This is a genomic window from Janthinobacterium sp. SUN033 (assembly GCF_030397595.1).
GTDB classification, from domain to species: domain Bacteria; phylum Pseudomonadota; class Gammaproteobacteria; order Burkholderiales; family Burkholderiaceae_D; genus Janthinobacterium; species Janthinobacterium kumbetense.
Genome location: NZ_JAPQNV010000007.1, coordinates 1 through 112487, shown reverse-complemented (window position 1 = coordinate 112487; position 112487 = coordinate 1). Strand labels below are relative to the sequence as shown.

At 62.9% G+C, this 112487-nt stretch carries 115 protein-coding genes, 1 other RNA gene and 1 riboswitch (1 of these 117 running past the window's edge); of the genes, 68 read left to right on the top strand and 48 right to left on the bottom strand.

Annotated features, from left to right (window positions below; translation table 11 throughout):
- Positions 1 to 413: the 5' end (the start) of a type IV pilus twitching motility protein PilT gene (locus OX460_RS26055; RefSeq protein WP_099665476.1), read on the bottom strand. Its footprint begins 631 nt before the window's first position; the window shows 413 of its 1044 coding nt (coding positions 1-413); the start codon lies at positions 411 to 413; its stop codon lies off the left edge, out of view.
- 70 nt (positions 414 to 483) lie between these two features.
- Here OX460_RS26055 and OX460_RS26050 point away from each other — a divergent pair, with 70 nt between their 5' ends.
- On the top strand, positions 484 to 1185 hold the full coding sequence (locus OX460_RS26050) for a YggS family pyridoxal phosphate-dependent enzyme (RefSeq protein ID WP_289900400.1): 702 nt from the start codon (positions 484 to 486) through the stop codon (positions 1183 to 1185).
- 22 nt (positions 1186 to 1207) lie between these two features.
- Positions 1208 to 2038: a pyrroline-5-carboxylate reductase gene (gene proC, locus OX460_RS26045; protein ID WP_289900399.1), complete on the top strand. Its 831-nt coding sequence runs from the start codon at positions 1208 to 1210 to the stop codon at positions 2036 to 2038.
- On the opposite strand, the gene OX460_RS26040 is transcribed toward proC, so the two are convergent.
- The 8 genes from OX460_RS26040 to OX460_RS26005 form a co-directional block, all read right to left on the bottom strand.
- Positions 2039 to 2755: an anti-sigma factor gene (locus OX460_RS26040; protein ID WP_289900398.1), complete on the bottom strand. Its 717-nt coding sequence runs from the start codon at positions 2753 to 2755 to the stop codon at positions 2039 to 2041.
- Positions 2752 to 3309, bottom strand: a complete 558-nt coding sequence (locus OX460_RS26035) for a sigma-70 family RNA polymerase sigma factor (RefSeq protein ID WP_289900397.1) — start codon at positions 3307 to 3309, stop codon at positions 2752 to 2754. The genes OX460_RS26040 and OX460_RS26035 overlap by 4 nt, the downstream gene beginning before the upstream one ends.
- Positions 3310 to 3401: 92 nt before the next feature.
- Positions 3402 to 3959 carry a DUF3455 domain-containing protein gene (locus OX460_RS26030; protein WP_289900396.1) on the bottom strand — a complete coding sequence of 186 codons (558 nt, stop codon included), beginning with the start codon at positions 3957 to 3959 and terminating at the stop codon, positions 3402 to 3404.
- 89 nt (positions 3960 to 4048) lie between these two features.
- Positions 4049 to 4396: a hypothetical protein gene (locus OX460_RS26025; RefSeq protein WP_077399688.1), complete on the bottom strand. Its 348-nt coding sequence runs from the start codon at positions 4394 to 4396 to the stop codon at positions 4049 to 4051.
- Entirely contained in the window at positions 4393 to 4779 is a 387-nt protein-coding gene (locus OX460_RS26020) for a phage holin family protein (protein WP_046683403.1), read from the bottom strand. Before OX460_RS26020 ends, OX460_RS26025 begins: the two co-directional genes overlap by 4 nt.
- Positions 4780 to 4835: 56 nt before the next feature.
- Entirely contained in the window at positions 4836 to 5192 is a 357-nt protein-coding gene (locus OX460_RS26015) for a DUF883 family protein (protein ID WP_099665471.1), read from the bottom strand.
- A gap of 108 nt (positions 5193 to 5300) precedes the next feature.
- Positions 5301 to 6155 carry a 4-hydroxybenzoate octaprenyltransferase gene (gene ubiA, locus OX460_RS26010; RefSeq protein WP_034784859.1) on the bottom strand — a complete coding sequence of 285 codons (855 nt, stop codon included), beginning with the start codon at positions 6153 to 6155 and terminating at the stop codon, positions 5301 to 5303.
- 77 nt (positions 6156 to 6232) lie between these two features.
- Positions 6233 to 7171: a hydrogen peroxide-inducible genes activator gene (locus OX460_RS26005; protein WP_099665470.1), complete on the bottom strand. Its 939-nt coding sequence runs from the start codon at positions 7169 to 7171 to the stop codon at positions 6233 to 6235.
- Positions 7172 to 7305: 134 nt separating this feature from the next.
- On the opposite strand from OX460_RS26005, the gene OX460_RS26000 reads away from it, so the two are divergent.
- The 8 genes from OX460_RS26000 (at position 7306) to OX460_RS25965 (ending at position 17417) form a co-directional block, all read left to right on the top strand.
- A complete protein-coding gene (locus OX460_RS26000; RefSeq protein WP_289900395.1) occupies positions 7306 to 7545 on the top strand; it encodes a DUF3717 domain-containing protein in 240 nt (79 codons plus the stop codon).
- 44 nt (positions 7546 to 7589) lie between these two features.
- The gene (rfaE2, locus tag OX460_RS25995; protein ID WP_289900394.1) at positions 7590 to 8072 is read left to right on the top strand and encodes a D-glycero-beta-D-manno-heptose 1-phosphate adenylyltransferase; all 483 of its coding nucleotides are present in this window, start codon (positions 7590 to 7592) and stop codon (positions 8070 to 8072) included.
- 126 nt (positions 8073 to 8198) lie between these two features.
- Positions 8199 to 9683, top strand: a complete 1485-nt coding sequence (locus OX460_RS25990; protein WP_289900393.1) for a hypothetical protein — start codon at positions 8199 to 8201, stop codon at positions 9681 to 9683.
- Complete coding sequence (locus OX460_RS25985) at positions 9680 to 11155, top strand: hypothetical protein (protein ID WP_289900392.1); 1476 nt, start codon at positions 9680 to 9682, stop codon at positions 11153 to 11155. The genes OX460_RS25990 and OX460_RS25985 overlap by 4 nt, the downstream gene beginning before the upstream one ends.
- 44 nt (positions 11156 to 11199) lie before the next feature.
- The gene (locus OX460_RS25980; RefSeq protein ID WP_289900391.1) at positions 11200 to 11649 is read left to right on the top strand and encodes a hypothetical protein; all 450 of its coding nucleotides are present in this window, start codon (positions 11200 to 11202) and stop codon (positions 11647 to 11649) included.
- A gap of 36 nt (positions 11650 to 11685) precedes the next feature.
- Complete coding sequence (locus OX460_RS25975) at positions 11686 to 15384, top strand: tubulin-like doman-containing protein (protein ID WP_289900390.1); 3699 nt, start codon at positions 11686 to 11688, stop codon at positions 15382 to 15384.
- 33 nt (positions 15385 to 15417) lie between these two features.
- Entirely contained in the window at positions 15418 to 16650 is a 1233-nt protein-coding gene (locus OX460_RS25970) for a hypothetical protein (RefSeq protein WP_289900389.1), read from the top strand.
- A gap of 17 nt (positions 16651 to 16667) precedes the next feature.
- Positions 16668 to 17417 (top strand): hypothetical protein, encoded by a 750-nt coding sequence (locus OX460_RS25965; protein WP_289900388.1) that lies wholly within the window; start codon positions 16668 to 16670, stop codon positions 17415 to 17417.
- A gap of 142 nt (positions 17418 to 17559) precedes the next feature.
- Here the strand turns inward: OX460_RS25965 and trmL are convergent, their stop codons facing one another.
- On the bottom strand, positions 17560 to 18030 hold the full coding sequence (gene trmL, locus OX460_RS25960) for a tRNA (uridine(34)/cytosine(34)/5-carboxymethylaminomethyluridine(34)-2'-O)-methyltransferase TrmL (protein ID WP_099665463.1): 471 nt from the start codon (positions 18028 to 18030) through the stop codon (positions 17560 to 17562).
- Between the two features lie 38 nt (positions 18031 to 18068).
- Positions 18069 to 18818: a ComF family protein gene (locus tag OX460_RS25955; protein WP_289900387.1), complete on the bottom strand. Its 750-nt coding sequence runs from the start codon at positions 18816 to 18818 to the stop codon at positions 18069 to 18071.
- A gap of 84 nt (positions 18819 to 18902) precedes the next feature.
- On the opposite strand from OX460_RS25955, the gene OX460_RS25950 reads away from it, so the two are divergent.
- The 7 genes from OX460_RS25950 to OX460_RS25920 all read left to right on the top strand — a co-directional run bounded on the left by OX460_RS25950 (position 18903) and on the right by OX460_RS25920 (position 24965).
- Positions 18903 to 19799, top strand: coding sequence for a methyltransferase domain-containing protein (locus OX460_RS25950; protein ID WP_077399726.1), 897 nt, complete (start codon positions 18903 to 18905; stop codon positions 19797 to 19799).
- 465 nt (positions 19800 to 20264) lie between these two features.
- Positions 20265 to 21473, top strand: a complete 1209-nt coding sequence (gene coxB, locus OX460_RS25945; protein ID WP_099665461.1) for a cytochrome c oxidase subunit II — start codon at positions 20265 to 20267, stop codon at positions 21471 to 21473.
- A 13-nt stretch (positions 21474 to 21486) separates the two neighbouring features.
- Positions 21487 to 23091, top strand: a complete 1605-nt coding sequence (gene ctaD / locus OX460_RS25940; RefSeq protein ID WP_219330106.1) for a cytochrome c oxidase subunit I — start codon at positions 21487 to 21489, stop codon at positions 23089 to 23091.
- Positions 23092 to 23159: 68 nt separating this feature from the next.
- Positions 23160 to 23279, top strand: coding sequence for a cytochrome oxidase small assembly protein (locus OX460_RS25935; RefSeq protein ID WP_218965284.1), 120 nt, complete (start codon positions 23160 to 23162; stop codon positions 23277 to 23279).
- Positions 23276 to 23848, top strand: a complete 573-nt coding sequence (locus OX460_RS25930) for a cytochrome c oxidase assembly protein (RefSeq protein ID WP_099409817.1) — start codon at positions 23276 to 23278, stop codon at positions 23846 to 23848. Before OX460_RS25935 ends, OX460_RS25930 begins: the two co-directional genes overlap by 4 nt.
- Before the next feature lie 9 nt (positions 23849 to 23857).
- Positions 23858 to 24064: a DUF2970 domain-containing protein gene (locus tag OX460_RS25925; RefSeq protein WP_077399736.1), complete on the top strand. Its 207-nt coding sequence runs from the start codon at positions 23858 to 23860 to the stop codon at positions 24062 to 24064.
- A 40-nt stretch (positions 24065 to 24104) separates the two neighbouring features.
- Entirely contained in the window at positions 24105 to 24965 is an 861-nt protein-coding gene (locus tag OX460_RS25920; protein WP_099665459.1) for a cytochrome c oxidase subunit 3, read from the top strand.
- 123 nt (positions 24966 to 25088) lie between these two features.
- Here OX460_RS25920 and OX460_RS25915 read toward each other — a convergent pair whose 3' ends face one another.
- Positions 25089 to 25289: a twin transmembrane helix small protein gene (locus OX460_RS25915; protein ID WP_034748996.1), complete on the bottom strand. Its 201-nt coding sequence runs from the start codon at positions 25287 to 25289 to the stop codon at positions 25089 to 25091.
- Between the two features lie 36 nt (positions 25290 to 25325).
- Between OX460_RS25915 and OX460_RS25910 the strand changes: the two genes are divergently transcribed.
- From OX460_RS25910 to OX460_RS25885, 6 genes are read left to right on the top strand one after another with little or no spacing between them, the layout of a single operon-like run.
- Positions 25326 to 26084: an SURF1 family protein gene (locus tag OX460_RS25910; RefSeq protein ID WP_289900386.1), complete on the top strand. Its 759-nt coding sequence runs from the start codon at positions 25326 to 25328 to the stop codon at positions 26082 to 26084.
- On the top strand, positions 26065 to 26688 hold the full coding sequence (locus OX460_RS25905) for a cytochrome C oxidase subunit I (protein WP_289900385.1): 624 nt from the start codon (positions 26065 to 26067) through the stop codon (positions 26686 to 26688). Before OX460_RS25910 ends, OX460_RS25905 begins: the two co-directional genes overlap by 20 nt.
- 18 nt (positions 26689 to 26706) lie before the next feature.
- The gene (locus OX460_RS25900) at positions 26707 to 27882 is read left to right on the top strand and encodes a COX15/CtaA family protein (protein ID WP_099668234.1); all 1176 of its coding nucleotides are present in this window, start codon (positions 26707 to 26709) and stop codon (positions 27880 to 27882) included.
- On the top strand, positions 27883 to 28782 hold the full coding sequence (gene cyoE, locus OX460_RS25895; protein WP_070258805.1) for a heme o synthase: 900 nt from the start codon (positions 27883 to 27885) through the stop codon (positions 28780 to 28782).
- Entirely contained in the window at positions 28779 to 29372 is a 594-nt protein-coding gene (locus OX460_RS25890; RefSeq protein ID WP_099665456.1) for an SCO family protein, read from the top strand. Before cyoE ends, OX460_RS25890 begins: the two co-directional genes overlap by 4 nt.
- A gap of 42 nt (positions 29373 to 29414) precedes the next feature.
- Positions 29415 to 30494 (top strand): AI-2E family transporter, encoded by a 1080-nt coding sequence (locus OX460_RS25885; RefSeq protein WP_099665455.1) that lies wholly within the window; start codon positions 29415 to 29417, stop codon positions 30492 to 30494.
- On the opposite strand, the gene OX460_RS25880 is transcribed toward OX460_RS25885, so the two are convergent.
- The 3 genes from OX460_RS25880 to nhaR form a co-directional block, all read right to left on the bottom strand.
- Positions 30491 to 31831: a hemolysin family protein gene (locus OX460_RS25880; RefSeq protein WP_099668233.1), complete on the bottom strand. Its 1341-nt coding sequence runs from the start codon at positions 31829 to 31831 to the stop codon at positions 30491 to 30493. The genes OX460_RS25885 and OX460_RS25880 overlap by 4 nt on opposite strands.
- A 120-nt stretch (positions 31832 to 31951) precedes the next feature.
- Positions 31952 to 33286, bottom strand: coding sequence for an MFS transporter (locus tag OX460_RS25875; RefSeq protein WP_289900384.1), 1335 nt, complete (start codon positions 33284 to 33286; stop codon positions 31952 to 31954).
- Positions 33287 to 33410: 124 nt separating this feature from the next.
- Complete coding sequence (nhaR, locus tag OX460_RS25870) at positions 33411 to 34325, bottom strand: transcriptional activator NhaR (RefSeq protein ID WP_289900383.1); 915 nt, start codon at positions 34323 to 34325, stop codon at positions 33411 to 33413.
- Between the two features lie 117 nt (positions 34326 to 34442).
- Here nhaR and OX460_RS25865 point away from each other — a divergent pair, with 117 nt between their 5' ends.
- From OX460_RS25865 to OX460_RS25845, 5 genes are all read left to right on the top strand, one after another.
- Positions 34443 to 35516 carry a DUF475 domain-containing protein gene (locus tag OX460_RS25865; protein WP_076568380.1) on the top strand — a complete coding sequence of 358 codons (1074 nt, stop codon included), beginning with the start codon at positions 34443 to 34445 and terminating at the stop codon, positions 35514 to 35516.
- Between the two features lie 131 nt (positions 35517 to 35647).
- Complete coding sequence (locus OX460_RS25860) at positions 35648 to 36223, top strand: TerD family protein (protein ID WP_070222543.1); 576 nt, start codon at positions 35648 to 35650, stop codon at positions 36221 to 36223.
- Positions 36224 to 36301: 78 nt separating this feature from the next.
- A complete protein-coding gene (locus tag OX460_RS25855; RefSeq protein WP_251351058.1) occupies positions 36302 to 36997 on the top strand; it encodes a TIGR00266 family protein in 696 nt (231 codons plus the stop codon).
- Between the two features lie 34 nt (positions 36998 to 37031).
- Positions 37032 to 37613: a TerD family protein gene (locus OX460_RS25850; protein WP_099665451.1), complete on the top strand. Its 582-nt coding sequence runs from the start codon at positions 37032 to 37034 to the stop codon at positions 37611 to 37613.
- Between the two features lie 80 nt (positions 37614 to 37693).
- Positions 37694 to 37912 (top strand): hypothetical protein, encoded by a 219-nt coding sequence (locus OX460_RS25845; protein WP_034784905.1) that lies wholly within the window; start codon positions 37694 to 37696, stop codon positions 37910 to 37912.
- A gap of 70 nt (positions 37913 to 37982) precedes the next feature.
- Here OX460_RS25845 and OX460_RS25840 read toward each other — a convergent pair whose 3' ends face one another.
- The 3 genes from OX460_RS25840 to OX460_RS25830 form a co-directional block, all read right to left on the bottom strand.
- A complete protein-coding gene (locus OX460_RS25840; protein ID WP_099665450.1) occupies positions 37983 to 39635 on the bottom strand; it encodes a patatin-like phospholipase family protein in 1653 nt (550 codons plus the stop codon).
- Positions 39636 to 39876: 241 nt separating this feature from the next.
- Positions 39877 to 40731: a DUF3667 domain-containing protein gene (locus OX460_RS25835; protein WP_251351112.1), complete on the bottom strand. Its 855-nt coding sequence runs from the start codon at positions 40729 to 40731 to the stop codon at positions 39877 to 39879.
- A gap of 139 nt (positions 40732 to 40870) precedes the next feature.
- Positions 40871 to 41569 (bottom strand): helix-turn-helix domain-containing protein, encoded by a 699-nt coding sequence (locus tag OX460_RS25830; RefSeq protein WP_289900382.1) that lies wholly within the window; start codon positions 41567 to 41569, stop codon positions 40871 to 40873.
- Between the two features lie 76 nt (positions 41570 to 41645).
- Here OX460_RS25830 and OX460_RS25825 point away from each other — a divergent pair, with 76 nt between their 5' ends.
- Complete coding sequence (locus OX460_RS25825; protein WP_289900381.1) at positions 41646 to 42773, top strand: cytochrome P450; 1128 nt, start codon at positions 41646 to 41648, stop codon at positions 42771 to 42773.
- Positions 42770 to 43117 carry an antibiotic biosynthesis monooxygenase gene (locus OX460_RS25820; RefSeq protein WP_289900380.1) on the top strand — a complete coding sequence of 116 codons (348 nt, stop codon included), beginning with the start codon at positions 42770 to 42772 and terminating at the stop codon, positions 43115 to 43117. The genes OX460_RS25825 and OX460_RS25820 overlap by 4 nt, the downstream gene beginning before the upstream one ends.
- Positions 43118 to 43120: 3 nt before the next feature.
- Here OX460_RS25820 and OX460_RS25815 read toward each other — a convergent pair whose 3' ends face one another.
- The gene (locus tag OX460_RS25815) at positions 43121 to 43573 is read right to left on the bottom strand and encodes a hypothetical protein (RefSeq protein WP_251351062.1); all 453 of its coding nucleotides are present in this window, start codon (positions 43571 to 43573) and stop codon (positions 43121 to 43123) included.
- Between the two features lie 178 nt (positions 43574 to 43751).
- Here OX460_RS25815 and OX460_RS25810 point away from each other — a divergent pair, with 178 nt between their 5' ends.
- On the top strand, positions 43752 to 44018 hold the full coding sequence (locus OX460_RS25810) for a hypothetical protein (RefSeq protein WP_289900379.1): 267 nt from the start codon (positions 43752 to 43754) through the stop codon (positions 44016 to 44018).
- Between the two features lie 90 nt (positions 44019 to 44108).
- On the opposite strand, the gene rpoH is transcribed toward OX460_RS25810, so the two are convergent.
- From rpoH to OX460_RS25785, 5 genes are all read right to left on the bottom strand, one after another.
- Entirely contained in the window at positions 44109 to 45008 is a 900-nt protein-coding gene (rpoH, locus tag OX460_RS25805; protein WP_170846504.1) for an RNA polymerase sigma factor RpoH, read from the bottom strand.
- Between the two features lie 411 nt (positions 45009 to 45419).
- Positions 45420 to 46340, bottom strand: coding sequence for a permease-like cell division protein FtsX (gene ftsX, locus OX460_RS25800; protein ID WP_099665445.1), 921 nt, complete (start codon positions 46338 to 46340; stop codon positions 45420 to 45422).
- Positions 46337 to 47074: an ATP-binding cassette domain-containing protein gene (locus OX460_RS25795; protein ID WP_251351063.1), complete on the bottom strand. Its 738-nt coding sequence runs from the start codon at positions 47072 to 47074 to the stop codon at positions 46337 to 46339. The genes ftsX and OX460_RS25795 overlap by 4 nt, the downstream gene beginning before the upstream one ends.
- A gap of 8 nt (positions 47075 to 47082) precedes the next feature.
- On the bottom strand, positions 47083 to 48141 hold the full coding sequence (ftsY, locus tag OX460_RS25790) for a signal recognition particle-docking protein FtsY (RefSeq protein ID WP_251351064.1): 1059 nt from the start codon (positions 48139 to 48141) through the stop codon (positions 47083 to 47085).
- A gap of 164 nt (positions 48142 to 48305) precedes the next feature.
- Complete coding sequence (locus tag OX460_RS25785; protein WP_289900378.1) at positions 48306 to 49247, bottom strand: MerR family transcriptional regulator; 942 nt, start codon at positions 49245 to 49247, stop codon at positions 48306 to 48308.
- Between the two features lie 205 nt (positions 49248 to 49452).
- Between OX460_RS25785 and OX460_RS25780 the strand changes: the two genes are divergently transcribed.
- The 10 genes from OX460_RS25780 to OX460_RS25735 all read left to right on the top strand — a co-directional run bounded on the left by OX460_RS25780 (position 49453) and on the right by OX460_RS25735 (position 59117).
- Positions 49453 to 50766: an FAD-dependent oxidoreductase gene (locus OX460_RS25780; protein ID WP_289900377.1), complete on the top strand. Its 1314-nt coding sequence runs from the start codon at positions 49453 to 49455 to the stop codon at positions 50764 to 50766.
- Complete coding sequence (locus OX460_RS25775) at positions 50756 to 51553, top strand: DUF1365 domain-containing protein (protein ID WP_289900376.1); 798 nt, start codon at positions 50756 to 50758, stop codon at positions 51551 to 51553. Before OX460_RS25780 ends, OX460_RS25775 begins: the two co-directional genes overlap by 11 nt.
- Before the next feature lie 74 nt (positions 51554 to 51627).
- Positions 51628 to 52791 (top strand): cyclopropane-fatty-acyl-phospholipid synthase family protein, encoded by a 1164-nt coding sequence (locus tag OX460_RS25770; protein ID WP_251351113.1) that lies wholly within the window; start codon positions 51628 to 51630, stop codon positions 52789 to 52791.
- Positions 52791 to 53342, top strand: a complete 552-nt coding sequence (locus tag OX460_RS25765; RefSeq protein WP_289900375.1) for a chalcone isomerase family protein — start codon at positions 52791 to 52793, stop codon at positions 53340 to 53342. The genes OX460_RS25770 and OX460_RS25765 overlap by 1 nt, the downstream gene beginning before the upstream one ends.
- Positions 53339 to 54622, top strand: a complete 1284-nt coding sequence (locus OX460_RS25760) for an MFS transporter (RefSeq protein ID WP_289900374.1) — start codon at positions 53339 to 53341, stop codon at positions 54620 to 54622. Before OX460_RS25765 ends, OX460_RS25760 begins: the two co-directional genes overlap by 4 nt.
- A complete protein-coding gene (locus tag OX460_RS25755; protein ID WP_099668229.1) occupies positions 54619 to 55170 on the top strand; it encodes a DUF3833 domain-containing protein in 552 nt (183 codons plus the stop codon). The genes OX460_RS25760 and OX460_RS25755 overlap by 4 nt, the downstream gene beginning before the upstream one ends.
- The gene (locus OX460_RS25750; RefSeq protein ID WP_289900373.1) at positions 55167 to 55934 is read left to right on the top strand and encodes an SDR family NAD(P)-dependent oxidoreductase; all 768 of its coding nucleotides are present in this window, start codon (positions 55167 to 55169) and stop codon (positions 55932 to 55934) included. The genes OX460_RS25755 and OX460_RS25750 overlap by 4 nt, the downstream gene beginning before the upstream one ends.
- A complete protein-coding gene (locus tag OX460_RS25745; protein ID WP_289900372.1) occupies positions 55931 to 56368 on the top strand; it encodes a nuclear transport factor 2 family protein in 438 nt (145 codons plus the stop codon). The genes OX460_RS25750 and OX460_RS25745 overlap by 4 nt, the downstream gene beginning before the upstream one ends.
- A gap of 975 nt (positions 56369 to 57343) precedes the next feature.
- Positions 57344 to 58423, top strand: coding sequence for a porin (locus OX460_RS25740; protein ID WP_099665437.1), 1080 nt, complete (start codon positions 57344 to 57346; stop codon positions 58421 to 58423).
- Positions 58424 to 58574: 151 nt separating this feature from the next.
- Positions 58575 to 59117 carry a hypothetical protein gene (locus OX460_RS25735; RefSeq protein WP_099665436.1) on the top strand — a complete coding sequence of 181 codons (543 nt, stop codon included), beginning with the start codon at positions 58575 to 58577 and terminating at the stop codon, positions 59115 to 59117.
- Positions 59118 to 59190: 73 nt separating this feature from the next.
- Here OX460_RS25735 and OX460_RS25730 read toward each other — a convergent pair whose 3' ends face one another.
- Entirely contained in the window at positions 59191 to 60894 is a 1704-nt protein-coding gene (locus tag OX460_RS25730; protein ID WP_289900371.1) for a thiamine pyrophosphate-binding protein, read from the bottom strand.
- Between the two features lie 232 nt (positions 60895 to 61126).
- Between OX460_RS25730 and rnpB the strand changes: the two genes are divergently transcribed.
- The 17 genes from rnpB (at position 61127) to OX460_RS25645 (ending at position 80122) form a co-directional block, all read left to right on the top strand.
- Positions 61127 to 61466: RNase P RNA component class A (rnpB, locus tag OX460_RS25725), an RNA gene on the top strand.
- 662 nt (positions 61467 to 62128) lie between these two features.
- Complete coding sequence (mraZ, locus tag OX460_RS25720) at positions 62129 to 62557, top strand: division/cell wall cluster transcriptional repressor MraZ (protein ID WP_034748899.1); 429 nt, start codon at positions 62129 to 62131, stop codon at positions 62555 to 62557.
- A gap of 9 nt (positions 62558 to 62566) precedes the next feature.
- Entirely contained in the window at positions 62567 to 63544 is a 978-nt protein-coding gene (gene rsmH, locus OX460_RS25715; RefSeq protein WP_289900370.1) for a 16S rRNA (cytosine(1402)-N(4))-methyltransferase RsmH, read from the top strand.
- The gene (gene ftsL / locus OX460_RS25710) at positions 63541 to 63810 is read left to right on the top strand and encodes a cell division protein FtsL (protein ID WP_034748894.1); all 270 of its coding nucleotides are present in this window, start codon (positions 63541 to 63543) and stop codon (positions 63808 to 63810) included. The genes rsmH and ftsL overlap by 4 nt, the downstream gene beginning before the upstream one ends.
- Positions 63810 to 65588 (top strand): penicillin-binding protein 2, encoded by a 1779-nt coding sequence (locus OX460_RS25705; RefSeq protein ID WP_034748891.1) that lies wholly within the window; start codon positions 63810 to 63812, stop codon positions 65586 to 65588. Before ftsL ends, OX460_RS25705 begins: the two co-directional genes overlap by 1 nt.
- Before the next feature lie 8 nt (positions 65589 to 65596).
- A complete protein-coding gene (locus OX460_RS25700) occupies positions 65597 to 67105 on the top strand; it encodes a UDP-N-acetylmuramoyl-L-alanyl-D-glutamate--2,6-diaminopimelate ligase (protein WP_289900369.1) in 1509 nt (502 codons plus the stop codon).
- 11 nt (positions 67106 to 67116) lie between these two features.
- A complete protein-coding gene (gene murF / locus OX460_RS25695) occupies positions 67117 to 68547 on the top strand; it encodes a UDP-N-acetylmuramoyl-tripeptide--D-alanyl-D-alanine ligase (protein ID WP_289900469.1) in 1431 nt (476 codons plus the stop codon).
- Positions 68548 to 68549: 2 nt separating this feature from the next.
- The gene (mraY, locus tag OX460_RS25690; RefSeq protein WP_077399841.1) at positions 68550 to 69725 is read left to right on the top strand and encodes a phospho-N-acetylmuramoyl-pentapeptide-transferase; all 1176 of its coding nucleotides are present in this window, start codon (positions 68550 to 68552) and stop codon (positions 69723 to 69725) included.
- Positions 69725 to 71281, top strand: coding sequence for a UDP-N-acetylmuramoyl-L-alanine--D-glutamate ligase (gene murD / locus OX460_RS25685; protein ID WP_289900368.1), 1557 nt, complete (start codon positions 69725 to 69727; stop codon positions 71279 to 71281). Before mraY ends, murD begins: the two co-directional genes overlap by 1 nt.
- Positions 71281 to 72492, top strand: coding sequence for a putative lipid II flippase FtsW (gene ftsW, locus OX460_RS25680; protein ID WP_289900367.1), 1212 nt, complete (start codon positions 71281 to 71283; stop codon positions 72490 to 72492). The genes murD and ftsW overlap by 1 nt, the downstream gene beginning before the upstream one ends.
- Positions 72489 to 73583 (top strand): undecaprenyldiphospho-muramoylpentapeptide beta-N-acetylglucosaminyltransferase, encoded by a 1095-nt coding sequence (gene murG / locus OX460_RS25675; RefSeq protein WP_289900366.1) that lies wholly within the window; start codon positions 72489 to 72491, stop codon positions 73581 to 73583. The genes ftsW and murG overlap by 4 nt, the downstream gene beginning before the upstream one ends.
- Before the next feature lie 10 nt (positions 73584 to 73593).
- Positions 73594 to 74997, top strand: coding sequence for a UDP-N-acetylmuramate--L-alanine ligase (gene murC, locus OX460_RS25670; protein ID WP_289900365.1), 1404 nt, complete (start codon positions 73594 to 73596; stop codon positions 74995 to 74997).
- 1 nt (position 74998) lies between these two features.
- Entirely contained in the window at positions 74999 to 75967 is a 969-nt protein-coding gene (locus OX460_RS25665) for a D-alanine--D-alanine ligase (RefSeq protein WP_251351077.1), read from the top strand.
- Position 75968: 1 nt separating this feature from the next.
- On the top strand, positions 75969 to 76787 hold the full coding sequence (locus OX460_RS25660; RefSeq protein ID WP_251351078.1) for a cell division protein FtsQ/DivIB: 819 nt from the start codon (positions 75969 to 75971) through the stop codon (positions 76785 to 76787).
- Positions 76788 to 76836: 49 nt separating this feature from the next.
- A complete protein-coding gene (gene ftsA / locus OX460_RS25655; RefSeq protein WP_010394955.1) occupies positions 76837 to 78069 on the top strand; it encodes a cell division protein FtsA in 1233 nt (410 codons plus the stop codon).
- Positions 78070 to 78223: 154 nt separating this feature from the next.
- A complete protein-coding gene (gene ftsZ / locus OX460_RS25650; protein ID WP_034748865.1) occupies positions 78224 to 79432 on the top strand; it encodes a cell division protein FtsZ in 1209 nt (402 codons plus the stop codon).
- Positions 79433 to 79615: 183 nt separating this feature from the next.
- Positions 79616 to 80122, top strand: a complete 507-nt coding sequence (locus OX460_RS25645) for a peroxiredoxin (protein ID WP_251351079.1) — start codon at positions 79616 to 79618, stop codon at positions 80120 to 80122.
- A gap of 140 nt (positions 80123 to 80262) precedes the next feature.
- On the opposite strand, the gene OX460_RS25640 is transcribed toward OX460_RS25645, so the two are convergent.
- Positions 80263 to 81030: a class I SAM-dependent methyltransferase gene (locus tag OX460_RS25640; protein ID WP_251351080.1), complete on the bottom strand. Its 768-nt coding sequence runs from the start codon at positions 81028 to 81030 to the stop codon at positions 80263 to 80265.
- 104 nt (positions 81031 to 81134) lie between these two features.
- Between OX460_RS25640 and OX460_RS25635 the strand changes: the two genes are divergently transcribed.
- The 3 genes from OX460_RS25635 to lpxC all read left to right on the top strand — a co-directional run bounded on the left by OX460_RS25635 (position 81135) and on the right by lpxC (position 83928).
- Positions 81135 to 81914, top strand: coding sequence for a helix-turn-helix transcriptional regulator (locus OX460_RS25635; protein ID WP_251351081.1), 780 nt, complete (start codon positions 81135 to 81137; stop codon positions 81912 to 81914).
- 160 nt (positions 81915 to 82074) lie between these two features.
- A complete protein-coding gene (locus tag OX460_RS25630) occupies positions 82075 to 82917 on the top strand; it encodes a DMT family transporter (protein ID WP_099668227.1) in 843 nt (280 codons plus the stop codon).
- A 75-nt stretch (positions 82918 to 82992) separates the two neighbouring features.
- Positions 82993 to 83928: a UDP-3-O-acyl-N-acetylglucosamine deacetylase gene (gene lpxC, locus OX460_RS25625; protein ID WP_289900364.1), complete on the top strand. Its 936-nt coding sequence runs from the start codon at positions 82993 to 82995 to the stop codon at positions 83926 to 83928.
- 1 nt (position 83929) lies between these two features.
- Here the strand turns inward: lpxC and OX460_RS25620 are convergent, their stop codons facing one another.
- Entirely contained in the window at positions 83930 to 84439 is a 510-nt protein-coding gene (locus OX460_RS25620; protein ID WP_099665424.1) for a DciA family protein, read from the bottom strand.
- A 279-nt stretch (positions 84440 to 84718) separates the two neighbouring features.
- Between OX460_RS25620 and secA the strand changes: the two genes are divergently transcribed.
- Complete coding sequence (secA, locus tag OX460_RS25615; RefSeq protein WP_099665423.1) at positions 84719 to 87487, top strand: preprotein translocase subunit SecA; 2769 nt, start codon at positions 84719 to 84721, stop codon at positions 87485 to 87487.
- 80 nt (positions 87488 to 87567) lie between these two features.
- Here the strand turns inward: secA and OX460_RS25610 are convergent, their stop codons facing one another.
- The gene (locus tag OX460_RS25610; protein ID WP_289900363.1) at positions 87568 to 88626 is read right to left on the bottom strand and encodes an alpha/beta hydrolase; all 1059 of its coding nucleotides are present in this window, start codon (positions 88624 to 88626) and stop codon (positions 87568 to 87570) included.
- 505 nt (positions 88627 to 89131) lie between these two features.
- On the opposite strand from OX460_RS25610, the gene argJ reads away from it, so the two are divergent.
- From argJ to OX460_RS25585, 5 genes are all read left to right on the top strand, one after another.
- On the top strand, positions 89132 to 90370 hold the full coding sequence (argJ, locus tag OX460_RS25605; RefSeq protein ID WP_230541469.1) for a bifunctional glutamate N-acetyltransferase/amino-acid acetyltransferase ArgJ: 1239 nt from the start codon (positions 89132 to 89134) through the stop codon (positions 90368 to 90370).
- Positions 90367 to 91248: an ATP-binding protein gene (locus tag OX460_RS25600; protein WP_289900362.1), complete on the top strand. Its 882-nt coding sequence runs from the start codon at positions 90367 to 90369 to the stop codon at positions 91246 to 91248. The genes argJ and OX460_RS25600 overlap by 4 nt, the downstream gene beginning before the upstream one ends.
- Entirely contained in the window at positions 91245 to 91667 is a 423-nt protein-coding gene (locus OX460_RS25595) for an NUDIX domain-containing protein (protein ID WP_251351085.1), read from the top strand. Before OX460_RS25600 ends, OX460_RS25595 begins: the two co-directional genes overlap by 4 nt.
- Positions 91668 to 91786: 119 nt before the next feature.
- Positions 91787 to 91996: a DNA-binding protein gene (locus OX460_RS25590; RefSeq protein ID WP_251351086.1), complete on the top strand. Its 210-nt coding sequence runs from the start codon at positions 91787 to 91789 to the stop codon at positions 91994 to 91996.
- 6 nt (positions 91997 to 92002) lie between these two features.
- The gene (locus OX460_RS25585) at positions 92003 to 92419 is read left to right on the top strand and encodes a PIN domain-containing protein (protein WP_289900361.1); all 417 of its coding nucleotides are present in this window, start codon (positions 92003 to 92005) and stop codon (positions 92417 to 92419) included.
- A 3-nt stretch (positions 92420 to 92422) separates the two neighbouring features.
- Here the strand turns inward: OX460_RS25585 and yacG are convergent, their stop codons facing one another.
- The 6 genes from yacG to OX460_RS25555 all read right to left on the bottom strand — a co-directional run bounded on the left by yacG (position 92423) and on the right by OX460_RS25555 (position 97848).
- Positions 92423 to 92614: a DNA gyrase inhibitor YacG gene (gene yacG, locus OX460_RS25580; RefSeq protein ID WP_034748814.1), complete on the bottom strand. Its 192-nt coding sequence runs from the start codon at positions 92612 to 92614 to the stop codon at positions 92423 to 92425.
- An 18-nt stretch (positions 92615 to 92632) separates the two neighbouring features.
- Positions 92633 to 93388, bottom strand: coding sequence for a cell division protein ZapD (gene zapD, locus OX460_RS25575; protein ID WP_077399896.1), 756 nt, complete (start codon positions 93386 to 93388; stop codon positions 92633 to 92635).
- A gap of 62 nt (positions 93389 to 93450) precedes the next feature.
- The gene (coaE, locus tag OX460_RS25570) at positions 93451 to 94098 is read right to left on the bottom strand and encodes a dephospho-CoA kinase (RefSeq protein WP_289900360.1); all 648 of its coding nucleotides are present in this window, start codon (positions 94096 to 94098) and stop codon (positions 93451 to 93453) included.
- Positions 94099 to 94129: 31 nt separating this feature from the next.
- The gene (locus tag OX460_RS25565) at positions 94130 to 94999 is read right to left on the bottom strand and encodes an A24 family peptidase (protein WP_289900359.1); all 870 of its coding nucleotides are present in this window, start codon (positions 94997 to 94999) and stop codon (positions 94130 to 94132) included.
- A gap of 106 nt (positions 95000 to 95105) precedes the next feature.
- Positions 95106 to 96302 carry a type II secretion system F family protein gene (locus OX460_RS25560; RefSeq protein WP_289900358.1) on the bottom strand — a complete coding sequence of 399 codons (1197 nt, stop codon included), beginning with the start codon at positions 96300 to 96302 and terminating at the stop codon, positions 95106 to 95108.
- 73 nt (positions 96303 to 96375) lie between these two features.
- A complete protein-coding gene (locus OX460_RS25555; protein WP_251351090.1) occupies positions 96376 to 97848 on the bottom strand; it encodes a DHA2 family efflux MFS transporter permease subunit in 1473 nt (490 codons plus the stop codon).
- A 206-nt stretch (positions 97849 to 98054) separates the two neighbouring features.
- Between OX460_RS25555 and OX460_RS25550 the strand changes: the two genes are divergently transcribed.
- A complete protein-coding gene (locus tag OX460_RS25550; RefSeq protein WP_289900357.1) occupies positions 98055 to 99212 on the top strand; it encodes a hypothetical protein in 1158 nt (385 codons plus the stop codon).
- 3 nt (positions 99213 to 99215) lie between these two features.
- Here OX460_RS25550 and OX460_RS25545 read toward each other — a convergent pair whose 3' ends face one another.
- The 14 genes from OX460_RS25545 to OX460_RS25480 all read right to left on the bottom strand — a co-directional run.
- On the bottom strand, positions 99216 to 100670 hold the full coding sequence (locus tag OX460_RS25545; protein ID WP_289900356.1) for a cobyric acid synthase: 1455 nt from the start codon (positions 100668 to 100670) through the stop codon (positions 99216 to 99218).
- Complete coding sequence (locus tag OX460_RS25540; protein ID WP_289900355.1) at positions 100667 to 101488, bottom strand: ABC transporter substrate-binding protein; 822 nt, start codon at positions 101486 to 101488, stop codon at positions 100667 to 100669. Before OX460_RS25540 ends, OX460_RS25545 begins: the two co-directional genes overlap by 4 nt.
- Positions 101485 to 102396, bottom strand: coding sequence for a cobalamin-binding protein (locus OX460_RS25535; RefSeq protein WP_289900354.1), 912 nt, complete (start codon positions 102394 to 102396; stop codon positions 101485 to 101487). The genes OX460_RS25540 and OX460_RS25535 overlap by 4 nt, the downstream gene beginning before the upstream one ends.
- Entirely contained in the window at positions 102393 to 103379 is a 987-nt protein-coding gene (cobD, locus tag OX460_RS25530; protein ID WP_289900353.1) for a threonine-phosphate decarboxylase CobD, read from the bottom strand. Before cobD ends, OX460_RS25535 begins: the two co-directional genes overlap by 4 nt.
- Positions 103372 to 104325 carry an adenosylcobinamide-phosphate synthase CbiB gene (cbiB, locus tag OX460_RS25525; protein ID WP_289900352.1) on the bottom strand — a complete coding sequence of 318 codons (954 nt, stop codon included), beginning with the start codon at positions 104323 to 104325 and terminating at the stop codon, positions 103372 to 103374. The genes cobD and cbiB overlap by 8 nt, the downstream gene beginning before the upstream one ends.
- Positions 104319 to 104885 carry a bifunctional adenosylcobinamide kinase/adenosylcobinamide-phosphate guanylyltransferase gene (gene cobU, locus OX460_RS25520; RefSeq protein ID WP_251351097.1) on the bottom strand — a complete coding sequence of 189 codons (567 nt, stop codon included), beginning with the start codon at positions 104883 to 104885 and terminating at the stop codon, positions 104319 to 104321. The genes cbiB and cobU overlap by 7 nt, the downstream gene beginning before the upstream one ends.
- A 7-nt stretch (positions 104886 to 104892) precedes the next feature.
- Positions 104893 to 105525, bottom strand: coding sequence for a cob(I)yrinic acid a,c-diamide adenosyltransferase (gene cobO / locus OX460_RS25515; RefSeq protein WP_251351098.1), 633 nt, complete (start codon positions 105523 to 105525; stop codon positions 104893 to 104895).
- A 1-nt stretch (position 105526) separates the two neighbouring features.
- Positions 105527 to 106294, bottom strand: coding sequence for an ABC transporter ATP-binding protein (locus OX460_RS25510; protein WP_251351099.1), 768 nt, complete (start codon positions 106292 to 106294; stop codon positions 105527 to 105529).
- Positions 106291 to 107316 (bottom strand): iron ABC transporter permease, encoded by a 1026-nt coding sequence (locus OX460_RS25505; protein WP_289900351.1) that lies wholly within the window; start codon positions 107314 to 107316, stop codon positions 106291 to 106293. The genes OX460_RS25510 and OX460_RS25505 overlap by 4 nt, the downstream gene beginning before the upstream one ends.
- An 88-nt stretch (positions 107317 to 107404) precedes the next feature.
- Positions 107405 to 109408 (bottom strand): TonB-dependent receptor, encoded by a 2004-nt coding sequence (locus tag OX460_RS25500; RefSeq protein WP_354669845.1) that lies wholly within the window; start codon positions 109406 to 109408, stop codon positions 107405 to 107407.
- Positions 109398 to 109640: riboswitch (cobalamin riboswitch) on the bottom strand. It overlaps the preceding gene by 11 nt.
- Positions 109641 to 109684: 44 nt before the next feature.
- Complete coding sequence (locus tag OX460_RS25495; protein WP_251351102.1) at positions 109685 to 110239, bottom strand: histidine phosphatase family protein; 555 nt, start codon at positions 110237 to 110239, stop codon at positions 109685 to 109687.
- A gap of 5 nt (positions 110240 to 110244) precedes the next feature.
- Entirely contained in the window at positions 110245 to 111051 is an 807-nt protein-coding gene (locus OX460_RS25490) for an adenosylcobinamide-GDP ribazoletransferase (protein ID WP_289900350.1), read from the bottom strand.
- Positions 111052 to 111055: 4 nt separating this feature from the next.
- A complete protein-coding gene (gene cobT, locus OX460_RS25485) occupies positions 111056 to 112096 on the bottom strand; it encodes a nicotinate-nucleotide--dimethylbenzimidazole phosphoribosyltransferase (RefSeq protein ID WP_289900349.1) in 1041 nt (346 codons plus the stop codon).
- A 207-nt stretch (positions 112097 to 112303) separates the two neighbouring features.
- Positions 112304 to 112487: hypothetical protein (locus OX460_RS25480; protein ID WP_289900348.1), on the bottom strand; the 184-nt coding region annotated here is incomplete at its 5' end.

The window sequence follows — 112487 nt, the reverse complement described above, 5'->3', positions numbered from 1 at the left end:
GTCGACTTGCCGGAACCCGTCGGGCCCGTCACCAGCACGAGTCCCCGCGGGCGCATGGCCAGCTCGCCGAAGATGCGGGGGGCGTTGAGCTCTTCCAGTGTCAGCACCTTCGACGGAATCGTGCGCAGCACGGCCGAGGCACCCCGTTCCTGGTTGTAGGCATTGACGCGGAAGCGCGCCAGGCCGGGAATCTCGAACGAGAAATCGCATTCCAGCGCTTCTTCATACGCCTTGCGCTGGCTGTCGTTCATGATGTCGTAGATCATGCTGTGCACTTCCTTGTGCTCGAGCGGCGCCACGTTCAGGCGGCGCACGTCGCCATTGACCCGTATCATCGGCGGCAGGCCGGAAGACAGGTGCAGGTCGGAAGCCTTGTTGCTGACGGAGAAAGCGAGTAGTTCGGAGATGTCCATTTATAATCCCTGTGCCTGCATTGATGGGCTGGCGCACTGTGCCGCCGCCCCTATACACTAGAAAATGATTATGTCCACAATCGAACAGAACTTGCAAGCCGTGCGCGACAGTATTGCGCAGGCTGCCTTGGAGGCGCAGCGCGCCCCTGGTGACGTGACCCTGCTGGCCGTGTCGAAAACCTTCGGCGCGGACGCCGTGCTGGCAGCCATGCGCGCGGGCCAGACGGCGTTTGGCGAAAATTACCTGCAGGAAGCGCTCGACAAGATTAGTGCCGTCAAGCTTGCGCTGCCGCAAGGCGCACCCGTCTGGCATTTCATCGGTCCCATCCAGAGCAACAAGACGCGCCCCATCGCCGAACATTTTGACTGGGTGCATACGGTGGAACGGGAAAAGATCGCCGCCCGCCTGTCCGAGCAGCGCCCGGCCGGCTTGCCGGACCTGAATATCTGCCTGCAAGTCAATATCAGCGGCGAAGCCAGCAAGAGCGGCGTGACGCCGGCTGACTTGCCGGCGCTGGCGCATGCCGTGGCGCAATTGCCCCGTTTGCGCCTGCGCGGCCTGATGGCCATTCCCGAGCTGGAAACGGATGTCGACCTGCAGCGCGCCGCCTTTGCGCAATTGCGCGTGCTGTACGACCAATTGAAGGCGGACGGCCTGGCGCTCGATACCTTGTCGATGGGCATGTCGGCCGACTTGCGCGCCGCCGTGCTGGAAGGCGCCACCATCGTGCGCGTGGGCAGCGCCATCTTTGGTTCCCGCACTTACTCTTAACTGATTGATAGAAAGCATAGCCATGACGACAGAATTGAATATCGCCTTTGTGGGCGGCGGCAACATGGCGGCGGCCCTGATCGCCGGCCTGGCGGGTAAATTGACCCTGGGCGGCAACATCCACGTGATCGACCCGCATGCGCCCGCGCTGGAAAAATTGCAGGCGCAATTCGGCGTGACGACGGCTTCCGCCGCCGGCGACGCGCTGCGGGGCGTGGACGTGATCGTGCTGGCCGTGAAACCGCAAAGCATGCGCGACGTGGCGGCGCAGTTGCTGCCCTTCCTCGACGGCGACAGTGCGCCATTGATCCTGTCGATCGCGGCCGGTATCCGCGCGGCCGACCTGTCGCGCTGGCTCGGCGATTACCGCGCCATCGTGCGCTGCATGCCGAACACGCCGGCCCTGATCGGCATGGGCATCACGGGCATGGTGGCCAGCAGCGGCGTCAGCGATGAGCAAAAGAAGACGGCAGACGCCATCCTGCGCGCCGTCGGCCAGACCGTCTGGCTCGATGACGAAGCGAAGATCGACCCTGTGACGGCCGTGTCCGGCAGCGGTCCCGCCTATGTGTTTTACTTTATCGAAGCGATGCAGCAGGCGGCCGCCGAGCTGGGCTTGACGCCGGAGCAGGGCACGCAGCTGGCCATCGCCACGTTTACGGGCGCGGCGCAGCTGGCGGCGAACTCCAGCGAACCCGTGTCCTTGCTGCGCGAGCGGGTCACGTCGAAGGGCGGCACGACGTATGCGGCGCTCACCAGCATGGAAGAGAGCGGCGTGAAGGCGGCCATCGTCAAGGGCATCAAGGCGGCTGCGCAGCGGGGGCGCGAGATGGGTGATGAGCTGTCGAAGTAATTAGATCACCTTGACGGCGCGGCCGATGTATAAAACCGGCCCCGTTGGCCGGCCCGTGGGCGAGCCCGTTGCCGGTTCCAGCGTGATTTCAAACAGTTGCTCCGGCTGCAGCGGCGGCAGCTTGTCCAATGTCAACTTGAGGCTTTGTCCCGGCTTGACCAGGCCCAGCGAGACGGGTGCGCCCCAGTCCTTGCCCTTGGTCCAGAATTGCAGGGCCTTTTGCTGCGGCACGGCCGTCGGTCCCAGCGGGATCAGGCTCAGGTCGCGGTTCTTGCCGCCGCGTCCGCCCGCCTGCACGATCCAGCCCGGCGATTTGTCTTGCGGCGCCACCAGCACCACCAGGTAGCCAGGTCCGCTGGGTGCCTGCAGTTGCACGCTGACCAGCACGGCCAGCGCGGCCGTGGCCGCCAAGCCGCCGCCCGCCAGCACTCTCCAGAACGCCAAGCTGTTCCACCACGCTTGCCAGCCGCCCGCCTGCCGCACGGCCGAAGGCGTGAACAGGCTGGCGCTGATGCGCGGCCACAGTTGCGCCGAGGGCGTTTCGGGCGGCGCCAGGGTCGTCAAGGGCAGTAAGCGCCGTTCCCAGGCAGCAATGGCGTCGCGCAAGGCTTCGTCGCGCGGCAAGCGCCGTTCCACTTCCGCCCGTTCGGCCAACTCCAGGGTGCCCAGCACGTATTCGCTGGCCAGCCTGTGCAATTCCTCGTCGCCGGTGATCATCCCATGCACTCCCGTAAGGCGGCCAGGCCCCGCTTGACCCAGGCCTTGACGGTGCCCAGCGGCGCCTGCAGGCGCTGCGCGATTTCACTGTGGGAACAGCCATCGACATAGGCGTACAGGATGCTGTTGCGCTTCGATTCGTCCAGGTGGCCGAGGCAATCGTGCAGCTTGCCCAGGTTCGCCTGGTCGGCATAGGCCTCGCCCGCATCGTGGCTGTGGCGTTCGTGCAGCAGGTTTTCCACGGTATCCTCGTCGGCCGGTACTTCATGGGCGCGGGCGCGCGCCACGTCCAGCGCCTGGTGCCGCACCACCACATAGATCCAGCCCTTGCCGCTGCCGCGCGTGGCGTCGAAACTGCCGGCGCGGCGCCAGATATTCAGGAAGGCGTCGTGCAGCACGTCTTCGGCCAGGGCCCGCTGGCGCACGATGCGCAGGGCCACGCCCAGCAGGTAGCGGCTTTCCTGCTGGTACAGGCCGTGCAATGCCTGCTGCTCGCCCCTGGCGCAGGCGCGCAGGGCGGCATCGTAATCGAACGGAGTGGCTAGCGTTGGCAAGGTCGGCGCAATCGTCAGGAATAAACGGTTAGCAAGTTTTCAAGGCCGAGTATAGGCCAGAAACCCGCTTGCCAACCGTCAATTTGACGCTGTTATGCGGCTTTCCAAAAAATGTAGTCGGCCTGATAGGGCACCCATTGTTTGGCGCCGATGCTTTCCATGCCGCAGGGGCTGCTTGGCGCCACGCCGCCGCTGGTGGCCACGCGCTGGATGTAGCTGACGCCCTGCATGGCGCCGCTGCCCGTGGCCGGATTGGCCTTCACCAGCTGGTACGGGATATTGCCCGCGCCGGCCGGCGCCACGGCCACTTGCGTCGCCGTCACTTTCGAGCCGTCCAGGTTGGCCCAGGTGGCCGGTGGACCGACATATGTGCCGACCTGCATGCCGCTGCGGTCGTTCAAGGCCGCGTCCGGTCCCACGAAAACCCATTCATGGCCCGTCATGTCTTTCTTGGCCTTGCATTCGTAGGCGATCTTGCCTACGCCCACGGTCTGCATGGCCACCTGGTGGCCATCGGGTACCTTGACGGCGTTCGGTAATTGTTCTTGCGAATAGCGCGTGCTCATGGGGGCGCAAGCGCTCAGCAGCAGGGCGGCGCCCAGTACAGCGAGGGCGGGAACGGCGTGGCGTGGGGCGGTGAAGGCAAGCATGGCGAACTCCTGGTAGTTGGCTCAACCGGCTGGTTGATACCATTACTACGCATGGGTCTGCCATTTGGATGCAGCCAGGTCAAAATATTTTATGACGGCGTTTCTTTCTTGCTGAAACGCTGCGCCAGCGCCAGCAGGACGGGCATGGCCGTGGTGGCGTGCTTGAGCAGCGCGCCGCTGGCCCGCAGCAGCGGCAGGATGCGGCGCGGACGTACCAGCGCCAGGCCCAGCACGGCGCCGCCCACCATCAGGGGAATTTTAAAGCGCGTGGCCAGGGTGTGGCGCAGATTGCCGCCCGTCAGCGGTTCCAGCAACTGGCGCGTCTGCACGCCCAGGGCCAGGCGCTGCAGCGCGCATTCGGCCAGCAGCGCGTCGCGCCGCTGCGCCAGGCTGGCGGCCGTGTGGACGCTGGACAATTTGGTGGGGTGCGTGGTCATGGCCGCTCCGATCCCCGGCGCGCCAGCAATTGCAGCTCGTCCAGGTCTTTGTTCAGTTCGGAAAGTGTAAAAGAAAGCAGTTTCGGCTTGCTGCGGAAACTGGCGCGCACGCCCAGCAGGGTGGCGATGGCGGCGACGATGAAGACGGCGGCCGTGATGGCGATGGCGGCGATGCGGTGCGTATCCCAGAACAGCACGATGACGAGGAACACGATCAAGACGAGGCCGACAAACAGGCACAACAGTGCCAGCATGGCCAGCGCCAGATAGGACAGGAAGCGCAGCGACTCTTCTTCCATTTCCACGGCCGCCAGGGCCAGACGGGTCTGGACGATGGCGGCGAGGGTCGCTGCGACTTGGGCGACATGGTGCACGATAGCCATATGCTGCCTTTCGCGTCAGGTGACGGCCTGCGCCGTCGGTACCGCGTCGTTACAATCTAGCGGCGCGACGAGGAAAGCAGCAGACCGAACAGCACGCCGACGACGGCGCCCGCGCCCACGGCTTTCCAGGGATTGTCCTGCACGTACTCGTCGGTGGCCTTGGCCGCCTTCTTGGTGCGTTCGAGCAAGTCTTCTTCCAGCTTGATCAAGTCCTTCTTGGCCGTTTCCAGGGTGGCGATGAACTTGTCCTTGACGGCTTTGACATTCTCGCCCGTCTGATCCTTGGCGCCATCGAGCCAGCCTTCCGCTTCATCGATGACGGTCTTCAAGTCGCCGACCAGTTTGTCGCGGGCCTTGTCGGCGTCGGCGAGGATGCTGTCGCTGCTGGATTTTCCGGTATGTATCGAGCTCATGTATTACCTCATGGAAGTGAAACTGCACAGTGAAATACCAGTGTAGGCAGCTGCGGCCAGGCTTGTCTTGCGCCGCCTCAAGGGCTACCGCGGCGCAAGGGTCATTGCTTAACGGAAAGCAAAGTCCAGTACCACGCCCGCAAATACCGCCGCTCCTAGCCAGTTATTATGCCGGAATGCCGCAAAACACGGCATACGCTCGCGTGCGCGGATCAAGGTGTAGTGATAAACGGCGCAGCCGGCCGCCACCAGCAAGCCCGCGACGAACCAGTAACGCAAGCCCAGATACCAGCCGCATGCCAGCCACAGCAGCAGGAAAACGGCATAGCAGGCCATGACGATGGCCACGTCGTAGCGGCCAAAGGTGATGGCCGAGGTCTTGATGCCGATTTTTAAATCGTCGTCGCGGTCGACCATCGCGTATTCCGTATCGTAGGCCACGGCCCAGAAGACATTGCCCAGCAGCAGCAGCCAGGCGACGGCGGGCACGGCATCCGTGATGGCGGCAAAGCCCATGGGAATGCCGAAGCCGAAGGCGATGCCGAGATACGCTTGCGGAATCGCAAAGAATCGCTTGAAATAGGGATAGGTGCCGGCGATGATGACGGCGGCCACGGACAGCTGCTTGGTCAGCGCGTTGAGGGGCAGGATCAGGCAAAAGGCCAGCACGGTCAGCACGCCGGCCACGGCCAGCGCTTCCTTGCCGCTGATGCGTCCGCTGGTGATGGGACGCTCGGCCGTGCGCTTGACGAATTTGTCGATATCCTGGTCGGCGTAGTCATTGATGGCGCAGCCTGCCGAGCGCATCAGGAAAGTGCCGAGGGTAAAGATGAGCAGCAGCCGCCAGTCCGGCACGCCCTGCTGCGCCAGCCACAGCGCGCACAGGGTAGGCCACAGCAGCAATACGGTACCGATAGGCTTGTCCAGCCGTATCAGGCGGAAATACAGCGCCAGCTTGTTCATGGAAGACTCGATCTTGTTGAAGAGAAAGGTCGATTATCGCAAATAGTATGTAAATGTACTATTTTGCGCCTGGGGCGCTAGTCTTCGTCCTCGCACAGCGGCGTAATGCCGGGCAAGTTGCAGCTGGCGATGGCCGCGCACAGGGCGTCGATGGCGGCCTTGCGCGTGAAACTCTTGCGCCACAGCATGACCACGCGGCGCGATGGCACGGGGGCGGCGAAGGGCCGGTATTCGAGCATGCCGTCGGTGGCGTGCATATTGGCGACGGAGGCGCGCGGCAAGACCGTCAGGCCGATGCCGCTGGCCACCATGTGGCGGATGGTTTCCAGCGAGGAACCCTCAAACGTGCGCTGCATGCCATTGCCGGGCGAGGAAAAACGCGCCATTTCGGGGCACACTTCCAGCACCTGGTCGCGGAAACAGTGGCCATTGCCCAGCAGCAGCATGGTTTCCGATTTCAAGTCTTGCGCGGCGATTTTCTCGCGCGCCGTCCATGGATGCTGGCGCGGCATGGCGACGACGAACGGTTCGTCATACAGTTCCTGCATGGCCATGCCGTGTTCGGGCAGGGGCAGGGCCATGATGGCCACGTCCAGTTCGCCCTGGCGCAGCAATTCGAGCAGGCGAACCGTGAAGTTTTCCTGCAAGATCAAGGGCATCTGCGGTACCTGGTCTATCATGGCCTTGACCAGGGGCGGCAGCAGGTAGGGGCCGATCGTGTAGATCACGCCCAGGCGCAGGGGGCCGGCCAGCGGGTCCTTGTTTTGCTTGGCGAGTTCCTTGATGGCGGCCGTCTGTTCCAGCACGCGCTCGGCTTGCGCAATGATTTGCGCGCCCAGGGGCGTGACGGAGATTTCCGCGCCGCCCCGTTCGAACAGGACCACGCCCAATTCGTCTTCGAGTTTCTTGATGGCCACTGACAGGGTGGGTTGGGCAACGAAGCAGGCTTCGGCGGCGTGGCCGAAGTGCTTCGCTCGCGCGACTGCAACGATATATTTCAGTTCAGTCAGTGTCATAGGTTGATTGAAACACAGGAAGTACTTACTTGCAATGAATGAAAGGTGGCGCAAACGTGAAACTGTGGCGCCGATGGCGTATTGTAGCGGATCGCCCCCTATAATGCGGGACCGGGCGTCGAAGGGAGATGGCGATGGAACTGCGGATGCAGGCGCTGGAAGCGGCGATCAATTACTGGCGTGCCAGGCAACCGGCGCGCGGCAACGAATATGCGCTGTCGCCGCCCGTCAGCCGCCTGGCCGGCGTGTATGCGCTGATGATTTACTACCGGCAAGATCGCATCGCCGAAGAGACCCTGGAACCGGCCGTCGTGGCCCTGATCGATGCCTGGCGCCGGGATGCCGGCGGCATCCAATGCGATAGCCACGCCTGAGTGCGACCATGGCGTGACCCCATTTAACCCAACCAGAGATATCCATGCCTGACTTTGAAAACAAACTGTGCGGCCGCGACGAATTGCGCGCCCGCGCCGCGGCCCTGCCGAAACCGGTGGTGGTGACGAACGGCGTGTTCGACATTTTGCACCGCGGCCACGTGACCTACCTGGCGCAGGCGCGCGCGCTGGGCGCCTCGCTGATCGTTGCCGTGAATACCGATGCCTCGGTGAAACGCCTGGGCAAGGGCGATGACCGTCCCCTGAACAGCTGCGAAGACCGCATGGCCGTGCTGGCCGCGCTGGAAGCGGTGAGCCTGGTCGTGCCGTTCTCGGAAGACAGCGCCCTGGAAGTGGTGCAGGATATCGCGCCGGAAATCTATGCCAAGGGCGGCGACTATGACATGGCGGCCATTCCCGAAGGCCGCGCCGTGCTGGCGTATGGCGGCCAGGCCGTGGCCATCGATTTCGAGCATGACCGCTCGACCACCAAGCTGTTGACGAAAGTGCGGACGCAGCAAGGCTGAGGAAGCTCGTCAATGTTTCCATACAGATAAAAAGACGTTACTATGAGAACTGCCAAGGCTGCGACTTCGTTTCGTCAGCCCCAGCACGTTATACCGTCTGAATGCATTGCTAGTCATAGAAAATAAATGGATCATAAAACTTCTGGGGATTGGCCACTGCCTTCCGGCGCCTGGCACGTGGATGACGAGGGCGCGTGGACCATGCAGCGCAGCGCGGACGGTCAGAACGTCTCGCCCTTGGTGAGCCATGCCGATATCGGCAAGCTGATGCATGCGCGGCGCCTGCCCGCAGCCGCCGGTGCGCCCGTGCGCCAGTTTCCGCCTGAATTTGCGTTCGACCCCGCCTCGGGCGCGGCCTTGCAAGTGCCGCCTGCTACCTCCGCCACGCCGCCCTGGGTGCCGCCCTACGGCGCATCTCCCGTCAGCGACGTGCCGCCACCGGGCCCGTCCGGCTTGCGCCAGGCCAGCGCGCCCCTGAAACTGGCGGATCAGCGCGCGCGCGAAGAGCATGCGCAGGCCGATGTCTCGCTGCCGATGCCGCCGCCCGGCGAATACGAATTCTTTTCCGCCCAGTTCGGCACCAGCGCGCCCGCGCTGCTGGCGCTCGACCCGCGCAAGGCCGTCTTGCACGCCTGGCTGCCCGCCTCGAAACGCTGGCTGGCGCTGGACCCCGACTATGGCAGCTTGCTGGCCGAATCGGACCTGGCCCACGGCGCCTGGCGCGCCGAGCTGGTGCCGGAGTTCAATAGCGTGCTGGTCTTGCCGACCAGCCATGGCCTGGCCTGCATCCGTCCCGACGTGCCGTCGCTGACCTATGTGGTCGAGCACGTGGGCGGCGCGCCGTGCGCAGCCGCGCCCGTCTGGTTCCAGAACCGTCTGTGGGCGCCGCTGCGCGACGACGATGGCCGCCTCCGCTTCGTCAACCTTGATGCGCAACAAAAGCCGGGCAGCGACGTGCTGCTCGACGGCCTGTTTGACCTGGGCGCCGTCAGCGCGCCCGTCGCCTACAACCGCATGGCCGTGTGGCCCTGCGCCAACGGCCAGCTGCGCCTGCAATTGCAGCCGGACGGCAACGTGGCCGCCTCGTTCACCCCCTGGCCCGAAGGGCTGGTGCCGCATTTCGAATTCGGCAGCCCCTACGTGTCGCGCGACGGCGGCCTGTGGCAGCTGTGCTTCGAGCGCAGCCGCGGCACCTATGTCTACGTGAAACTGGGCGCGCAGTCCGAACGGGCCGACGCGCTGGCGCCGCGCCTGTGCTCGGGCAGCTTCAATTACCGCTTCGCCACCAAGCTGAAAACGGCGCCGTGGGAAGAGCCGGAACACGGCGACGACGGCGGCAAGAACCAGGCCGTCATGCCGCTGCTGGAATCGAGTGTTGGCAACAGCGTCTTCGGCGTGAAGTTTGCCACCAGCGCCGGCCTGTCGAGCGTGCTGCGCTCGAACGATCGCCTGGCGGCCCAGCTGGTGCAGGACGACGAATTGCGCGAAAACGTGTTCCATACCTTTGCCGTCAGCGAACCGTGGCGCGTGCGCCTGTTTGTGCATGAAGGTACGCTGTGGGCTTACCACCCGCTGCTGTCGCGTATCGATGGCTGGGCCTTGCAGGCATGAAAGCGCGCGTCCTGATCGCGGCCGGCGCCGCCTTCCTCGCCTTCGCCAGCGCCAGCGTGCAGGCCGCCGGCATCCAGCAAGCGTTCCTCGTGCAGAATTCGGGCTGGATGGAGCCGTTTTACACGGATGAACACTCGCAGCTGAAAGCCCTGGTGGGCGCCGTGGCGCAGGCCGCTACAAACCCGTCCGATAAAGTGTATACCCTGGCTTTCAGCCAGAGCAGCGGCGCGCACGTGTCGCCGTCGCTGCTGGGGCAAGGGCAGGGCGGCGCCGGCGTGGCGGGCCAGCTGGCCAGCCTGGGTCTGGCGCGCAAGGGCGCCGGCGGCGCGCTGGCCGACACGGATTTCCAGGAAGCCGTGACGAAGACCATCACGGGCCCGTTCCAGTCCGCGTCCGGCATCGTGTGGATCTTTACCAATAACAAGAACAGCCCGAACAACGACAGCCAGACGGCCGAGCGCAACCGCGATTTTTACCGCCTGCTGCACCTGGAACCGTCGATCACCAAGACGGTGGTGTTTCCGCTGCGCATGCCCGTGCAGGGCAAGCTGTACAGCGCCAAGGGCTTGATGGTGTATGCGCTCGCGTATGGCCAGCCGGCATCGGAGGCCTTGAACCGCATCCTGGCCGAAGGGCGGCTGTCGCAAGTGCTGACGCGTCCGCCCGCGCGATTGAAACCGGTGGACCAGGATGCCGTGCGCATCGTGCCCCAGTCCGTCAAGAACAGCGCCAACGTGCATGCCAGCCTGGGCCGCGACGGGCGCACCATCGTGCTCGACGTCGATGCGGCGAACCTGGTGCCGCAAGTGGTGCTGCAGGCCTCCTTGCAAAACATGTTTTTCCCGTACGTGATCGACAGCGCCAAAGTGCACGCCAGCCTGGCCGGGCAGAACGCGCCCTTGCACGTTGCGCCGGATCAAATTCGCCAGCTGCAGCCGGGCGCCAGCCAGTCCGTGCAAGTGCAGTTCGCGCTGCCGATGGCGCAGATCCCGTCGCCGTGGTCGGCGCAGGCGATCGCCGCCATGGGCAAGCAGGTGCTGCTGCCGATGCAGGCGCAGGTGGGCCTGTCGGAACAGCGGCTGGCGCTGGCGTCCAGCTTCGGCAAGGATTTGCAGGAATTGTTCCCTGGCGACCCGATTTCCGGCATGTTTACGCCGCCCGACAGCGTGCGCGCGTCGCAGGCGACGATACCGCTGCTGGTGCGCATCCAGTATCCACTGCTGCCCGTGCTGGTGATACTGGGCGGCGTGCTGGCGCTCGTGCTGGGCGTGCTGGCGCTGGGCCTGGTCAGCACGCGCGCCACGCGCTACAAGGTGATGGCCGACGGCGTGCAGCGGCAAGTGTTATTAAAACCATTTAAAAGCGTGCAGATCCGCGACGCTGACGGCAGCGACATTGGCGAACTCAAGCGTGGCCTGGGCAAGCCGGCCGTCGTGCGCGTGGCCGAAGGCCATACCTTGACCCTGGCCTGAACACAGATTCCTTAAAAATTCCTTCCATTCAATAGAGGCATACCATGGCGCAAGACACTCCGAAAGACAATGCAGGTTTCACCTTGCCGGCCCCGGTAGCGGCCCCGGCGTCGGCGCCGCCCGCCGCGGACGCTGCCGCCGCGGCCAGCGCCGCCACCGCAACGACCGAAGCTGCGCCCGCGTTTGACGTTGCCGGCACGACCGATACCTCGTCGCGCGACACCCTGGTCGGCGGCGTGGTGCTGTTGTTGCTGTTCATCGCCTTTTTCTTTGCCAAGAATGCCTATGCGAATGGCCTGGTGGCCAAGCGCGTGCCGCCGAACAAGGCCAACGCCTCGGGCTGGTGGCTGTTCATCTTCCTGGCCAGCCTGGCGACGGGTGTCGTGCTGGCCGCCGTGAATGCGCATAAATTCCTTGCGCCACTGTTCATGGGCCCGCTGGTGCTGGTGGGCCTCGTTGCACTGTTGTTGACCTTTACTTCCAGCCGCCGCTAAGAACACGCCGTTGCACGCATCATCGAAGGAATCACCATGGCAGAGAACCTGAACCAAACCATTACCGGCGGCGCCAGCGAGCGCAAGCAGGACAAGATCATCGAATTGCGCCCGACCCTGTTCATCGGCATCGGCGGCACGGGCATGCAGGTGCTGATGCGCGTGCGTCGGCGCATCCTCAATACCCTGTGGGGCGGCGCGGGCAACCGCACGCGTATCGAGGGCTTGGCGGACTTTCCCATCGCGCAATTCATCCATTTCGACCTCGACAATGGCGCCGTGATCGAAAGCGGCGAGTCGCAGGCGAAGGACTTGCAGTTCGACCAGGTGAAGTTCACGGATGACGACAAGGTGGTCGAATCGTTCGACATGGACAAGTACAGTCGTGATGAAGATTCTCTGGAGAAATATCCGCACATCAAGGAATGGCTGCCGCTGACGCCGCAGCGCATCCGCGAATTGCGTTTCGATATGAGCAGCGGCGCCGGGCAGATCCGCGCCGTGTCGCGCCTGTATTTCTTCGACAAGTACGCGAAGATCCGCGACAAGATCCGCTTGAAACTGAAAGCCCTGAAGGCGGGCCTGTCGCACGAGCGCCAGCTGGCCGAACTGGGTCTGCGCATGGAAACGAACCGTTTCCGCATCGTCATCGTCGGTTCCGTTGCGGGTGGCACGGGTTCCGGCTCCTTCCTGGACATGGGCTTGCTGGCGCGCTGGCTGGCGCGCAGCGAAGTGGGCGCGGCCGACGTGGAGCTGATGCTGTTCTTGCCGACCGGCTACACCAAGGCCAACAAGGACCGGGTCGAAGCCAACGGCTACGCGGCGCTGATGGAGCTGGAATCGGCGATGATGGGCAACAAGGGCTATGTGGGCCGCTGGGATGCGTATGACCGCCCGGAACTGACGCGCGAACCGTACAGCGAGGTCTACCTGATCGATTCGGGCAATCTTGCCCAGCAGCACACCAAGGATGTCAGCGACGTCTATCACATGGTGGCCGATTCGCTGTTCGAGGATTTCGCCTCGGCCGACTTCGCGCGCGCTAAGCGCTCGATCGCCGTCAACCAGGCGCAGCACAAGAATTCGCTGTACAACGCGCCCGTGCCGCAAGACCGCTTCGGCGACATGCGCCTGTATTTCTCGAAGCGTTTTTCCTCGTTCGGCATGGCCGTGCTCGATACGCGCCAGGAAGCGGCGCGCGACGAGCGGGCCCACCGCTGGGCCGGCGCCATGCTGCAAGCGTTCTTTGGCGTGGGCGGCACGGATGCGGGCGCCAACCGGGCCACGGATACGCAACGCGATAATTTCCTCGCCGCTAATATGTTCCTGAAGGGCACGCCGTTCAGCGATTTCCCCGAGTTTTCCGACAAGAGCATCGAACTGAAGCGCTCCAGCGGCGACTTCATCGATTTCCGTGTCGTTGACGAATTGCTGGAAGACCGCCACGGCCACTTGCTGGCCGGCGTGGAAAACCGCGTCAATACGCGCATCAACGATATCCGCACGGGTTTCGACCGCAGCGAATGGCCGGCGCAGGTGCGCGACGCCATGAAGCATTTGGAACGCGACGCCGTGCGCGACCAGGATTCCACGGCCGACACAACGGAAGACCGCATCAGCAAGCGCCGCCGCGAAGTGCTGGAAGACGTCAAGAAAGTCGTGCGCGACCAGCTGTATGGCTATCTTGATAATAAAGAATTCGGCGGCCTGGAATACGTGCTGTCGCTGGTGGAACAGATCAAGGACCGCATCGAGGCGCCGGGCAGCGGCTTGACGGCGCAAATCGGCAACAATGCCGAGCGCTACCGCGAAATCAAGGAAGCCGTGCGCTCGCGCGAATACGAGCGCCTGTTGAACAACCTGGAACAGACGCGCAGCACCTTCGGCTTCCTCAGCAATGGCGAAAAGCAGGCGGGCGTGGTGATGGACCATTTGCGCACGGAAATGGCGAATGCGCTGAAATTCCATCTGCGCGCCAAGGCGGCGGACGAGTCCGTCCTCCTGCTGGGCGAGCTGTCGCGCTGGCTGGGCAACCGGGTCGGCGTCGATGCGCAGGGCCGCGCCCAGTGGAATGGCCTGGTGGGCGAGCTGCAATCGGGCCGCGAAGGCGTGCTGGCCATGCTGACGGAGTTGAAAACGGCCAATACCATCCTGCAAAAGGACCTGGACAAGGAACACGCGACCCTGATCGTCATTCCCGTCACGGAAAAAGACATCGCGCTGCCGTCGGCGGCCACCTTGCGCCAGTGGGCCGATGAAGCGTTCAAGGACATGGGCGGCTCGAAAGCGCTGTTCCCCATGTTGGGCGAACCGGCGCAACGGGCCTTGATCCTGGCCAAGGTCACGCGCATGGCGGAAAACATGATCGCTACTGCCGGCCTGGCGGAAGGGGCGACGAGCACGCCCGACCCGTTGTTCGAAGCGCTGGAACAGATGGATGTGTCCGAACGCCTGGACCGCTTCCGCAAGCTGCTGGCCTGCTCCATGCCGTGGATCGACGCCAACATGGCGGGCGACTTCACGGTCGTGTCGGACCAGTTCAAGTGCGTGATCGGCGTGGCCAACGCGGCCGCCTTCAAGGCAAAGTTCGGCGCCGAGCTCGAATCGTGCGTGCCGACCCAGGTGGGCATCACGGTGAGCCAGCTGGAAATCGTCGAAACGGGCATCCGCGGGCGCGCCGTCTGCTATTGCGAACTGGCCGGCGTGCCGATGACGGTGCTGCGCGGCCTGGAAGGCTGGCGCACCAGCTACCGTAAGGAAGGCGACAACGACAAGGCGCCGACCCACACGCATATTGATCCAACGCAATTCACGCACCCGATCGCGCCGAACACGGACGAGATGAAGCGCCTGGCGGAAGACTTCGGCGAATTCCTGCAAGCGATCATGCTGGGCGTGCTGACGCGCCACACGGGCCGGGTCGTGCCGCCGGGCCAGTACCAGTTTGCCGTCGAACCGGGCGACTTGCGCCGCATCGGCAACGAACGGGCCATCCGCCAGAACGGCATGCCCGCTTCGTACGAGAAAAATATCGCCCTGCGCATCGAAGAAAAATTGACGGCGCTTGATGCCGTGCAGACGGCGGCCATGGCGGCGCTGGCAAAATACTACGAGCGGGGCGTGTATGCGCCCAAGCTGGTGGCGCAGGCCGATGGCTCGCAGCTGCCCTACATCGGCTTTGGCAGCGCCATTTCCGCCGAAGTGGGCACGCGCCTGCGCGAGTCGGCGCGCCGCAAGGGCATGGCCAGCGATGAGCTCGACCGCACGGTGCAAGCCTTGCTGGGCCGCCTGAAGGAGTGGGCGAACGTCATCGGCGACTCCGACGGCGATGCCTACGACTGGGAAGTGCGCGAACCGGAAGCGGACGGCCAGCCGCGCCTGAAGTATGCAATCAAGCCGGAAATGCTGGAAGCGGGGCGCCTGGAGCAATTGCTGCGTCCGGCCGGCGCGGCGGCTGCGCCGGCGGCGGCCGCGTTCGGCATGGCGCCGCCACCACTGGGCGGCATGCCGCCGCCGCTGGTGGAATACCAGTACTTCCTGGGCATCAACGGCCAGCAGCAGGGACCATTCACGGCCCAGCAGATCGTGCAGTACGTGCAGGCGGGACAGGTCGTGCCAGCCACCACCAAGGTGTGGCGCGCCGGTTTGCCGGCCTGGGCCGACCTGGCCCAGTTCCCCGAACTGGCGCCCTTGTTCCTCGGCGCGCCGCCACCGTTGATGCCGCCGCCCTTGTGAACGCTGGAATGACGTTGGAATGAAGGATTAGTTTTGGATATCTGCAACAAATGCAAGACGGGCCTGTGGACCGTTGTCAGCCATTGCCCGTACTGCGGTCACGCCATGGCGGACGCTGCCAAGCCAGCCGCGGCCGTGCCGCCGCCGCTGCCCGTCCCTGCGCCTGCGCCGGTAGCGCCGCCACCTGCGCCCAAGCCGCCGCCCGTGCCGGTGACGCCTGCGCCTGCGCCGAAAGCGCCGCCGAAGCCGGCGCCAGTACCGCCACCCAAGCCGGTGCCGCCGCAAGCGGCGCCGAAGCCCGTGCCCGCGCCTGTGCTTCCACCGGCGCCTGCCCCGGCAACACCGGTACCGCCGCCACCGCCGCGCAAGTGGCTGCGCTGGCTGGGCGCCGCCGCCGTGCTGGCGGCCGTCATCGTCTACATGAATGGCAAGCCGGGCGGCAAGAATGAATCGGCTTGCAACGACGCCATCGACAGCGGCTTGAAGCTGGTGGCAAATGGCAGCCTGGACGGCGCCCGGCAAAAGCTGGCGACGGCCAAGAATGTGTGCACGGGCAAGTCCAGCGCCAAGGCGGACGATTTGCAGGCGGCGATCGGCAAGGCCGGCGCCGCATCGGGCAGTTGCCAGCGGGGCGTGCGCGCCATCGAACGCCATATTGATGGTCATCAATTGCAAAGCGCGGCCAGGGGCATCGCCGCGCTCGACGCCGATTGCGCGGGCGCTGCCAGCGTGGATTCCCTGCGCAAGCAGCTGGCGCGCCAGCAAGCGGCTGCCGCGTCCGTGCTGGTGGGCGTGCGCCAGGCGCTGGACGGCAAGGATGCGACGGCGGCAGGCAATGGCATCGCCAGGCTGGAAGCCATCGACCGCGAAGCGGCGGAATTGCCGCAGTTGAGGGCCGATGTGCAGGCGCTGTCGGCGCCCGCGTCCGTCGTCGCACCGGTCCCGGCACCGGTGGAAACGGCACCGGCCCGCGTCGTGCCCACGGAACCGGCGCCCGCACGCGCGGTCGAACGATCAGCGGTGGCCGAACGCCGCCCGCAGGAAACGGCGCCCGTCGACAGCGGCGCGGCCATGCGCAGCGAGATGGCGCAAGCGTTCTTGCGCGATGCCGAGCGTTCTTTGCTGGAAGGTAAGTTCGATGCGGCCAAGACGTATCTGGAAAGCGCGCGCCGCGTCGATCCGGGCAATGCGCGCATCGACAATCTGTCGCGCCGCATCCGCGAGCGCGAACGGCAAGTGTTGCAGACGGAAACAACGATCAATTAGTCATCTGGAGAGTCACCATGCTGAATCACACCACCTTGCGGACGGCCGCCGCGCTGACCATCGCGGCCATGCTGGCCGGCTGCGCCACGGCGCCGATGAGCCCGAACGGCGTGCGGCAGGACAGCTCCTATCCGCAAGGTGGCGCCCAGGCGGCCACGGATGAGGACCCGTGCAGCGTGGGCGCGACGGCCGCTGCCGGCGCGGCCGTGGGGGCATTGCTGGGTGCGCTGGCGGGCGGCAAGAATGGCGCGCTGAAAGGAGCCGCCATCGGCGGCGGCCTGGCGGCGGCCGGTTGCCTGGCCATCAATGTCAATTCGCGCCAGACCAAGACGGCGGCGCAGGCGGACCGCGATTACATCCGCACGCGCGGCGCGCTGCCGCGCGAGCCGCAAGTGGTGTCGTACACGCCGCAACTGAGCGCGTCGACCGTCAAGCGCGGCCAGCCGTTCAAGGTCAATTCCGTGGTGGAGCTGGTCAACGGCAGCGCGCAAAGCGTCAACGACGTGCGCGAAGAGCTGGTGGTGCTCGATCCGCAAGGCCAGCCGTTCAAGTCCGGTTCGAAAGCCTTGGCCAGCAGCAACAAGTCGGGCGGGCGCTTTGAAAACTCGTTCGAGCTGACCTTGCCGGCCGGCGTGTCGCAAGGCATGTACGGCGTCAAGACGAATCTGTACGTGAACGGCAAGCTGGCCGCCACGCGCGACTTGCGCACGCAGCTGGTGATGCTGGACGACAATAGCGACGTAGCGCAGCAATTGGCGCAGCGGTAAAGGAAGATTGCAGGAGTCTCAACATCTCATCCAGTCGTAGCGAGCGGCGATGATTTGTGGCCGAGAAGCGCAGCGCTACTTTAGTAGCGCGAGCATCGCCGGCCGCAAAGCGCGCCGCGCAGCAGACTGGGTGAGGTGTCAGCTACGCGCCACCGGCGTATCCGTGCTGGCGCCACGCTTCATACACGACGACGGCCACCGTATTCGACAGATTCAAGCTGCGGTTGTCCGGGCGCATCGGCAGGCGGATGCGCTGTTCGGCCGGAAAACCGTCGCGCAGGGCCGGGTCCAGGCCTTTTGTTTCCGAACCGAACACGAACACGTCGCCGGGCAGGAAGGCCACGTCGCCGAACGGGCGCGAGCCGCGCGTCGTCATGGCGAACATGCGGGCCGGATCGGGCTGGGTGTCGGCCAGGAACGCTGCCCAGTTCTTGTGCACCTTCATGTTGGCGTAATCGTGGTAATCGAGGCCGGCGCGCTTCATCTTGGAATCGTCGAGCGGAAAGCCCAGCGGTTCAACCAGGTGCAGCTGAGCGCCCGTGTTCGCGCACAGGCGGATGACGTTGCCCGTATTGGGCGGGATTTCAGGTTCTACCAAAACAACGTGAAACAAAATGCTCTCCTCATATATATAGCGAATCTGATGCGGTTCTAGTGCGGCGGCGTGCGCGCCACGACCAGGATGCTGACCCTGGCCGCCCCTGCGCTCTTGCAGGCGGTGGCCAGCGCGTGGACGGTATGGCCGCTGCTCATCACGTCGTCGACGATGCCCACATGGCATCCTTGCAACAAGGCCCCATGCTCGGGCGCGATGGCAAACGCGTGCGCCAGGTTGGCTTGCCGTTCCTGCGGCGCCACGCCGCTTTGCGCCCGGGTTTCGCGCACGCGCAGCGCCAGGCGCGGCTGTAAAGCCACGTCCAGCAGGCGCGCCAGCGGACGGGCAACTTCCAGCGCCTGGTTAAAACCCCGTTCGGCCAGCCGGGCCGGGCCCAGCGGCACGGGACACAGCAGCTGCGGCGCTTCCCACGCTTGCTGTTGCTGAATGGCAACATACAACAGTTCTGCCAACAGGGGCGCCAGCGCCAAGCGCGCGCCGAATTTCAGCTGCAGCAGCAACTGGTCGACGGGCGCCGCATAATCAAACGCCGCGACGGTGGCGTCATACGCGGGCCGCTGGCGCAAACAGCGTCCGCACAGCAGCGCCGCATCGTCGAGCGGATTGGCGCACTGGCGGCAACGGGGGCGCCCTTGCGTCAGATATTGGGCGCGGCAGGGCGAACACAGCACTTCCGGGCAGCCCATGCCGCACAGCGCGCATTGCGCCGGCAGCACCGTGGCGCCCAGCCACAGGCGCAGCGCCTGCCAGGCGGCGTCAAGGCGGTGCCGGGTGGCGGTCCGCATCGCGATGGCGTCGTTCCATGTACACTGCCGACATTATCTCACCTCACCCGATTCAACATGCCAGTTCCCACCAGTCCGCCCAAAATGAGTGCGCCCATCGATGCGGTGCAAGTACGCGATTTCTTTTCCCGTCCGGCGCGCGTCGCGCCGTCGGACTTCCTGCGCCGCGAAGTGTCGGCACGCATGCACGAGCGCCTGGAGCTGGTGAAAATCACGCCGCACCGTGTGCTCGACGCGGGCTGCGGCCCCGGCGCGGATTTGGCGCAGTTGCAAAAGGATTATCCCGCAGCGCAGATTATCGGTCTCGATGCAGCGCAAGCGATGATGCAGGCGGCGCGCGCGCCCGCGTCGAAACTGGCCAGCCTGAACCAGTTCCTCAGCAAACTCTTGCCGGCCAAGGCGGGCGTGGATTTATTGTGCGGCGACCTGGGCGATCTGCCGCTGGCGCAGGGCAGCATCGACCTCGTGTGGTCCAATCTGGCGCTGCACTGGCATGCCCAGCCCGACCGCGTGTTTGCCGAATGGCGGCGCGCGCTGCGCCTCGACGGCTTGCTGATGTTTTCCTGTTTCGGCCCCGACACCTTCCGCGAAGTGCGCGACGCCTTCGCCGAAGCGGATCTGTATCCGCACGCCTTGCCCTTCGTCGATATGCACGACTTTGGCGACATGCTCGTCGAGACGGGCTTTTCCACGCCCGTGCTGGACATGGAAATCATCACCGTCACCTACGACACGGCGGAAAAACTGCTGGCGGACGTGCGCGCCTTCGGCGGCAACCCGCTGACCACGCGCCGGCGCGGCCTGATGGGCAAGGCGGCCTGGCAGCGCATGCTGGACGCGCTGGAAAAGAGGCGCCGTCCCGATGGCAAGCTGGGCCTGAGTTTCGAGGTGATCTATGGCCACGCCTTCCGTCCCGCACCGCGCGTGACGCGCAATGGCGAAGCCATCATCCGCTTTGATTTACCGCGCAAGCCTAAATAAAAGCATAAAGAAACCGACACTTGGTCGCCATCCGCGCATGGATGTTGCAGCAACCGTTGCAAAGCGCGCGGCGGCCGGGAGAAGGGCGCGCACAAAGCCGATTATTGCTTGATGGATTCAAGTTTACTTGATTATAATCGTTGATTGTTTGTCAGCTTGTTAAGTAGAAAAAACAAGGGCTGCATACAAAATAAAAAAAACAAAGCAAGACTAATTCGAAGTTACTGCATTAGTATAGTAACCATCTTCCACACGAGGCCATTTCAGTGTGGGGAAGAAAAACAGGGTTCCAGCATGGTTGCGCGCCGCCGTTTTTGCTGCCGCAGCCAGCATGGAATTCGCTGGTGCTTGACGCACATGGCCGCATTCCGGCCGTGTTGCTTTCATGGAGGAGCGGCAGCGGTCCAGTACGGAGAAGTCCGCAGCCGTTTAAAATATCATTATTTTTGGGTGGTTGGGGAAAACATGACACATGCAAAGCGACTTCAATCGTTGCTGCTCGGGCTGTCTTTGACAGCGTTTGGCATCGGGCGATGGGCCACGGCGGCACCGGCTGCCAGCACCTATCCCGGCACCGGCGGTCCCGTGCCGTTCGAAATGAATCTGCAACCGCCGGCGACACAGATCGCCCATGAAATCTACGATTTGCACACCCTGATGATGATCATCTGCCTGGTGATCTTCGTGGCCGTGTTCGGCGTCATGTTTTATTCCATCTTCAAGCACCGCAAGTCCCTGGGCCACAAACCGGCCACTTTCCACGAAAGCACCACCGTCGAGATCGCTTGGACCGTCGTGCCTTTCCTGATCGTCATCGGCATGGCCCTGCCTGCCACGCGCACCGTCGTCGGCATGAAGGACACGTCGAACGCCGACATCACCATCAAGGCCACCGGCATGCAGTGGAAATGGGGCTATGACTACCTGAAAGGCGAGGGCGAAGGCATTTCCTTCCTTTCCAACCTGGCCACGCCGCGCTCGCAAGTGGGTGCGCCGGGCGCGCCGCCGACGGAAAAACGGGGCGAAAACTACTTGATCGAAGTCGACAATGAAGTCGTCGTGCCGGTCAACAAGAAGATCCGCGTGGTGCTGACGGCCAACGACGTCATCCACGCCTGGTCCGTGCCTGCCTTTGGCGTCAAGCAAGATGCGATTCCCGGTTTCGTGCGCGACACCTGGTTCAAGGCTGACCATATCGGCACCTTCCGCGGCAATTGCGCCGAGCTGTGCGGCAAGGAACACGCATTCATGCCCATCGTCGTCAAGGTCGTCTCGGCAGATGATTACAAGGCATGGGTTGATGTAAAACAAAAGGAAATGGCCGCATTGGCTGATGATCCAAGCAAGGTGTGGACCATCGACGAATTGAAGGTCAAGGGCGAGAAAGTGTATGCGGCCAACTGCGTGGTCTGCCACCAGGCGACAGGCAAGGGCGTGCCCGGTGCGTTTGCACCGCTGGATGGCTCGGCCGTGGTGAACGGTCCGAAAGCGGATCAGATCCACGTCTTGCTGAACGGGCAAAAGAGCGGCAAGTATCCCGCTGAAATGCCAGCATGGAAACAGCTGTCCGACACGGAAATTGCCGCAGTGATCACTTACACGCGCAATACCTGGTCGAACAAGGCCGCAGAGAACATCGTTCAACCAGCCGAAGTCGTGGCTGCACGCAAGTAATTAGGAGCCGCAGATGAGTACTAGCACGAGCACGAGTACCTTGGACCACGCCGGTCACGATCACGACCATGCCCACGACCACCCGACCGGCTACCGCCGCTGGCTGTTTGCCACCAACCACAAGGATATCGGTACCCTGTACCTGTGGTTTTCGTTCATCATGCTGCTGTCGGGCGGCGTGCTGGCCCTGATGATCCGTACGGAACTGTTTCATCCAGGCTTGCAATTTTTCCACCCAGAATTTTTTAATCAACTGACCACCATGCACGGCCTGGTGATGGTGTTTGGCGCCATCATGCCGGCCTTCGTCGGCTATGCCAACTGGATGATCCCGCTGCAAGTGGGCGCGTCCGACATGGCGTTTGCCCGCATGAACAACTTCTCGTTCTGGCTGCTGCCACCGGCCGCGCTGCTGCTGGCCACGTCCTTCCTCGTGCCGGGCGGCGCCACCGCCGCCGGCTGGACCCTGTATGCGCCGCTGTCGACGCAGATGGGCCCTGGCATGGACATGGCCATTTTTGCCATGCATCTGATGGGCGCCTCGTCCATCATGGGGTCGATCAACATCATCGTCACCATCCTGAACATGCGCGCCCCTGGCATGACCCTGATGAAAATGCCGATGTTTTGCTGGACCTGGCTGATTACCGCGTATCTGTTGATCGCCGTCATGCCGGTGCTGGCTGGCGCCATTACCATGACCCTGACGGACCGCCATTTCGGCACGTCCTTCTTTAACGCGGCAGGCGGCGGCGATCCCGTCATGTACCAGCACATCTTCTGGTTCTTCGGCCATCCCGAGGTTTACATCATGATTCTGCCGGCTTTCGGCATCGTCTCGCAGATCCTGCCCGCGTTTGCCCGCAAACCCCTGTTCGGCTATGCCTCGATGGTGTACGCCACCGCTTCCATCGCTATCCTGTCCTTCATCGTCTGGGCGCACCACATGTTTACTACCGGCATGCCGGTGACGAGCCAGCTGTTCTTCATGTACGCGACCATGCTGATCGCCGTGCCGACGGGCGTGAAAGTGTTCAACTGGATCGCCACGATGTGGAAGGGTTCCATGACGTTCGAGACGCCGATGCTGTTCTCGGTGGGCTTCATCTTCGTGTTTACCATGGGCGGCTTCACGGGCCTGATCCTGGCCGTGACGCCGATCGACATCCAGCTGCAGGATACCTATTACGTGGTGGCGCATTTCCACTACGTGCTGGTGGCCGGTTCGCTGTTTGCCCTGTTCGCCGGCTTCTACTACTGGTCGCCGAAATGGACGGGCCACATGTACAACGAGACGCGCGGCAAGATCCACTTCTGGCTGTCGCTGATCACGTTCAACGTGACCTTCTTCCCGATGCACTTCCTGGGCCTGGCCGGCATGCCGCGCCGCTACGCCGACTATCCGGCGCAGTTCACCGACTTCAACATGATCGCCTCGATCGGCGGCTTCGGTTTCGGCCTGATGCAGGTGTACTTCCTGTTCTTCGTTGTCTTGCCGACCATCCGCGGCGGCAAGGCTGCGCCGGCGAAACCATGGGAAGGCGCGGAAGGCCTGGAATGGACCGTGCCGAGCCCGGCGCCTTTCCACACGTTTGAAACGCCGCCTACCGTCAAGTAGTCATCCGCAAGTAATGCCAGTGTCACGGGCCGGCGCCGCTGCCGGCCCCTTTGAATAGAGTGCCTGCCATGACCGAAGTGAAAACTGAGCGCAAGAAACCGAACAACCTGCGTACGGGACTGATACTGGGGGCCCTGGCGGCCTTCTTCTTCCTGTCCGTCTTCGCCAAGCGGCTGTGGCTGTCGTGACGACGCCCCACCAACAGGAAACACGCGGCCTGAACCGCAAGATGCTGGGCAAGCTGCTCGTCATTGCCGTGCTGATGTTTGGCTTTGGCTATGCCCTGATTCCCGTCTACAAGCAGATTTGCGAAGTGATGGGCATCAACGTGCTGACGCAAAAAGATGGCACGGTGGCCTACGACAACAATACGCAGGTCGACACGACGCGCAGCATCACCGTCGAGTTCGATGGCAATGCGCAGGGGCCATGGCGCTTCCGCCCGACCGTGTCGAGCATGCAAGTGCATCCGGGCGAACTGGTGACCGTCATGTATGAAGTGGTCAACACGCAAAACCGCGTCGTCAATGCGCAAGCCATCCCCAGTTATGCGCCGCAGAGCGCCACGCCGCATTTCAAGAAGGTCGAGTGCTTCTGCTTCAAGCAGCAGACCTTGAAACCGAAGGAAGCGCGGCAGATGCCGGTGGTGTTCTTCCTCGATCCGGCTCTGCCGAAAGAGGTCAAGACCATCACCCTGTCGTACACGTTTTTCGAGATTGCCGGTCTGAGCCAGGCTCAGACGCCGGCCGTCCAATAGGAGAGTGCCATGGGCGAATCCGCCAAACCGGAAAAAGCGTCGTTCCTGTATTCGCTGCGGGCCGTCGTGTGGTCATTCACGGGGCTGCGCCGCAAGAGCGATTTCGACACGGATTCGGCCAAGCTCAATCCCGTGCACATCGTCATCGCCGGCTTCCTGGTGGTGGCTTGCCTGATCGGCATCCTGATTTCAATTGTTAAATTCGTCGTTTTATAAATTATAAAAAACCACCCTATAAGTTTTTGAGGAGATGATGATGAGTTCCAACCACGCCGCCGTACCCTATTATTTCGTGCCCGGCCCGTCGCGCTGGCCCATGCTGGGCGGCGCCAGCCTGCTGCTGACCATGATCGGCGCCTCGGCCTGGGTCAACGACGTCTCCTGGGGCCCGTACGTCAACTACCTGGGCATCGCCGGCATCCTGCTGGTGCTGTATTTCTGGTTCGGCGACGCCATCAGCGAATCGGAGCAGGGCCTGTACAGCGAGCGCATCGATCACTCCTTCCGCTGGAGCATGAGCTGGTTCATCTTTTCGGAAGTCATGTTCTTCGCCGCCTTCTTCGGCGCCCTGTTCTATGCGCGCAGCATTTCCATGCCGTGGCTGGCTGACCTCGACCACAAGGTGATCTGGCCCGATTTCGCCGCCCACTGGGGCAATACGGGCCCGGCCGGCACGGTGCAGGAATTCACCACCATGACGCCGTTCTGGATTCCAACCATCAACACGGCCTTGCTGCTGACGTCGGGTGTCACCTTGACCATTTCGCACCACGCGCTGCGCGCCGGCCACCGCGCCATGACGGCCCTGTTCCTGTTCGCCACCATCGTGCTGGGCGCCATCTTCATGGGCTTCCAGGTGTATGAATACATCCACGCTTACAGCGAACTGAATTTGAAATTGACGTCGGGCATCTACGGCGCCACCTTCTTCATGCTGACGGGTTTCCACGGCTTCCACGTGACCCTGGGCGCCATCATGCTGTCCGTCATCCTGTACCGCGTATTGAAAGGCCACTTCACGCCCGAGCACCACTTCGGCTTCGAAGGCGCCGCCTGGTACTGGCACTTTGTCGACGTCGTCTGGCTGGGCCTGTACGTGGTCGTGTATTGGTTATAATGGCGGGGCAGAGCGCGCGTGGTTGTTAGGCGCGCCGGCACCATAAAAAAAGCCGTACCGGGACATCCCGGGTACGGCTTTTTTCTTAGTATGAAGAATTTGCCAATCAGGCAATGTCGGGTGTTAATGAATTCCAGTGGGCTGAATGTAGCCGAGCTTGTGCGCCAGCAGGATCAGCAAAAACAGGGTGATCGACAAGCCCACGCGCAGGGCCAGCGCCTGCACGGTGCGGTTGCTCTTGCCCTTGTCGCGCATGAGGAAGAACAGGGCCGAGCCCAGGCTGCCCAGGATCAGGATGAAGGCAATGGCAACGAGGATTTTCATGGATGGTAGCGCCAGGCTTGAGGAGGTTTCATTGTAATGCGTATCCGCTTCCATTTTAGATGGATTCCATTTGTTGTAATGCTGCTACTGGTGGCGCTGGGCGTATCCCTGGCGCAATGGCAGCAGCGCCGTGGCGACGAGAAAGTCGCGCGCGCCGCCCGCCTGGAAGCGGGCAACCAGGCCGCACCGCTGTCCTTGACGGCCGCCCCCCTGTTGCCGGCCGACGCGCAAGCGATCGAATACCGCAGGGTCACCGTCACGGGCCATTTTATTCCCGCCTGGACGGTGTACCTGGACAACCGCCCCTACAAGGGGCAAGCGGGCTTTCACGTGCTCACGCCGTTCCAGATCGACGGTTCCCCCATGCACGTGCTGGTGGCGCAGGGCTGGTTGCCGCGCAACAATGCCGAGCGCACGCGCATCCCCGACTACACTACGCCAGCCGGCACCGTGACCATTGCCGGCATCGCGCGCCTGAACGCGGGCCATGTGATGGAACTGGGCACGGCGCCGCCCCTGGCGCCGCATGCCATCGTGCAAAATGCCGATATCACCCAGCTGGCCCAGGCCAGCGGCCTGGCCTTGCAACCTTTTATCCTTGAACAAACAGCTGATCCAGTCGATTCGGCAGCCACGACGCCAGCGTCCAGCCAGCTTCCCGTGCGCGACTGGCCGGCGCCGGACTTGGGCGCCGACAAGCACCGCGGCTATGCATTCCAGTGGTATGCACTGGCACTGATGGCTTTTCTATTTTTTGTCTTTACAGGATTTCGACGTGCAAACAAACAGCCCTGACGCAACGCAAGACAGCAGCAATAAACAGGTACAAGGACGGTGGAAACTGCTGGCTGTGGTGGCCGTATGCGCCTTTCCCATCATCGCTTCGTATTTCACGTATTACATCATCAAGCCCACGGGCCGCAACAATTACGGCGCCCTGATCGACCCCCGTCTGTACCCGATACCGGAAGCCCAGCTGCAGGTGGCGGCACTGGACGGCAAGGCGTCGCCGCTGGCCCAGTTCAAGGGCAAGTGGGTGCTGCTGCAAACTGGACCGTCCGATTGCCAGGAAACATGCAAGAAGCAATTGTTTGACATGCAACAACTGCGCCTCATGCAGGGCAAGGAGCGCGAGCGTCTGGAACGGGTCTGGCTGGTGACGGATGCGCAGCCGCTCGACACCCTCGTGATGCGCGAATTCGACGGCACCAGCATGCTGCGCGTCAATAGCGACGCCCTGAAAGCGTGGTTGCCCGTGGAGGCGGGCGGCAAGACGAGCGACCATCTGTATTTGATCGATCCGCTGGGCAATCTGATGATGCGCTTCCCGAAGGACGCGGACCCGAACAAGATCAAGAAAGACATCGCCAAGCTGCTCAAAGCTTCGGCGATCGGTTGAGGGGACCGCATGCCGACGATGCATCTCTCCGCGCTGGCCCAGCTGGGCTTGACTGGTCTGCTGGTGGCGCTGCTGCCGCTGACCATGGTCTGGGTGTCCGCGGACGCCAATAAGTACCGCAAGCTCGTATGGATCGCCGTCTTCCTGACGGTCGACCTGATCATGTTTGGCGGTTTTACGCGCCTGTCCGATTCCGGCCTGGGTTGCCCTGACTGGCCTGGCTGTTATGGTTCTGCCAATCCTTTCCTCGCGCACGAGCACATCGTGGCGGCGGAAACCCTGATGCCGACGGGCCCCGTGACGGTGGTCAAGGCGTGGATCGAAATGACGCACCGCTACCTGGCCATGGCCATTGGCGTCTTGATCGTGGCGATGATGGTGCAGGCGTGGCGCCAGTGGAAGAAAAGCAAGCGGCAGGAATTCGCTCCCGCGCTGCCGACGGCGCTGTTCCTGTTCGTCTGCCTGCAGGGCGCGTTCGGCGCGTGGACCGTCACCTTGAAGCTGCAACCGGTGATCGTCACCATCCACTTGCTGCTGGGCATGGGCTTGCTGGCCATGCTGACGTGGCTGGGCGGACGCCAGGACCATGCCGTGGCGCCTATCAAGCGGGCCGATGCGGACGCGTCCGTGCTGCGCCCCGTGCGCGCGCTGGCCGTCATGTCGCTCGTGCTGTTGACGGTGCAGATCGCGCTGGGCGGCTGGGTGAGCACCAACTACGCCACCCTGGCGTGCACGGATTTCCCCCTGTGCGGCGGCAAGGTGATTCCGGAAATGGATTTCGAGCATGGTTTCCATTTGTGGCGCGAACTGGGCAAGACGGCCGCCGGCCATTACTTGCCGTTTTCCGCGCTGACGGCCATCCACTGGGTGCACCGCAATTTCGCCTTCATCGTGCTGGCCGGCATCGGCTATACCGTGTTTCGCGCATGGAAACTGCCGTCCTTGCGCGGCACGGCCCGTTGGGTGGCGCTGGTGCTGGCCCTGCAGGCGGCCACGGGCCTGGCGACCATCTACCTGAGCTGGCCGCTGTCGATTGCCGTCATGCATAACGGCGGGGCGGCGCTGCTCGTGTTATTGCTGACCATGTTAAACTACAAGGCTAAATTCCAACTCGATGTTGCGCGCAATGTTCAGCGCGCTTGCGCCGCCGCGCCAGTGCCCTCGGCACCAGCCAGTCCTTCCCGTACCGCATAAATGACTACTCAGACCATCAGCCGTAAACCTTCCCCCCGCATCGCCCAGTATTGGGCGCTGACCAAGCCCCGCGTGACGCAACTGGCCGTGTTTTGCGCCGTCATCGGCATGTTCCTGGCCAGCGAAGAGTTGCCCGACTGGCATGCGGTGGTGTTCGGCACCATCGGCATCTGGCTGCTGGCCGGCGCCGCGTTTGCCGTCAATTGCCTGGCCGAGCGCGAAATCGATGCGCGCATGGCCCGCACGGCGCGCCGCCCTATGGCCATGGGCGACATCACGGTGAAACAGACGGTCGTGTTCGCGCTGGTGATCGGCGGCCTGGGCATGGCGATTCTGTACCACCTCGTCAATCCGCTGACCATGTGGCTGACTTTTGTCACCTTTGTCGGCTATGCCTTGATCTATACCATGGTGCTCAAACCGGCCACGCCGCAAAATATCGTCATCGGCGGCCTGTCCGGCGCCATGCCGCCCGCGCTGGGCTGGGCGGCCGTCGCCAACGACGTGCCGATGCAGGCCTGGCTGCTGGTCCTGATCATTTTTGTCTGGACGCCGCCGCACTTTTGGGCGCTGGCCATGTACCGCCGCGACGATTACGCGCGCTCGGGCTTGCCCATGCTGCCCGTCACGCACGGCTTGAAGTTCACGCAATTTCACGTCTGGCTGTACTCGATCGCGCTGGCCGCCACCACCCTGCTGCCGTATGCCGTGCGCATGAGCGGCCTGATCTATCTGGCTTCGGCCGTGGTGCTCAACGCCGGCTTCCTGTATTACGCGTGGAAGATGTACCGCCACTACACGGACTTGATCGCGCGCAAGGCCTTTACGTTTTCCATCATCTACCTGGCCTTGCTGTTCGCGGCTTTGCTGGTCGACCACTACATTCCCCTCGGAACATGAAAAAAACCCTGACACTGTTGCTGGCGGCCGCACTGGTCGCCGTCCTGGCCGGCTGCGGCAAGCCGGCCGCGCCCAAGCTGGCCTTCAAGAACACGGACGTGACGGGCCTCGGCTATGCGCGCGAGTTCGCGCTGACGGACCACACGGGCCACCCGCGCACCCTGGCCGACTACAAGGGCAAGCTGGTGCTGATGTTCTTCGGCTACACGCAATGCCCGGACGTCTGCCCCACCACCATGGCTGACATGGCCCAGGTGATGCAGGAAATGGGCCCGCAGGCGGAGCAGGTGCAAGTGCTGTTCGTCACCGTCGACCCCGAGCGCGACACGCAGCAATTGCTGGCGCAGTACGTGCCCGCCTTCGACAAGCGTTTCGTCGGCCTGTACGGCGATGCGGCCGCGACGGCCAAGGTGGCCAAGGAATTCAAGGTGTATTACGCCAAGGTCGAGGGCGAGACGGACGAAAGCTACACGGTCGACCACACGGCCGGCACCTATGTCTTCGACCGCGAAGGCAAGATCCGCCTGTTCGTGCGCCACGGCGAAAAGCCGGCCGCCATCGCGCACGATCTTAAACTTCTGCTATCCTGACCTGGTCGCGCCCCCGGGCGCCATCTTCAGGATACGCAGTACATGGATAAACGTTTCGAGCCCCACGCCCGTCTGGCAGCCATCATCTTTTTGTTGATCGGCTGCTTTTTCGTCTTGCGGCCCTTCCTCGCCGCCATGCTGTTTGCCGCCTGCGTGGGCATTTCCAGCTGGCCCCTGTATCTGCTCCTGCTCGAACGCCTGAAAGGCCGGCGCAACTGGGCCGCCGCCATCATGACCCTGTCCCTGATTCTGGTCATCGTGCTGCCGCTGGCCCTCGTCACCTACAACCTGGCCGACAATGTGTCGCGCATCTATGAACAGCTGCGCGCCGCGCTGGAATCGGGCGGCCTGCATCCGCCGGCCTGGCTGGCCAGCATACCCGTGGTGGGCGAAACCATCGACGGCTACGTGCAGCGCCTGCTGGCTGACCGCGAGGAATTATTGAATTTGGGTAAGACCATGCTGGAACCGGCGCGCCACTTCCTCGCTTCCGGCGGCATCCTGCTGGGCACGGGCCTGGCGCAGACCAGCCTGGCCGTGTTCGTCAGCTTCTTCCTCTACCGCGACGGCCAGCAGCTGAGCCGCGCCCTGATGACGGGCGCAGGCCGTATCATCGGCGACAGCGCGCCCGGCGTGGGCCTGACCATCAGCCGCACCGTGCGCGGCGTCATGTACGGCTTGCTGGGCACGGCGCTGGCGCAAGCGCTGGTGGCGGTGGTGGGTTTCCTGATCGCCGGCGTGCCGGCCGTGGCGCTGCTGGGCGTGGCCACCTTCATCTTTTCGCTGATCCCCGTGGGCCCGCCCCTGATCTGGGGCGGCGCCGCCATCTGGCTGTTTACCGACGGGCAGACGGGCTGGGGCATCTTCATGCTGGTGTGGGGCGCGCTGCTGATCAGCGGCGTGGACAACGTGGTCAAACCCATGTTGATCAGCCGCGGCAGCAGCTTGCCCTTCCTGCTGGTGCTGCTGGGCGTGCTGGGCGGCGTGCTGGCCTTCGGCTTCGTCGGCATCTTTATCGGCCCGACCCTGCTGGCGGTACTGTACAGCTTGCTGCAAACGTGGACGGTGGGCGAAACCACCGTGCCGCAGGGTAAGGATACGCTTACCTTGAAGAAAGATTAATCGCGCAAGTCCGCATCGAGGTCGCGTTCCTGTTTCGGGATCACCTTGATCAGCACGATGCGGGGCCCGTTCATCTTCTTGACGACGATGTCGAAGTCGACGAAGGTGATGCGCTGGCCCTGCTTTGGAATATCTCCCAGCTTGACCATGATCAAGCCGCCCACCGATTCCACGTCGTCCAGCCCCAGTTCCTCGTTTTCGATATCGATGCCGAGGATGCGTTCGAGCGAAAAGATGGGCAGGCTGGCCTTGCCGATCAGGGTGCCGTCGCTTTGCTTGAGCCAGTCGTTTTCATTGCGGCGGAATTCATCGCGGATTTCGCCGACCATGGCGCCGAGCAAGTTATCCAGGGTAATGAACCCCAGCGGGCGCTTGCCCTTTTCGCCGATCAGGGCGAAGTGGGGCGCGCCGTCGCGGAAGCGGCGGAACAGTTCCAGCGCCGGCGTGCGCGCGGAAATGACGTCGACGGGACGCAGGAACGGCGTGAGCGAGGTGATCGGTTTACCCGCCTGCTGGGCAAAGAACAGGTCTTTCAGGTGCACCACGCCCAGCACGTCGTCTTCATTCGTGTCGAAATACGGGTAGCGGCTGAAGCGGTTGCGCAGCACCGTGTCGAGGTTTTCTTCCAGGGTGTTGGAAGCGTGCAGGGCGATCACTTCATTGATCGGGCGCATCAGGTCCGATACCGTCATTTGTTCGAAATCAAGCGATTGCGCCAGGATGTTGCGCTCGTCGCGCGTAAATTTCTCGCCCGGCTGGCTGGTGCGCAGGATCAGTTTCAATTCTTCGGACGAATAATGGGCGTCGTGGCCGCCCTTGCCGGACAGGCCCGCCAGGCGCAGCACCCAGTTGGCGCTGGCGTTGAGCAGGTAGATGGCCGGGTACATGGTCCAGTAAAAGCCGTACAGGGGAATCGCGCTCCACAGGCCGACGGCTTCCGGGTTGCGGATGGCCATCGATTTGGGCGCCAGTTCGCCCACGACGATGTGCAGGAAGGAAATCACGCTGAAGGCGACGACGAAGGACACGCCGTGGATCAGCTCTTGCGAGGTAACGCCGATGGCGCCGAACAGGGGCTCGAGCAAGCCGGCGAAGGCCGGTTCGCCGACCCAGCCCAGGCCCAGCGACGCGAGGGTGATGCCCAGCTGGCAGGCGGACAGGTAGGCGTCCAGCTGGCCATGCACCTTGGCCAGGATGCGGCCCCGCAGCCCCTGTGTCTTGGCGATGGCGCGGATGCGCGTGCGCCGCAAGGTGACGATGCCAAACTCGGCGGCAACAAAAAAACCGTTCAGCGCGACCAGGAAGAGGGCGAGCAGGACTAGCAAGACATTGTGCATGGGGGCGCTGAAGATGGGCTGTAAAAACGACATCTTAAACGACGAAGGGCGCCATAGCCTAATTTAGCCGCGCTCGCCGCCCGTGCAGGCAGGCGGGCGCGGCAGGTTTTTCACGCTCGTTCAGCCTTTGGCCGCCGTTTGCGGCCCGCCGCGCATGGCAAACACCATGACGGCCGAGACCACCGCCGGGATGGCGACGACGAGGAAAATCGTGCTGTTGGGCCAGTTCAGGCGGATCAGTTCGCCACCGAGCACGGGGCCGATGATGGAGCCGATGCGGCCCACGCCCAGGCTCCAGCCGATGCCCGTCGAGCGCAGGGTGGTCGGATAGTAGCTGGCCGCCAGGGCGTTGACGGCCGGCTGGCCGCCCACCACGCAAAAACCGGCGATGAAGATCGTGATGAACAGGAAGGCCAGTGACACATCCGGGCGGCCGATCAGGGCAATGGCGACTGCGGCGACGAGGAAGCAGGGCAGCAGGATGCGGCGGAAGCTGGAGCGGTCGATCAGCTGGCCCATGACGAGGGTGCCGATGGTGCCGCCCACTTGCAGGGCCGTGCCGGCCAGCACGGCGTTGGCCGTCGACAGGCCCGCTTCCTTGGCAATCGTCGGCAGCCAGTTCGACAGGAAATACAAGTTCAGCAAGTTCATGAAGTTGATGACCCACAACAAAATCGTCATCTTGGCGCGGCCGCCCGTAAACAATTGCAGCACGGGCGCGCCCTTGTGTTCCTTTTCATGCACGACATACTGGGTTTCGGCCGTGATGGTCACCGTCGGATCGATGCGCTTGATCCACTTGGCGACTTGATCCAGCTTGCGTTTCTTCAATACCAGGAATTGCATCGATTCCGGCAGCAGGAAGAACATCAGCACGCCGATCACCAGCGGCACGACGCCGCCCACGTAAAACACGGATTGCCAGCCGAATGCGGGAATCAGCGCGGCGGACAATAAACCGCCCAGCACGGCGCCCAGGGTAAAGCCGCACGAGACGAGCATCATCAGGGTGACTTTCTTGCGCAGGGGGCTGTATTCGCCGGCCAGCGCCATGGCGTTCGGCATCACGGCGCCCAGGCCCAGGCCCGTGATGAAGCGGATCAGCTGCAATTGTTCGATGGTGGTGGCCAGCGGCGTGACGAGCATGCACAGCGAAAAGAAGATGGTCGAGCCGATCAGCACGGGACGGCGGCCGAACTTGTCGGCCGTGATGCTGAAGACGAGCGAGCCGACCAGCATGCCCAGCAAGCCCGCGCCGAACACGGGGCCCAGGTTGGCTTTGCTTACGTGCCAGTCGGCGATGATGGCGGGCGCCACATAGCCCATCGCCTGCACGTCGAAGCCATCCATGATGACGCACAGCCCGCACAGGATCAGCATGCCGATCTGGAAGGAACCGATCTTGTTGTTGTTGATGAGATCGGGAATATCGATCGTCTTGCCTGCCGTGGACATGGTGCCGCTCCTGTTTTTTTATGGTGGTCGCGCCCTGCCGGCGAGGGAGGGGCGCGTGTTTGTCTCAGGCTTCATTACAATCGCTTTTGATTAATTATTCAAACGTTATTTTCGAATGGATTTATCAGGTTTCCTTGTGAATCTTCGGGTGTCCCTGGATGGTCGCCAGGATGACGTCGAGGGCCGGATGCATGATCTTGCGCTCGTTGGAAATGACGTAAAACTGCTCGCGCAGGGACGAGGCGTCGCCGACCAGCACGGCGCCGAATTGTTCCTCGATATCGGCCGCCAGGCTGGCGGAGGCGAAGAACAGGCCCAGGCCCTTGCGGCCGAACGCGTTGAGCATGGCGTTGTCCTCGAATTCGCCGACCACGTCGGGACGCACGCCTTGCTGCACCATCCATTCGTCGATGCGCCCGCGCAAGGCGTTGTTGCGCGCGGGTAGTAAAAAGGGGGCGCCGTGCAGGCTGTGCGGAAAATTGTCGCGGTACTGTGCGGCCAGCGCGGGGATGCCGAACAGCTTCATGGCGCTCTCGCCCCACAGGTGGCTGGACACGCGCAGGCTGGCGCCGGCCGGCACGGCGCGGTCCGTCAACACCAGGTCCAGCTTGTGCAGGGCCAGGTCGGCCAGCAAGGATTCGAATTCATCTTCCAGGCACACCAGCTTGACGGGCTTGTCCAGGCTGCGCGTGGCGTCGAGCATGCGGTACGCCATCAGTTTCGGCAAGGAATCGGAAATGCCCACCGTCAGGCGCATCTTTTCCGCGTCGGTGTCGGCCAGCGCTTCCTGCATCTGCTCGCCCAGCAGGAAAATCTGGTCCGCGTAGCCGAGCGCCAGCCGGCCCGCTTCCGTCGGCACCAGGCGCCGCCCCTGCGGCTGCAGCAGCGACTTGCCCAGCTCCTTTTCCAGCAGGGCCAGCTGGGTGCTGATGGTTTGCACGGCCAGTCCCAGCCGTTCAGCCGCGCGCGTCACGCCGCCTTCCTTGGCGACCACCCAAAAGAAGTACAAATGGCGGTAATTGAAACCGGTGGTTTTCATCGCTGCATCCTCTATCTTCTGTTTTTACGAAGTAATACTTCCATTATCTTCTATTTTTAAATGTGTCACACGTCCCTATACTACGTTCCATTGAATTTGGATAAAGGGGAACTATCGATGAAACATTTCAGAGTGTCATTTCTAGTGACATTTATCTGCCTGGGCATTTCCGCCTGGTGGGGTTACACGCACGGCGGCGTGCAGACGATGCTGGCGGCGCTCGGTATCGCGGTGATCCTGGGCGTGATGGAAGTCTCGCTGTCGTTCGACAACGCGGTGGTCAACGCCTCGGTGCTGAAGAACTGGGACAAGTTCTGGCAGGGCTTGTTCCTGGGCGTCGGCATCATCATCGCCGTCTTTGGCATGCGTCTGGTGTTCCCGCTGGTCATCGTGGCGCAAGCGGCCGACCTGGGCTTGATGGAAGTATGGAATCTGGCACTGAGCAATCCTGAACAGTACTCGATGCACCTGACGAATCACCATGCGGAAGTGGCGGCCTTCGGCGGCATCTTCCTGCTGCTGGTATTCCTGAACTTCCTGCTGGACTCGGAGAAAGAAACGCACTGGCTGGGCCGTATTGAAGAAAAACTGGGCGCGCTGGGCAAGATCTCGTCGATTTCCGTGATGATCGCGCTGGGCACCCTGATGGCGAGCCTGTCGATGATCGAAGAAGGCCAGAAACTGGTGGTGCTGACGGCCGGTCTGTGGGGTATTTTGACCTACGTGGGCGTCGATGTGGTCAGCGGCTTGCTGGAAGGCGATAACGGCGACGGCAACGTGGGCGACATCGTCAAGCGCGGCGGCATTGGCGGCTTCCTGTACCTGGAAGTGCTCGACGCCTCGTTCAGCTTTGACGGCGTGATCGGCGCGTTTGCCATCACCAAGGATGTCGTGATCATCATGCTGGGCCTGGCGATCGGCGCGATGTTCGTGCGTTCGATGACGGTGTTCCTGGTGCGCAAGGGCACGCTCGACGAGTTCGTTTATCTGGAGCACGGCGCGCACTATGCGATCGGTATCCTGGCCGTGATCATGTTGGTCAGCATGAAGTTCCACATTCCCGAGATCTTCACGGGTCTGATCGGCGTGGCCTTCATCCTCGCCTCGCTGTGGTCGTCGATCCGCTACAAGCGCAGGATGGCCCTCGAAGAAGGCCGGACGGAAGCGCTGGAAGCGGTCAAGGCAGTGTAAAGAATGCGCGACAAACGACTACACCCGTTTGTCGGCAAGTTGTAGCAAGCGTCGCCGCCGGCCTGGGGAGTCAGGCCGGTGGAGGACGCCAGGTGTTTGGTCTTACACAACCCACATAGGAGTAATACATCATGGCAATTAGTCTGCAAAAAGGCGGCAACGTCAACCTGAGCAAGGAAGCCCCTGGCATTTCGAAGATGATCATCGGCCTGGGCTGGGATGCCCGCGCCACCGACGGCGCCGCGTTCGACATCGACGGTTCCGTGTTCCTGCTGAAGGCCGACGGCAAGGTTCGCGCCGACGTCGACATGATTTTCTACAACAACCTGAAATCGAGCGACGGCTCCGTCACCCACTCGGGCGACAACACCACGGGCGCCGGCGATGGCGACGATGAAACCGTCGTCGTCGACCTGGCCACGGTGCCAGCGGAGATCGACAAGATCGCCGTCTGCGTCACGATTCACGATGCCGAAGCGCGCAAGCAAAACTTTGGTATGGTATCGAAGGCGTACGTGCGTTGCGTGAATGCCAACGGCAACACGGAAATCGCCCGCTTCGACCTGTCGGAAGACGGTTCGGCGGAAACGGCCATGGTCTTCGGCGAAATCTACCGCAATGGCGGCGATTGGAAATTCAAGGCCATCGGCCAGGGTTACAAGGGCGGTTTGGGCCCACTGGCTGCCTCGTTCGGCGTCGGCGTCTAAGTCGTCAATAGTAAATAGTACAGGCGGTCCGTAGTGCGGGCCGCCGCCATCACCATCATCGTTGAGGAAGGAATAGGTATGCCAGTTTTCAATATTACCGGGGACGTCGACCCGTTCCTGCATGTGTCGCTTGCCAAGGGCGAGAAGATTTATTGCGAGTCCAATGCGATGGTGATGATGGAAACCAATCTTGAGCTGAAAGGCAAGATGACGGGCGGCATAGGCGCCGCGCTGATGCGCACCTTTGCCAACGGGGAATCGTTCTTTCAGCAGCATATCGAGGCCATGCGGGGCGACGGCGATTGTCTGCTGTCGCCCACCTTGCCCGGCGCGATGCGGGTGCTCGAGGTTGGCGCCCAGCAATACATGATCAGCGACGGCGCCTTCGTGGCGGCCACGTCTGGCGTGGAATTGAAGGTGCGCACGCAAAGCCTTGGCAATGCGCTGTTTGCCCAGAGCGGTGGTTTTTTCATCACCGAGACGGCAGGCAGCGGCCAGTTGGCGGTATCCGGTTTTGGCGCGATGTCGATACTCGAAGTGACGCCTGGCAAGGACGTGGTGATCGATAACTCGCACGTCGTGTGCTGGGACAACCGCCTGCAATACGAAATTTCCATGACGACCGGCAGCAGCGGCGGCTTTCTGGGTAACCTGATCAACAGCCAGACCAGCGGCGAGGGCATGGTGCTGAAGTTTTCAGGCACGGGAAAAATCCTCGTGTGCTCGCGCAACCGCGCAGCCTTCCTTGCCTGGACCCAAAGCAAGCCGGCGTAATCAAGCAGTAATCAACCAAACAGGAGCTATGCGTATGTCTGTCAATTTGAGCAAGGGCCAGAAAATTTCTCTGGACAAAGAAGCTGGTACCACCCTGACCCGTATCACCATGGGCCTGGGCTGGGATGCGGCCAAGACCAAGGGTTTCCTCGGTTTCGGTTCGAAGACGGAAGCCGTCGACCTGGACGCTTCGTGCGTCATGTTCGATGACAACAAGAGCACGTCCGACATCGTCTGGTTCCGCCAGCTGAAAAGCAAGGACGGCAGCATCGTCCACACGGGCGACAACCGCACGGGCGCGGGCGATGGCGACGACGAACAGATCAATGTCGATCTGTCGAAAGTGCCGGCGCACGTGAAGAGCCTCGTCTTCACCGTCAACAGCTTTACTGGCCAGAACTTCTCGCAGGTGGAAAACGCCTATTGCCGCATCTTGAATGCCAGCAATAACCAGGAAGTCGCGCGTTTCAACCTGTCTGTGCAAGGTTCCCACACGGCACAGATCATGGCCAAGCTGTACCGCCATAACGGCGAATGGAAGATGCACGCCATCGGAGAAAACGGCAACGGTCGCACGTTTGACGACTTGATGCCCCAGATTTCCGTGCATCTATAAGGAGCAGTACGCAGCGGGCGGGGGACGGACCGGATACCGGCCCTTGTCCGCTGCTCTATATTGAAGGAGAGTATGTCGTGATGCGATTGCTGATAGCCTTGCTACTTCCGTGTCTCACGTTTTTCATGCTGGGGCGCCCGCTGGCCGGTGCCGCCGCCTTGATCTTGCAGTGCACTGTGATCGGCTGGGCGCCGGCGGCCCTGTGGGCCCTGTACACGGTGAACCAGCATAAGACGGAGCAGGAACTGGAAGGCGCGTTAAGCCGCAGCTACATGCGCAGGCGTAGTCGGTTGATCTAAATCAACCGGGCGCCAGGTATCCTTGCGCTAAAGCCCGCACGAGCGATCGTGCGGGCTTTTTTGTGCGCGCTCACTTCTTGCAGCGGATCGGCACGTTCACGGAATTGCCGTCCGAGCTCAGGTTGCGGTACTGCAAATCTTCGCTTTCGATGGCGAAGCGGGGCACGGCGTGGACATAGCGCTGCTTGCAGACGGTATCGTCATTGATCAGCTGGCCCGCCAGCATGTAGTCGCACAGGGCGAAGCGCGATTCCTCGTCGTCGAGGATCAGCACGCGCGCGGCGCTGTACAGGGCCGATTGCAACACTTCCGGGCTGCAATTTTCCGGGCCCGTCAGCTTCAGATGGGTTTTCGTCTGCGTGGCCAGCCGTTGCAGCTTGACGAGGGCGGCGCGCTCTTCCTTGCGGGCACTGTCGACGTGCACGTCTTCGCTGGCCAGGCGCAGCGCCAGCGAGGCAATTTGATCGATGGAAATGTGCCAGGCAAAGCCTTCCAGCCGCGTGCGGATCTGGCCCGGCAAGGGATCGGCCGCATCGACTTCGCAGCGGTACTGGCCCAGGTGGGGGCGGCACAGCACGGGGATGGCAAAGGCCGAGGTGCGCTTGCTCTTGACGAATTTCTGGCTCAGGTCGCCAAAGTTTTCATGCGTGATGGTATCGAAGCGGGCTTGGCCAAAGCCCATCTTGACGAGGTTTTCCTTGCGCTGGCGCGAAAACAGGGCGTCGACGGCATCGTAGATATTCTTGTTGAAGATGCGGTCCAGCGGCTGGCGCTCGTCCGACATCTTTTCAAACACGGCGCTGGAATTGGGTGCGTTGGCATCGATGGAAATGAGGATGAAGGGCTTGCTGTTCAGGCGCGGCGGCACGACGGCCATGTCGTTGCCGTACAGTTGCGTCAGGGCCACGTCCCACAGGGTTTCCACGCCCAGGTTGTCGGCCGCGCCGCCATCGAACAGATGCACATAGGACGGCGATTCGCGCGACTCGGAACCGAGTTCCGGCACGAAACTGTTTTTCGGACGGAAACGCTCGAAGGTGACGGAATCGAACACGCCGGGAAAGGCGGCCGAGGTGGCCACGGCCGTGGCCAGGCGGATATCCTGGATCGGCGAATGCAGGGTGCTGTAGAAATACTCGTAGGAAAACACCACGCGCTTGCCGCCATCCGTGGCGTCCGTCGCGTTGGCCAGGAAGATGGGGCCGCCGTGCGGCAAGTCCTGGTAGGTTTTCTTGTCGTACAGCACATCGTCCAGCACGTCGGACAGGAACGAGGTGCGCGTCTTGTTCGTCAACAACATCGTCGTCAGGTTGGCGGGTTTCAAGATGGTCTGGCCAAAGAAATCCGTTTTCAGCTTGCTGCGCAGCAAGGGCCAGTCCGTCTGCTTGCCATGCAGCGCATAGTAGCCGCCCGCGATGGCGCCGCCCGAGACGCCGGAAATGGCCGAGGCGCCGCTGACGAGGCCGAACTGCTCCAGCTGTTCCAGCGAGGCGGCCGAGAAATTGGCTGCGCGGCTGCCTCCGCCGGACAGGGCGATGCCGATGAAGTGGTCGTTGGGCATGGGGTTCTGGATGCGCGCCTTGGGCGCGTCGATGCGCAGGCGCGGGGTTTCCTGCACGGTAAATGTGCGGTTTTCGACGCCGCTGTTGGGGCGCAGGGCGAGTACCGTGCAGCCGCTCAGCAGCGCAACGAGGATAAATGGGGCGAACAAACGTGGATGCATGCGTGATCTGTGCGTAGTCAGGGGTTGGGATACGGACGGAAACGTGTGCGATTCTAGCAAACCCGGCAACAATCACCTATTCAGCTGATAAGCGGACAGGGCAGCGCTGCTGCGCGCCCAGGCATGGCCCGTGCGCCAGCACGCCCAGTGCCAGCGGCCACAAGCCATCGTCATTGATCTGCATCAATGGCGGTGCGTCCGCTGGCAGCAGGACCGCCAGAGCGCTTCTTGATGGCGTAACTTAATGCCGCAGCATCACGCCGATGGCGATGCAGGCCACGATCGCCAGGCTCATGGCGAGGCTGTAGGCGACCATCAGCAGCAGCCAGCGGCAGACGGTGGCGAGTTTGCCGCTTGGATACACGCGCCACATGGCCCAGGGCAGGTAGGCCAGCAGCCAGGCGCCGAGCACGAGGCGGACCAGGTCGACGGGGATGAGGAGCATCAGCGCCATCGTGATGAAGGCGAAGGCATTCGTATGCAAGGCGAACAGGAAATGCTCGCCATAGCGCCGTCCGCTGCCCAGGTAGAGGATTTTCAGGAACAGGGCGAACAGCGGCATCAGGCAAAACATGGCGTACGGCGCGTAATGGAAAAAGCTTTCCACCACGAGTTTTTGTTTCTCGGTCGTGGGCAGTTGCTCAAAGTCTTGCCATTGGCGCGGCAGGGTGGGCGTCTGGCCCAAAATGCTGACCTGCATGGCCGACGTCTGGTTTTCCGGAGCTTGGCGGGGGCCATGGGCACCCACCTGGGCTTGCTGGTCGTGGACGGTGAGGAACACGTCGGGACTGCTGAACTTGAGGATGGCAAAGAACAGGATGCTGAAGGTCAGGTAGACGCGCAGCGGCTCGACGTAGCGCACGCGGCGTCCCGCGAGGTATTCATTGCTGAGTGCGCCAGGGCGGAACAGCAGCAGGGCCAAGGTACGCCAGAGCTTGCCTTCGAGCGCCACATAATGGGCGACAAATTCATGCAGGAATTCGCGCGCGCTGGGCATGTGCACGGCCGTTGTCTGGCCACAGGCGCTGCAGAAGTTGCCTGGCGCATCGGTATGGCAGTTATGGCAGGTGCTGGCGGGATGCGTGCTGGATGACACTGTTTTCAAGATGGACTCTTTCCATGGCCGAAAGGTAAAGATGATCGCTCAAGGGCGCAGCATATGATGAATGAAAACAATGATAAAAGCGCATTTTTTCGCGTTCTAGTTGCTTCCGAGATACAAAATCCTGCGCCGGTCAGGCGCCACGGAAGGCGGCCAGCAGGCGTTGTTCACCGGCCGGCGTGAGGCGCAGGGCGCGGCTGTCGAGTTCGCGCTCGGCCCAGCGCTGGCGCAGGGCCAGCTGCAGCAGGGCCGCCCCCAGCGCACCGCCCAGGTGGGCGCGCCGTTCGCTCCAGTCCAGGCAGGCACAGGCGAAGCGGCGGCGCTGGCGCTGCAATTGCGGCACGTCGATGCCCAGGGCCGCCATGCCAGCCGCGCCCGCTTCCGACAAACGATATTCCCCGCCATCGTCCAGCAGCCAGCCTTGCGTGTGCAGCTGGTCATGCAGGGCGACGGCCACCGTGCCGGCCATGTGGTCGTAGCAGGTGCGCGCATGGCGCAGGCGGTCCGGCGTGGTGGAGGTAAACGGCGTTGCCGCCACGCCGGCCACCACCAGCAGCGCTTCGAGGGCCTGGCCCACCTCCATGCTGGCCAGGCGGTAGTAGCGGTGCTTGCCCTGCGCCAGCATCGACAGCAAGCCATCGTCGCGCAGCCGGCTCAGATGGGCGCTGGCCGTCGAAGCGCCCACCTCGGCCAGCGCCGCCAGTTCCGTGGCCGTGCGCGCATGGCCGTCGAGCAGGCTGCACAGCATGCGCGCGCGGGCCGGTTCGGCGATGGCGCCGGCCAGTTGCGCCAGTCCCATGTCGGCCGTGCGGGCTTGATGCTTGTCATCCATGATTCGTCCGTTAGCGAAGTGTTGTGGTGGAAGGGCCAGCATACTCTGCTCCCTACCTCACTGCAATGGAAGCCGCATGCCGCTCACCGATTCTGTTACCGACCCCGCCGACCCTTTCTCTGCCGTCACCCACGCGGCGCCGTACGATTACTATCGCCGCCTGGCGGACGGCCCGCCGCTGCGATTCGATGCGCAGCTCGACTGCTGGCTGGCGACGGGCGCGGCCGGCGTGCGCGCCGTGCTGGCGCATCCCGCCTGCCGCGTGCGGCCAGCGGACCTGGGCGTGCCGCACAACCTGGCGGGTACGCCGTGCGGCGCGATCTTTGCCGAACTGGTGCGCATGAACGATGGCGAACGGCATGCCGTGCCGAAACAGGTGTTGGCGCGCGCGCTGGGCCAGGTGGATATGGCGCGCTTGCAGTGGCGGGCGCTGCACCTTGCCGGCGACCGCGTGCCCGGCAGCGCCGCGCAGCTGAACGACGCGGTTTTTGAGCTGCCCCTGTTCGCCATGGCGGACTTGCTGGGCTTTGCGCCAGCGCAATGGCCGGCGCTGGCCGCCTGGACGCGCGCTTTTGTCGCCTGCCTGTCGCCGCTGAGCAATGCCGAGCAACTGGCCGGTGCGCACGTGGCGGCCGAGGCCTTGCTGCAAAGTTTTGGCCGTCTGCTGCGCGAGGGCGACGTGAGGCCCGGCAGCATGCTGGCCGCCATCGTGGCCGAGGCGGATGCCTTGGCTTGGCAAGCGTCGGGCGGCGTGCTGGCCAACCTCGTGGGCTTGCTGTCGCAGACGTGCGACGCCACGGCCGGCTTGCTGGGCAATGCCATCGTGGCCTTGCGCGCGCAGCCGGATTTGCTGCCGCAACTGCGCGCCACGCCGCAGCGATGGCCGGCCATGCTGCGCGAAGTCAGCCTGCGCGATCCCGCCATCCACAACACGCGCCGCTACACGGCGGAAGACGCGGAGTTCAATGGCGTGCGCGTGCCGGCCGGGCAGATGATTCTCGTCGTGCTGGCCAGCGCCGGCCAGGCGGAGTCGGGCTTCGGTCATGGCCGCCACGCCTGTCCGGGCCAGGCCATCGCGCTCGCCATCGCCACGGCTTGCCTGCAGGCGTGGGCCGGGGCTTTGGAAAGCTTGCCGCTGGCGTGGCGTTATCTGCCGTCGCTGAACGCCCGCATCCCCGTGTTTGTGCAAGGAGCAAACGCATGATCGCCGTGATTTTCGAGGTCTGGCCCAGTGCCGCAGGACGCCAGCAGTATCTGGACCTGGCGGCGTCCCTGCGGCCCCTGCTCGATGAGGTGGACGGTTTCATTTCCATCGAGCGCTTCAGCAGCCTGAGCGAGCCAGGCAAACTGCTGTCGCTGTCGTTCTTTCGCGATGAGGCGGCGCTGGCGCAGTGGCGGCAGCTGGAAGCGCACCGCGCGGCGCAATCGGCCGGCCGGCACGGCGTGTTCGACGATTACCGGCTGCGCATCGCCGCCGTCGTGCGCGATTACGGCATGCTGGAGCGGCAGCAGGCGCCCGAAGACAGCCAGCGGCGCCACGATGCCTAGCCATCAGCGGGGCAGCGCGCCCTGCGTGATTTTCACCTTGACCCGGTAGGTGGGCTCGGCCGCATTCAGGGCCGGCGGCGTGGCCGGGTCGACGTCGAGCAGGGTGAACGTCAGGTGGTTGACGGTGACGGAACTGGCGGCGCCGGGCATGGACTCGGACAGGACGATGTCGGTCGTGCCCGCGCTGTTGAGCAAACTGAAACTGTAGCTGACGTAGCCTTTCCACACGCACACGGCGCCCTTGCGGCAGCGGCTGTCGTTGACGCGTTCGAGTTTCAGGGTATCGGTGGCCGTGATGGCCACCTGTTCGCCCGGCGAAAGCACGTGGGTGACGCTGCGCGGCGTGTTTTCCGCGTCGCCGGCGCTGCCGGCCGCGCCGCAGCCGGCCAGCATGGCCAGGCAGGCGAAGAACAGGGGAAGCAGCACGGTGCGGTAAGAGCGGTTCAGAGTAGACATGTTTTTCCTTTCAGGTGGTGCGTCCCCGGCGTGCTTGTTCACGCGTGGGATAAAATGATAGTAACAAAATGATATTTTTCCGGCGCACTATTGGCGTGCTGCCGATGAATTGAGGCGCGAGCCACGCGGCGCGCCGATTACTGCGTAGAATGGCTGTTTTGAAAATCAGGAAACAACCATGAAAAAAACCGACCTGGCCAAAAGCGATGCCAAGAAACTGATGGGAAAGATGAATGTTCCCGGCGCCGGTGCATTCGGTAAGGAAGCGGTGGTCGTCGACCGCCGCGAACAGCGCAAGCGCGACCAGGCCCTGGGCCTGGTGCCATTCGCCGTCAAGCTGAACAGCGATCTGGTCTTGCAATTGCAGGCCCTGGCCAAGGAGCGCGGCGCGGATCTGAATGAAGTCGTTGCTGAATTGATCAGCAAGGGCCTGGCTGCAGCTTAACGGGCTGCCATGTTTATCTGTTGATAAACATCAAGTAGTAAAACTAAAAGGCGCCTTGCGGCGCCTTTTACATTGCGGCATTGCTGGCGATTACACGTAGGCCGCCAGCGCGCCCTTCATTTTTTTCAGCGCCGCCACTTCGATCTGGCGGATGCGCTCGGCCGATACGCCGAACTCTTCCGCCAGCGCGTGCAGGGTGGCGCCGGAACCGTCGTCGTTGGCCAGCCAGCGCGCTTCGATGATGCGGCGCGAACGGGCGTCCAGCTTGGACAGGGCCGTTTCCAGGCCTTCCGATTGCAGGCGCGTCACTTGTTCCGCTTCCAGCACCTTGGTCGGCTCGCTTTGCTCAGACGACAGGTAGGCGATCGGCGAAAACTTGTCGTCTTCATCGTCGGTCGGCGATTCCAGCGCAATGTCGCGGCCGCTCAAACGCGTTTCCATCTCGATCACTTCTTCGCGTTTCACGTCGAGCAGCTTGGCCAGCGCATCGATCTGCTTCGGCGTCATCGCGTCCAGGCCCGTCTTGTGGCTGCGCAGGTTGAAGAACAGCTTGCGCTGCGCCTTCGTCGTCGCGACCTTGACCAGGCGCCAGTTTTTCAGGATGTACTCATGCATCTCGGCTTTCACCCAGTGCATGGCGTACGACACCAGGCGCACGCCCTGGTCCGGATCGAAACGTTTCACGGCTTTCATCAAGCCGATATTGCCTTCCTGAATCAGGTCGGCGTGCGGCAAGCCATAGCCCAGGTAGCCGCGGGCAATCGAGACCACCAGGCGCAGGTGCGACAGCACCAGTTCTTGCGCGGCGGCCAGGTCATTTTTTTCGCGCAGGCGTGTCGCCAGCGAAATTTCTTCGTCGTGGGTCAACATGGGCAGGCGGTTCACGGCCGAAATATAGGCGTCGATATTGCCCAGATTGCCAGTGAACCCGAGGCCCAGCGCATTACTTTTGGTCGGAACCAATGCGGACGTTGCGGACATCATAGTCATGTTTTCTCCCTCGTAGTCTTGCTTTGTTCCAGTTGGCCACGTCACGCGACGTGGCAGCTTGTATCGTCGTTTTTGCGTATTCGGTCTTGCACTTTGCAGATCGCGGCACCATCTTGATCTGGCGTCCATGGCGGTTCTGCTGTTGGTATGTCCCTATATTAGCACTCTCTGCTTGAGAGTGCCAATCAGCACATTTAATCGATCTGATAGCCTAAATGCTATGGCGAATGAATGCCTGATAAATATGTCTGAATAGCGATCTGAACAGTGCTGCAGGCCGCTTCACGACAACGTAGCCAGTCTACGGCCTCTGGCTGAAGCGAACCTTAAGAATACTTGCTTAATATCAAGATAACAGCAGTATGGGGAGGGCGCATGGCGGCACCGGAGGCGCCGCCATGGGAAAGAAGATCAGTTCAGGCGCGCCAGGTGGCGCTGCACGCACAGGAAGGCGCCGATCAGGCCCAGGCCGGCGCTGACGGCCAGCAAGCCGGCCATCGGCAGCGGCGCCAGCGGCACCAGCTGGAATTCGGACGCATACAGGCGGGCAAACTCGGCAATCGCCGTGTTCAGCGGCTGCAAGGCCAGCGCCACGGCGCCCAGGGCCAGCGCGCCGGCGCACAAGCCCAGCAGTGCGCCCGTGTAATAGAAGGGGCGGTGGATGAAGGTGTCCGTCGCGCCGATCAATTTCGAGATGCTGATTTCATCGCGCTGCTGCATCACTTGCAGGCGGATGGTGTTGAAGACGACGGCGATCACGGCCACGCCCAGGGTAATGGCCAGCAGCAGCAGCACCAGGCGCAGCACGCCCAGCAGGGCCGCCAGGCGCTTGACCCAGGCCGAATCGACTTGCGCCGATTCCACGCCGGGCAAGTGGCGCAGCTGTTCCGCCACGGCATCGACATCCTGCGCTTCGCTGGCGCTGCTGAAGGCGTCGAGTTTCAGCACATAGCTGTCGGGCAGGGGATTGTCGCCCAGGGTACTCAGCACGTCGGCCAGGCCATTTTTGTTTTTCAGCGAGTCCAGCGCCTGTTCGCGCGGGATGAAGACGATCTTCGCCTTTTGCTCGCCGACAATCTTGCGCATGGCGCCGGCCAGGCCCACGGCTTGCTCGCGCGGCGTGTCGATCTTCAGGAAGACGCTGATTTCCGGGTCGACCGACATCTGTTCCGACATGGGGCGGACATTGTCGAGCATGGTCAAGCCGGCGAACGGCAGCGACAGGGCGATGGCGACGACGAGCACGTTCAATAGGAAGCCGCCCGGCGACTTGCGCAAGTGGATCAGCGCCGAACCGAGGGCGAAGCGATGTTGACGGAACCAGCCTCTCATGCCTGTTCTCCTTCGCCGTCATCTAAGCCTGGGGCGAAATCGGGATCGGGCGGCGCGAACACGGGCGCCTGCGTGGCCTTGTCGATGGCCACCAGCTGGCCGTTTTTCAGGTGGATCACGCGGGCGGCGGCGTCGAGCATCTGTTCGTCATGGCTGGAAATGAGGCAAGTCACGCCCACGGAGTGGAATGCTTTCAGGGCGTCGAGCACCTTGTTGGCGCTGGCGCGGTCCAGGTTGGCCGTCGGTTCGTCGGCCAGGATGATCTGCGGCCGGTTGACGATGGCGCGCGCGATCGATACGCGCTGCTGCTCGCCGCCAGACAGCGACAGGGGACGCGCCATGGCGCGGTCCAGCAGGCCGACTTTATCGAGCGCGGCGCGCGCGCGCTGTTCGGCCGCCGTCTTGTGGGCGCCGACGACGAGCAGCGGCAGCATGACGTTGGCCAGGATGGAGCGGTCGTTGAGCAATTTTTGCTGCTGGAAGATCAGGCCCATGTTGCGGCGCAGGAAGGGCACGCCGGCCGGCTTGATCTTCGCCATGTCCTGGCCATTGACGATCAGCTTGCCCGACGTGGGGCGTTCCATGGCGGCGATCATTTTCAGCAAGGTGGATTTGCCGGCGCCGGACGGGCCCGCTAAAAACACCAGCTCGCCTTTGGCAATATTGAGGGAAATGTCGCTGAGCGCCACGGCGTCGGCGGAGTATTGCTTGGAGACGTGCTGAAATTCAATCATGTATAGGCTTATCCTAGCAGCGCTTCGACAAATTCGGCAGCCACGAAAGGCTGCAAGTCTTCAATTTTCTCACCGATGCCGATGAAATACACGGGCACGGGACGCACGCGGGCGATCGCCGCCAGCACGCCGCCCTTGGCGGTACCGTCCAGCTTGGTAATCACCAGGCCGCTCAGCTGCAGGGCATCGTCGAAGGCCTTCACTTGCGTGAGGGCATTCTGGCCCGTGTTGCCGTCGATCACAAGCAGGGTTTCATGCGGCGCGCCATCCATGCCCTTGCCGATCACGCGCTTGATTTTCTTCAATTCTTCCATCAGGTGCAACTGCGTCGGCAAGCGGCCCGCCGTGTCGACCATGACCACGTCGATGCCGCGCGCCTTCGCCGATTGCACGGAGTCGTAGGCCACGGCGGCCGGATCGCCCGATTCCTGCGAAATCACGGTGACGTTGTTGCGTTCGCCCCAGACCATCAGCTGCTCGCGCGCGGCGGCGCGGAAGGTGTCGCCCGCAGCCAGCAGCACGGACTGGTTATTCGACTGCATGTGCTTGGCCAGCTTGCCGATGGTGGTCGTCTTGCCGGCGCCATTCACGCCGGAAATCATCATCACCAGCGGCTTGTGGCGGCCCAGCTCGAAGCGCTTTTCCAGCGGCGAGAGCAGGTCGATCAGCAGCACTTTCAGGGCGGCCTTCACGGCGGCCGCGTCGAGCAGCTTGTCTTCCTTGACCTTTTTCTTCAATTCCGTGAGCAGGAATTCCGTGGCATCGATGCCGGCGTCCGACATCAGCAGCGCCGCTTCCAGCTCTTCGTACAGGGCGTCGTCGATCTTCGCGCCGACGAACAGCACGGACAGGGTGTTCGAGGTTTTCGACAGGCCGGCCTTCAGGCGCGTCATCCACGATTTTTTCTCGGGTTCGGCTGCTACGATCACGGGCACGAGCTCGGCCGGCGCACCGCTCAGGGGCGTGGCGGCAGGCTGCGGTGCAGGCGGCGTGGCGGCGGGAAGGACGAGGGGCTCGGCTGGTGCAGCCTCGGGAGCGATGGGTTTTTTCTTGAAGAAACTAAACATGGATGTGTGGTGGCGGGTGCTGACCTAAGGCCCGGCGGCGCCGGACACTGTGTTACGGGCTATTCTACCAGAGCGCGCCCGGCCCTTCATGCTTTACTGTTCGATTGGCAACATTGCGCCGCTATCCACGGAGATCGCCGCAGTTGCCGCGCTTTTCCGCCGGTTCAGTGGGTTTGCAGGGCCAGCGCCTGGTGGCGGCGGCGCCAGTCGGCGATGCTTTCGTCGACTTGCCGCAAGTCCAGCACGTGCAAGAAGGGTGGCGGCTGCCTGGTCAGCACGGGACTGCGTCCCCCTGCCCACAATTCCATGCTTAGCGGCAAGCTTGCATGCAGCTGCTGCAGGCTGTCGCGCGTCTGCCGTTGCTTGCTGGCGCTGGAAAACGATAGCGCGACGATGTCGGCCCGCTGCGCGCGGGCGGCCGCGACGATGTCCGTCAGCGGCGTTTCCACGCCCAGCGACATGCAATGGGCGCCGGCCGCCGCACACAGCGCCTCGGCCATCAGCAGCCCCAGGCCGTGACGCTCCTGCGGCAAGGTGCTGAGGACGATGCGCGGCGAGCGCATGGACGGGCTGCTTGCTTGCGGCAGGGAAAAGATGGCGTGCCGCATCACCGTCTGCAAGGTTTCGCTATACAGATGCTCTTCGTAAACCGCCAGTTCGCCGCAAGCCCACGCTTCGCCCACCATGCCGGTGAGGGGGGCGATGACGTCGATGGTGAACGCTTTCAAGCCCAGCACGGCCAGCGCCTGGCGCAGGGCGTCGCCCAGTTCCGCCATCTGGTGGCTGCGGCACAGGGCCAGGTAGTGTTCGAGCTGAGGCGCCGGCGCGGGCGGCGGCGTGCTGCCGGCGCTGGCCAGCTGCTGCAGTTGCGCGGTGCTGTGCTGCATGATTTTTCCCGGACGAAATCCGAGGTCCAGCAGGCGTTTGACCATGCGCAACTTTTGCACTTGCTCGGCCGGATAGCTGCGCTCGCCAAAGGCGTCGCGCCGCGGCTGGGGGAAGTCGTAGCGGCGCTCCCACACGCGCAAGGTTTCCTTGGCCAGCCCGGTGTCGCGTTCGACATCGCCGATGCTGAAGGCAGGAGATAGTTGCAGGTCAGTATCCATACCAGTGGGGTTGCTCGCATGCCGAAAAGAACGTTACTGGCATTCTACGCCTTCCGCCGCCCCGTACCAAATAGCTGAATCCGATTGGATATTGCTCGCGTATAAGTTTGTGAACGACAACAGGTGCTCATTGACATAGATCAATATTTGACTGACTATCGATGCAGCTTGTTTTGTCCAGGACAAACATAACACGGGTGCACTCATGAAAATTGCCGTCGTCGGAGCAGGAATCGCAGGATTGTCGTGTGCCTATCGCCTGGCGCAATCGGGCCAGGACGTCACCTTGTACGAGGCGGGCGATTACTTTGGCGGCCACAGCCATACGGTGGATGTCACGCTCGATGGCGTCACGCATGGCGTCGACACGGGTTTTCTCGTGTTTAACCACGCCACCTACCCGCAGTTGGTACAACTGTTTGACGAACTGGGCGTCGAGGCGGCCGACAGCGACATGTCGTTTTCCGTGAAGATGCCGCTGGGCGCTGCGCCCGACGCCCGCGTGCTGGAATGGGCGGGCGGCAATCTGGACACCGTGTTTGCCCAGCGCAGCAATCTGCTGCGCCCCGCCTTCCTGCGCATGTTGCGCGACATTCTGCGCTTCAACCGCCAGGCCAGCGCCCTGGCCACGGCCGCCTTGCCGGCGCCGGCCCTGTCGCTGGGAGAATTCCTCGACCTGCACGGCTACGGCGACGAATTCCGTCACTGGTATCTGTTGCCGATGGCCGCCTGCATCTGGTCGTGTCCGGCGCGCCAGATGCTGGCCTTTCCCTTGGCCACGTTCATCCGTTTCTGCCACAACCATGGCTTGCTGCAAGTGAGCGACCGGCCCCAATGGCGCACGGTGCGGGGCGGCTCGCGCGTGTACGTGGAAAAATTGCTGGCGGGCATACCGCAGCAGCGCCTGGCGTGCCCCGTGCTGGCCGTGCGCCGCCAGGGGCACGGCGGCGCGCGCATGGTCGAGCTGCATACGGCCGCCGGCGTCGAGCATGTCGATCACGTCGTGCTCGCTTGCCACAGCGACCAGTCGCTGGCCCTGCTGGGAGATATCCGCGACGACGAGCGCTCCGTGCTCGAAGCCGTGCGCTACCAGCCGAACCGGGCCGTGCTGCATACGGATGCTTCCTGCCTGCCGCAACGCCGCCGTGCCTGGTCCGCCTGGAATTACCAGGGGCGGCCGGCAGCGGGGGAGGGCGAAGCGCCGCAAGTGTGCGTGCACTATTTGCTGAACCAGTTGCAGCCGCTGCCGTTCACCACGCCCGTCATCGTCTCGCTCAATCCGCTCGACGAGCCCGATCCGGCAAGCATCATCGACGCGTTTTCGTATGCCCACCCCGTGTTCGATGGCGCGGCCATTGCCGCCCAGACGCGCCTGGCTGGCTTCCAGGGCGCGCAGCACACGTGGTTCGCGGGCGCCTGGACGGGCTATGGCTTCCATGAAGACGGCTTGAAGTCGGGCCTGGGCGTGGCGCAAGCCCTGAATGGCCTGGCGTCGGCGGAGCTCGGCCATGCCGCGTGATCCCACGCAGCCGCTCCGGCCGCAGCCCCAGCTGTGCCTGGGACAGGTGCGCCATGCGCGGCTGCGTCCGCGCGCGCATGCTTTTGCTTACGGCATGTTTTACCTGCGCCTGCCCCTGCGCAGCCTGGGCGCGCACGATTTTCCTGCCCGTTTGATTTCGCGCAACGGCGCCAATGTGCTGTCCTTCCGCGACAGCGACCATGGCGATGGCACGACACCGCTGCTGGACTGGATCGACGGCTTGCTGCGCCAGCATGGCGTGGTCGACGCGGGCGGCGAAATCTGGCTGCAAACCATGCCGCGCATGTTCGGCTATGTCTTCAATCCCGTCAGTTTCTGGTTTTGTCACGGGCTTGACGGTGCGCTGCGGGCCGTGCTCTGCGATGTGCGCAATACCTTTGGCGAGCGCCATCTGTACTTGCTCGAGCAGGGCGGCGCCATCGCGTATGGCAGCGAACTGGTCGCCAAGAAAATCTTTCACGTGTCGCCGTTTTGCAAGGTGGAAGGCCATTACCGCTTCCGTTTCCTGCGCAACAACGACCAGGATGGCGAGCGCCACCTGGCCCGGGTCGATTACGACGACCTCGACGGCCCGCTGCTGCAAACGAGCTTGTCCGGCACGGCGCAGCCGCTGCGCGATGGCGCCATCGCCTGGGCCTTGTTGCGCTATCCCCTGATGACGTTCGGCGTGATGGCGCGCATCCATTGGCAAGCCTTGCGCCTGTGGCTGCGCCGCGTGCCGTTTTTCAGCAAACCCCACCCTCCACAAGAAAAGGTGTCCCGATGAGCTCCGATTCCCTGCCGACCGGCCTGCATGTGCGCAGCAGTTCCACTCCCTTGCATGGGCATGCGCACGTGGACATGCCCGCTGCCGGGCGCATGATCGTGCGCCTGCTGGAAAAATTGCAATACGGCGCGCTGCGCCTGCGCACGCCGGACGGCAGCATCTTGCTGTACGGCGATGGCAGCCATCCCGTCACCCTGGACTTGCACAACTGGCGCCTGTGTGCGGCCGTCCTGCGCTCGGGTGACATCGGCTTTGCGGAAACGTTTATCGCCGGCGACTGGCGCACGGACAATTTGCCGGGCTTGATCGAGTTGATGATACGCAACCGCGCGCACATCGAGTCATTGATCTATGGCAACTGGTGGGGCAACCTCATCTACAAGGTCCGGCATTTGCTCAACCGCAATTCGCGCGCGGGCAGCAAGAAGAATATCCATGCCCATTACGACATCGGCAACGCCTTCTATCAGCTGTGGCTGGACCCGTCGATGACGTACTCGAGCGCGCTGTTCACCGAAGGCGCCAGCCTGGAGCAGGCGCAAGGGGCGAAATACGCGCGCATCGCGGACCAGTTGCAACTGCAGCCGGGCGCACGCGTGCTGGAAATCGGTTGCGGCTGGGGCGGCTTTGCGGAAACGGCGGCGCGCGACTGCGGCGCGCACGTGACGGGTCTGACCTTGTCGACCGAACAGCTCGCCTATGCGCGCCAGCGCCTGCAGGACGCGGGTCTGGCAGGGCAGGCCGACTTGCAGCTGTGCGATTACCGCGACAGCGCAGGCCAGTACGACGCCATCGCCTCGATCGAGATGTTCGAAGCCGTGGGACAAAGCTACTGGCCCGGCTATTTCGCATGCGTGGCGCGCAACCTGAAGCCGGGCGGACGCGCTTGCATCCAGACCATCGTCATCGCCGACGACTTGTTCGAGCGCTACAGCAAGAGCACGGATTTTATTCAACAGTACATTTTCCCGGGCGGCATGCTGCCCTCGCCGGCCGAATTTCGCCGCGCCGCCGAGGCGCAGGGCTTGCGCGTGGAAGACGCCTTCAGTTTTGGCCTCGATTACGCGGAAACCTTGCGCCAGTGGCGCGCCAGCTTCCTGGCCCAGCGCACGGCGCTGGAAAAGCAGGGTTTCGACGGCCGTTTCCTGCTCACTTGGGAGTTTTACCTCGCGTATTGCGAGGCCGCCTTCCAGGCGCACAACACGGATGTGATGCAATTTACCCTGATCAAGGAGTGATGATGCGCCAGCTGCTCGTCGCCGCTTTGCTGTCGTTGACCATGTTTGGCGCCGCGGCCGCGCCGCCGGCCTTTATCGCGGCCGACGTGCCCGAAGCCCGCCTGGCGGGCGAGGGGGAATACACGTGGTTCGGCATGCGTATTTATCGGGCGCAACTTTGGGTGGGCGCGAACGGTTACCAGGGCGCGGCGTCGGCAACGGCACCCTTCGTGCTGGAATTGCGTTACGCGCGCTCGCTCGACGGCAAGAAGATCGCCGAAGCCAGTTATGAACAGATGCAGAAAATCGGCGCCGGCACGCCGGAGCAGCGCCTGGCGTGGCTGGCCACCATGCAGCGCATCTTTCCTGACGTCAAGGAAGACCAGCGCTTCGCGGGCGCCTACCGGGCGGGCATCGCGCCTGGCGTGCGCTTTTATCTCGATGGCAAGGTGCTGGCCGACGTGAACGATGGCGACTTCGCGCGCGCCTTCTTCGCCATCTGGCTGTCGCCGTCGAGCACGGCGCCGAAGCTGCGCGCCGCCTTGCTGCAGAGTGCGGCGCCGCTGCCATGAATGCCGGGGCCAGCGCCTTGACCTTGCCGGCCTTGTTCAGTTATGGCCTGTTCGGCTTGCCGCTGGCCATGCTGGCGCTGCCTATCTATATATATGTGGCGCCGTTCTATGCGCAGCGCAGCAGCCTTGACCTGGCGCAAATCGGTGCAGTGCTGCTGGCGGCGCGCATTGCCGCCGCCTTCATCGACCCGGCCCTCGGCGCCTGGATGGCGCGCGGCGGGCGCAGCTATGCCGTGCTGGTCGGCGCATCGCTGCCGCTGCTGTTACTGGGCTTTGGCGCCCTGTTCCATCCGCCTGCCATGCCGCGAGCGGCCACCCTGGCCTGGTTCCTGGCTGCCTTGCTGCTCGTGTACGCCGCCTATGGCCTGGCCGGCATCGCGCATCAGAGCTGGGGCGCGGCCTTGAGTCAGGCGCGCGCGCAGCGGGCGCGGGTGACGGCCGTGCGCGAAGCTTGCGGCTTGCTCGGCGTGATTCTGGCGGCGGGGCTGACGTCCGTGCTCGGCTATGACGGCCTGTCGCTGGCCTTTGCCGGCTGCCTGCTGGCGGCAGGTGCGCTGCTGCTGGCGCGCGCGCCGCGTCCGGTCTTGCGCCAAGGCACGACGGCGCTGCCCGCTGGCGCCTGGCGCCTGCCATTTCGCCAGCGCGCGTTTCGCTGGCTGTTTGCCGTCCTGCTCGTCAATGGCGTGGCTGCCGCCATTCCCGCCACCCTGTTCCTGTTCTTTGCCAGCGACTACTTGCGCCTGGGCCAATACGCGGGCCCGTTCCTGATCGTCTACTTTTGCGCGGCGGCCGCCTCCATGCCCGTGTGGGTGACCCTGGCGCGCCGCTTTGGCGAGGCGCGCGCCTGGGGCGGCGCCATGCTGCTGGCCGCCAGCGTGTTTGTCTGGGCGTATGGCCTGGGCGAGGGCGCCGCCTGGGGTTTTGCCGCCATCTGCCTGCTGTCGGGCCTGGCGCTGGGCGCCGACCTGGCCTTGCCGCCGGCCCTGCTGGCAGGGTTGATCGGCGCGGCCGGCCATGCCGGACGGCACGAAGCGGCGTATTTCGGCTGGTGGAACTGGGGCGTGCAAATGAGCCTGGCGCTGGCGGCCGGCATCGCCTTGCCCCTGCTGGCCTGGCTCGGCTATGTGCCGGGCAGCGGCAGCGGCGGCTTGCCGGCCCTGTCTGCCGCCTACGCCGTGCTGCCCTGTGTTTTGAAACTGCTGGCGGCGCTCATGCTGTGGCGCGCGCCGCTACAACATATATATAGTGACCATCGGGAGAATCGCGCATGCGCTTCATGACTTATTGCAAACGTTGCCTGCCGCTGGCCGCCTTGCTGCTGGCGCTGGCCGCCTGTTCCACGCCGCCCACGCCGGCCACGTACGCGCAGGAATTGCCCGTACTGGATCTGCAACAGTATTTCAACGGTACGCTCGATGCCCACGGCATCTTCCAGGATCGCTCCGGCAAGGTGGTCAAGCGCTTCACCGTGGTGATGCGGGCCAGTTGGGTGGGCGAGACGGGGACCCTGGACGAGGATTTCACGTATGCGGATGGCAGCCGGCAACGGCGCGTGTGGACCTTGCGCAAGACGGCGCCCGGGCGCTTCATCGGCACGGCGCCCGACGTGATCGGGGAAGCCATCGGCGAAGTGGCTGGCAATGCGCTGCGCTGGCAATACGTGCTGGCGCTGCCCGTCGATGGCACGGTCTACCACGTCGACTTCGAGGACTGGATGTTCTTGATGGATGACAAGGTCATGCTCAACCGCGCCGCCATGAGCAAGTTCGGCTTCAGCCTGGGCGCCGTCACCTTATCGTTCAGCAAGCGTCCACAGGCGGCCCCATGAATCGCAAGATCAGCAATTGGGCCGGCAAGCGCGTGTGGATCATCGGCGCGTCCAGCGGCATCGGCGCCGCGTGCGCCACCTTGCTGCTGGAGCAGGGCGCGTGCGTGGCCTTGTCGGCCCGCCACCGCGCCAGCCTGGAACAGCTGTGCGAGGGACAGCCGCTGGCACAGGCCTTGCCGCTCGATATCACGCAGCATGCGCAAGTGCGGGCCGTCTGCATGCAATTGCAGCAGCAGTGGACGCATATCGACCTGATACTGGTGGTCGCTGGCGGCTATCAGGCCATGCGCGCCGATAGCTTCGACCTCGAGGCGGCCCAGGGCTTGCTGGCCCTGAACGTAGGTGGCGTCTTCAATTGCCTGGAGCCAGCCTTGCCGTGGCTGTTGCGCCAGGGCAGCGGCGGCATCGGCATCGTCGGCTCGGTGGCCGGCTATGGCGGCTTGCCCAAGGCGCTCGCGTATGGCGCCAGCAAGGCGGCGCTGATCAACCTGACGGAGTCGCTGTATTTGGATTTGCATCCGCGTGGGATTGATGTGTATCAAATCAACCCTGGTTTTGTCGCCACGCCTTTGACGGCGAACAATGATTTCACCATGCCGGCCCTGATGACGGCGCAGGACGCGGCCGCCGCCATGCTTGACGGGATCGAACGGGGACAATTCCACATCCACTTTCCGAAACGCTTTACCAATACCATGCGCCTGGCGCGGCTGTTGCCGTACCGCGCCTATTTTTGGCTGATCCGCAAGGTGACGGGCCTATGAGCGCAACCATGGAAGGTGCGCTGGCGCGCCTGGTGGCGTTTTACGAGCACCTGAGCCTGGAGAGCCTGGCCCAGCTGGGTGCCGTGTACGCGCCAGACGCCCATTTCAAGGACCCGTTCAACGAGGTGGAGGGCCATGCCGCCATCCTGGCTATCTTCGAGCACATGTTCGTGCAAGTCGATGCCCCGCGGTTTGTCGTGCTGGAAAGCCTGGGGCAGGGGGAGCAAGCGTTCCTGACGTGGGAATTTCGCTTTCGCATGAAACGCCTGTTATCTGGCGAACAATGTATTCGTGGAGCAACACATGTACGTTTCGACGGGCTGGGGCGGGTGGTATTGCACCGCGATTATTGGGATGCGGCGGAAGAATTGTATGAAAAACTGCCGGTGCTGGGCCCTTTCATGCGCATGCTCCGGCGCGCAAGCCGGCGCTGAGCATGTTTCTTGATGCTTTTAAGCAAAAAAAGCGAAAAAGAAAAAGTAAATTGTGTGGAATTGGGCTGGCGAAAACTTGATTTCGGTCAATGTGTCGTTTTTATGACACAAATATGTCAAAATATTGAGAAGGCAACATTGTAAGAAATTGTTTCAACTGATGCGAAATTTACAAGCAAGAGTCGTCCTCATCCGTTCCAAGCGGGCACCCGGCGCGGGTACCGGAAAACATGGAAAACATTTCTATGTGAGCAATTTAAATTACCGGAAAGTCAGTAATTATATTGATACTCTGCCTATTTTCCCCACGCGCGCGCCGACATCGAAAATCGCGCCTACGCCCCTGAATAATGCGGCAACGCACCAAAACAGGGCGTCATATTTCCCGTTTGCGGGCATCCGGCAGCAAACATTGGCGATGCCGTGTATGCTTCGTCCCGTTTATCCATTATCGCCTGACAAATTGTGCGCTTTGTCGCGTAAATCATGCAGGGCAAATGGCGGGTAAAGCATGTTGACGTTTTAATCATGCGCCTGATACTGTTGCACTAATACAACGGGTGTCGACAAGGCATGCGTTATGATGGAATGGTCAATCAGGCCAATGCATTGGTTGGCAAGGGGCACTGGCTCTGTCGCGTAGTACGGTTGGCGATGACCGGGATGCCTGAAAACGCACTCGGCCTGGTACCGGAAGTAACATGTTGGAACTTGATGGAATGTGAAACGGTCGTTATAGTGCCGCTTCCGGTGCCCTTTGAGCACCGAACCGGCGCATGAAAATACGGTCGCTCTGCAGCCTTCAAGCTTATCGGTGCAATAGCGTGCCGATACCGATATGAATTGTTCCCCTGACCGGAACAGCAATGTGGCAGGTGGAGACCTTGCCCTCACTCATAAAAAGCGCTCTGTTAGAGCGCAGCTCGAGATGCATAGGCTGTATTACTTTTTGCTTCAAAATTAAAGGAAATCGCAATGAAAAAAACTCTGATCACCCTGGCAGTTCTGGCAGCAGCCACCGGCGTAGCCCAAGCTCAATCGAGCGTTGTTATCTACGGTACCGTTGACGCTGGTTTCGTCAGCGAGCGCGGCGGCAAAGCTGGCTCCGTGAATAAACTGGACAGCGGCGTTGCTTCGGCTTCCCGTCTGGGCTTCAAAGGCACCGAAGATCTGGGCAGCGGCCTGTCGGCTCTGTTCGTTCTGGAAGCTGGTTTCGGCGTGGACAACGGCGCGCAAGGTAAAGACGAAGGCCTGTTCGGTCGTCAATCTTACGTTGGTCTGAGCAGCAAAACGAGCGGTACCCTGACCCTGGGTCGTCAATACACCCCTTGGTACAACACCCTGTCGAAAGTTGCTGATCCATTCGCAGTGGGCTACGCTGGTTCCGCCAAGAACCTGTTCCCAGCGAACACCCGCACCAGCAACACCGTGCTGTACACCTCGCCAAACTTCAACGGCTTTGACGCTGACGTGGCTTACACCTTCGGCGAAAAAGCTGAGTCGAACAAGTATGGCCGTCAAATCGGCGCGTCGGCTGGCTACTCGAACGGTCCTTTGAACGCACGTCTGGCTTACAACAACACCAGCAACGACGACATCGGCGTTCAAGCCGCTAGCGCACGTAACTGGTTGGCTGCAGCTAACTACGACTTCGCAGTTGTTAAAGCTTACGTCGCATACGGCGCAAACAAAGGCCTGAAGAGCGCCCAGTTGAATAACAAAGGTGTTGATGCTAACGGCAACAACTACTACAACTACGCTCCAGCTGCTGCTAGCACCGACAGCAACAACATCCTGGTCGGCGCAACCGTACCTGTTGGCCCAGCTGGCACCGTGATGGCTTCGTTCATCCGCACGAACGACAAAACCGCTGCTAACGCTGATGCTGATCAATGGGCAGTGGGCTACTCGTACGCTCTGTCGAAGCGCACCAGCACCTACGCTTCGTACGCCAAGATCAAGAACAAAAACAACGCTACCTACACTGTTGGTAACAACAGCAACGTTGGTTCGGGCGACAAAGCCTTCAACGTTGGCGTTCGTCACTCGTTCTAATATTCGCGCAAGCGAAGCTTAGTACCGCTATCAGCATCCCTTCGGGGATGCTGATAAGCAAGGAAACGCGTCTCCAGGCTAGTCCTGGCGGCGCGTTTTTGCATTGGCGGCGCCAGTTATAATGGCGCCGTTACTCAAGTAAAGGAATGCCATGTATTCATCCACTTCGCCGCGCCTGGCTGTCTTGCTGGCCGCGCTGCTGTTCGCTGGCGCCACAGGCGCCTCTGTCGCTGCCGTCAAGGGCAAGAAGCCGGCCGGACTGGAGCGCTATGGCGTGGCCGTCTATTCCGACTTGTGCCTGCAAAAGGATAGTGGCGAAATCGGCGGCCAGCGCGTGACCCTGCATCGCTTCGCCGAGGCCGATTCCGTCATCTATGAATTCACGGCAGGCGCCCTGAGCTGGCCCATCGTGGCCAACGACGTCAACCTGGACGCCGCCACGGGCGCCTTCGACTTCACCATCGCCGGCGCCGACAGCGAAGAGCGCACCATCGTCGGCAAGTTTTCCAAGGACGGCCAGACCCTGACCCTGGAAGGCGATTATTGCGGCGGCAACGTGCGCATGCCCATGAAGCTGAGCCGCGTGCGCGATTTCGGCCGTCCTTTAAAAAACTGCACGCCATGCCCGCCGATGCCGCAGGCGCCCGCCGAGGCAGTGCCTGCCGAGGAAAGCGCGCCAGCGCCCGCTGCCTGAGCGATTGCCGCTGTGAAAAAGAAAAAGGCCCGGTATCGACCGGGCCTTTGTTATTTTCAGTGCTGCAAGGGGCTTACTGGGCCGCTTGCGCCTTTTCTGCATTCGCCCGGATGGTGGCCAGGGTCGCGTTCGGCGTGATCAGGTTGCCGTCGTAGCGCAGCTCGATCAAGGCCGGCAAGTTGTTGGCCTTGGCGTGTGCCAGCGCCCGCCGCAGGGCAGGAGCGAACTCTTCTGTCGTAGCCACCACTTCGCCATGCGCGCCATACGCTTGCGCCAGCGCCGCAAAATCCGGGTTGTGCAGGGTCGTGCCCGACACACGGCCCGGGTAATCGCGTTCCTGGTGCATGCGGATGGTGCCGAACATCTGGTTATTGAAGACGATGATGACCACGCCCGCCTGGTATTGCACGGCGGTGGCCAATTCCTGGCCATTCATCATGTATTCGCCGTCGCCGGCGAAGGTGATCACGGTGCGCTCGGGGTGCACGATCTTCGCCGCCACGCCGGACGGCACGCCATAGCCCATGGCGCCGTTGGTCGGCGCCAGCTGCGTGCGCATGGCGCCGTAGCGGTAAAAGCGGTGCGCCCACGAGGCGTAATTGCCGGCGCCGTTCGTCAGGATGGTATCGAGAGGCGCCTGCGCCATGATCTCTTGTGTCACTTGCCACAGGTCCAGCGGCGCCTGGCCATCCTGGAAGATGGGCGGGCGCTCCTGGTAGGCGGCCAGCTCGGCCTTCGCTTCGCCCGGCGTATGTTTCCATGCGGCAGCATCGACGGGCGCCATGGCGGCCAGCATGGCGCACACTTGCGGCATGCCGCTGTTGATCATCAGTTCGGCCTGGTAGACGCTGCCCAGCTCCTCGGCATCCGTATGGATGTGCACCAGGCGCTGGCGCGGCACGGGCGAGTCGAACAGGGTGTAGCCGCCCGTCGTCATTTCGCCCAGGCGCGGGCCGATGGCGATGACAAGGTCGGCATTTTTCACGCGCGCGGCCAGTTTCGGGTTGATGCCGATGCCGACGTCGCCGATGTAGTTCGGGTGGGCATTGTCGAGCAAGTCCTGGAAGCGGAAGGCGCAGGCGACGGGCAGGTGGTTGCTTTCCGCGAACTGTTGCAGGTCGGCGCACGCTTGCGGCGTCCAGGTGGTGCCGCCCAGCAAGACCAGCGGCTGTTTCGCGGTGGCCAGCATGCTGCGCAGCTGCTGCAGCTGGGCGTCGGATGGCGCTGCCTGCACCGGCTGGTAGGCGCGCGTGTCGGCCACCGTGGCCAGCGAAATGAGCATGTCCTCCGGCAAGGCCAGCACGACGGGGCCGGGACGCCCGCTGGTAGCCACCTGGAAGGCGCGCGCCAGGTATTCGGGGATGCGCTCGGCGCGGTCGATCTGCGCCACCCACTTGGCCATCTGGCCGTACATGCGGCGGTAGTCGATTTCCTGGAACGCTTCGCGGTCGACGAAATCATTACCCACCTGGCCGATGAACAGGATCATTGGCGTGGAATCCTGGTAGGCCGTGTGCACGCCGATCGAGGCGTTGGTGGCGCCCGGTCCGCGCGTGACGAAGCAGATGCCCGGCTTGCCCGTCAGCTTGCCGTAGGCTTCGGCCATGAAGGCAGCGCCGCCTTCCTGGCGGTTGATGATGAAGCGGATGCCCGAGTCGTGCAGGGCATCGAGCACGTCGAGGTAGCTTTCGCCAGGCACGCCAAAGGCGGTGTCGACACCGTGGATCTGCAGGGCATCGACCAGGATCTGGCCGCCGGTACGGGGTTGTTGCGTCATGTTCGGCTCTTTATATTCTAGTGGGTGGCAAAGAAGTGGGGCAAGCGGTGCGCATGCGCTTGCATGCAAGCAGCTTGCCTCATTCTATGTGAGCCGATTTGGCCCGGCTTTTGAAATGGCGACACCGAATTACACAATCCCCCGGGGCGACGACGAGGGCGCCCGGCGGGCGGCGCCGCGCCTGTATCGGCCTTTTTGCAGAAACATGCTGCGGCGCGGTACAATGGCGGGTGAAGCAGGCCAGACAGTCGCTGGCCGGCGCAGCAATGCGCTGGCGGGAGGAAGGTCCGGACTCCATAGAGCGGGGTGACGGTTAACGGCCGTCCGTCGAAAGCCGCAAGGTATAAGGCGAGGAATAGGGCCACAGAGACGAGCGTATTAAGTTACGGTGAAACGCGGTAACCTCCACCTGGTGCAATTTCAAATAGGCACGCGATGATGCTGCTCGCGGAGCGTGCGGGTAGAAAGCTTGAGCGCCCGAGTAATCTGGCGCCTAGAGGAATGACTGTCATAGCGCCGACCTGCAAGGGAAGGCGCCGTAACAAAATCCGGCCTACCGGCCTGCTTCACTTGAATTCCTGCTCCCTGGCCTGCCAGGGAGCACCTCGGCAGCGGCTGCTTTTCCTGCTGCGCGCCACGCAAAAGCCCCCGCAACGGGGCTTTTTTTGTTTCTAAAAGTATAGCACTTAAGATAAAGTTGTATATACAACTAAAAGTGAATAATTGGTTAAAGTTTCTTATCTACAATTAATTGCTGCATTGCAAAAATAGTTTTCCTGCGTCAGGCCAACCCCTGAAAACAGGGCCGATACGCGCCGTGGACGATTATTTTTTGCTTTAAACCAAGTCTTACGTTGCGGCTGATTGCTGTTGTGTCTGGATGACGAAATTATTGTCATGTGTCAACTAACTGTAAAAAATTCAATTTTCCGATTTCGTTTTTTTCGATGTTTACGGTAGGAAAACACATGTGTGCAGATGAGGTAGCACATTCACTATCTTTCATAAGTATCTAATTTATCGATATATTTTTATTTGAGACTCCTTCAACGATATGCGCTAAGTCCTTAATTTCATTAATAAAATTCCTGTTTTGCCAATCGGAAACCGCTTGACCACTATCTTTGCTTCCTCTAAAGTGGGCAACTGTGTGAAAAAGTGTGTTTTTGTGGGAAATTTTCCCTTTTCATCATGATGCGCAAGCGTCGCAACCCAAGCTCAAAAAAGGTCTTCCGTGTTTCAAGGCGCGTCCGCAATCAATCTCGATGCCAAAGGCAGGATGTCTATCCCTGCCAAGCACCGTGACGCGCTGGCGATTCAATGCGAAGGCCGCTTGACCCTGACCAAACACCCCGATGGTTGCCTGCTGTTTTTCCCCCGTCCCGTGTGGGAAAGCCACCGCCAGCAAATCGCCGCCTGGCCCATGTCGGCGCGCGCCTGGCAGCGCATCTTCCTCGGCAACGCCGTCGACGTCGAGCTGGACTCGGCCGGCCGCGTGCTGATCTCGCCTGAATTGCGTAACGCCGTCGGGCTGGCGCGCGAAGTCATGATGATCGGCATGGGCAGCCACTTTGAAATATGGGATGCCGCCAAGTTGGCCGACAAAGAACAGCAGGCGATCGATGCCGGCACCCCCGATGTACTTTCCAATTTTTCTTTCTAAGGCTCCGTAATGACACAACTCACGGTGCCGGAATTTCAGCATCGCACGGTGCTGCTCGATGAAGCGGTCGATGCGCTCGACCTGTCGGGCGACCGCGCGCACGGCGTTTACGTCGACGGCACGTTTGGCCGCGGCGGCCATAGCCGCCTGATTTTGTCGCGCCTGGCCGCCGATGCGCGCCTGATCGGCTTCGACAAGGATTTGCAGGCGATCGCCACGGCCGAGCAGATCGGCGACCCCCGCTTCGAAATCGTCCACGACAGCTTTGCCACCATGACGGCCAGCCTGGCCGAACGCGGCGTGCAGCAGGTGGACGGCATCCTGCTCGACCTGGGCATCTCGTCGCCGCAGGTCGACGACGCGGCGCGCGGTTTCAGCTTCCGCAACGACGGACCGCTGGACATGCGCATGGATACCACGCGCGGCATCTCCGCGGCCGAATGGCTGGCGGTGGAAACCGAGCAGAATTTAGAGAAAGTGATACGCGATTATGGGGAAGAACGGTTTGCTTTTCAGATTGCAAAGGCGATTGTTGCTGGCCGGGCAGTCCAGCCAATTTCAAGCACACGACAGCTTGCCGGCATCGTGGCAGGCGCCGTCAAGACCCGCGAGAAGGGTAAGGACCCCGCTACCCGCACCTTTCAGGCCATACGCATTTTCATTAACAAAGAGCTCGAGGATCTCGAGATCGGCCTGAACCAGGCGTACGCCTGCCTGGCGCCCGGCGCGCGCATGGCCGTGATCAGTTTCCATTCGCTGGAAGACCGCATGGTCAAGCGCTTCTTCGCCTCGAAGGCGAACGTGGAGCAGCCTGACCGCCGCCTGCCGATCCGCGCGGTGGACTTGCCGCAGCCGGAAATGAAGCTGATTGCGAAGATGAAGCCGTCCGACGCCGAGATCGAGGGCAACCCCCGTTCGCGTTCGGCCGTGATGCGCGTGGCGCAGCGCCTGCCGCTGGCCGCCCCTGCAAACGGCGGCGCCCGATGACTGGCAAGCTGTGTGTCGTGCTGTCGGCCCTGCTGGTGTGCTGCGGCCTGTCGCTGGTGAACGCGCAATACCAGTCGCGCCACCTGTTGATCGACCTGGAGCGCGCGCAAGCGCTGTCGCGCCAGCTCGACATCGACTGGGCGCAACTGCAGCTGGACCAGTCCACTTTGGGCAAGCATGAACGCATCGAATCGATCGCGCGGCGCGACCTGAGCATGACGCCGCTGACGGCGGCGCGTACGCAATACCTGACGGAGGGCGAATAATGAAGTTGGGCGGTAATAGCAACGGCCGGGTGGCGGCATCGAAAGGCGTGCCATTCTCGAAGAACCCCGTACTGGCGGTGCGCCTGCCCGTCTGGCGTTCGCGCGTCGTGCTGTTCCTGCTGTTCTTCGCTTTCGCCGGCCTGGGCGCGCGCGCGCTGTGGCTGCAGGGCGTCTCGACGCAGTTCCTGCAAAAGCAGGGCAAGGCGCGCTATGAGCGCACGCTGGAATTGCCGGCCACGCGCGGCAAGATCACCGACCGCAATGGCCAGGTGCTCGCTTCGTCCGTCCCCGTGAAAGCCATCTGGGCCATTCCCGACGACGTGCTGCAGGCGTCGCCCGAAAAAATCAATGCGCTGGCCGGCCTGCTGGAAATGAACGTCAACGAATTGCGCAAGAAGCTCGATTCGGACCGCAGCTTCGTTTACCTGAAACGCCAGGTCGAGATGGACGTGGCCGACAAGATTTCCAAGCTGGGCATCGACGGCATCGACGAGCGCAAGGAATACAAACGCTTTTATCCACAGGGCGAAGTGATGACCCACGTGGTGGGCTTTACCAACGTGGAAGACGTGGGCCAGGAAAGCATGGAGCTGGCGCAGCAGAAGACCCTCGTCGGCACCACCGGCAGCCGCCGTGTGATCAAGGACCGCCTGGGCCACATCGTCGAAGACATCGGCTTCATCCACGAACCGCACGATGGCAAGGACCTGACCCTGTCCGTCGACAGCAAGATCCAGTACATCGCCTTCACGCAGTTGAAGGAAGCGGTGGAAAAATTCAATGCGAAGGCCGGCGGCGCCGTGGTGCTCGACGTGCACACGGGCGAAGTGCTGGCCCTGGCCAATTACCCCAGCTACGACCCGAACGACCGCCGCAAGCTCACGGGCCAGCAGCTGCGCAACCGCGTCATGACCGATACTTTTGAACCTGGTTCGACCCTGAAACCGATTACGGTCTCGCTGGCGCTTGACACGGGCCGCGTCAAGCCGGGCACCCTGATCGACACGGGGCCGGGCCGCTATACCATCGCCGACCGCACGATCACCGACACCAAGCCGCACGGCGTGATCAATGTCTCCGAAATCATCGAAATGTCGTCGAACATCGGCACCTCGAAGATCGCGCTGGGCATGCCGTCGCAGGAAATGTGGGAAATGTTTACCAAGGTGGGCTTTGGCCAGCAGCCGAAATGGGGTTTCCCCGGCGCCGTGGCCGGCCGCGTGCGTCCCTATAAATCGTGGCGCCCGGTGGAGCAGGCGACCATGAGTTACGGTAACGGCATTTCCGTCTCGCTGATCCAGCTGGCGCGCTCTTATATGATGTTCGCGCGCGACGGCGACACGATTCCCCTGTCGTTCCAGAAGGTCAATGAACTGCCCGTGGGCCAGCAGGTGATCAAACCGAAGACGGCTGCCGAAATGCGCGCCATGCTGGAACTGGTGGTCTCCGGCGCGCACGGCTCGGCCAAGCGCGCCCAGGTCGCCGGCTACCGCGTGGGCGGCAAGACGGGTACCGCATATAAAGTGGAAAACGGCCGCTATGCGATGCCGCGCAAATATATCGGCTCGTTCGTGGGCATGGTGCCGATGTCGGCACCGCGCTTCATCATTGCCGTGATGATCGATGAACCGACCGGCCCTGCCCACTATGGTGGCCAGGTTGCCGCTCCCGCTTTCGCGGCGATTGCGACCAACGCGCTGCGCGCGATGAACGTACCGCCCGATTCCTCCGTTACCGAAATCGTGGTCCCGGCCAATGCCGGCCCGGAGGCCATGTGAAGTCACTCATGACCATACAAGACATCAGTTTGTGGATCAAAACGGCTGCCCCGTCCGGGCAGCTGACGTCCGATTCGCGCCGTGTGCAGCGCGGCGACGTGTTTTTCGCCTACGCGGACGCCACGCATTTTATCGAAGCTGCCATCGAGCAGGGCGCCGCCGCCATCGTGCACGACGCCGTTGAATGGAACGCCGCATGGAGCGTGCCGCACCTGCTGGTCAGCGACCTGAAACGCCTGGCCGGCCCCGTGGCGCATGCTTTTTACGACATGCCCGACAGCGCCATGTTCAGCGCCGGCGTGACGGGCACGAATGGCAAGACCTCGTGCGCGCTGTGGCTGGCGCAAGCCCTGGCGCGCCTGGGTGAAACGTCGTCCGTCATCGGCACCTTGGGCGTAGGCCTGTGCAAGCCGCGCGGCGCCATCGAATTCGACGTGACCGGCTACACCACGCCGGACGCCGTGCTGCTGGCGCGCAAACTCGCCGCCATGCGCGACGCCGGCGCCAAGGCCGTCGCCATCGAAGTGTCGTCGATCGGCCTGGACCAGGAACGCGCGGCCGGCATGCATTTCGATGTCGCCATGTTTACCAATTTGACGCGCGACCACCTCGACTACCATGGCGACATGGCAGCCTACGAGGCGGCCAAGGTCAAGCTGTTCGACTGGCCCGGCCTGAAAACGGCCGTCATCAACCTGGACGACCCCATGGGCTTGCGCCTGGTCCGCCACGTGGACGGCAAGCTGGCAGGCGAGTATCCGGTCATCGGCTATACCCTGCAGGATGCGGCCGCCTTGCCCGATTTGCCGGGTGTGCTGATGCTGCGCGCCAGCCAGTTCCGCAGCCGTAATGCCGGCACCGACTTCCATCTGGAATGCGCGCTGGGCGTTGCGCTGATCAAGACGCAGCTGGTGGGCCACTTCAATATCAGCAACGCGCTGGCCGTGCTGGGCGCCTTGCTGGCGCACGGAACCGGCCTGCGCGCCGCCATCGACGGCATCGAATCCCTGCAGCCGGCCCCGGGCCGCATGCAGCAGGTGGGTGGCCAGGAAGCGCCGATGGTCGTCATCGATTACGCGCATACGCCTGACGCGCTGGAAAAAACCCTGGCTGCCTTGCGCCAGGTGGCGCAGGAGCGGGGCGGCCAGCTGTGGTGCGTGTTCGGCTGCGGCGGCGACCGCGATCCGGGCAAGCGTCCGCAGATGGGCGCCATCGCGCAGCTGGCCGATCACGTGCTGGTCACCAGCGACAATCCGCGCAGCGAAGACCCGCACGCCATCATCGCGCAGATCGTCGCCGGCATGCGTGCCGACGGTCCGCAGCCGCAAGCCATCGAAGACCGCGCCGGGGCCATTTTGTCGGCCATCAAGCACGCGGCCAAGCCGGACGTGATCCTGTTGGCGGGCAAGGGCCATGAGCCGTACCAGGAAATCAAGGGCAAGAAACTGCCGTTCTCCGATGCCGACCATGCGCAGCTGGCCCTGTCCGCGCGCCTGACGATGATGAGGACGAATTGATGGATAGCCTGATGCACGCAAGCCTGGCTGAATTGATGCCGTCGCTGGACGGCGCACAGCTGACGGGCGACGCCGTTTTTGACGGTGTGTCCACCGACAGCCGCAGCGCCCAAGCCGGTTCGCTGTTCGTGGCCCTGCGTGGCGAGAGTTTCGACGCCCACGATTTCCTCGACCAGGTGGCCGCGCGCGGCGTCGCCGCCGTGGTGGTCGAGCGCCTGCCGGCGGGCTGGGACAGTAGCAAGGTGCCGGCCATCGTGGTCGCCGATACCCTGGCCGCGCTGGGCCGCATCGCCAACCACTGGCGCTGCCGTTTCAATTTGCCCGTCATCGGCGTCACCGGCAGCAATGGCAAGACCACCGTCAAGGAAATGATTTCATTCATCCTGGCGGCAGCCTTTGGTGAAGAGGCGCGCCTGGCCACGCGCGGCAACCTGAATAACGAGATCGGCGTGCCTCTGACCCTGTTCCGCCTGAGCGAACAGCATAAGGCAGCCGTCATTGAGATGGGCATGAACCACCCGGGCGAGATCGCCCGCCTGGCGGCGATTGCCGCGCCGACCCTGGCGATGGTCAACAATGCGCAGCGCGAGCACCAGGAATTCATGCACACGGTGGTAGCGGTGGCGCGCGAGAATGGCGCCGCGCTGGCAGCCCTGGCGCATGACGGCGTGGCCGTCTTCCCGCATGGCGACGAGTTCACGCCCGTGTGGCGCGAACTGGCCGGCGCGCGCGCCGTCATTACCTTCGGCCTGTCGAAAGAGGCGGATGTCAGCTGCACGCACCGCGCGGCCGAGGATTTTGGCAGCGACCTGTTCGTCAGCGTGCGCGCACAGGACGGCGGCTTGCGCCAGTTCTTCGTGGGCTTGCAGGCGGCAGGCGAACACAATGTGCGCAATGCGCTGGCGGCCGTGGCATGCGCTATCGGCGCAGGCATCGCGCCAGAACATATCAAGCAGGGCCTGGAGGCGTTTTCTCCCGTGAACGGCCGGCTGCAGAAAAAACGCGCCGCCAATGGCGCCACCATCATCGACGACACGTATAACGCCAATCCGGATTCGGCGCGCGCGGCCATCGATGTGCTGGCGCAGGCAGCGGCACCGCGCATCCTGGTGCTGGGCGAGATGGGCGAAGTCGGCACGCAGGGGCAGCAGTTCCACGAAGAGATCGGCGCCTACGCCGCCGCCAAAGGCATTGAACACGTGCTGGCGACGGGCGGTCTGGCGCGCCATCTGGTCAATCCGGCGCAGGCAGCCGCGAGCCAGGAATCAGGCACGGTCGTGGAGTATTTCGAACAGTTCGACGGTTTGCTGGCGGCGCTCGATGCGCATTTGTCCGGCCGTTCGGATGCAACAGTATTAATCAAGGGCTCCCGTTTCATGAAGATGGAACGGGCCGTGCAGCATTTGATTGGTTCAAACAACAATAACAAGGAAGCTCACTAATCATGCTGCTCTGGCTCGCTCATTATTTCCAGGACGACATTGGCCCATTGCGGGTCTTTAACTTCATCACGTTCCGCGCCGTCTTCGCCACCCTGACGGCGATCTTGATCGGCCTGTGCGCCGGTCCTGCCGTGATCCGCATGCTCACGCGCATGAAGGTTGGCCAGGCCGTGCGTACGGATGGCCCGCAAACGCATCTGAAAAAACACGGCACCCCCACCATGGGCGGTGTGCTGATCCTTATCGCCATCGGCATTTCCACCTTGCTGTGGGCCGACCTGTCGAACCGTTTCATCTGGCCCGTGTTGATCGTCACCTTGGGCTTTGGCGCCGTCGGCTGGGCCGACGACTACCGCAAGGTGGTGCACCAGGATCCGGAAGGCATGCGCTCGCGCGAAAAATACTTCTGGCAGTCGCTGATCGGCATCGCCGCCGCGTTTTACCTGGCGTTTTCCGTCTCCATCTCCGAGCCCAATGCCGGCCAGGTGTGGAATCTGATCTACGCCTGGGTGCAGTCGGGCTTCGCCATGGACTTGCCGCCGAAGGCCGATCTGATCGTCCCGTTCTTCAAGACCATCAGCTATCCGCTGGGTGTGTGGGGCTTCATCGCGCTGACGTATTGCGTCATCGTCGGCACCAGCAACGCCGTCAATTTCACCGATGGACTTGACGGCCTGGCCATCATGCCGACCGTGATGGTGGGCACGGCCCTGGGTCTGTTCGCCTACCTGACGGGTAATGCCACGTATGCGCGCTACCTGTTCATCCCGCATATCCCGGGCGCCGGCGAACTGGTAATCTTCTGCGGCGCGCTGGCCGGTTCCGGCCTGGCCTTCCTCTGGTATAACACCCACCCCGCGAAAGTATTCATGGGCGACGTGGGCGCGCTGGCACTGGGCGGCGCACTGGGTACCATCGCCGTCATCGTGCGCCAGGAAATCGTCCTGTTCATCATGGGCGGCATCTTCGTGGTTGAAACGCTGTCCGTGATCATCCAGGTCGTCTGGTTCAAGTACACCAAGAAGCGCTTTGGCGTTGGCCGCCGCGTCTTCCTGATGGCGCCATTGCATCACCATTTTGAACAAAAAGGCTGGAAGGAGACGCAGGTTGTCGTGCGTTTCTGGATCATCACCATGATGCTGGTGCTGCTCGGCCTGACCACCTTGAAGCTGCGCTGATGATGTACGACGCTAAAACCGCACTGGTACTGGGCCTCGGGGAGTCAGGCCTGGCCATGGCCCTGTGGCTGGCCCGCAGCGGTGCGACCGTGCGCGTGGCCGACACAAGGGAAAGCCCGGAGCGCCTGGCCGCGTTGCAGGCCGCCGTGCCGCAGGCGCAGTTCATCGCCGGCGCCTTCACGGCCGACCTGCTTGACGGCGTGGACTTTGTCACCGTCAGCCCAGGCCTCGCGCCGGGCCGCGAACTGGCGCAGATTGCGCCGGCCGCTACTGAGAAAAACATCCCCGTGTGGGGCGAAATCGAACTGTTCGCACAAGCGCTGGCCGCCTTGAAGGCGGAACGCGGCTATGCTCCGAAAGTCATCGCCATTACGGGAACGAATGGCAAGACGACCGTCACCAGCCTCGTAGGCTTGTTGTGCGAACGCGCCGGCCTTGCCACGCGCGTGGCCGGCAATATCAGCCCGGCCGCGCTGGACGTGCTGCGCGAAGTGCTCGATGCCGAGCCTGCGCCGCAGCCGGTGGATGCGGAGGCTGACGTGGCGGAACCCGCCGCCAGCACCTTGCCGCAAGCGTGGATCCTGGAATTATCCAGCTTCCAGCTGCACACGACATTCAGCCTGCAGGCCGATGCGGCCACGGTCTTGAATCTGTCGCAGGACCATCTGGACTGGCATGGCGACATGGCCGCCTACGCCGCAGACAAGGCGCGCATCTTCGGCGACCAGACCGTGCGCATATTGAACCGCGACGATGCGGCCGTGATGCACATGGCCGACCCGTTGGTCGAAACCATCACCTTCGGCACGGGCGAACCGGCGGAAGTCGACAGCTTTGGCCTGGTCAATGAACGGGGCATCTTCTGGCTGGCGCAAGCCGTACCCAGCGAAGAAGTGATCGAGAAAAAACGCAAGAAGAACGATCCGGCGCCGGAACCGGTGCCGACGATGGCGAAAAAGCTGATGCCGGCCGACGCGCTGAAAATCCGCGGCCAGCACAATGCCTCGAATGCGCTGGCGGCGCTGGCCCTGTGTCGCGCCATCGGCCTGCCATTCGCGCCGCTGCTGCATGGTTTGCGCGAATACCAGGGCGAGCCGCATCGGGTGGAGCTGATCACGGCGGTCAATGAAGTCGAGTACTACGACGACAGCAAGGGTACGAATGTGGGCGCGACCGTGGCGGCCCTGTTCGGCCTGGGCAAGGCGTTTGGCGGCGCGGAACAGCGTCTGGTGCTGATCGCCGGTGGCGATGGCAAGGGACAGGATTTCTCGCCGCTGGCCGAACCTGTATCGCGCTACGTGCGCTCCGTGGTGCTGATCGGACGCGATGCACCGGCCTTGCGCGCGGCCCTCGAGCCGGCCGGCGTGGACATCGTCGACTGCGCCACCTTGCCGGAAGCCGTCAAGCGCGCCAGCAGCCTGGCGCTGGCTGGCGATGCCGTGCTGCTGTCGCCCGCGTGCGCCAGCCTGGACATGTTCAAGAACTATGCGCACCGCGCGCAGGTGTTTGTCGACGCCGTGCGCGATATCGCGCTGGAAAACGGACAGGATATCTGATGGCTTTCCAACTGCCCTTCAGCTTTGGTTCCGGCTCGGCTGCCAAGCCGCTGGATAGCCGCGCGCGGCAATCGAAGATGATGGACTATGACAAGCCGCTGGTATGGGTCGTCCTGCTGCTCATGTTGCTGGGCATGGTGATGGTGTATTCGGCGTCGATCTCGCTGTCGGATGCGCGCAAGTTTGCCGCCTACACGAACAATTATTTTGTCGTGCGCCAGGCGCTGTTCATCGGCGTGTCGATCATCGTCGGCGCGATGGTGTTCCGCATCCCCGTCGCCACCTGGCAAAAGATGGCGCCGTGGCTGTTCATCGGCACCCTGGTGCTGCTGGTGATGGTGCTGATACCTGGTCTGGGCGTGTCGGTCAACGGCGGCCGCCGCTGGCTGAACCTGCCGGGCCTGCGGCCGCAGCCGTCCGAGCTGATGAAGGTGGTGATGGTGCTGTATGCGGCCGATTACACGGTGCGCAAGCAGGAATACATGCACAAGCTGACCAAGGGCTTCATGCCGATGGCGCTGGCCGTCAGCTTCGTCGGCCTGCTGTTGCTGATGGAGCCCGATCTGGGCGCCTTCGGTGTGATCGTCTGCATCGCCATGGGTATCCTGTTCCTGGGTGGTGTCAACGCCATCTGGTTCGGCGGCATCGGCGCCATGCTGACGGCGATCTTTGTCACCATCATCGCTCTGTCGAAATTCCGCCGTGAGCGGTTTTTTGCGTATCTCGACCCGTGGCAGGAAGACAATGCCCTGAACAAGGCTTACCAGTTGACACACTCGCTGATCGCCTTCGGGCGCGGCGAACTGTTTGGCGTGGGATTGGGCGGCAGCGTGGAAAAACTGCATTACCTGCCCGAAGCGCACACGGACTTCCTGCTGGCCGTGATCGGCGAGGAGCTGGGCCTGGTGGGCGTGCTGGTCGTGATCGGCATGTTTTACTGGATTATCAAGCGGGCGTTCGACATCGGCCGCCAGGCGATCGCCATCGACCAAACCTTCGCGGGACTGACGGCGAAAGGCATCGCCATCTGGATCGGCGTGCAGACCTTCATCAACATGGGCGTTAACCTGGGCCTGCTGCCGACCAAGGGCCTGACCTTGCCCTTGATGAGTTATGGCGGCACGGGCGTACTGATTAACTGTATCGGCCTGGCGATTTTGCTGCGCATCGATTACGAAAACCGGATCCTCATGCGGGGAGGCCGGCTATGAACAACGCGACGAACTTGAAAACGACGAAAAGACTGATGATCATGGCGGCCGGTACCGGCGGCCATATTTTCCCTGGCCTGGCGATTGCGCAGACGATGCGCGCGCGCGGCTGGGAAGTGAGCTGGCTGGGCACGACCCACGGCATGGAGCAGGAGCTGGTGCCGAAGAGCGGCATTCCCATGGATGCCATCGCATTTTCCGGCATGCGCGGCAAGGGCCTGGCGCATACCATTCAAGGCGGCTTCAAGATGCTGGCCAGCTTCTTTGCCATCCGCCGTTTCATCGCCAGCCGCAAGCCTGACGTGGTGATGGGCATGGGCGGCTACGTCACTGTGCCGGGTGGCCTGATGGCGCGCCTGAAAGGCGTGCCGTTAGTGCTGGTCAATGCCGACGCGGCGCTGCTGTTGTCGAACAAGACCCTGGTGCCGCTGGCGCAGCAAGTGTGCTTCGGCTTTCCCGCCGATTTCGGCAGCGCCGCCGGCAAGGCCGTCGTGACGGGCAATCCCGTGCGCGCGGAAATCCTCGCCATGGAGCCGCCGGCGCCGCGCTTTGCGGGCCGCAGCGGCCCATTGCGCATCCTCGTGGTAGGTGGCAGCCTGGGTGCGAAAGCGCTGAACGACAGCCTGCCTGCCGCGCTGGCGCTGATGCCGGAAGGCGAGCGTCCGCTGGTCACGCACCAGTCGGGCAAGAAGAATATCGACGCCCTGCATGCCGCGTATGCGCAGGCGGGCGTGCAAGCCAATGTGGTCGATTTCATCGACGACATGGCCAAGGCGTATACCGAGGCCGACCTGGTGATTTGCCGCGCTGGCGCCATCACCCTGTCGGAATTGACGGCGGCCGGCGTGGCCAGCGTGCTCGTGCCGCTGGTGGCGTCGACCACCAGCCACCAGCGCGACAACGCGCAATGGATGGCGCAGCAAGGCGCGGCGATTCATCTGCCGCAAACGGAAATGAGTGCCGCGTCGCTGAGCGCACTGCTGGCGTCGCTGAGCCGCGACAGCTGCCAGCAGATGGCGCAAGCGGCACTGGCAGCAGGCAAGCGCGACGCCAATGAGGCGATCGCACACGTATTGGAAAAACTGGCATGAGGTTAGCTCTGTGAAGCATAAAGTAAACAATATCCACTTTGTCGGCATTGGCGGCAGCGGCATGAGCGGCATCGCCGAAGTGCTGGTCAACCTGGGCTACAAGGTGTCGGGCTCCGACCTGGGCAGCAATGCGGCGACGCAGCGCCTGGCGAGCCTGGGCGCGACCGTCATGCTCGGTCACGCGGCAGAAAATATCGGCGACGCCGATGCGGTGGTGACGTCGGGCGCCGTCCCGCAAGACAATCCTGAAGTGGCGGCCGCCCGTGCGCGCAAGATTCCTCTGGTGCCGCGCGCCGTGATGCTCGGCGAGTTGATGCGCCTGAAACGCGGCATCGCCATCGCCGGCACGCATGGCAAGACGACGACGACCAGCCTGGTCGCTTCCGTGCTGGCGCAGGGCGGTCTCGATCCGACCTTCGTCATCGGCGGCCGCCTGACCAGCGCAGGCGCGAACGCCAAGCTGGGTTCGGGCGACTACCTGGTGGCCGAAGCCGATGAATCGGACGCCTCGTTCCTGAACCTGACGCCGATGATCGAAGTGATCACGAATATCGATGCCGATCACATGGACACCTACGAGCACGATTTCGAAAAACTCAAGCAGGCCTTCGTGCAGTTCACGCACCGCCTGCCTTTCTATGGCCGCGCCATGCTGTGCATCGATGATCCGCACGTGCGCGCCATCATCCCGTCTGTCACCAAGCCCGTCACCACCTATGGTTTTGCGGAAGACGCGCAGGTGCGCGCCATCAACGCGCGCGCCGTGGGCCTGGAAATGCATTTCACCGTGCTGCAGGCAGGCTACCCGGACCTGGACGTGGTGCTGAACCAGCCCGGCATGCACAATGTGCAGAATGCCTGCTCGGCGATTGCCATCGCGCGCGAAATCGGCATCGCTGACAGCGCCACGCAGCAGGGCCTGGCGGAATTTTCCGGCGTGGGCCGGCGCTTCACGCGCTACGGTGACGTGGCGCTGCCGAACGGCGGCACCTTTGCGCTGGTCGACGATTTCGGTCACCATCCGGTGGAAACGGAAGTGACCCTGGCCGCCGCGCGTGCCGCCTATCCGGGCCGTCGCCTGGTGCTGGCGTTCCAGCCGCACCGCTACAGCCGTACGCGTGACCTGTTCGAGGATTTCGTGAAGGTGCTGGGCGCACCCGACGTGCTGCTGCTGTCCGAAGTGTATGCGGCGGGCGAAGCGCCTATCGTCGCCGCCGACGGCCGCGCCCTGGCGCATGCGCTGCGCGCGCGCGGCAAAATCGAACCGATTTTCGTCGAGTCCATGACGGACATGGCCGACACCATCATGAGCGTGGCGCGCGACGGCGACGTCGTGCTGACCATGGGAGCCGGCTCGATCAGCGGCATCCCGCAACAACTGACAACGTATCAATCTCACACTGTAAAGGCCTGACGTGAACCAAGCTTCAGCTATCGACGTTAAACAATTGGGCAAGGTCGGCGTCCTGTTCGGCGGCCGCTCGGCCGAGCGCGAAGTGTCGCTGATGTCCGGTGCGGGCGTGCTGGCCGCCCTGAAAAGCCATGGCGTGGATGCGCATGGCTTCGATACGGGCGAACGCAGCCTGGCCGAATTGGCCGCTGAGCAATTTGACCGCGTCTTCATCGCGCTGCACGGCCGCTTCGGCGAAGACGGCAGCCTGCAGGGCGCGCTGGAACAACTGGGCATTCCATACACGGGCAGCGGCGTGATGGCCTGCTCGGTGGGCATGGACAAGGTTTATACCAAGATGATCTGGCTGATGCACCAGCTGCCGACGCCAAAGTACGCGGTGCTGGATGACAGTTCCGACCTGGCCAAGGTGGCTGCGGAACTGGGCTTGCCGCTGATCGTCAAGCCGCCGCATGAAGGCTCGAGCATCGGCATCACGACCGTCAACGAAGCGTCGGCCTTCCAGGCCGCCTACGACATCGCCGCCGGCCTCGATGATTCGGTGCTGGCCGAGGAGTTCATCAAGGGCCGCGAGTTTACCGTTGCGATCCTGGGCAAGGGCGCCACGGCGCGCGCGTTGCCGCCGATTGAAATCGTCGCGCCGCAAGGCAATTACGATTACCAGAACAAGTACTTCACGGACGACACGCAGTATTTCTGCCCGCCGCAGCTCGATGGCGCGATCATCGCAGAGATGGAACGCATCGCCCTGGCCGCCTACCGCGCCCTGGGCTGCGAAGGCTGGGGACGGGTCGATGTCCTGATGCGCACGGCAGACAGCGCGTTGTTCCTGCTGGAAGTAAATACCTCGCCCGGCATGACGGGGCACTCGCTCGTGCCGATGGCGGCGCGCGCGGAAGGCACCAGCTATGAAGACCTGTGTCTGGAAATCGTCGCCGGCGCCAGCCTGAAAATGCACAAGGGACAGCGCTGATATGTGGCATGACGCTAAAAGCCTCAATACGACTGCCAACGGCTTGCTGGCCGCGGTTCTGGTCGTGTGCGTGGCCGCCGGCGTCTGGTGGGTGTCGCAGCGTCCCATGTTCGACCTGCGCACGATCAAGGTGGAAAGCGCGGACGACAAGGGCCTGCGCCACGTGAATTACCTGACCCTGCGCAGCGGCACGCTGGGCCGCATCAAGGGCAATTTCTTCACGACCAACCTGGAAAGCGTGCGCGGCGTGTTCGAATCGGTGCCCTGGGTGCGCCGTGCCAGCGTACGGCGCGAGTGGCCGAACCAGCTGATCGTGGCGCTGGAAGAACATGAGGCGCTGGGTACCTGGGGCGAGGACGGGCGCCTGCTGTCGGTCAAGGGCGACGTGTTTACGGCGAATGTGGCCGAGGCCGAAGACGACCATGAATTACCGGCCTTCGCCGGCCCCGATGGCAGCGAAAAGGAAGTGCTGGCGACCTACGTGCAGCTGGCAAAGTGGTTTGCGCCGTTGAAGATGGTGCCGGAAACCCTGTCGCTGTCGAGCCGCTATGCGTGGACCGTAAAACTGGATAACGGCATGAGCGTGGCGCTGGGGCGCGAACAGAATCATACGACCCTGAAGGCGCGGGTCGACCGGCTGGTGGGCATTTACCCGCAGCTGGCGAGCCGGCTGGAAAATATCGACACGATCGATATGCGTTACCAGAATGGCCTGGCGCTCAGTTCAGCCGGCCTGGTGATACCGGCCGAAGGCAAGGATGGCAGGCCGGCAGGGGCAATCAAGAAGAAAAATGGCAGTCCGATTAAAAAACCGACTTAACCGAATAATCAATTAATCAATTAATAGCCCAAAAAACTAGGCGAAAGAAATGACAAAAGACGCGAAAAACCTGATCGTCGGCCTCGACATCGGCACCTCGAAAGTGGTGGCGGTGGTAGCCGAAGTGATGTCCGACGGGCGCCACGAAGTGATCGGGCTGGGCCAGCACGAATCGAAGGGCCTGAAAAAGGGCGTGGTGGTCAATATCGAGGCCACGGTGGAGTCCATCCAGCGCGCGCTGGAAGAGGCCGAGCTGATGGCCGACTGCAAGATCCGCAATGTGTATGCGGGCATTGCAGGCAGCCATATCCGCAGCTTCAATTCCAGCGGCATGGTGGCCATCAAGGACAAGGAAGTGACGGCGACCGACGTGGCGCGCGTCATCGAGACGGCAAAAGCGGTTAACATTCCGACCGATCAGCAATTGCTGCACACGGTGCCGCAGGAGTTCATCGTCGACAGCCAGGAAGATGTGCGCGAGCCTATCGGCATGAGCGGCATCCGCCTGGAGGTGAAGGTGCATATCGTCACTGGCGCCGTGTCGGCGGTGCAGAACATCGTCAAGTGCGTGCGCCGCTGCGGCCTGGAAGTGTCGGACCTGATCCTGCAGCCGATGGCGTCCGCCGATGCGGTGCTCACGCCCGATGAGAAGGAACTGGGCGTGGTGCTGATCGACATCGGCGGCGGCACGACCGATGTGGCGGTATTTTCCGATGGCGCGATCCGCCATACGGCAGTCATTCCCATCGCCGGCGACCAGATCACCAACGACATCGCCATGGCCTTGCGCACCCCGACCGCGGAAGCGGAAGAAATCAAGATCCGCTATGGCGTGGCCAAGCAGGTCCTGGCCGATCCCGGCGAATCGCTGGAAGTGCCTGGCCTGGGCGACCGCGGCCCGCGCAACCTGTCGCGCCAGGCGCTGGCGGCAGTGATCGAGCCACGCGTCGAAGAGTTGTTCGCGATGGTGCACCAGGTGGTGCGCGAATCCGGTTACGAAGGTGTGCTGTCGTCGGGCATCGTGCTCACGGGCGGCACCTCCATCATGCCCGGCATGGTGGAAATGGCGGAAGACATTTTCCTGAAACCGGCGCGCCTTGGCACGCCCGAGTATCGGGGCCAGCTGGCCGACGTGGTGCGCAGCCCGCGCTATGCCACGGTATTGGGCCTGCTGCTGGAAGCGAAGAAGCAATACCTGCGCGGCCACATCGTGACGCGTCAGGACGGCTCGGTGAAGGCAGTCTGGCAGCGCATGAAGGAATGGTTTTTAGGGAATTTTTAAGGGCTTGATTTACGCCCGGCAGGTCAGGTTTTTTGGCAGCATCGCAGGTACACACACATAACTTTATTTTATATTTAACCGCAGTTTTCAATCTCCAGTTCTCCTACCAATATGAGGCCTGGCGCTTGGAAACCGCATCTGATAGGAGCACATCATGGAGTTCGATATGGTCGATAACACAGCTTTAGGTACCGTCATCAAGGTCGTCGGCGTCGGCGGTGCGGGTGGCAATGCAGTCCAACACATGATCAACAAAGGCATGTCGGGTGTGGAGTTCATTGCCGCCAACACCGACGCACAGGCCCTGTCGACATCGAAGGCCCACAACATCATTCAGATCGGCGATACCGGTCTGGGCGCCGGCATGAAGCCTGCCGTCGGCCGCCAGCTGGCGGAAGAATCGCGCACGCGCATCGCCGATTCGCTGCGCGGCGCGCACATGGTCTTCATCGCTGCCGGCATGGGCGGCGGTACGGGCACGGGCGCCGCTCCTATCGTGGCTGAAGTGGCCAAGGAACTGGGCGCGCTGACTGTGGCCGTGGTTTCCAAGCCATTCTCGTATGAAGGCCAGAAGTGCATGGACATCGCCGACGAAGGCCTGGAGCAGCTGTCTCTGCACGTCGATTCGCTGATCATCATCCTCAACGAAAAACTGGAAGAGATCTACGAAGACGAAAGCATGCTGGAATGGATGCAGCATGCCGATGATGTGCTCAACAACGCGGTGGCCGGCATTGCCGAGATCATCAACGTGCCGGGCCACATCAACGTCGACTTCAACGACGTGAAAACCATCATGGGCGAGCAGGGCAAGGCCATGATGGGCACGGCGACGGCTTCCGGCGTCGACCGCGCACGCATCGCCGCGGAACAGGCTGTCGCTTCACCGCTGCTGGACGGCATCGACCTGTCCGGCGCGCGCGGCGTGCTGGTCAACGTCACGGCCAGCCGTGGCTTGAAAGGTAAAGAGATCAAGGAAGTCATGGCCGCCGTGCGCGCGTTTGCCGCACCGGATGCGTCGATCGCGCAAGGTATCGCCTACGACGACGCCATGGGCGACGACATCCGCGTTACCGTGGTGGCCACGGGCCTGGGCCGCGCGAAGAAAAACATCCAGCTGGTACCGCAGCAAGTGCTGCGCACCGGTACCCACAACAGCCCGTTGACTCCATCGGCTGCCATGGGTAGCGCGCAAGCGGCGACGACGACGGTTGGCGTGGCTACGCCGGCTGCCGGTTTCGACGGCATGAAAGCGCCGGCGGTATGGCGCCGCGAATCGGCTTCCGAGCAGGTGCGTGCGATGGAAAAGAATGGCATGGAGACGTACGATATTCCAGCCTTCCTGCGCAAACAGGCCGACTAAGGTGATGTGATGCATGCAACGATGACGGCGGCCTGAGGGCCGCCGTTTTTTTTGCCGGCTTTTGACTTTTGACTTTGCCTTTTCGGCCGTTTTCTGCACAAATACGGCAAGTCAGGCATACTATCGCGCAGTGTCGGCATCATGCCGGCAGCATCCTCAACCGACAGTACACAAGGAGTCAACATGACCATCAAGATCGGCGACACCCTGCCAGAAGGCACCCTGGCCGAATTCATCGAAAGCGAAACCGAAGGCTGCGCACTGGGCCCGAACACGTTCAACGTGCAAGACCTGGTCAAGGGCAAGAAGATCGCCATCTTCGGCCTGCCAGGCGCCTACACCCCGACCTGCTCCGCACAGCACGTGCCGGGCTACGTCAAGCACGCCGCCGACCTGAAAGCCAAGGGCGTCGATGAAATCTGGTGCATCTCCGTCAACGACGCGTTCGTGATGGGCGCCTGGGGCCGCGACCAGAAAGCTACCGGCATCGTGCGCATGATGGCTGACGGCAATGCCGCCTACAGCAAGGCCCTGGGCCTGGACGCTGATTTTTCCAAGCACGGCATGGGCACGCGCTCGCAGCGCTACTCGCTGCTGGTCGACAATGGCGTCGTGACGCAATTGAACATCGAGCAAGGCGGCAAGTTTGAAGTGTCGAATGCGGAAACGCTGCTGGGCCAACTGGCTTAAGTCCCTGAGAAAAAGTCCATGGCGGCGTTGCACTGCCTTGGCGTACTACTCGTACTGCCTGCGGCAATGCGCCTTGCCCTGAACATTTTTCAGGGACTTGTCTTTTTTGACGTAAAAACGGCGCCATCGGCGCCGTTTTTTTATTGTACCGACGGCTTGCTCGCCTCGAACATGGCCGCATCGATGCTGAACGAATAATCGTCCTGCAGTGCGAAATACCGGCGCGCTTCCTCGGGCGCGCCATCGAACAGGTTGCGGATGGCCGCCACTCTTTCGCTTGGCGTGCGCATGCGGGCCACCCACTCGTCGAACTGCATGGTCAGTTTCCACACGCTGCGCAAGCTGTGCGTAAAACCTGCGTTGTCAAACTTGGCGCCCCATTCGCAGCTGCGGTAGTCGCGTACGTGGGACGCGTCGCGCAGCATTTCCACCGCCTGCAAGGTGCTGTCGTACAGGGCCGTCTTGGGCGCGACGATGTCGACCACTAATAAGGTGCCGTTCGGGCGCAGCACGCGCCACGCTTCTGCCAGGGCTCCCGCCACGTCGTTCCAGTGGTGCGCGGAAAAGCGCGTGACGACCATGTCGAAGCTGGCGTCGGCAAACGGCAGGCGGGCCACGTCGCCCTGTTGCGTGCTGATATTGTGCAAGCCGCGCTGCACCTTGGCGCAGTCGACCACGTCGAGCATGGGCTGCGCCAGGTCATAGGCGACCACCGATTGCGCCACGGGGGCGACGGCGAAGCTGGCGTGGCCGGCGCCGCAGCCCAGGTCCAGGACGGTGGGCTTGCCATGGCGGCGCGCGCATTCCTGCATCAGCACCAGGTCGGCGCCTTGCGCGTGTACGGCGCTGCTCAGGTAGGCATTGGCCGTCTTGCCAAACTGTTCGGTAACGACATCGTGCTGCTGCATGGTTTTCTCCTGTGGATGGCTGAGTTCCTGCAGAATAGGGATAAAATTATCCTGTAACAAGACCATAACTTATACTGGTATATCTACTACCATGCTTCCCCTTCATGTCGAACAAACTTGCTGAATTCATCCGCGCCCGGCGCGAAACCGTCACCCCCGCCATGGCCGGCTTGCCCGGCGGCGGACGGCGGCGCACGCCTGGCTTGCGGCGCGAAGAGCTGGCACAGCTGTGCGATGTCAGTCCCACCTGGCTGACGTGGCTGGAGCAGGGGCGGCCCGTGTCGGCATCGGCCAGGATGCTGGCGCGCCTGGCGCAGGTGCTGCAGCTGAGCGCGGCCGAGCGCGCCTACCTGTTCGAGGTGGCAGACAAGCATGACCCCAGCCATGGCGCAGGCGAGGGCGGGGGACCTGCCGCCGCCGAGTTGGCCGCCATCGTCGCCGCCATCGACGCGCCCGCGTATATCCTGGACCGCGCATGGAATGCCGTGGCGTGGAACGGGGCGGCGTCCACGCTGTTTACGGGCTGGCTGCACGGCGACGGGGACGCGGACGCGCCGAACCAGTTGCGCTTCATGTTCCTGGAACCTGGTGCGCGCGATCTGGTCGTCGGCTGGCCCGAGCGGGCGCAGCGCCTGGTGGCGGAGTTTCGCGCCGATATCGGCCGGCAGGCGGATCAGGCGCCGCTGGCTGGCCTGATCGCCGAACTGGCCGATGCCAGCCTTGAATTTCGCCAGTGGTGGGGCGCGCAGCAGGTGCAGGGCCGTGATGGCGGCTTGCGCCAGTTCCGGCATGCGCAACAGGGCCTGCTTGCGTTCAATCAAGTGACCCTGCACCTGGCGCGCCAGCACGACTTGAAACTGGTGATGCTGTTGCCTGTGTCATAAGGTAAAACGGCCGCGCTTGTTATAATCGGGCTGACCGCCTGGCCCTGCCTGTCCAGACCATGCTGTCCTGGCTCCGGCCGTCGCCATGATGACGGTCCCGCTCTTTCGCCAGGAGTCTGTCCTGATACCCCGCAATCCCAACCTGCGCAGCATCTATGTGATGCTGGTCGCCGTCGCCATGTTTTCCCTGATGGACACAGCCATGAAGCTGTTGTCCGCTCATTACCCGCCGATGCAGGTGACGGCCTTGCGCGCCCTGTCGTCGTTGCCGCTCGTCTGCCTGTACCTGCTGTACCGCGGCGCCTTCAAGAATGTGCTGAAGGTGCGCTGGCCGCTGCACCTGTTGCGCGGCGTCTTGGGCGTGTTGATGATCACCCTGTTTGCCTACGGCCTGAAGCGCATGTCGCTGGCCGAGACGTATGCGCTGTTTTTCGTCGCCCCCTTGCTGATTACCGTCCTGTCGGTTTTTATCCTGAAGGAAAAAGTGGACTTCGCGCGCTGGTGCGCCATCGCCGTGGGTTTGCTGGGCGTGCTGGTGGCGCTGCGCCCCGACGGATCGGGATTCTTTTCGGTGGCCGGGCTGGCCGTGCTGGGCTCGGCCGCCTGTTACGCCATTTCCGCCGTCACGGGCCGCATCCTCAGCCGCACGGACGCCAGCGAAAGCATGGTCTTTTGGCTGATGGTGATGATGGCCCTCGGCGGCGTGGCCTTGTCGGCGCACGAGTGGGTGAGCATCCGCCGCGAAGACTGGTGGCTGCTGGCGGGCTTGTCGCTGAGCGGCTTCCTGGGGCAGTTGGCGATTACGGAAGCGTTTCGTCATGGCAAGGCGTCCAGCGTGGCGCCGTTCGAATACTCGGCCCTGGCCTGGGGCATGGCCCTGGACTGGATGCTGTGGCGCGCCTTGCCCGACGAATACACCCTGATCGGTGCGGCCATCATCATCGGCAGCGGCATTTACCTCGTGCGCAGGGAGGCTGTCCATGCCGAGAGCGAGCATCCATGAGTAGCGGTTGTGGTATTTCTGGCGTGGGCCATGCCGCGCCGCAACGAAAATCCGGCAAATAGATATAATCGACAGATGTTAAAACAACGCACCATCAAACAACAGGTCCGCACCATCGGTGTCGGTTTGCATTCTGGCACCAAGGTCGAGCTGACTCTGCGTCCTGCCGCGATCGACACGGGCATCGTGTTTCGCCGCATCGACCTCGATCCCATCGTCGAGTTCCCCGCCAGCGCCATGGCCGTGGGCGATACGCGCATGGCTTCCGTGCTGATCAAGGATGGCGCCAGGGTTTCTACAGTGGAACACCTGATGTCGGCTGCGGCCGGCCTGGGCGTCGACAATATGTATATCGAGGTGAATGCGGAAGAAATCCCCATCATGGACGGTTCCGCCTCGTCCTTCGTCTACCTGCTGCAGCAGGCTGGCGTGGAAGAGCAGCAAGCGCCAAAGAAATTTATCAAGGTCATCAAGCCTGTGGAAGTGCGTCACGGCAAGGGTGACGCGGAGAAATGGGCGCGCTTGTCGCCGTATGACGGCTTCAAGCTCGATTTCTTTATCGAATTCAATCACCCGGCCGTCGATGGCACGATGCAGCGCGCCTCCGTCGATTTCGGCGACGTGTCGTATGTGCACGACGTGGCGCGTGCGCGCACGTTTGGCTTCATGCAGGACGTGGAAAGCTTGCGCGGCATGGGTCTGGCCCGTGGCGGTTCGCTGGAAAACGCCATCGTGATGGACGAATACCGCATCCTCAACGCCGATGGCTTGCGCTATGAAGACGAGTTCGTGCGCCACAAGATCCTCGACGCGATTGGCGACCTGTACCTGGTGGGCCACCCCTTGCTCGCGTATTACACGGCGCACAAGTCGGGCCACGCGCTGAACAACCAGCTGCTGCTGGCGCTGCTGGAACAGCCGGAATCGTATGAAATCGTTTCCTTCGATACAAATGAGGCGGCGCCGCAATCGTACCTGCGTCAAATGGAGCGCGAGTGGTCGTTGACCTGAGTTAATCCTTCGGTTCGCGGTGGTGGCGCACCATATTGCGTAGCGCCGCGATCAACTGCTCGTTTTGCTTCGACGCTGGCAGGGCCGTGCTCAGCTCTTCCAGGGCCGACATGGCTTTTTCCGGCAAGACCAGCGCCCGCGTATGCACGATGGGCGCGATGCTCTTGATGACTTGCACTTTCAGCTTGATGCCTGAAATCTGCCAGCCTTTTCTTTCCAGCTCCCCTTGTAACTTTGGTAATTGCTGCTTGAGCTTGGCCGCCAGCGCCGCGTTCGGCGTGGCCAACACCAACTGGCCGCTCTCGAACTGCAGGATGTCGCAATGCTCGAACATGGCCGGCAAGGCCTTGGCGCAATCTTTTTGCAGGGCGGCCAGGCGCGTGACGGTGGGCATCAGGGAGGCCATCGTCGCGTTGCCGCGCAGAAAATCGGTTGCGCCCGTGACGGCCGGGCCGGAGCGGGCAAAGCCGTAACCGCGGCGCGGTGCCGGAGAATAAGTGGGAGTTCGCATGGCCGAAACATAGCACACTAGCCCGCGCATGACGAGTGCGGCGGCGGGTGCGGTGCAGGCGGGCGGACCGTATTGCCTTACAGTATGGAAAATGTCCGCAATTTCTGCTATTTGTTTGTCATTAAGCTATTGTTATATGGCGCATTACCCCAACCATGTCGGGAACGCATGATAAAATCATCGTCTTTTGCCATAGTCGAACTCCGTGCGGTGACGCGATTACTACCGCGTTGTTCCCTACCGAGCTTTTTTTAACGGCGTTATTTCAAGAATTCAAGCATGTCATTACTGACCCAGATTTTCGGTAGCCGCAACCAGCGGCTGCTCAAGCAATACCAAAAAACGGTACGCGAGATCAATGCGCTCGAGCCGGCCATCGAAAAGCTGTCGGATGCCGAGCTGCAAGCGAAGACGCCTGCCTTCAAGGAACGCATCGCCGCCGGCGAATCGCTCGATGCCTTGCTGCCGGAAGCCTTTGCCGTCTGCCGCGAGGCCAGCAAGCGCGTCCTGCGCATGCGCCATTTCGATGTGCAGATGATCGGCGGCATGGTCTTGCATTTTGGCAAGATCGCGGAGATGGGCACGGGCGAGGGCAAGACCCTGATGGCAACCTTGCCAGCCTACCTGAATGCCTTGTCGGGCAAGGGCGTGCATATCGTCACCGTCAATGATTACCTGGCGCAGCGCGATGCCGAGACCATGGGCCGCCTGTACGCATGGCTGGGCCTGTCGACTGGCGTGAACATGTCGCAGATGGAGCACAGCGCCAAGCAGCAGGCGTACAATTCCGACATCACGTATGGCACGAACAATGAATTCGGTTTCGACTTCCTGCGCGACAACATGGTCTACGAAGCGCGCGAGCGCGTGCAGCGCAGCCTGAACTTCGGCATCGTCGATGAAGTCGACTCGATCCTGATCGATGAAGCGCGTACGCCGCTGATCATTTCGGGCCAGGCCGAGAACCATACGGACCTGTATCACAAGATCAATGAAGTGCCTGCGCGCCTGACTTTGCAGATCGGCGAAGAAACGCCGGATGGCAAGGGCAAGGTTGAAGTGCCGGGCGACTACACCAAGGATGAAAAAGCGCACCAGGTGCTGCTGACGGAAGCCGGCCACGAAAAGGCCGAAGGCATCCTGATGGAGATGGGCCTGCTGCCGGAAGGCGCCTCGCTGTACGACTCGGCCAACATCACCCTCGTGCATCACCTGTATGCGGCCCTGCGCGCGCATGCGCTGTACTTCAAGGATCAGCACTATGTGGTGCAGAACAATGAAGTGGTGATCGTCGATGAATTCACGGGCCGCCTGATGACGGGCCGCCGCTGGTCCGATGGCTTGCACCAGGCCGTCGAAGCGAAAGAGGGCGTCAAGATCCAGAACGAGAACCAGACCCTGGCCTCGATCACCTTCCAGAACTACTTCCGCATGTACGCCAAGCTGGCCGGCATGACGGGTACGGCCGATACGGAAGCGTACGAATTCCAGGAAATCTACGGCCTGGAAACGGTCGTGATTCCGCAAAACCGTCCGCTGCAGCGCAAGGACCGCCAGGATCAGGTCTATAAATCGTCGGCGGAAAAGTACAACGCGATGTTGAACGACATCCGCGACTGCTACGAGCGCGGCCAGCCCGTGCTGGTGGGTACGACCTCGATCGAGAACTCGGAACTGTTGTCTGGCATCCTGACCAAGGCCGGTTTGCCGCATAACGTGCTGAACGCGAAACAGCATGCGCGCGAAGCGGAAATCATCGCCCAGGCAGGCCGTCCGAAAGCCATCACCATCGCCACCAACATGGCCGGTCGCGGTACGGACATCGTGTTGGGCGGTAACGTCGAGAACCAGATCAAGTTCATCGAAGCCAATCCTGAGCTGAGCGACGCCGACAAGGCAGCCCAGTCGCAGACCTTGCGCGATGAATGGCAATCCCTGCACGACCACGTGGTCAATGCGGGCGGCTTGCACATCATCGGCACCGAACGCCACGAATCGCGCCGCGTCGACAATCAGCTGCGTGGCCGTGCCGGCCGCCAGGGTGATCCGGGTTCGTCACGCTTCTACCTGTCGCTCGACGACGCGCTGCTGCGCATCTTCGCCGGCGACCGCGTGCGCGCTGTGATGGACCGTCTGAAAATGCCGGAAGGCGAACCGATCGAGGCAGGCATCGTCTCGCGTTCGATCGAATCGGCCCAGCGCAAGGTTGAAGCGCGCAACTTCGATATCCGCAAGCAATTGCTGGAATACGATGACGTCGCCAACGACCAGCGTAAAGTCATCTACCAGCAGCGTAACGAATTGCTGGAAACGACCGATATTTCCGACATGATCGCTTCCTTGCGTCATGGCGTGTTCACCGACCTGGTGCACGAGTACGTGCCGCATGAATCGGTGGAAGAACAGTGGGATATCAAGGGCCTGGAAAATACCCTGGCGAGCGAATGGCAGCTGGACTTGCCGCTGCATGAAATGCTGGAAGCCGATTCGACCCTGACGGACGAAGAGATCCTGGAAAAAGTGCTGGCCGCGGCCGATGCCGTGTACCAGTCGAAGATTGATATCGTCGGCAAGGAATCGTTTGGCGGCTTCGAACGCAATGTCATGCTGCAAAGCGTGGACAGCCACTGGCGTGAACACCTGGCGGCGCTCGATCACCTGCGCCAGGGTATTCACCTGCGCGGTTATGCGCAGAAGAATCCGAAACAGGAATACAAGCGCGAAGCGTTTGAGCTGTTTGGCCAGATGCTCGACATGATCAAGAACGACGTCACGAAACACGTGATGACGGTGCGTATCCAGTCGCGCGAAGAAGTCGATGCGGCCGAACAGGCGATGCAGCAGTCGCACGTGGAAAACGTGCACTACCAGCACGCCGAATTCGACCCGAACGCGGCGCCGGAAGAACTGCTGGCTCCTTCGGCCGGCGGCAACATGGACAACGTCGACGACATGAGCGTGAGCATGGGCGTCAAAGTGGGCCGTAACGACCCATGCCCTTGCGGCAGCGGCAAGAAGTACAAGGCTTGCCACGGCAAGCTGGCGTAAAGCCCGCTGCATGGCCTGAACAAGAACGGAGACCGCGGTCTCCGTTTTTTTATGCCCGGCATGCCTTGCCCGGTCCCGGCTCAGGGAAAGGCCCAGTATTGCGGCGCCTGCGAGGGAATGCCCTTCAAGCCGCCGCGATTTTTTGCCCGTTGCCCCGTCTTGATCATGGTGGCGATATCGGTCAGCAAGACGCGGTTGCTGGCGAAGTAATCGTGCCCCATGAAGTTCATGATGACGGCCGAGGCATCGACGAGCTCCATGCCGGGAATGCCGACGACGGGACCGCGGATGTCGCCTATCCTGTCCCAGTCGGCAAAGTTGTAGGAAGCGCGGATGGCCTTGTCGTTCGCGGACGCGTACAGGGTGGCGGAGAGCTTGAGGCTGGCAAAGCGGGGGGCGATCTGGTCGCGGAAGACATCGGCATTGATGTCCGGCGCCGCCAGCACCACCTGCTTGAACAGGGGCAGCAGGTCGGGGCGCTTTTCCAGCAGGTTGGCCAGGGCCACGGTCATCGGACGGTTGCCCATGCTGTGGGCGATGAGGTAGATATCGGTGGCCGAGGAGTGCTCCGCGAAATCGGCCAGGAACGCCTGCAGGTGCGCCTGCGTCCATTCGGCGGAATTCTGGTCGTATTCGTAGCCGGCCATCGAACCTTTCGATGGCCAGCTGTAGAACACGGGCAGGGCGCCGATATCGAGGTCGACCGCCATCTGCGCCGTGCGCCGGGCGGCGTCGTCAAAGGAATTGCTGTAGCCGTGGATATAGATGAAGGCGGCGCGGCGTTCCGGTGCGGCTTGAATGCTTGCCTTGACGGTGGCGAGGAAATCCGCGCGCGACAGGCGCGTGGTTCCCTTGATCAGCACATATTTTTGCGCATCGTCGCCGGACAGGATGGCGTACCACGGCGGCAGCGGCAGTTCGCCCGGCGCTCTTTTTTCCGGGATGCTGACGAGGACGCTGCCGTAGCTCAGGTGGGGCGCGGCGCGGTTGGGCTGCCAGCCATAGCTGCGGCTGCTGGCCTGGTATTGCCTGTCGGTGGCGTAGTACACGGTGACGTGCACGGCGCCGGCCGGCGGTGGATCGTTGCCAGGCTTGGCCATGCCGCTGCTGCCCGTGAGCATGCCGCTGCTGCCGACCAAGCCGCCGATGCCTGACCATGAGCTGTTCCATGGGAAGGTTGGCGGTGGTCGTCCCACCCCGATCGCGGGTGGAAATTCTGCGGCTGGCGGCGTTTCAGCGGCCGGCGGCGCTGTGGATGCCAGATCGGTGGCGTGGCCGATGGCATGATCGGCCGGTTCGCCTGGCAGCGTACAGGCCGTCAACGAGGCCAGCAGGCAAAACAGGCAGCATAAACACCATAGGCGCAACGGGCGTGACGAGCTTGAATCGCTGCGATGCATGCGGTAGGATTTTCCATGCGCCATGACATTCCCTCCCCGGGCGCTTGTGCGAGACGCGTGATCGTCTGTTCCTATACCTTAGCGCCGCCAGGCGGCAGCGTTCTGATAAATCGCAAGCCTGGTCATGTTGCCGACCCGCTTCGCGACTGCCCTGGCCGGCGCGACTATTCCCTTGCCGCATGTTCACCGGCGCCGCGAAGGCGCTACAATAGCGCTTCCCTTTTCCCTCGCAGAAGAAATCACCATGGCCGTCAATTCCCCCAAGCCCGTCGCCGCCGACTTGAAAGCCGTCGCCGGCATTGAAATCGGTGTTGCCGAAGCCGGCATCAAGAAACCCAACCGCAAGGATTTGCTGGTATTGAAACTGGCGCCGACGGCCACCGTGGCCGGCGTGTTCACCTTGAACCGCTTCTGCGCCGCGCCCGTGCAAATCTCGAAGGCCAACCTGGCCGCCGTGACGGCCGGCGCCGCGCCGATCCGCGCGCTGCTGGTCAATACGGGCAACGCGAATGCGGGCACGGGCGAATCGGGCCTGGCTGACGCGCAGGCCAGCTGCGCCGCGCTGGCCGAGCTGCTGGGCTGCACGCCGCAGCAAATCCTGCCGTTTTCCACCGGCGTGATCCTGGAACCCTTGCCCGTGCAGCGCCTGGTCGCCGGCTTGCCGCAAGCCGTGGCCGCATTGACGCCGGACAACTGGTTTTCGGCCGCCGAAGCCATCATGACCACCGACACGCAGCCGAAAGCCGGCTCGCGCACCGTCACCATCGGCGGTCACGCGGTGACCCTGACGGGCATCAGCAAGGGCGCCGGCATGATCAAGCCGAACATGGCCACCATGCTGGGTTTCCTCGCGTTTGACGCCACCGTGGCGCAACCGGTGCTGGACCAATTGGTGAAGCAGGCGGCCGACAAATCGTTCAACTGCATCACCATCGACGGCGACACCTCCACCAATGACTCGTTCATGCTGGTGGCCACGGGCGCGGGCAGCCTGGTCATCGATTCCATCGATTCGCCGCACTATGCGGAACTGGCCGCTGCCGTCACCGAACTGTCTACTTTTCTCGCGCAAGCCATCGTGCGCGACGGCGAAGGCGCGACGAAATTCATGACCGTGACCGTGGAAGACGGCCGCAACGTGGAAGAGTGCCGCAAGATCGCCTATTCCATCGCCCATTCGCCGCTGGTGAAAACGGCGTTCTTTGCCTCCGACCCGAACCTGGGCCGCATCCTGGCCGCCATCGGCTACGCGGGCGTGGACGACCTTGATGTGGGTCAATTGAACCTGTATCTGGACGACGTGTGGGTGGCCAAGAACGGCGGCCGCAACCCGGACTACCAGGAACAGGATGGCCAGCGCGTGATGCAGCAAAGCGAAATCACCATCCGCGTGAAACTGGCGCGCGGCGATGCCACGGCTACCCTGTGGACGTGCGATTTGTCGCATGACTACGTGTCGATCAACGCCGACTACCGCTCATGACCGGCCTCGATCAATTCCTGATCCGCGCCGAAAGGGTATTGGCGCGGCTCGAGTCGATCTTGCCGCCGGCCTTGCCGGCGACCGACTGGACCAGCTTTGCCTTCCGCTGGCGCCGGCGCCAGGGCGCGGCCAGCCATCTGCAGGCCGTGGCCCACGTGTCGTCCATCGCCTTGGATGACTTGCACAATATCGGCACGCAAAAGGCGCAGATCGAGCAAAATACGCGCCAGTTCGTCAGCGGACGTCCCGCCAACAACGTGTTGCTGACGGGCGCGCGCGGCACGGGCAAGTCGTCGCTGATCAAGGCATGCCTGAACCAGTTCGCCGATCAAGGCCTGCGCTTGATCGAAGTGGACAAGGCGGATCTTGCCGACTTGCCCGACATCGTCGACCTGGTGGCGGCGCGCCCCGAGCGCTTCATCATCTTTTGCGACGACCTGTCGTTCGAAGAGGGCGAGAGCGGCTACAAGGCGCTGAAAGTGGCGCTCGACGGCAGCATCGCCGCGCAATCGGACAATGTGCTGATCTACGCCACGTCGAACCGCCGTCACCTGATGCCGGAACGCATGTCCGACAACAGCAGCTACAAGACGGATGACGACGGCGATTTGCATCCGGGCGAGACGGTGGAAGAGAAAATCTCGCTGTCCGAGCGCTTTGGCCTGTGGCTGTCGTTCTACCCGTTCAAGCAGGATGACTACCTCGATATCGCAGCGCACTGGCTCGCTTCGTTCGGCTGCACGCCGGAACAGATCGCGCAGGCGCGCGGCGACGCCCTGCGCTGGGCCTTGCAGCGCGGTTCCCGTTCGGGCCGGGTGGCGTGGCAATTCGCACGCGATTATGCTGGGAAACTACCTGCGGGAAAGTTGCCGCAATGAGTGATATGAAAGTGACACCGGTGGATGTCGCCGTCGGCATCCTGATGAAACCGAATGGCGACGTGTTGCTGGGCCAGCGCCCGGCCGGCAAGCCGTATGACGGCTATTGGGAGTTTCCTGGCGGCAAAGTCGAACCGGGCGAAGCCATTTTTGACGCCTTGAAGCGCGAGTTTGTCGAGGAACTGGGGCTGTATATCGACAGTGCCGAGGCCTGGTGCGGCGTCGAATACGTGTATCCGCACGCCCACGTGCGCCTGCATTTCTATATCAGCCGCGAGTGGCGGGGCGAGCCGCAAAGCCTGGAAGGGCAGGCGTTCGCCTGGCAGGGCACGGTCGGCGTGGAACCCTTGCTGCCGGCCACCATTCCCTTGCTGGAATGGCTGGACGAGGTACGCCGGGAATCGCTGGCGCTTGCCTGATTGACACTTGTTCCAGCGGGCAGCACCATGCTGCGTGCTGGCGCAAGCTTTCCTGTGACTTTCCTTGTATCGCGCGCGCTTTGCGCTACAGTGCTTTCATCTAGCATTGGGAGTTGCGCATGCCGCTGACACTGACCTTTACCGATACCGATGAATTGCTGATTGCCGCCCTGCACAAGCGTGCGCGCGCGCATGGCCGCAGCATCGAAGACGAGCACCGCGACATTCTGCGCAGCGCCTTGCGGCCGCTGCCGAAGCGTCCGCTCGACGATATTCTGCGCGGCATGCCCGACGTGGGGCTTGATGCGGATTTCGAGCGCCGCACCTGACGTGCGATGTCCGCCTACCTGGTCGACACGGATGTGATCGTTGCGGCGCGCAAGGGCAGCGCTGCGCCGGAGGGCGTGCGCACTTTTTTCGAACGGGTGGCGCCGGAAATGCGCTATGTGCCGGTACAGGTGATCGCGCAATTGCGCGCAGGCATACAGCGCAGCTGGCGGCGCGAAGCGGCGCTGGAAGCACTGGCGCTGGAAGGCTGGCTGGAAGCAGTGCTGGCGGACTATGCGCCGCGGCTGCTGGAATTCGACCTCGATTGCGCCCTCGTGTGCGCCCGCCTGTGTGAGCGGGGCCATGCGCATGGCGTCGATGGGCAGATCGCGGCGATGGGTATCGCCTATGGCTTGACGGTGGTCAGTGGCAGGCTCGACAGTTTCGCGGCGCAGGGGCTGCGCCTGGAAAATCCGTTTCGCTGAGAATTATTGCGGCTTGTTGTCTTCGTCTGCCAGTGGATCTTCGAACGGGTCGGCGGCGGGGATCGTGTATTTCTCTTCGGCCCAGGCGCCCAGGTCGATCTGCTTGCAGCGTTCCGAGCAGAAGGGGCGGAATTTGTTGGCTTCAGTCCATTCGACTTTGGCGGCACAGGTAGGGCAATTAACGACGGTCATGATGGGGCAAATAAGTAACAGTTAAAAATTACAGAGCGTGAGCTCGAATGGTACATCTTCTTCCAGCGGCTTGGGCTTCAAGTCGCCGCCCTGGGTGGTGAAGCGTACCCACAGCATGTATTTGTTGGCGGAAATTTCCGGGATGGCGCCGCTGCTTTCATCCAGGCTCAGGCGCAGCATCTGGTACACCTTGCCTTGCAGCATTTGCTGGTAGCTGCCGCCATTGGCGATCAGTTTAACGGGTCCGCCGGAATCGCGCAGCAGGCGCAATACCAGGGCCAGCGCGTCGAACAGCGGTGCGAGCGGGGCGAACCAGGCGTGGATGTCGGTCAGGCGCTGTTCCGAGCTGCGTTTCTGCCAGGCAAAGTAGGACGGCAAGTCGAATTCGCAGGCGCCGCCCGGGATGATGGTGCGGCCGCGGATGCTCATCAGCCATTCATTGTCGCGGATATTCTGGCCCGTCTTGCCTTGCGCCGCCACCAGGGCGCCGCTGACACTGTCGAGTTCACCGAGGATGGCGTCCAGGGTTTCCGGTTCCACATTCGGATTGCTGCGGTAACCGAGCAGGCTTTGGCGCTGGCGCTCGAGTTCCTGCAGCAGGTCGGACTTCAGGTCGGCGCGGCCAGCCACTTCGAGCATATCGAAAATAGTTGCCAAGGCAACATGGTGCTGCATTGCATGCTCTTGCTGGATGAAGAACTTGAATTTGTCGTACAGGTCTTCCAGCCGCAACAAGGTACGTATGCGTTCGTTGAAAGGGTATTCGTAGACAATCAAAATAATTCCCTTAAGTAAGGACCTGCAAACAATCCCGTGATTTTGAACCAAGCGTCGACAAATTACAAACGTTGCGACCCGATTCCGGCCATTCTTTTTGAAAATGCCAGATATAAATCGTGCAACTGGGCAATCTGCGGCGCCAGGGCGGCCAAATCGCCATTATTGTCGATCACATCGTCCGCCGCCGCCAGGCGCATGGCGCGCGTGGCCTGCGTCGCCATGATGGCTTTGACTTGTTCTTCCGATAAGCCATTGCGCGCCATCACGCGCGACACTTGCAGGCTTTCCAGGCAATCGATGACGAGAACCCGGTTGACGCGTTCCACCCATCCGCCGGACTCGACGAGCAGGGGGACGGCAAAGATCACGTAGCTGCCCGTCGCTTCGGCGGCCGCCGCCAGGGTCGCCTGGCGGATGCGCGGGTGCAGGATGGCTTCCAGTTTTGCCTTGGCGGCGGCGTCGGCGAATACGAGGTTGCGCATTTTTGAGCGGTCGAGGGCGCCGCGCGCATCGGCGTAGTCGGGGCCAAATTCCGCCACCAGGGCCGGCATGGCCGCGCCATTGGGCGCCGTCAGGCTGTGCGCGATCTGGTCCGTGTCGACGATGGAGGCGCCCAGCGCGGCGAACTGGTCGGCCACGGTGCTCTTGCCGCAACCGATGCCGCCGGTGAGACCCACGCTGAAATACGGTGCGTTATGTAGCTGCATGTGTTTTTCCATAGGGGCAGTGTTGCGCGGGTCAGCTGGTCAGGCCCAGTGTGAGGCGCGACAGGGGCGTGCCGTACAGCAGCGCGATCAGGCCTGCCGCCGCCAGATAGGGGCCGAACGGAATCGGTTTGTCGCGCCCCCGCTTGGCAAACACGATCAGGCCGATGCCGACCACGGCGCCCACCAGCGACGACAACAGGATGATCGTCGGCAGCATGGTCCAGCCCAGCCACGCACCGAGCGCCGCCAGCAATTTGAAGTCACCATAGCCCATTCCCTCCTTGCCTGTCGCCAGCTTGAAGGCCCAGTACACGGCCCACAGGGCCAGATAGCCGGCGGCCGCGCCGATGACGGCGTCTTGCAGGGGTACGAAAGTGCCATTGATATTGATCAGCAAGCCCGCCCACAGCAGGGGGAAGGTGAGGTCGTCGGGCAGCATTTGCGTATCGGCGTCGATGAAGGTCATGGCGATCAGCAGCCAGGCAAACACGAGCGTGGCCAGGCCCGTCCAGCCGCTGCCGAAGTGCCAGACCAGGAGGGCCGACAGCGCGCCCGTCAGCAGCTCGACCAGCGGATAGCGTACGGAGATCGGTGCCTTGCAGGCGCTGCATTTGCCGCGCAGCAGCAGATAGCTGATGACGGGAATGTTTTCCATGGCCGTGATGCGGTGGCCGCAAGCGGTGCAGTTCGAATGCGGCAGCATCAGGTTGTAGCGGTCCGTGTGCGGCAAGGGCAAGCCGCTTTCTTCCGCCACATAATTATCGGATTCGCGCTGCATCATTTTCGGCACGCGGTGGATCACCACATTCAGGAAGCTGCCGACGATCAGGCCGAACAGGGCGGCAACGAGGGCGACGGGCAGATTGCCGGGCGCGGCGAACAGCAGGGTATCTTGCAGCATGGTGAACTTGTCTGAGGTGATGAATGTTGCCGTGCAAACATTGCCTGGCACTGCCGCAGTGTAAAACATCCGCCGGCACATGGGGACGTTTTAGGTGGGTGAATGGTCAAATCACGGCCCCCAGCTTGAAAATCGGCAAATACAGGGCGATCACGAGGGAACCGACGAGCACGCCAAGCACCACCATCAGCGCCGGTTCCAGCAGCGTGGAAAGGGTGGCCACGGTGGCGTCGATATCGGCCTCGATGATGTCGGCCGCGCGCGACAGCATGGCGTCGAGCGCGCCGGACTCCTCGCCGATCAGGGTCAGCTGCGTCAGCAAGGGAGGGAACACGCCGCTGTGTTCCATGGCCAGGGCCAGGCTGCCGCCGGCGCGGATTTCGCGTTCGATGCGCGTCGTCGCTTCCTGGTACAGCGCGTGGCCGGCGGCGGCGCCTACCAGGCCGAGCGAGTCGAGCAGCGGTACGCCGGCGGCGAACATGGCGGCCAGGGTGCGCGTCCAGCGGGCGATCGCCGCCTTGCGCAAGAGGGGACCGAACACGGGCAGGTGCAGCGCCCGCAGTTGCGTGTTGCGCCGCCACGCGGGAGAGCGGCGCCAGGCCAGGTGCAGCAGCACGCAAGCGAGCACGAGCACCGCCAGCAAGGCCAGCCAGTAGCGGACTACAAAGGCGGACACGCCCATGACGAGCAGGGTGGGCAGCGGCAACGGCGCGCCGAAGCTGTCGAAGACCTGGCGGAAAGCGGGCACGACCACGCTCATGATGATGGCCGTGACGACGAAGGCGACGAGCACGATGGCCAGCGGATACATCAGCGCGCCGCGCACCTTCCGCCGCAGGGCGATGGCCTTTTCCTGGTGCGTGGCCAGGCGCGCCAACAAATCCTGCACGATGCCGGCCTGTTCGCCTGCCGCCAGCAGGTTGCAATACAGTTCGTCAAACAGCAGCGGGAACTGGCGGAAAGCCTGCTGCAGGCTGCTGCCCGCTTCGATGTCGTGGCGCAAGTCGCGCATCAGCGCCGTGATGGCGGGCTTGGCATGGCCCTTGCCGGCGATGTCGAAGGCGTGCAGCAGCGGCACGCCAGCCGCCATCATGGTCGACAGCTGGCGCGTAAACAGCGCGATATCCTTGCGCGTGATGGCCTTGCCGGGTGCGCTGCGCGCAGCCTGCACCCGGTTGGCCAGGATGCCCTGGCTTCTCAATGTGGCTTTGGCAGCGCAGACGTCGGCGGCGCGCAAGACGCCGTCGACCGGCTTGCCTTGGCGGTCCGTGCCCTTCCACGCAAAGCGCCGCTCGGCCGCCATGTGCACCTCCTGTCATCACGATAGCAGCGTCAGGAAAAAGTACCAGCGGCGCTGGCGGCAAGCTTGATGTGGCTCAGCCTTTCGTGGTTTGCACTTCCGTCTGCACAGCGGCCTGGGCCTTGACGTCGGCCGCATCCTCCTCGTCGCTGTCCGTGCCCTTGCTGATGCTTTCGCCATCGTCGCGGCGCAAGGTCCAGAAGGTCAGCGAGGACAGCACCGTCAGGGCGGCCAAGGTGAGGAAGGCGTGATGCAGGGCCGTGCTGAGCATGGCGCGGTCCGACTGCGGCATGTCGCCCAGGTACCAGCCCGTGATCAGCGAACCGAAGGCGAGGCCAAAGCTCATCGACAGTTGCTGCATCGAGCTGGCGATCGTACTGGCCATGCTCGAATCGTTCTTGTCGACGTCGGCATACGCGATGGTATTCATGCTGGAAAACTGCAGCGAATTGAAAAAACCCATGCACAGGCTGATGGCGACGATGACGTACAGGGACGTGCCCGCGCTCACCTGCGAAAACATGGCGATGGTCACGCCGATCAGCACGGTGTTGACGATCAGTACCTGGCGATAGCCGAAGCGGGCCAGCACGCGCGCGGAAATGAATTTCATGCCCATGGCGGCAGCGGCCGACGGCATCATCAGCAAGCCCGATTGCCAGGCGGGCAAGCCCAGGCCCAGCTGGTACAGCAGCGGCAGCAGGAAGGGCAGGCCACCCACGCCCAGGCGCGTGACGAAGCCGCCCACCACGGAAACGCGGAAGGTGCGGATCTTGAACAGGGTCAGGCGCAGCAGCGGATGCAGCACTTCGCTTGAATGCCAGACATACGCGGCCAGCAGGCTGATGGAGATGAACAGCAGCACGGCAAACGAGGTGCCGTCGATGCGGTGTTCGCCGAAAATTTCCAGCAGCCATGACAGCAGCGCGATACCCGTGCCGAACAACACGAGGCCGATCAAGTCCAGCGGACGGGGCTTGTCGCCGTAGTAATCGGGCATGTAGCGGTGCGCCAGATACAGCGCGACCAGGCCGACAGGCACGTTGACGAAGAAAATCTCGCGCCACGACAGCCAGTGCACGATCAGCCCGCCGACCGTGGGCCCCAGCAGGGGACCGATCAGGGCGGGGATGATGACGAAATTCATGGCCGCCAGCAGTTGCGACTTGGGAAAGGTGCGGATGATGGTGAGCCTGCCCACCGGCATCATCATGGCTGCGCCCACCCCTTGCAGCAGGCGCGCGGCCACCAGCATGGGCGCATTCACGGACAGGCCGCACAGGATGGAGGCGAGGGTAAAGATGGCGACGGCGGCGGAAAACACGCGCCGCGTGCCGAAGCGGTCGGCCATCCAGCCGCTGATGGGAATGCACACGGCCAGGCTCAGGATGTAGCTGGTGACGACGGCTTTCAGGCTCAGCGGCGTCACATTCAGGCTGGCGGCCATGGCGGGGATGGCGGTGTTGACGATGGTGGAGTCGAGTTGCTCCATGAACAGAGCGGTGGCAACCACCCAGGGAAGGTAGCTTTTAATGGGGGAACTGGTCATGGATGCGAGCCTGAAGAGGAGAAACGGAGCCGACAGTACGATGAATTGTCACATAAATGACGCAGGCGTGCCGCCCGCGCCTTCCCTTTTGGCAACATGCCGGGGGCGTAGTCCATGGAACATTTGTTCTATAGCAATAGATTGCGGGCAAGGCTAGCATGTGTTTTCTGGCAGCTCCTACCTCTTTTCCCTGAAAGTCACTCCACATGAAAAATGCACTTACGTTTCTTGTCCTGGGCGCGGCCCTGTCCGCATGCGGTGGCGGCAGCGATGGCGGCACGCCGGAGGCGCCCGCCGCACCGCCTGTCGTCGTGACACCTCCCGTCGTTCCCGTGGACAGCGTGACGGTGGCGTCAGTTGCCGTGGCCAGGGAGGCCGGCTTGACCATCATTGCCGGCGCCAGCGCCGATGAAAGCGTGTATGACGTGGCTGCCGATATCGGCGACACCTGGCGCATCACGTTCGACAGCGTCAAGAAAACCTACACTATCCGCGTGCTGTCGACGCAGTTCGGCTTGAGCGACCGCAGCGGCACCTTTACTGCGTCCACCACCGGCAATCTCACCACTTATACGGCAACGGATTTCAGCGTCGCCGTCGATGCGCGCACGCGTCTTTTGTCTGGCAACGTCAAATTGGGCAACATGGTCTCGACCGTCAGCGGCACCGGCTATGCGGTGGGTGACGTGGCCAAGCTGGCCGGCAACTATATCTTCCTGGGCGGCATGCGCAATGCCTCGAACGGCGGTGACCGTTTCAATCCGAAAGGCAGTCTCAGGATCGCCGCCGACGGCGCGGCCCAACTGTGCATTGGCGGCGTGTTCAACGCGCAAGGCGTGTGCTCGCCAGTATCGCCGCTGCTGGAAGCGGAAAACGCCAGCCTGACCTTGGTCAAGGATGCGAAGAACGGCTTGCTCGTCGCCCGCCAGGGCAGCCAGGACTTCGGCATCGTGCACGTGCATGCGGGGGACCGGGGGCTGGCGCTGTTCATCGACCGCTACAGCCGCAACCAGGAAAACGTCCTGCGCGTGGGCACCATCGTGGCGGCCAGACAGCAGAAAATCGGCACGGAAATTAATGGCAGCTACGCCTGTGCGGCGCAGGGTGGCACGACGGGCAAGATCGACATCGCCAGCAATGTGGCGACCATCACAAATAACGGTACGGGCAAGGTGCACGCGGAAAACGTGACCCTGAACAAGCTGGGCTTGGGTACGCAGGCCGTCGAGTTCGATGGCATCGCCGTGTTCAAGGACCCCGCCGACGTGCCGGCCGACTATTCGATGTTCATGCCCGTGTCATCGAGCATGGCCGTTGAATTTTCGAGCGACCGCTCGTACATGGGCATGTGCCTGAAAAAATGACGGCTAGCGTTTGATGCGGTCCAGGGCCGCCAGCAGCGGGATGGCCGCATCGGCGATGCGCTCCAGGCTGGCCTCGCGCAGGGCGGCGGTATCCACCACGTGGCCGGAGTCCAGCCCCGCCCAGCGCAGCAGCGCCGCACACGCGGCGGGCGTGTCGAACATGCCGTGCAAATAGCTGCCGAGGATTTGTCCGTCCTGCGATACGGCTCCTTCCGGACGGCCGTCGATGACAAAAGCCGGCTGCGCCAGCGCGGCGCCATGCGAGACGCCCATGTGGATTTCATAGCCTGCCACGGGCGCCTCGGCCGCGCCGGCAAACGCGCAGCGGCCGCGCACCTGTTCCAGCCGCTTGTCGCGCGTCAGCTCCGTCGCCATGTCGAGCAAACCCAGTCCCGCCGACTCTCCCGCCGCGCCTTCCACGCCCAGCGGATCGCACACGCTTTGCCCCAGCATCTGGAAGCCGCCGCAGATTCCGAGCACCTTGCCGCCGTAGCGCAGGTGTTTCGCCAGGTAGGCGGGCCAGCCTTGCTGCTGCAGCCACGCCAGGTCGCTGCGCGTGTTCTTGCTGCCGGGGAGGATCACCAGGTCGGCCGCTGGAATCGGCTGCCCCTGTTTGATGAATTGCAGGTCGATATCGGGATGGGCGCGCAGCGCGTCGACATCCGTGTGGTTGCTGATGCGCGGCAGTTGCGGCACCACCACCTTGAAGGCGCCGCGTTCGGCCTGCATCGCTTCGACGGCGTCCTCCGCGTCGAGGAACAGGCCTTGCAGGTAGGGCAGCACGGCCAGCACGGGTTTGCCCGTCTGCTGTTCCAGCCACTCGATGCCGGGTTGTAGCAGCGAGATATCGCCGCGGAAGCGGTTGATGACGAAGCCAAGGATGCGCGCCCGTTCGCTGTCGGACAAACAGGCCAGGGTGCCGATGATGTGGGCGAAGACACCGCCACGGTCGATGTCGGCCACCAGGATCACGGGACAGTCGACGGCTTCGGCAAAGCCCATGTTGGCGATGTCGCGCGCGCGCAAATTGACTTCGGCGGGGCTGCCCGCGCCTTCGACGACGACGGCGTCGTACTGCTGGCGCAAGCGCGCGTACGATTCCAGCACGGCGCCCATGGCGATGGTTTTATATTGCTGGTAGTCGCGCGCATCCATCTCGGCGCGCGCTTTGCCGTGGATGATCACTTGCGCGCCCGTGTTCGACGACGGTTTCAGCAGCACCGGATTCATGTCCGTGTGCGGCGCGATGCCGCAGGCCAGCGCCTGCAGGGCTTGCGCGCGGCCGATCTCGCCGCCGTCGCTCGTCACCGCGCTATTCAAGGCCATGTTTTGCGGCTTGAACGGCGCCACCGTCACGCCACGGCGTTTCAAGAGGCGGCACAGGGCTGCGACGACGGTGCTTTTGCCCGCGTCCGACGTCGTGCCTTGCACCATCAAGGCGGGGAAGGGACTCTTCATGCCTGCCGCTCTTTCTGATTCTCCTGCCACTGCGCGATGATGTCGCTGATCTGGCGCAAGCCTTGCGTGATGGCGGCCGGACCGGGCGAAAGAATGTCGGGCGACTTGATCTCGAACAGCATGTCATTGCGTATGGCGGGAATCGCATCCCAGCCCGGACGTGCCGTCAGCTGCGCCGGCTGGAACTTCTTGCCGCACCAGGTGGCGATGATGATGTCGGGCGCGCGCCGCACCACCTCTTGCGGATCGGCGATGATGCGCTCTTTCGCGCCCGGCTGCGCGGACAATTCCGGGAAGGCGTCCGTGCCGCCGGCGATGCCGATCAATTCCGCCGCCCAGCCGATGCCGCTCATCAGCGGATCGTTCCACTCTTCAAAGTAAATCACGGGCTTGCGCGTCCAGGCTGCGGCCCGAGCCCGGGCGGCGGCGATGTCGACGCGCAGGCTGGCGATCAGTTCACGTCCCGCTTCCTCGCGCTGCACCAGTGCGGCCAGCACGCCGATCATGCGCAGGATGCCTTCCACCGTGCGCTGGTTGAACTGGTGCACTTCGATGCCAGCCTTGACGAGGTCGCGGCAGATATCGGCCTGCATGTCACAAAAACCGATCACGAGATCGGGCTGGACGGCCAGGATGCGCTCCAGGCTGGAAGAGGAAAAACCGCTGATCTTGGTCTTTTCCTCGCGCGCGCGGGGCGGACGCACGGTAAAGCCGGAAATGCCCGCGATGACGTCTTCGGCGCCCAGCGCATACAGCGTCTCCACGGCTTCCGTCGACAGGCAGGCGATGCGCTGGTAGTGACTCGCTGCGTGACTCATGGAGCGGCCTTGGCGGCGGGCGTGTTGCGGCGCTGGCGGGCCACTTCCAGTTGTTCGCACATGGCGGCCGTGCCCTCGATCATGCGCGGGCCGGCGCGGTTCAGCAGGTCGCCGTTCAGGCGGAACAGGTTATTCTTGCGCACGGCCGTCATCGACGGGAAGGCGCGCCACATGGCCAGGCCGCCTTCGCTGCGCGGATCGCTTTTTTCGCTGGTGCCGAAGATGACTTCCGGGTCTTCCTGCAGCACGCCTTCCGGCGTGACGACGGGCGCCACCACCTTCATCGCGGCAAAGACATTTTGCGCGCCGCACACGCGCATGGAATCGCTGATGATGCTCGCGCCGCTCAAGGTATATAAAGGTTTGTCCCACACCTGGTAAAACACGCGCACGGGCGGGCGCTGCGCATATTGCGCCGTCAGGCTGGCCAGTTTGGCGCGCAGCTGGGCCGCCGCCGGTTTGGCGGTTTTTTCCGTTCCCATCAGCTGCCCCAGGCGCTCCATGCTGTCGGGGATGTCGGCCAGCTTGCGCGGTTCGCTGTGATAGATGGGCACCTTCAGCTGGCGCAGCATGGCGATCTGGCGCTCGGCGCTGCCATGCATCCACACGACGATCAGGTCCGGCTTCAGGGCGATGATGCGTTCCATGTCGTACTGGCGGTTGTCGCCCACTTGCGTGATCTTCTTTGCAGCTTCCGGGTAGTCGCTGTAGCTGACGACACCGGCGATCCTGTCGCCGCCACCGGCCGCGAACAGCAGTTCCGTCACATGCGGCGCCAGCGCCAGAATGCGCCGCGCCGGTTTTTCCACGGTGACGGCATTGCCGTCGTCGTCGCGCACGGTGATGGCGGCCTGCGCCTGCAGCGAGACCAGTCCGGCCAGCAGCAGTGCTGTTTTCAAGTGGTTCATATGTGTTTCCATGTGGTGAGGGCCTGCTGCAGGCGCAGCCAGGCGTGTTCGTCGGGGGGCAGGCCCAGGCGGATGCCGTGGGCGGCGTGGCGGAACAGGCGCACCCAGATGCCCGATTCCGCCATGTGGCGCCAGAACGCTTCGGCGCGCTCTTCCGGCCACCACTGGAACAGCGCCGTGCCGCTGCTGGAGATGCCGTGCGCTGCCAATAGCTGGCGCAGGCGGGCGCCTTCGCCGCGCAGGCGCTCGCGCATCGCCACCTGCCAATGCGTGTCGGCGAGGGCGGCCAGCGCCACGTGCTGCGCCGGGCCGCTGACGGCCCATGGCCCCAGCAGGTCGGCCAGCTGCGCAAGCAAGGCTGAATGGGCTGCGACAAAGCCCAGGCGCAGTCCCGCCAGACCAAAGAATTTGCCGACGGAGCGCAGCACGATGAGTCCCGGCCGGGCAGAGTGGGACCCCAGGCTGGCGCACGATTCCGTATCGCCAAACGCTTCATCGACCACCAGCCAGCCGCTGCGCGCGGTCAGTTTGTCCGCCCACTCCAGCAGCAGCTCGGGCGCGATGCGCTCGCCCGTGGGATTGTTCGGATTACAGACGACCAGCACGTCGCAATGGTCGACGGCATCGGCAAGCTGCGCATACGGCACTTGCTGCAACTGGTGGCCGTGCTGGCCCCAGTGGTGCGCATGTTCAGCATACGACGGCGCGGCCACCACCACGCGCGACGGCGCGCGCAGCCGGGGCAGGGCCTGGATGGCGGCTTGCGTGCCGGCCACGGGCAGCATGGCTGGCGCGTCGTAATACACGCAGGCGGCAACGGCCAGCGCGGGATCGGCTTCCGGCAGCCGGTGCCAGGCGTTGGCGTTCGGTGCTGGCGCTGGATACCAGTGCGGGTTGATGCCGGTCGACAGGTCGATCCAGTCTTCCAGTGGCCTGCCGTATTCGCGCACGGCGTCGCGCAGGTTGCCGCCATGTTCAAGCAAGGTGTTTTCCCTTCAGGTAGAACAGGCTTGCCAGCAGCGCCATCCAGATCAGCCACAGCACGGCCGTTTCAGCCACCAGGCGCCAGGCGCGGTCGATATCGCGCGCTTCGGCGGGACGGCCACTACCCAAAGGCGGGCGGCGTTCCAGTTCGCCGTCGTAGATGGCGTCGCCGCCGAGGGCCAGGCCCAGGGCGCCGGCGCCGCTGGCCATCACGGGGCCAGCGTTCGGGCTGCCCCAGTGGGGCGCCTGCGTGCGCCAGCAGTGCCAGGCCCGTTGTTTGTCGGCCATGCTCTTGCCCAGCAAGACGTACGACAGGGCCGTCAGGCGCGCCGGCAGATAATTCAACAGGTCGTCGATGCGCGCGGCGCAGCAGCCGAACCAGTCGTAGCGTGCATTGCGGTAGCCCCACATGGCGTCGAGGGTATTGGCCAGCCTGAAGAGCACGGCGCCGGGGCCGCCCGCCACGGCAAACCAGAACAGGGTGCCGAAGACGGCGTCGTTGCCGTTTTCCAGCAGAGATTCGGTGCTGGCCTTGGCCAGGCTGGCCGCGTCGGCATTGGCCGTGTCGCGGCTGACGATGCGCGCCGTCAGCAGGCGCGCGTTGTCCAGGTCATCGATGGCCAGGGCGTCGGCAATGGGCTGATTGTGGTCGCGCAGGCTGCGCAGGCCCAGACATAGGTACAGCAGGAAAACGTGGAGGGCGGCGCCCACCAGGCCGCACAGCCAGTAGGCGGCATAGCTGATGGGGAGCACGGCCAGCGACCACGCCAGCACGCCGCGCAGGAAGCGCCCACGGCCCCGGTTCAGCAGGCGCTCCAGCGCACTGGCGAGGCGGCCAAAGCCCACCAGCGGATGCCAGCGGCGCGTCTCGCCCAGCAGCAGGTCGAGCAGCACGCCGGCCGCCATCAAGGCGGCCAGCATGGGCAGCGACAAGCCGCTCAGCATGGGCCGCCTTTCAGGTACAGCGGCAGGCCGGCGGCCACAAAGACAGCCTTGTCGCACACGGCCGCCACGGCCTGATTCAAACGGCCCGCTTCATCGGTGAAGCAGCGCGAGATGGCGCCGTAGGGCACGATGCCCATGCCCACTTCGTTCGACACGAGAACGAGGTCGCAGCCGGTGTCTTCGATTTCGGCCAGCGCATACAGCAGGTGCGCGCGCTCGCTGTGGAACAGCTCGGGCAGGGCGATGTCGCCTACGTCCGGATAGGTCTCGCCGCTGGAAAACATCAGGTTGGTCAGCCACAGGGTCAGGCAGTCGACCAGCAGCAGCCGGCCTGGCAGTGCTTCCCGCAGGATGGCGTCGCCCAGGCGCAGTGGTTCTTCCAGGGTTACCCACTCGGCCGGGCGTTGCGCTCGGTGGTGCCTGACGCGCGTGGCCATTTCAGCATCGCCCGCCTGCGCGGTGGCGATGTAGATCACTTCCTTGCCGGACTCGCGGGCCAGCGTTTCCGCATGGGCGCTCTTGCCGGAACGGGCGCCGCCGAAGACCAGGGTGCGCGTCATGGCGCTGTTACCACTCGGTGCCGATTTGCGCGCCGATGCCGGCCGCATAGGCATGCTTGACGACGGCCATTTCCGTGACGGTGTCGGCGATGGCGATCAATTCGTCCGGCGCGCCACGGCCCGTGATGACCACGTGCTGCATGGCCGGGCGTTCCAGCAGGTCGGCGATGACCTTGTGCACGTCGAGGTAGTTGTATTTGAGGGCGATATTGAGTTCGTCGAACAGCACCAGGCCGTAGCTGGGGTCGGCCAGGAAGGTCTTCGCCTGTTCCCACGCCAGTTCGGCCTTTTCGATGTCGCGCTCGCGGTTTTGCGTTTCCCAGGTATAGCCTTCGCCCATCGCATGAAAACTGATTTCATCGGGGAAGCGGCGCAGGAATTTTTCTTCGCCCGTCGACATGGCGCCCTTGATGAACTGCACCACGCCCACTTTCATGCCGTGACCCATGGCGCGGATGGCCATGCCGAAGCCGCTCGAACTCTTGCCCTTGCCATTGCCCGTGTTGACGATGATGATGCCGATTTCCTTGTCGGCCTTGGCGATGGCCGCGTCGATGATGGCTTTTTTGCGTTCCATGCGCACGCGGTGGCGTTCGTTGATGGCGGCGGTGTCCGCGTCGATGTTTTTGTTGTCGCTCATGTCAGTCCTCTTTCGGTATGAATATCTTGCGTTTGCCGTGATCGATGATCTCGATCGGGTGGCCCAGGTAGTCGCCCAGGATGGATGCCCGCATTACCTCGGCCACCGGACCGGCCAGCCAGCCGCCGTCGCCCATCAGCAGTAGTGCATGGGTCGAGACGCGGTGCGCCAGGTTCAGGTCATGCCCCACCATCACCACGGTTTTATTCTGTTCGCGGCACAGCTTTGACAGCAGGCCCATGACGCTGACCTGGTGCGCCAGGTCCAGCGCATTGGCCGGTTCGTCCAGCAGAAGCAAGGGCGTGTCCTGCGCCAGCATGGCGGCGATGGCCACGCGCTGGCGTTCGCCGCCGGACAGGCTGCGCACGTCGCGCTCGGCCAGGTGCTCCACTTCCATCGATGCCAGCGCCGCCAAGGCGATGCGCTGGTCGTCGCTGCCTTCCCAGTAATGGTTGTCGTGATACGGGTGGCGCGCAGACAGCACGGTTTCGATGACGCGGTACGAGAACGCATCGTGCCGCGCCTGCGCCAGGAAGGCCCGTTCGCGTGCCAGTTCGTCGAGCGGCCAGTCGACCAGGGCGCGGCCCTGTATCGTCACGTGGCCCGCATCCGGTTCGCGCAAGCCGGCCAGGGTGCGCAGCAAGGTGCTCTTGCCCGCGCCATTGCGTCCGATCACGCTCCAGCATTCGCCATCCTTGATGTGCCAGATGAGGTTTTCCACGAGGGAGCGCGTGCCTGCCTTCAGGCCGAGTTGGTAGGTACGTATCATGTGCGTCGCAACCGGTGCAGCTGGTACAGGAAGACGGGCGCGCCTATCATGGCCGTGACCACGCCGACGGGCAGCTGTAACGGTGCCAGTACGGTGCGCGCAAGCGTGTCGGCCAGTACGAGGAAGGTGCCGCCGGCCAGCGCGGCAGCCGGTATCAACAGGCGATGGTCGGGGCCGCAGGCAAAGCGCAGCGCGTGCGGTACGATCAGGCCGACAAAGCCCACGCTGCCGGCGCTGGTGACGGCGCTGGCCGTGAGCAGGCCGGAACAGAAGAACAGGCCCTTGCGCAGGGCGCCCACGCGCACGCCCAGGGTGCTGGCCGCTTCCGCGTGCAGCGCCATGACGTTCAGCGAGCGCGCGCAGCGCAGTGCGAAGACCAGGGCACCGGCCAGGACCAGCCAAGGCATCAGCCGCGCGGGCGCGCCGGACAGGTCGCCGATCATCCAGAACACCATGCTGCGCAAGCGGCTTTCCGGGGCAATGGAGAGCATCAGGGTGACGATGGCCATGCAGGCCGAGGCCAGGATCACGCCCGTCAGCAGCAAGAGCGAGGCGCCGCCTTCGGCCGCCGTGCCGCCGCGCAGGTCGCGGCGCGCAAAAAAGTACAGCAGCATGGACACCCCGACGGCGCCGGCAAACGCAGCCGCGTCGACCACCCACAGCGCGCACATGAACAGCAGCGCGGCCAGCGCGCCAACGGAGGCGCCGGCGGAAATGCCCAGCACGTACGGATCGGCCAGGGGATTGCGCAGCAGCGCCTGCATCATCAAGCCGGCCAGCGACAGCGCCGCGCCGGTGACAAAGGCGGTCAGCGCGCGGCCCAGGCGCAGGTCGAGCAAGGTGGCGGCGAGGGTATCGGTCTTGCCCTGCACGACATGGAACAGGGCGGAAGGCAGGTCGGCGAGCGGGATCGCGATCGAACCGATCATGCCGGAGAAAATCAGGCTGGCAACCGCGCACACGATCAGCACCGTGAGGATCACGGTGGCGCGGTGGCGCATATTGCGGAAAAATGGGTGCATGTACTGCCTTAAAAACGGGGACTGCAGAACTGCATCTGCGGGCGATGGCGGCATGCCATCGCCCGCAGCTTACATCATTACAACATGGTTATTTCGAGCCGTAACGCAGGCCGACGAAGAAGTTGGAACCAGCGGTATTGTAGTCACGTGCCAGTTCATATTTCTTGTCAGTGATATTGTTCCAGCGCGCCAGGACCGACCAGTCCTGCGCTACCTGGTAGGTGGCAAACAGGTTTAGCAAGCCATAGCCGCCCAGTCGGGTCTTGTTGTCGATATCGTCATAGCGCTTGCCCGACAATTGCAGTTCGGCGCCGGTTTTCAGCTTGGCGATGCTGTAGTCGGCTGCAAAGTTGGCGTGCTTTTTCGAGCGGCGCACCAGCAGCTTGTCGGTGGTTTCATCACGCGGATCTTGCAGGTCGATATTGCCGCTGATGCCAAAGGCGCCGAACTGATGGCGGCCGGCCAAGGTGAGACCTTCCAGCAAGGCCTTGTTGACGTTATAGGCGCAGCCATAAGGATGGGTCGATGCTTCAACCGGGCATGTGTTTGCATAGATCAACAGATCGGTCACGCGGTTATGGTAATACACGGCACTCAACTGCGTCTTGCCATCATCGTAGCGCAGGCCCATTTCCGCATTGCGGCCCTTTTCAGGACGGTTGCTGGCAATGCCATAACCTGGGTAATACAGTTCATTGTAGGTCGGCTGGCGGAAGCTGGTGCCATAGCTGGCGGTAGCGCGCAAGGCATTGTTGATCTGGTAGCCGTAACCAAGGCTGCCGGTGGTGGTCGAACCACTTTCCGACATCTTGTCGCGGCGCAGGCTGGCGCTGAGCAGGTGCTGGTCGCGCTTCATGGTGTAGGAAGCTGCCAGCGACTTGGTGTCGCGGGCACGATTCAAGATCGGCTTGGCGCTGGAGACGACTTCTTCCTTGCGGTAGCTGGCCAGCAATTGCAGCGTGTCGACGCCGATGGCGATGTCATTTTGCCAGTCAAAAGTCGATTGCTTGGTTTCCAGAGAACTCTTGCCGGCCGCGCCCGCAGAGGTGTCCTCGTTGGCCTTGTCGCGTGCTTCGGCAACTTGTACCTTGCTGTGCCAGCCTGGAACGAATTCATTGTTCATGAATACGCCGATGTTTTCCAGTTTTTGATTGCTGCGCGTATCGTAGCCAGGCCCGCTGTCGTACTGTGCTTCAAGTTTGCTGTTCATGAACATCAGGCCCAGGTCGTGCCCCTTGGCCAACTGGAAGCCAAGCTGGCCCGTGACGCTTTTCTTGTCGTAGCCGTCTTTGTCGGCGTTGTAATAGGAATTACCTGGTTTGGTGGCCGAAAAGCCGTCACTTTTTTCCTTGCTGACGTTCAGCGAGTAGCTCAGGCTATTGTAGCCACCGGTTGCACCCGAAACGCTGGCGTCATATTGACGCGTGGCATCGCTGCCAAAGCCGACCGATGCGCCAACCACGGGTGTGCCGCTCCCCTTTTTGGTGAAAATCTGGATGACGCCGCCGATGGCGTCGGCACCGTACAGGGTGCTCAAAGGGCCGTAGACGATCTCGACACGGTCGATATTGGCCAGTGGAACCGGGCTCCAGGTGGCGGTTCCCAGTGTCGAGGAACCGATGCGGACGCCGTCCACCAGAACGATATTTTGGGTACTGTTCGCGCCACGGATGTATACAGACGACGCCGTGCCTGCGCCGCCATTGCGCGTCACTTCGATGCCGCGCTGTTTTTGCAGCAACTCGGTGACCGAGCCTGCGCCCGAACGGGCGATATCTTCGCTGGTGATGATTTTCGTATCGGCCAGCAATTCGCTGGCTTTTTGTGGAGTGCGGGTCGCGGTGACGATCACCGGATCGAATGTGTTTGACGTGGTCTGGGCGAAAGCGGCAGGCGCGGCAATGGCTAGCGCGAGCGACGTGAGGGCCGCGTGGCGGGAAACAGCATGGGTCATGATAATTTTCAGTAAGTAATATGCAACCAGCCGACGTCCCCGTAGGCCAGATTGAACAGAAGTGGGAACTGAAGATGACGATCGAAGACGGCCAGTCGGCCATTCGGATCGCGAACATCCCCGTTCGCACACTTCCACCTGTCCTGGCCGGTATCCGGGCTGGCAAGTACGGCTATCTCACCTTCCCATGCTCGATGATTGCAAGCACAGTGGTTGTCAGAGATAGCTTGTCGTCCGCTTCCGGCAGGGAGGGGCGACACTTGCTTACCGTTGCGGGGGCAGCACACGCTCGCCGCGATCGCGGCATCGTGTTTCCCGTTTAACTGCGCTCATGGACATGAACGCGGGCACCAAAACCCCGCCATTATACGTGCAGCAGGCATGGACTGACATGGTCGGCTGGACAATTCAATATCAGAAATCGACGACGACCGTCGCACCGTAGGCGATTTTATGGGCGGAATGGGCGGCCAGCAGGGCTGTTCCCTCCAATGGCAGCCGGGCTTGCAGTGCCGACAGCAGGCGGATGGTGCCCGCATGGCAGATGATGACGACCGTTTCGTGTTGTTCGCGCAACAGATCGCCTAGAAACGCGTCGACGCGGGCGGCCATCGCCAGCACGTTCTCGCCCCCGCCGGGGCGGTACCAGGCCAGGTCGGCTGCCCAGGCATCGATTTCCGCGCGCGCAATCGCGTGCCAGGGTTGCATTTCCCACGCGCCGAAATCCATCTCCGCCAGCCGCGCATCGAAGCACAGTGCGCTGGAAGGCAAGTCCTGCGCCAAGGCCGCCGCCAGGCCGGCGCAGCGGCGCAGCGGACTGGCATACAGCGGTACATGCGGCGGCAAGGTTACCTGCAAGCTGGCGCGCACCGTGGCCATTTCATGCGGTGCCACCGCCACGTCGCTGCGGCCATAGCAGGTACCGCTGGTCACCTGCGGCGCGGGGTGGCGAACGAGGATCAGGCGCATGTTTGTTAATAGAAGTGCACGGGGGGCTGAAAGCTGGAGAGGATGGCCAGATAGACCGCCACTTCCGCCACTTGCTGCACGGCGCCCAGGCAGTCACCCGTGTAGCCTTGCAGGCGGCGCAGGCATTTGCGGCCCAGCCAGAAAGCGGCAGCTGCCGCCACCACGACGGCAAAGACCAGCGTGGCCCAGTCGAATATCCCCAGAGCGCCGCACACGATGACGGGCAGCAGGCCGCAGACGGTGGCGATGATGAATTCACCCGTGCGCATTTCCTGCGCCATGGGCTTGGACTTGCCTTCGTCGCGCGCGTAATCCATGAACCGGATCAGCGAGACGGCGGCCAGGCGGGACAAAGGATGGGCGATGCACAGTGTCGCCACGACGATGTGTGGCGGCAACGAGGCCAGCGCCGTGCACTTGATGGCCAGCAGGCAGATGATGCCGATGGCGCCATACGCGCCAATGCGCGAGTCCTTCATGATTTCCAGCACACGCTCGCGCGTCAAGCCACCGCCAAAGCCGTCGCACATGTCGGCGAAACCATCTTCATGGAAGGCGCCCGTCAGGTAAATGCTGGCAGCGACGGCCAGCAGCACGGCCACCGCAGAAGGCAGCAGCCAGCTGGCCAGCAGATACACGGCGCCACTGATGGCGGCCACCACCAGACCCACCAGGGGAAAGTAGCGCGAGGCGTGCTGCAGCCAGGCCGGCTCGAATCCCACCCAGCGTGGGATCGGCAGGCGCGTGAAGAACTGCAGCGCGATGAAGAACAGACGGCACTGGTGGATTGCGGCGGAAACGGGATTGGCCATGGTCTTAGTCTGGCGTGGACTTTTCGCTGACCTGTGCCGAGGCGAAGGTCGCCATCTCGCGCATGAAGTTGACGGCCGCGTGCAGCAGCGGCAAGGCCAGCGCGGAACCCGTGCCTTCGCCGAGGCGCAAATCGAGGTGCAGCAGCGGACGCGCGCCAAGGCTGGCCAGCAGCTGGCGGTGACCGTTTTCATCAGAGCAGTGCGAAAACACGCAGTAATCGAGGATGGCTGGCTGCAGGCGCGCCGCCACCAGCAGTGCGCTGCTGACGATGAAGCCATCGATCAGCAGAATCATGCGCCGTTCGGCCGCTTTCAGCATGGCGCCGGCCATCATGGCGATTTCGAAGCCGCCGAAGGTGGCCAGCACGTCGAGCGGCTCATCGACTGCCGCATGATGGGCGACGGCCGCTTCGATCACCTGCTGTTTATGTCGTACGCCCTCTTTCGACAGGCCCGTGCCAGCGCCGACGCAATCGGCAACGGGCGTGCCGGTCAGCTTGTGCATCAGTGCTGCCGCGGCCGTGGTGTTGCCGATGCCCATTTCGCCAAAGCCCAGCACATTGCCGCCCAGGCTGGCGACCAGGTCCATTCCCGCCTGCATGGCGGCCAGACACTGCTCCCGGCTCATGGCGGGCTCTTTGGCAAAGTTGCGGGTGCCGGGACCTTGTTTGCGGTCAAGCAAGCCGTCGCGCGGGCCGAAATCGTGGTTTACGCCCGCGTCTACTATATATAAGGTGGAATCGTTCTGGCGGGCAAAGACATTGATGGCGGCGCCATTGCCCAGGAAGTTTTCCACCATCTGCCAGGTCACGCTTTGTGGATAGGCAGAAATGCCTTCGGCGACGACGCCATGGTCGGCCGCGAAAACGATGATGGCGGGCTGGTGTAGCGCCAGTTGCGTACTTTGCTGGATCAGGCCGATCTGGCGGGCCAGGGTTTCCAGCATGCCGAGGCTGCCCAATGGCTTGGTCTTGCTGTTGATGGCATGTTCGAGTGCGCTGGCCAGGGCGGGATTGGCGGTGGGGCTGATGTGTGGGATAGGCATGGGAATCTATGTGGATGAGGCAGGGTATGGTCGGCGCTACGATATCACACAGCAATATTTGCCAAACTGCAAAATAGCGCTTGCGGGGCGTGGACGGCTTTGCTATAGTTCGCCTCCCCAATGAGACGCAGTCAAATGCGGCAGTTGAGGATCACCGGAAACGGCGATAAGTAGTAAAGAAGGAGTTGACGGACGTAGCGAAATGCTTCATACTCTTCCTTCTTCGCAGCTGACAAACACAACGCTTTGTCGATAGCGCGAAAGCAGTACCGAATACAGTTCTTTAACAATTAACAGTCGATAAGTGTGGGCATTTGATGTAAGTGCAGCAGCGATCTTCGGATTGCTGTAATACTTAAAATATATCAAATGTTCACAAGAAATAATGAAA

Coding starts and splice junctions, on each gene's coding strand:
- OX460_RS26050 (WP_289900400.1), top strand. CDS start 484: ATGTCCACAATCGAACAGAACTTGCAAGCCGTGCGCGACAGTATTGCG.
- proC (WP_289900399.1), top strand. CDS start 1,208: ATGACGACAGAATTGAATATCGCCTTTGTGGGCGGCGGCAACATGGCG.
- OX460_RS26040 (WP_289900398.1), bottom strand. CDS start 2,755: ATGATCACCGGCGACGAGGAATTGCACAGGCTGGCCAGCGAATACGTG.
- OX460_RS26030 (WP_289900396.1), bottom strand. CDS start 3,959: ATGCTTGCCTTCACCGCCCCACGCCACGCCGTTCCCGCCCTCGCTGTA.
- OX460_RS26025 (WP_077399688.1), bottom strand. CDS start 4,396: ATGACCACGCACCCCACCAAATTGTCCAGCGTCCACACGGCCGCCAGC.
- OX460_RS26020 (WP_046683403.1), bottom strand. CDS start 4,779: ATGGCTATCGTGCACCATGTCGCCCAAGTCGCAGCGACCCTCGCCGCC.
- OX460_RS26015 (WP_099665471.1), bottom strand. CDS start 5,192: ATGAGCTCGATACATACCGGAAAATCCAGCAGCGACAGCATCCTCGCC.
- ubiA (WP_034784859.1), bottom strand. CDS start 6,155: ATGAACAAGCTGGCGCTGTATTTCCGCCTGATACGGCTGGACAAGCCT.
- OX460_RS26005 (WP_099665470.1), bottom strand. CDS start 7,171: ATGACACTGACTGAACTGAAATATATCGTTGCAGTCGCGCGAGCGAAG.
- OX460_RS26000 (WP_289900395.1), top strand. CDS start 7,306: ATGGAACTGCGGATGCAGGCGCTGGAAGCGGCGATCAATTACTGGCGT.
- rfaE2 (WP_289900394.1), top strand. CDS start 7,590: ATGCCTGACTTTGAAAACAAACTGTGCGGCCGCGACGAATTGCGCGCC.
- OX460_RS25990 (WP_289900393.1), top strand. CDS start 8,199: ATGGATCATAAAACTTCTGGGGATTGGCCACTGCCTTCCGGCGCCTGG.
- OX460_RS25985 (WP_289900392.1), top strand. CDS start 9,680: ATGAAAGCGCGCGTCCTGATCGCGGCCGGCGCCGCCTTCCTCGCCTTC.
- OX460_RS25980 (WP_289900391.1), top strand. CDS start 11,200: ATGGCGCAAGACACTCCGAAAGACAATGCAGGTTTCACCTTGCCGGCC.
- OX460_RS25975 (WP_289900390.1), top strand. CDS start 11,686: ATGGCAGAGAACCTGAACCAAACCATTACCGGCGGCGCCAGCGAGCGC.
- OX460_RS25965 (WP_289900388.1), top strand. CDS start 16,668: ATGCTGAATCACACCACCTTGCGGACGGCCGCCGCGCTGACCATCGCG.
- OX460_RS25955 (WP_289900387.1), bottom strand. CDS start 18,818: ATGCGGACCGCCACCCGGCACCGCCTTGACGCCGCCTGGCAGGCGCTG.
- OX460_RS25950 (WP_077399726.1), top strand. CDS start 18,903: ATGAGTGCGCCCATCGATGCGGTGCAAGTACGCGATTTCTTTTCCCGT.
- coxB (WP_099665461.1), top strand. CDS start 20,265: ATGACACATGCAAAGCGACTTCAATCGTTGCTGCTCGGGCTGTCTTTG.
- ctaD (WP_219330106.1), top strand. CDS start 21,487: ATGAGTACTAGCACGAGCACGAGTACCTTGGACCACGCCGGTCACGAT.
- OX460_RS25935 (WP_218965284.1), top strand. CDS start 23,160: ATGACCGAAGTGAAAACTGAGCGCAAGAAACCGAACAACCTGCGTACG.
- OX460_RS25925 (WP_077399736.1), top strand. CDS start 23,858: ATGGGCGAATCCGCCAAACCGGAAAAAGCGTCGTTCCTGTATTCGCTG.
- OX460_RS25920 (WP_099665459.1), top strand. CDS start 24,105: ATGAGTTCCAACCACGCCGCCGTACCCTATTATTTCGTGCCCGGCCCG.
- OX460_RS25915 (WP_034748996.1), bottom strand. CDS start 25,289: ATGAAAATCCTCGTTGCCATTGCCTTCATCCTGATCCTGGGCAGCCTG.
- OX460_RS25910 (WP_289900386.1), top strand. CDS start 25,326: ATGCGTATCCGCTTCCATTTTAGATGGATTCCATTTGTTGTAATGCTG.
- OX460_RS25900 (WP_099668234.1), top strand. CDS start 26,707: ATGCATCTCTCCGCGCTGGCCCAGCTGGGCTTGACTGGTCTGCTGGTG.
- cyoE (WP_070258805.1), top strand. CDS start 27,883: ATGACTACTCAGACCATCAGCCGTAAACCTTCCCCCCGCATCGCCCAG.
- OX460_RS25890 (WP_099665456.1), top strand. CDS start 28,779: ATGAAAAAAACCCTGACACTGTTGCTGGCGGCCGCACTGGTCGCCGTC.
- OX460_RS25885 (WP_099665455.1), top strand. CDS start 29,415: ATGGATAAACGTTTCGAGCCCCACGCCCGTCTGGCAGCCATCATCTTT.
- OX460_RS25880 (WP_099668233.1), bottom strand. CDS start 31,831: ATGCACAATGTCTTGCTAGTCCTGCTCGCCCTCTTCCTGGTCGCGCTG.
- OX460_RS25875 (WP_289900384.1), bottom strand. CDS start 33,286: ATGTCCACGGCAGGCAAGACGATCGATATTCCCGATCTCATCAACAAC.
- nhaR (WP_289900383.1), bottom strand. CDS start 34,325: ATGAAAACCACCGGTTTCAATTACCGCCATTTGTACTTCTTTTGGGTG.
- OX460_RS25865 (WP_076568380.1), top strand. CDS start 34,443: ATGAAACATTTCAGAGTGTCATTTCTAGTGACATTTATCTGCCTGGGC.
- OX460_RS25860 (WP_070222543.1), top strand. CDS start 35,648: ATGGCAATTAGTCTGCAAAAAGGCGGCAACGTCAACCTGAGCAAGGAA.
- OX460_RS25855 (WP_251351058.1), top strand. CDS start 36,302: ATGCCAGTTTTCAATATTACCGGGGACGTCGACCCGTTCCTGCATGTG.
- OX460_RS25850 (WP_099665451.1), top strand. CDS start 37,032: ATGTCTGTCAATTTGAGCAAGGGCCAGAAAATTTCTCTGGACAAAGAA.
- OX460_RS25845 (WP_034784905.1), top strand. CDS start 37,694: ATGCGATTGCTGATAGCCTTGCTACTTCCGTGTCTCACGTTTTTCATG.
- OX460_RS25840 (WP_099665450.1), bottom strand. CDS start 39,635: ATGCATCCACGTTTGTTCGCCCCATTTATCCTCGTTGCGCTGCTGAGC.
- OX460_RS25830 (WP_289900382.1), bottom strand. CDS start 41,569: ATGGATGACAAGCATCAAGCCCGCACGGCCGACATGGGACTGGCGCAA.
- OX460_RS25825 (WP_289900381.1), top strand. CDS start 41,646: ATGCCGCTCACCGATTCTGTTACCGACCCCGCCGACCCTTTCTCTGCC.
- OX460_RS25820 (WP_289900380.1), top strand. CDS start 42,770: ATGATCGCCGTGATTTTCGAGGTCTGGCCCAGTGCCGCAGGACGCCAG.
- OX460_RS25815 (WP_251351062.1), bottom strand. CDS start 43,573: ATGTCTACTCTGAACCGCTCTTACCGCACCGTGCTGCTTCCCCTGTTC.
- OX460_RS25810 (WP_289900379.1), top strand. CDS start 43,752: ATGAAAAAAACCGACCTGGCCAAAAGCGATGCCAAGAAACTGATGGGA.
- rpoH (WP_170846504.1), bottom strand. CDS start 45,008: ATGACTATGATGTCCGCAACGTCCGCATTGGTTCCGACCAAAAGTAAT.
- ftsX (WP_099665445.1), bottom strand. CDS start 46,340: ATGAGAGGCTGGTTCCGTCAACATCGCTTCGCCCTCGGTTCGGCGCTG.
- OX460_RS25795 (WP_251351063.1), bottom strand. CDS start 47,074: ATGATTGAATTTCAGCACGTCTCCAAGCAATACTCCGCCGACGCCGTG.
- ftsY (WP_251351064.1), bottom strand. CDS start 48,141: ATGTTTAGTTTCTTCAAGAAAAAACCCATCGCTCCCGAGGCTGCACCA.
- OX460_RS25785 (WP_289900378.1), bottom strand. CDS start 49,247: ATGGATACTGACCTGCAACTATCTCCTGCCTTCAGCATCGGCGATGTC.
- OX460_RS25780 (WP_289900377.1), top strand. CDS start 49,453: ATGAAAATTGCCGTCGTCGGAGCAGGAATCGCAGGATTGTCGTGTGCC.
- OX460_RS25775 (WP_289900376.1), top strand. CDS start 50,756: ATGCCGCGTGATCCCACGCAGCCGCTCCGGCCGCAGCCCCAGCTGTGC.
- OX460_RS25770 (WP_251351113.1), top strand. CDS start 51,628: ATGCCCGCTGCCGGGCGCATGATCGTGCGCCTGCTGGAAAAATTGCAA.
- OX460_RS25765 (WP_289900375.1), top strand. CDS start 52,791: ATGATGCGCCAGCTGCTCGTCGCCGCTTTGCTGTCGTTGACCATGTTT.
- OX460_RS25760 (WP_289900374.1), top strand. CDS start 53,339: ATGAATGCCGGGGCCAGCGCCTTGACCTTGCCGGCCTTGTTCAGTTAT.
- OX460_RS25755 (WP_099668229.1), top strand. CDS start 54,619: ATGACTTATTGCAAACGTTGCCTGCCGCTGGCCGCCTTGCTGCTGGCG.
- OX460_RS25750 (WP_289900373.1), top strand. CDS start 55,167: ATGAATCGCAAGATCAGCAATTGGGCCGGCAAGCGCGTGTGGATCATC.
- OX460_RS25745 (WP_289900372.1), top strand. CDS start 55,931: ATGAGCGCAACCATGGAAGGTGCGCTGGCGCGCCTGGTGGCGTTTTAC.
- OX460_RS25740 (WP_099665437.1), top strand. CDS start 57,344: ATGAAAAAAACTCTGATCACCCTGGCAGTTCTGGCAGCAGCCACCGGC.
- OX460_RS25735 (WP_099665436.1), top strand. CDS start 58,575: ATGTATTCATCCACTTCGCCGCGCCTGGCTGTCTTGCTGGCCGCGCTG.
- OX460_RS25730 (WP_289900371.1), bottom strand. CDS start 60,894: ATGACGCAACAACCCCGTACCGGCGGCCAGATCCTGGTCGATGCCCTG.
- rsmH (WP_289900370.1), top strand. CDS start 62,567: ATGACACAACTCACGGTGCCGGAATTTCAGCATCGCACGGTGCTGCTC.
- ftsL (WP_034748894.1), top strand. CDS start 63,541: ATGACTGGCAAGCTGTGTGTCGTGCTGTCGGCCCTGCTGGTGTGCTGC.
- OX460_RS25705 (WP_034748891.1), top strand. CDS start 63,810: ATGAAGTTGGGCGGTAATAGCAACGGCCGGGTGGCGGCATCGAAAGGC.
- OX460_RS25700 (WP_289900369.1), top strand. CDS start 65,597: ATGACCATACAAGACATCAGTTTGTGGATCAAAACGGCTGCCCCGTCC.
- murF (WP_289900469.1), top strand. CDS start 67,117: ATGCACGCAAGCCTGGCTGAATTGATGCCGTCGCTGGACGGCGCACAG.
- mraY (WP_077399841.1), top strand. CDS start 68,550: ATGCTGCTCTGGCTCGCTCATTATTTCCAGGACGACATTGGCCCATTG.
- murD (WP_289900368.1), top strand. CDS start 69,725: ATGATGTACGACGCTAAAACCGCACTGGTACTGGGCCTCGGGGAGTCA.
- ftsW (WP_289900367.1), top strand. CDS start 71,281: ATGGCTTTCCAACTGCCCTTCAGCTTTGGTTCCGGCTCGGCTGCCAAG.
- murG (WP_289900366.1), top strand. CDS start 72,489: ATGAACAACGCGACGAACTTGAAAACGACGAAAAGACTGATGATCATG.
- OX460_RS25660 (WP_251351078.1), top strand. CDS start 75,969: ATGTGGCATGACGCTAAAAGCCTCAATACGACTGCCAACGGCTTGCTG.
- ftsA (WP_010394955.1), top strand. CDS start 76,837: ATGACAAAAGACGCGAAAAACCTGATCGTCGGCCTCGACATCGGCACC.
- ftsZ (WP_034748865.1), top strand. CDS start 78,224: ATGGAGTTCGATATGGTCGATAACACAGCTTTAGGTACCGTCATCAAG.
- OX460_RS25645 (WP_251351079.1), top strand. CDS start 79,616: ATGACCATCAAGATCGGCGACACCCTGCCAGAAGGCACCCTGGCCGAA.
- OX460_RS25640 (WP_251351080.1), bottom strand. CDS start 81,030: ATGCAGCAGCACGATGTCGTTACCGAACAGTTTGGCAAGACGGCCAAT.
- OX460_RS25635 (WP_251351081.1), top strand. CDS start 81,135: ATGTCGAACAAACTTGCTGAATTCATCCGCGCCCGGCGCGAAACCGTC.
- OX460_RS25630 (WP_099668227.1), top strand. CDS start 82,075: ATGCTGGTCGCCGTCGCCATGTTTTCCCTGATGGACACAGCCATGAAG.
- lpxC (WP_289900364.1), top strand. CDS start 82,993: ATGTTAAAACAACGCACCATCAAACAACAGGTCCGCACCATCGGTGTC.
- OX460_RS25620 (WP_099665424.1), bottom strand. CDS start 84,439: ATGCGAACTCCCACTTATTCTCCGGCACCGCGCCGCGGTTACGGCTTT.
- secA (WP_099665423.1), top strand. CDS start 84,719: ATGTCATTACTGACCCAGATTTTCGGTAGCCGCAACCAGCGGCTGCTC.
- argJ (WP_230541469.1), top strand. CDS start 89,132: ATGGCCGTCAATTCCCCCAAGCCCGTCGCCGCCGACTTGAAAGCCGTC.
- OX460_RS25600 (WP_289900362.1), top strand. CDS start 90,367: ATGACCGGCCTCGATCAATTCCTGATCCGCGCCGAAAGGGTATTGGCG.
- OX460_RS25595 (WP_251351085.1), top strand. CDS start 91,245: ATGAGTGATATGAAAGTGACACCGGTGGATGTCGCCGTCGGCATCCTG.
- OX460_RS25590 (WP_251351086.1), top strand. CDS start 91,787: ATGCCGCTGACACTGACCTTTACCGATACCGATGAATTGCTGATTGCC.
- OX460_RS25585 (WP_289900361.1), top strand. CDS start 92,003: ATGTCCGCCTACCTGGTCGACACGGATGTGATCGTTGCGGCGCGCAAG.
- coaE (WP_289900360.1), bottom strand. CDS start 94,098: ATGCAGCTACATAACGCACCGTATTTCAGCGTGGGTCTCACCGGCGGC.
- OX460_RS25565 (WP_289900359.1), bottom strand. CDS start 94,999: ATGCTGCAAGATACCCTGCTGTTCGCCGCGCCCGGCAATCTGCCCGTC.
- OX460_RS25560 (WP_289900358.1), bottom strand. CDS start 96,302: ATGGCGGCCGAGCGGCGCTTTGCGTGGAAGGGCACGGACCGCCAAGGC.
- OX460_RS25555 (WP_251351090.1), bottom strand. CDS start 97,848: ATGACCAGTTCCCCCATTAAAAGCTACCTTCCCTGGGTGGTTGCCACC.
- OX460_RS25550 (WP_289900357.1), top strand. CDS start 98,055: ATGAAAAATGCACTTACGTTTCTTGTCCTGGGCGCGGCCCTGTCCGCA.
- OX460_RS25545 (WP_289900356.1), bottom strand. CDS start 100,670: ATGAAGAGTCCCTTCCCCGCCTTGATGGTGCAAGGCACGACGTCGGAC.
- OX460_RS25540 (WP_289900355.1), bottom strand. CDS start 101,488: ATGAGTCACGCAGCGAGTCACTACCAGCGCATCGCCTGCCTGTCGACG.
- OX460_RS25535 (WP_289900354.1), bottom strand. CDS start 102,396: ATGAACCACTTGAAAACAGCACTGCTGCTGGCCGGACTGGTCTCGCTG.
- cbiB (WP_289900352.1), bottom strand. CDS start 104,325: ATGCTGAGCGGCTTGTCGCTGCCCATGCTGGCCGCCTTGATGGCGGCC.
- cobU (WP_251351097.1), bottom strand. CDS start 104,885: ATGACGCGCACCCTGGTCTTCGGCGGCGCCCGTTCCGGCAAGAGCGCC.
- cobO (WP_251351098.1), bottom strand. CDS start 105,525: ATGAGCGACAACAAAAACATCGACGCGGACACCGCCGCCATCAACGAA.
- OX460_RS25510 (WP_251351099.1), bottom strand. CDS start 106,294: ATGATACGTACCTACCAACTCGGCCTGAAGGCAGGCACGCGCTCCCTC.
- OX460_RS25505 (WP_289900351.1), bottom strand. CDS start 107,316: ATGCACCCATTTTTCCGCAATATGCGCCACCGCGCCACCGTGATCCTC.
- OX460_RS25495 (WP_251351102.1), bottom strand. CDS start 110,239: ATGCGCCTGATCCTCGTTCGCCACCCCGCGCCGCAGGTGACCAGCGGT.
- OX460_RS25490 (WP_289900350.1), bottom strand. CDS start 111,051: ATGGCCAATCCCGTTTCCGCCGCAATCCACCAGTGCCGTCTGTTCTTC.
- cobT (WP_289900349.1), bottom strand. CDS start 112,096: ATGCCTATCCCACACATCAGCCCCACCGCCAATCCCGCCCTGGCCAGC.